General features: G+C 65.4%; 116 protein-coding genes, 1 tRNA gene and 1 riboswitch (2 of these 118 only partly in view). Of the genes, 63 read left to right on the top strand and 54 right to left on the bottom strand.

From position 1 onward, the window contains the following. On the top strand, positions 1 to 241 hold the 3' portion of the coding sequence (locus ACP150_RS06255) for a M3 family oligoendopeptidase (protein WP_424965704.1). 1,601 nt of this gene lie to the left of the window's left edge; only the last 241 of its 1,842 coding nucleotides appear in the window; its start codon lies off the left edge, out of view; the stop codon is at positions 239 to 241. A gap of 115 nt (positions 242 to 356) precedes the next feature. Here the strand turns inward: ACP150_RS06255 and ACP150_RS06250 are convergent, their stop codons facing one another. The 7 genes from ACP150_RS06250 to ACP150_RS06220 all read right to left on the bottom strand — a co-directional run bounded on the left by ACP150_RS06250 (position 357) and on the right by ACP150_RS06220 (position 6,668). Further along, complete coding sequence (locus tag ACP150_RS06250) at positions 357 to 890, bottom strand: VPLPA-CTERM sorting domain-containing protein (protein WP_424965703.1); 534 nt, start codon at positions 888 to 890, stop codon at positions 357 to 359. 316 nt (positions 891 to 1,206) lie between these two features. After that, complete coding sequence (locus ACP150_RS06245) at positions 1,207 to 2,277, bottom strand: Hint domain-containing protein (protein ID WP_424965702.1); 1,071 nt, start codon at positions 2,275 to 2,277, stop codon at positions 1,207 to 1,209. Positions 2,278 to 2,366: 89 nt separating this feature from the next. After that, entirely contained in the window at positions 2,367 to 2,609 is a 243-nt protein-coding gene (locus tag ACP150_RS06240) for a CDGSH iron-sulfur domain-containing protein (protein ID WP_424965701.1), read from the bottom strand. Positions 2,610 to 3,092: 483 nt separating this feature from the next. Next, positions 3,093 to 3,413: a DUF4389 domain-containing protein gene (locus ACP150_RS06235; protein ID WP_424965700.1), complete on the bottom strand. Its 321-nt coding sequence runs from the start codon at positions 3,411 to 3,413 to the stop codon at positions 3,093 to 3,095. An 88-nt stretch (positions 3,414 to 3,501) separates the two neighbouring features. Further along, complete coding sequence (locus ACP150_RS06230; protein WP_424965699.1) at positions 3,502 to 4,491, bottom strand: Gfo/Idh/MocA family protein; 990 nt, start codon at positions 4,489 to 4,491, stop codon at positions 3,502 to 3,504. A 52-nt stretch (positions 4,492 to 4,543) separates the two neighbouring features. Further along, entirely contained in the window at positions 4,544 to 5,443 is a 900-nt protein-coding gene (rpoH, locus tag ACP150_RS06225; RefSeq protein ID WP_424965698.1) for an RNA polymerase sigma factor RpoH, read from the bottom strand. 181 nt (positions 5,444 to 5,624) lie between these two features. Then, on the bottom strand, positions 5,625 to 6,668 hold the full coding sequence (locus tag ACP150_RS06220) for an RluA family pseudouridine synthase (RefSeq protein ID WP_424965697.1): 1,044 nt from the start codon (positions 6,666 to 6,668) through the stop codon (positions 5,625 to 5,627). Between ACP150_RS06220 and ACP150_RS06215 the strand changes: the two genes are divergently transcribed. After that, a complete protein-coding gene (locus ACP150_RS06215; RefSeq protein ID WP_424965696.1) occupies positions 6,667 to 7,002 on the top strand; it encodes a DUF6476 family protein in 336 nt (111 codons plus the stop codon). The genes ACP150_RS06220 and ACP150_RS06215 overlap by 2 nt on opposite strands. Positions 7,003 to 7,042: 40 nt before the next feature. Here the strand turns inward: ACP150_RS06215 and ACP150_RS06210 are convergent, their stop codons facing one another. Beyond that, complete coding sequence (locus tag ACP150_RS06210; RefSeq protein WP_424965695.1) at positions 7,043 to 7,753, bottom strand: NAD-dependent deacylase; 711 nt, start codon at positions 7,751 to 7,753, stop codon at positions 7,043 to 7,045. 60 nt (positions 7,754 to 7,813) lie between these two features. Between ACP150_RS06210 and ACP150_RS06205 the strand changes: the two genes are divergently transcribed. Next, positions 7,814 to 8,266, top strand: a complete 453-nt coding sequence (locus ACP150_RS06205) for a low molecular weight protein-tyrosine-phosphatase (RefSeq protein ID WP_424965694.1) — start codon at positions 7,814 to 7,816, stop codon at positions 8,264 to 8,266. Here the strand turns inward: ACP150_RS06205 and ACP150_RS06200 are convergent. Together ACP150_RS06200 and ACP150_RS06195 are read right to left on the bottom strand one after the other, a co-directional pair. Then, positions 8,263 to 8,571 (bottom strand): hypothetical protein, encoded by a 309-nt coding sequence (locus tag ACP150_RS06200; protein WP_424965693.1) that lies wholly within the window; start codon positions 8,569 to 8,571, stop codon positions 8,263 to 8,265. The two genes, ACP150_RS06205 and ACP150_RS06200, sit on opposite strands and share 4 nt — an antisense overlap. Before the next feature lie 145 nt (positions 8,572 to 8,716). Further along, the gene (locus tag ACP150_RS06195) at positions 8,717 to 9,520 is read right to left on the bottom strand and encodes an ABC transporter permease (RefSeq protein WP_424965692.1); all 804 of its coding nucleotides are present in this window, start codon (positions 9,518 to 9,520) and stop codon (positions 8,717 to 8,719) included. Between the two features lie 165 nt (positions 9,521 to 9,685). Here ACP150_RS06195 and ACP150_RS06190 point away from each other — a divergent pair, with 165 nt between their 5' ends. Next, on the top strand, positions 9,686 to 10,300 hold the full coding sequence (locus tag ACP150_RS06190) for a GcrA family cell cycle regulator (RefSeq protein WP_424965691.1): 615 nt from the start codon (positions 9,686 to 9,688) through the stop codon (positions 10,298 to 10,300). Positions 10,301 to 10,409: 109 nt separating this feature from the next. On the opposite strand, the gene ACP150_RS06185 is transcribed toward ACP150_RS06190, so the two are convergent. Beyond that, positions 10,410 to 11,048, bottom strand: a complete 639-nt coding sequence (locus ACP150_RS06185) for a VPLPA-CTERM sorting domain-containing protein (protein WP_424965690.1) — start codon at positions 11,046 to 11,048, stop codon at positions 10,410 to 10,412. A 415-nt stretch (positions 11,049 to 11,463) separates the two neighbouring features. Between ACP150_RS06185 and rimO the strand changes: the two genes are divergently transcribed. Both rimO and cutA read left to right on the top strand, forming a co-directional pair. Further along, positions 11,464 to 12,834 (top strand): 30S ribosomal protein S12 methylthiotransferase RimO, encoded by a 1,371-nt coding sequence (rimO, locus tag ACP150_RS06180; protein WP_424965689.1) that lies wholly within the window; start codon positions 11,464 to 11,466, stop codon positions 12,832 to 12,834. Positions 12,835 to 12,905: 71 nt separating this feature from the next. After that, positions 12,906 to 13,244 (top strand): divalent-cation tolerance protein CutA, encoded by a 339-nt coding sequence (gene cutA, locus ACP150_RS06175; protein WP_424965688.1) that lies wholly within the window; start codon positions 12,906 to 12,908, stop codon positions 13,242 to 13,244. Here the strand turns inward: cutA and ACP150_RS06170 are convergent. The 4 genes from ACP150_RS06170 to ACP150_RS06155 form a co-directional block, all read right to left on the bottom strand. Next, complete coding sequence (locus tag ACP150_RS06170) at positions 13,241 to 13,540, bottom strand: hypothetical protein (RefSeq protein WP_424965687.1); 300 nt, start codon at positions 13,538 to 13,540, stop codon at positions 13,241 to 13,243. The two genes, cutA and ACP150_RS06170, sit on opposite strands and share 4 nt — an antisense overlap. A gap of 35 nt (positions 13,541 to 13,575) precedes the next feature. After that, entirely contained in the window at positions 13,576 to 13,887 is a 312-nt protein-coding gene (locus ACP150_RS06165; RefSeq protein ID WP_424965686.1) for a DUF6455 family protein, read from the bottom strand. A gap of 82 nt (positions 13,888 to 13,969) precedes the next feature. Continuing rightward, positions 13,970 to 14,218, bottom strand: a complete 249-nt coding sequence (locus ACP150_RS06160) for a DUF6455 family protein (protein ID WP_424965685.1) — start codon at positions 14,216 to 14,218, stop codon at positions 13,970 to 13,972. Between the two features lie 86 nt (positions 14,219 to 14,304). Further along, complete coding sequence (locus ACP150_RS06155; protein ID WP_424965684.1) at positions 14,305 to 15,027, bottom strand: M48 family metalloprotease; 723 nt, start codon at positions 15,025 to 15,027, stop codon at positions 14,305 to 14,307. Positions 15,028 to 15,294: 267 nt separating this feature from the next. On the opposite strand from ACP150_RS06155, the gene ACP150_RS06150 reads away from it, so the two are divergent. Further along, the gene (locus ACP150_RS06150) at positions 15,295 to 15,723 is read left to right on the top strand and encodes a thiol-disulfide oxidoreductase DCC family protein (protein WP_424965683.1); all 429 of its coding nucleotides are present in this window, start codon (positions 15,295 to 15,297) and stop codon (positions 15,721 to 15,723) included. A 9-nt stretch (positions 15,724 to 15,732) separates the two neighbouring features. Next, positions 15,733 to 15,987: a hypothetical protein gene (locus ACP150_RS06145; RefSeq protein ID WP_424965682.1), complete on the top strand. Its 255-nt coding sequence runs from the start codon at positions 15,733 to 15,735 to the stop codon at positions 15,985 to 15,987. A gap of 8 nt (positions 15,988 to 15,995) precedes the next feature. Here the strand turns inward: ACP150_RS06145 and ACP150_RS06140 are convergent, their stop codons facing one another. After that, the gene (locus tag ACP150_RS06140) at positions 15,996 to 16,256 is read right to left on the bottom strand and encodes a DUF167 domain-containing protein (protein WP_424965681.1); all 261 of its coding nucleotides are present in this window, start codon (positions 16,254 to 16,256) and stop codon (positions 15,996 to 15,998) included. Positions 16,257 to 16,374: 118 nt separating this feature from the next. On the opposite strand from ACP150_RS06140, the gene ACP150_RS06135 reads away from it, so the two are divergent. From ACP150_RS06135 to ACP150_RS06125, 3 genes are all read left to right on the top strand, one after another. Next, positions 16,375 to 17,556: an MFS transporter gene (locus ACP150_RS06135; RefSeq protein ID WP_424965680.1), complete on the top strand. Its 1,182-nt coding sequence runs from the start codon at positions 16,375 to 16,377 to the stop codon at positions 17,554 to 17,556. A 63-nt stretch (positions 17,557 to 17,619) separates the two neighbouring features. Continuing rightward, positions 17,620 to 18,219, top strand: a complete 600-nt coding sequence (locus ACP150_RS06130) for a nitroreductase family protein (RefSeq protein WP_424965679.1) — start codon at positions 17,620 to 17,622, stop codon at positions 18,217 to 18,219. Next, positions 18,216 to 18,911 carry an EI24 domain-containing protein gene (locus tag ACP150_RS06125; protein ID WP_424965678.1) on the top strand — a complete coding sequence of 232 codons (696 nt, stop codon included), beginning with the start codon at positions 18,216 to 18,218 and terminating at the stop codon, positions 18,909 to 18,911. Before ACP150_RS06130 ends, ACP150_RS06125 begins: the two co-directional genes overlap by 4 nt. Positions 18,912 to 18,989: 78 nt before the next feature. On the opposite strand, the gene ACP150_RS06120 is transcribed toward ACP150_RS06125, so the two are convergent. Both ACP150_RS06120 and mce read right to left on the bottom strand, forming a co-directional pair. Continuing rightward, positions 18,990 to 19,277, bottom strand: a complete 288-nt coding sequence (locus ACP150_RS06120) for a DUF1467 family protein (RefSeq protein ID WP_424965677.1) — start codon at positions 19,275 to 19,277, stop codon at positions 18,990 to 18,992. Positions 19,278 to 19,281: 4 nt separating this feature from the next. After that, the gene (mce, locus tag ACP150_RS06115; protein WP_424965676.1) at positions 19,282 to 19,686 is read right to left on the bottom strand and encodes a methylmalonyl-CoA epimerase; all 405 of its coding nucleotides are present in this window, start codon (positions 19,684 to 19,686) and stop codon (positions 19,282 to 19,284) included. Positions 19,687 to 19,816: 130 nt separating this feature from the next. On the opposite strand from mce, the gene ACP150_RS06110 reads away from it, so the two are divergent. Next, positions 19,817 to 20,521, top strand: coding sequence for a response regulator (locus ACP150_RS06110; protein ID WP_424965675.1), 705 nt, complete (start codon positions 19,817 to 19,819; stop codon positions 20,519 to 20,521). Positions 20,522 to 20,740: 219 nt separating this feature from the next. After that, a complete protein-coding gene (locus ACP150_RS06105) occupies positions 20,741 to 20,893 on the top strand; it encodes a hypothetical protein (RefSeq protein ID WP_424965674.1) in 153 nt (50 codons plus the stop codon). Between the two features lie 39 nt (positions 20,894 to 20,932). Here the strand turns inward: ACP150_RS06105 and aspS are convergent, their stop codons facing one another. The 4 genes from aspS to ACP150_RS06085 form a co-directional block, all read right to left on the bottom strand. Continuing rightward, a complete protein-coding gene (gene aspS / locus ACP150_RS06100; protein ID WP_424965673.1) occupies positions 20,933 to 22,705 on the bottom strand; it encodes an aspartate--tRNA ligase in 1,773 nt (590 codons plus the stop codon). A gap of 172 nt (positions 22,706 to 22,877) precedes the next feature. Beyond that, positions 22,878 to 23,504, bottom strand: coding sequence for a bacteriochlorophyll 4-vinyl reductase (bchJ, locus tag ACP150_RS06095; RefSeq protein ID WP_424965672.1), 627 nt, complete (start codon positions 23,502 to 23,504; stop codon positions 22,878 to 22,880). Next, entirely contained in the window at positions 23,504 to 25,159 is a 1,656-nt protein-coding gene (gene bchE / locus ACP150_RS06090) for a magnesium-protoporphyrin IX monomethyl ester anaerobic oxidative cyclase (RefSeq protein WP_424965671.1), read from the bottom strand. Before bchE ends, bchJ begins: the two co-directional genes overlap by 1 nt. A 101-nt stretch (positions 25,160 to 25,260) precedes the next feature. Then, positions 25,261 to 25,470 (bottom strand): pilus assembly protein, encoded by a 210-nt coding sequence (locus tag ACP150_RS06085; protein WP_424965670.1) that lies wholly within the window; start codon positions 25,468 to 25,470, stop codon positions 25,261 to 25,263. 190 nt (positions 25,471 to 25,660) lie between these two features. Here ACP150_RS06085 and ACP150_RS06080 point away from each other — a divergent pair, with 190 nt between their 5' ends. Both ACP150_RS06080 and carB read left to right on the top strand, forming a co-directional pair. Beyond that, the gene (locus ACP150_RS06080) at positions 25,661 to 26,323 is read left to right on the top strand and encodes a hypothetical protein (RefSeq protein WP_424965669.1); all 663 of its coding nucleotides are present in this window, start codon (positions 25,661 to 25,663) and stop codon (positions 26,321 to 26,323) included. A gap of 182 nt (positions 26,324 to 26,505) precedes the next feature. Next, complete coding sequence (gene carB / locus ACP150_RS06075; RefSeq protein ID WP_424965668.1) at positions 26,506 to 29,799, top strand: carbamoyl-phosphate synthase large subunit; 3,294 nt, start codon at positions 26,506 to 26,508, stop codon at positions 29,797 to 29,799. A 313-nt stretch (positions 29,800 to 30,112) separates the two neighbouring features. Here carB and ACP150_RS06070 read toward each other — a convergent pair whose 3' ends face one another. Then, a complete protein-coding gene (locus ACP150_RS06070; RefSeq protein WP_424965667.1) occupies positions 30,113 to 30,865 on the bottom strand; it encodes a hypothetical protein in 753 nt (250 codons plus the stop codon). A gap of 197 nt (positions 30,866 to 31,062) precedes the next feature. Here ACP150_RS06070 and ACP150_RS06065 point away from each other — a divergent pair, with 197 nt between their 5' ends. Then, positions 31,063 to 31,878: a hypothetical protein gene (locus ACP150_RS06065; RefSeq protein WP_424965666.1), complete on the top strand. Its 816-nt coding sequence runs from the start codon at positions 31,063 to 31,065 to the stop codon at positions 31,876 to 31,878. A gap of 177 nt (positions 31,879 to 32,055) precedes the next feature. Then, positions 32,056 to 32,646, top strand: coding sequence for a thymidine kinase (locus ACP150_RS06060; protein WP_424965665.1), 591 nt, complete (start codon positions 32,056 to 32,058; stop codon positions 32,644 to 32,646). On the opposite strand, the gene ACP150_RS06055 is transcribed toward ACP150_RS06060, so the two are convergent. The 6 genes from ACP150_RS06055 to ACP150_RS06030 all read right to left on the bottom strand — a co-directional run bounded on the left by ACP150_RS06055 (position 32,643) and on the right by ACP150_RS06030 (position 36,864). After that, on the bottom strand, positions 32,643 to 33,479 hold the full coding sequence (locus ACP150_RS06055; protein WP_424965664.1) for a hypothetical protein: 837 nt from the start codon (positions 33,477 to 33,479) through the stop codon (positions 32,643 to 32,645). The two genes, ACP150_RS06060 and ACP150_RS06055, sit on opposite strands and share 4 nt — an antisense overlap. A 129-nt stretch (positions 33,480 to 33,608) precedes the next feature. Beyond that, positions 33,609 to 34,559 carry a 2-hydroxyacid dehydrogenase gene (locus tag ACP150_RS06050; RefSeq protein ID WP_424965663.1) on the bottom strand — a complete coding sequence of 317 codons (951 nt, stop codon included), beginning with the start codon at positions 34,557 to 34,559 and terminating at the stop codon, positions 33,609 to 33,611. Continuing rightward, entirely contained in the window at positions 34,559 to 34,897 is a 339-nt protein-coding gene (locus tag ACP150_RS06045) for a tRNA-binding protein (protein ID WP_424965661.1), read from the bottom strand. The genes ACP150_RS06050 and ACP150_RS06045 overlap by 1 nt, the downstream gene beginning before the upstream one ends. 4 nt (positions 34,898 to 34,901) lie before the next feature. Next, on the bottom strand, positions 34,902 to 35,723 hold the full coding sequence (gene proC, locus ACP150_RS06040; RefSeq protein WP_424965659.1) for a pyrroline-5-carboxylate reductase: 822 nt from the start codon (positions 35,721 to 35,723) through the stop codon (positions 34,902 to 34,904). Between the two features lie 29 nt (positions 35,724 to 35,752). After that, entirely contained in the window at positions 35,753 to 36,256 is a 504-nt protein-coding gene (locus tag ACP150_RS06035) for a YbjN domain-containing protein (protein WP_424965658.1), read from the bottom strand. A 365-nt stretch (positions 36,257 to 36,621) separates the two neighbouring features. Then, positions 36,622 to 36,864, bottom strand: a complete 243-nt coding sequence (locus ACP150_RS06030) for an accessory factor UbiK family protein (RefSeq protein WP_424965657.1) — start codon at positions 36,862 to 36,864, stop codon at positions 36,622 to 36,624. 115 nt (positions 36,865 to 36,979) lie between these two features. Between ACP150_RS06030 and lgt the strand changes: the two genes are divergently transcribed. The 5 genes from lgt (at position 36,980) to ACP150_RS06005 (ending at position 40,959) form a co-directional block, all read left to right on the top strand. Next, positions 36,980 to 37,876: a prolipoprotein diacylglyceryl transferase gene (gene lgt / locus ACP150_RS06025; RefSeq protein ID WP_424966023.1), complete on the top strand. Its 897-nt coding sequence runs from the start codon at positions 36,980 to 36,982 to the stop codon at positions 37,874 to 37,876. Further along, positions 37,873 to 38,934, top strand: coding sequence for a class I SAM-dependent methyltransferase (locus ACP150_RS06020; RefSeq protein WP_424965656.1), 1,062 nt, complete (start codon positions 37,873 to 37,875; stop codon positions 38,932 to 38,934). The genes lgt and ACP150_RS06020 overlap by 4 nt, the downstream gene beginning before the upstream one ends. A gap of 21 nt (positions 38,935 to 38,955) precedes the next feature. Further along, positions 38,956 to 39,714 (top strand): peptidoglycan editing factor PgeF, encoded by a 759-nt coding sequence (pgeF, locus tag ACP150_RS06015; RefSeq protein WP_424965655.1) that lies wholly within the window; start codon positions 38,956 to 38,958, stop codon positions 39,712 to 39,714. 248 nt (positions 39,715 to 39,962) lie between these two features. Further along, positions 39,963 to 40,118, top strand: coding sequence for a hypothetical protein (locus ACP150_RS06010; protein ID WP_424965654.1), 156 nt, complete (start codon positions 39,963 to 39,965; stop codon positions 40,116 to 40,118). Between the two features lie 238 nt (positions 40,119 to 40,356). Next, positions 40,357 to 40,959, top strand: a complete 603-nt coding sequence (locus tag ACP150_RS06005) for a Hint domain-containing protein (RefSeq protein ID WP_424965653.1) — start codon at positions 40,357 to 40,359, stop codon at positions 40,957 to 40,959. Positions 40,960 to 40,988: 29 nt separating this feature from the next. Here ACP150_RS06005 and ACP150_RS06000 read toward each other — a convergent pair whose 3' ends face one another. Beyond that, entirely contained in the window at positions 40,989 to 41,489 is a 501-nt protein-coding gene (locus tag ACP150_RS06000) for an Lrp/AsnC family transcriptional regulator (RefSeq protein WP_424965652.1), read from the bottom strand. Positions 41,490 to 41,655: 166 nt separating this feature from the next. Here ACP150_RS06000 and trxB point away from each other — a divergent pair, with 166 nt between their 5' ends. The 4 genes from trxB (at position 41,656) to ACP150_RS05980 (ending at position 45,649) form a co-directional block, all read left to right on the top strand. Beyond that, positions 41,656 to 42,627: a thioredoxin-disulfide reductase gene (gene trxB, locus ACP150_RS05995; RefSeq protein WP_424965651.1), complete on the top strand. Its 972-nt coding sequence runs from the start codon at positions 41,656 to 41,658 to the stop codon at positions 42,625 to 42,627. Between the two features lie 293 nt (positions 42,628 to 42,920). Further along, a complete protein-coding gene (locus ACP150_RS05990; protein ID WP_424965650.1) occupies positions 42,921 to 44,999 on the top strand; it encodes a bifunctional sulfate adenylyltransferase/adenylylsulfate kinase in 2,079 nt (692 codons plus the stop codon). Between the two features lie 165 nt (positions 45,000 to 45,164). Next, a complete protein-coding gene (locus ACP150_RS05985) occupies positions 45,165 to 45,365 on the top strand; it encodes a hypothetical protein (RefSeq protein WP_424965649.1) in 201 nt (66 codons plus the stop codon). Beyond that, entirely contained in the window at positions 45,308 to 45,649 is a 342-nt protein-coding gene (locus ACP150_RS05980) for a hypothetical protein (RefSeq protein ID WP_424965648.1), read from the top strand. Before ACP150_RS05985 ends, ACP150_RS05980 begins: the two co-directional genes overlap by 58 nt. 32 nt (positions 45,650 to 45,681) lie before the next feature. Here ACP150_RS05980 and ACP150_RS05975 read toward each other — a convergent pair whose 3' ends face one another. After that, a complete protein-coding gene (locus ACP150_RS05975) occupies positions 45,682 to 47,007 on the bottom strand; it encodes a ferredoxin reductase family protein (protein ID WP_424965647.1) in 1,326 nt (441 codons plus the stop codon). A gap of 149 nt (positions 47,008 to 47,156) precedes the next feature. Continuing rightward, a riboswitch (glycine riboswitch) is annotated at positions 47,157 to 47,244 on the top strand. Between the two features lie 154 nt (positions 47,245 to 47,398). Between ACP150_RS05975 and ACP150_RS05970 the strand changes: the two genes are divergently transcribed. Continuing rightward, a complete protein-coding gene (locus tag ACP150_RS05970; RefSeq protein WP_424965646.1) occupies positions 47,399 to 48,625 on the top strand; it encodes a D-amino acid dehydrogenase in 1,227 nt (408 codons plus the stop codon). A 269-nt stretch (positions 48,626 to 48,894) separates the two neighbouring features. On the opposite strand, the gene ACP150_RS05965 is transcribed toward ACP150_RS05970, so the two are convergent. The 7 genes from ACP150_RS05965 to pedF all read right to left on the bottom strand — a co-directional run bounded on the left by ACP150_RS05965 (position 48,895) and on the right by pedF (position 55,738). Beyond that, positions 48,895 to 49,542, bottom strand: a complete 648-nt coding sequence (locus ACP150_RS05965) for a hypothetical protein (protein WP_424965645.1) — start codon at positions 49,540 to 49,542, stop codon at positions 48,895 to 48,897. Between the two features lie 128 nt (positions 49,543 to 49,670). Next, on the bottom strand, positions 49,671 to 50,459 hold the full coding sequence (locus ACP150_RS05960; protein ID WP_424965644.1) for an FAD binding domain-containing protein: 789 nt from the start codon (positions 50,457 to 50,459) through the stop codon (positions 49,671 to 49,673). 48 nt (positions 50,460 to 50,507) lie between these two features. Continuing rightward, positions 50,508 to 52,883 carry a xanthine dehydrogenase family protein molybdopterin-binding subunit gene (locus ACP150_RS05955; RefSeq protein WP_424965643.1) on the bottom strand — a complete coding sequence of 792 codons (2,376 nt, stop codon included), beginning with the start codon at positions 52,881 to 52,883 and terminating at the stop codon, positions 50,508 to 50,510. 75 nt (positions 52,884 to 52,958) lie between these two features. After that, positions 52,959 to 53,447 carry a (2Fe-2S)-binding protein gene (locus ACP150_RS05950; RefSeq protein ID WP_424965642.1) on the bottom strand — a complete coding sequence of 163 codons (489 nt, stop codon included), beginning with the start codon at positions 53,445 to 53,447 and terminating at the stop codon, positions 52,959 to 52,961. Positions 53,448 to 53,491: 44 nt separating this feature from the next. Further along, a complete protein-coding gene (locus ACP150_RS05945) occupies positions 53,492 to 54,013 on the bottom strand; it encodes a CoxG family protein (protein ID WP_424965641.1) in 522 nt (173 codons plus the stop codon). A gap of 75 nt (positions 54,014 to 54,088) precedes the next feature. After that, positions 54,089 to 54,949 (bottom strand): substrate-binding periplasmic protein, encoded by an 861-nt coding sequence (locus ACP150_RS05940; RefSeq protein WP_424965640.1) that lies wholly within the window; start codon positions 54,947 to 54,949, stop codon positions 54,089 to 54,091. Positions 54,950 to 55,063: 114 nt separating this feature from the next. Then, positions 55,064 to 55,738 (bottom strand): cytochrome c-550 PedF, encoded by a 675-nt coding sequence (gene pedF / locus ACP150_RS05935; RefSeq protein WP_424966022.1) that lies wholly within the window; start codon positions 55,736 to 55,738, stop codon positions 55,064 to 55,066. A 200-nt stretch (positions 55,739 to 55,938) separates the two neighbouring features. Here pedF and ACP150_RS05930 point away from each other — a divergent pair, with 200 nt between their 5' ends. The 6 genes from ACP150_RS05930 to ACP150_RS05905 all read left to right on the top strand — a co-directional run bounded on the left by ACP150_RS05930 (position 55,939) and on the right by ACP150_RS05905 (position 60,775). After that, a complete protein-coding gene (locus ACP150_RS05930) occupies positions 55,939 to 57,099 on the top strand; it encodes an ABC transporter substrate-binding protein (RefSeq protein ID WP_424965639.1) in 1,161 nt (386 codons plus the stop codon). 81 nt (positions 57,100 to 57,180) lie between these two features. Further along, positions 57,181 to 58,149: a YVTN family beta-propeller repeat protein gene (locus ACP150_RS05925; protein ID WP_424965638.1), complete on the top strand. Its 969-nt coding sequence runs from the start codon at positions 57,181 to 57,183 to the stop codon at positions 58,147 to 58,149. 52 nt (positions 58,150 to 58,201) lie between these two features. After that, the gene (locus tag ACP150_RS05920) at positions 58,202 to 58,645 is read left to right on the top strand and encodes a hypothetical protein (protein WP_424965637.1); all 444 of its coding nucleotides are present in this window, start codon (positions 58,202 to 58,204) and stop codon (positions 58,643 to 58,645) included. A 6-nt stretch (positions 58,646 to 58,651) separates the two neighbouring features. Continuing rightward, positions 58,652 to 59,371, top strand: coding sequence for an ABC transporter ATP-binding protein (locus ACP150_RS05915; protein ID WP_424965636.1), 720 nt, complete (start codon positions 58,652 to 58,654; stop codon positions 59,369 to 59,371). Positions 59,372 to 59,435: 64 nt separating this feature from the next. Further along, positions 59,436 to 60,227, top strand: coding sequence for an ABC transporter permease (locus ACP150_RS05910; RefSeq protein WP_424965635.1), 792 nt, complete (start codon positions 59,436 to 59,438; stop codon positions 60,225 to 60,227). Beyond that, complete coding sequence (locus ACP150_RS05905) at positions 60,224 to 60,775, top strand: tetratricopeptide repeat protein (protein WP_424965634.1); 552 nt, start codon at positions 60,224 to 60,226, stop codon at positions 60,773 to 60,775. The genes ACP150_RS05910 and ACP150_RS05905 overlap by 4 nt, the downstream gene beginning before the upstream one ends. On the opposite strand, the gene ACP150_RS05900 is transcribed toward ACP150_RS05905, so the two are convergent. Together ACP150_RS05900 and ACP150_RS05895 are read right to left on the bottom strand one after the other, a co-directional pair. Next, the gene (locus ACP150_RS05900) at positions 60,715 to 61,473 is read right to left on the bottom strand and encodes an ABC transporter ATP-binding protein (RefSeq protein ID WP_424965633.1); all 759 of its coding nucleotides are present in this window, start codon (positions 61,471 to 61,473) and stop codon (positions 60,715 to 60,717) included. The two genes, ACP150_RS05905 and ACP150_RS05900, sit on opposite strands and share 61 nt — an antisense overlap. Then, on the bottom strand, positions 61,448 to 62,413 hold the full coding sequence (locus tag ACP150_RS05895) for an ABC transporter substrate-binding protein (protein ID WP_424965632.1): 966 nt from the start codon (positions 62,411 to 62,413) through the stop codon (positions 61,448 to 61,450). The genes ACP150_RS05900 and ACP150_RS05895 overlap by 26 nt, the downstream gene beginning before the upstream one ends. Positions 62,414 to 62,571: 158 nt before the next feature. On the opposite strand from ACP150_RS05895, the gene ACP150_RS05890 reads away from it, so the two are divergent. After that, positions 62,572 to 62,985 (top strand): c-type cytochrome, encoded by a 414-nt coding sequence (locus ACP150_RS05890; RefSeq protein ID WP_424965631.1) that lies wholly within the window; start codon positions 62,572 to 62,574, stop codon positions 62,983 to 62,985. 57 nt (positions 62,986 to 63,042) lie between these two features. On the opposite strand, the gene ACP150_RS05885 is transcribed toward ACP150_RS05890, so the two are convergent. Further along, positions 63,043 to 63,624, bottom strand: a complete 582-nt coding sequence (locus tag ACP150_RS05885; protein ID WP_424965630.1) for a hypothetical protein — start codon at positions 63,622 to 63,624, stop codon at positions 63,043 to 63,045. A 243-nt stretch (positions 63,625 to 63,867) separates the two neighbouring features. Here ACP150_RS05885 and ACP150_RS05880 point away from each other — a divergent pair, with 243 nt between their 5' ends. The 5 genes from ACP150_RS05880 to ACP150_RS05860 all read left to right on the top strand — a co-directional run bounded on the left by ACP150_RS05880 (position 63,868) and on the right by ACP150_RS05860 (position 71,161). Then, positions 63,868 to 65,634, top strand: a complete 1,767-nt coding sequence (locus ACP150_RS05880) for a PQQ-dependent methanol/ethanol family dehydrogenase (RefSeq protein WP_424965629.1) — start codon at positions 63,868 to 63,870, stop codon at positions 65,632 to 65,634. A gap of 241 nt (positions 65,635 to 65,875) precedes the next feature. Continuing rightward, complete coding sequence (locus ACP150_RS05875; RefSeq protein WP_424965628.1) at positions 65,876 to 66,856, top strand: arginase family protein; 981 nt, start codon at positions 65,876 to 65,878, stop codon at positions 66,854 to 66,856. A gap of 159 nt (positions 66,857 to 67,015) precedes the next feature. Continuing rightward, entirely contained in the window at positions 67,016 to 67,702 is a 687-nt protein-coding gene (locus ACP150_RS05870) for a response regulator (RefSeq protein WP_424965627.1), read from the top strand. Positions 67,703 to 67,770: 68 nt separating this feature from the next. Next, on the top strand, positions 67,771 to 68,970 hold the full coding sequence (locus ACP150_RS05865; RefSeq protein ID WP_424965626.1) for an FIST N-terminal domain-containing protein: 1,200 nt from the start codon (positions 67,771 to 67,773) through the stop codon (positions 68,968 to 68,970). Then, entirely contained in the window at positions 68,942 to 71,161 is a 2,220-nt protein-coding gene (locus ACP150_RS05860) for a PAS-domain containing protein (RefSeq protein ID WP_424965625.1), read from the top strand. The genes ACP150_RS05865 and ACP150_RS05860 overlap by 29 nt, the downstream gene beginning before the upstream one ends. On the opposite strand, the gene ACP150_RS05855 is transcribed toward ACP150_RS05860, so the two are convergent. Continuing rightward, positions 71,158 to 71,868, bottom strand: coding sequence for an arylesterase (locus ACP150_RS05855; protein ID WP_424965624.1), 711 nt, complete (start codon positions 71,866 to 71,868; stop codon positions 71,158 to 71,160). The genes ACP150_RS05860 and ACP150_RS05855 overlap by 4 nt on opposite strands. Here ACP150_RS05855 and ACP150_RS05850 point away from each other — a divergent pair. Continuing rightward, positions 71,867 to 72,568, top strand: coding sequence for an ABC transporter ATP-binding protein (locus ACP150_RS05850; protein WP_424965623.1), 702 nt, complete (start codon positions 71,867 to 71,869; stop codon positions 72,566 to 72,568). The two genes, ACP150_RS05855 and ACP150_RS05850, sit on opposite strands and share 2 nt — an antisense overlap. Beyond that, complete coding sequence (locus ACP150_RS05845) at positions 72,565 to 75,093, top strand: ABC transporter permease (RefSeq protein ID WP_424965622.1); 2,529 nt, start codon at positions 72,565 to 72,567, stop codon at positions 75,091 to 75,093. The genes ACP150_RS05850 and ACP150_RS05845 overlap by 4 nt, the downstream gene beginning before the upstream one ends. A 114-nt stretch (positions 75,094 to 75,207) precedes the next feature. Here the strand turns inward: ACP150_RS05845 and ACP150_RS05840 are convergent, their stop codons facing one another. The 4 genes from ACP150_RS05840 to gcvT form a co-directional block, all read right to left on the bottom strand. Then, positions 75,208 to 76,614 (bottom strand): L-serine ammonia-lyase, encoded by a 1,407-nt coding sequence (locus ACP150_RS05840; protein WP_424965621.1) that lies wholly within the window; start codon positions 76,612 to 76,614, stop codon positions 75,208 to 75,210. A 195-nt stretch (positions 76,615 to 76,809) separates the two neighbouring features. Next, a complete protein-coding gene (gcvP, locus tag ACP150_RS05835) occupies positions 76,810 to 79,674 on the bottom strand; it encodes an aminomethyl-transferring glycine dehydrogenase (protein WP_424965620.1) in 2,865 nt (954 codons plus the stop codon). Positions 79,675 to 79,761: 87 nt separating this feature from the next. Next, positions 79,762 to 80,130 (bottom strand): glycine cleavage system protein GcvH, encoded by a 369-nt coding sequence (gcvH, locus tag ACP150_RS05830; RefSeq protein WP_424965619.1) that lies wholly within the window; start codon positions 80,128 to 80,130, stop codon positions 79,762 to 79,764. Positions 80,131 to 80,142: 12 nt separating this feature from the next. After that, positions 80,143 to 81,228, bottom strand: a complete 1,086-nt coding sequence (gcvT, locus tag ACP150_RS05825) for a glycine cleavage system aminomethyltransferase GcvT (RefSeq protein WP_424965618.1) — start codon at positions 81,226 to 81,228, stop codon at positions 80,143 to 80,145. A 178-nt stretch (positions 81,229 to 81,406) separates the two neighbouring features. On the opposite strand from gcvT, the gene ACP150_RS05820 reads away from it, so the two are divergent. Beyond that, entirely contained in the window at positions 81,407 to 82,411 is a 1,005-nt protein-coding gene (locus tag ACP150_RS05820) for an aldose epimerase family protein (protein ID WP_424965617.1), read from the top strand. 132 nt (positions 82,412 to 82,543) lie between these two features. Here ACP150_RS05820 and ACP150_RS05815 read toward each other — a convergent pair whose 3' ends face one another. Further along, positions 82,544 to 83,761, bottom strand: a complete 1,218-nt coding sequence (locus ACP150_RS05815) for a urate hydroxylase PuuD (protein ID WP_424965616.1) — start codon at positions 83,759 to 83,761, stop codon at positions 82,544 to 82,546. A 97-nt stretch (positions 83,762 to 83,858) separates the two neighbouring features. On the opposite strand from ACP150_RS05815, the gene ACP150_RS05810 reads away from it, so the two are divergent. Continuing rightward, the gene (locus tag ACP150_RS05810; RefSeq protein ID WP_424965615.1) at positions 83,859 to 84,785 is read left to right on the top strand and encodes a LysR substrate-binding domain-containing protein; all 927 of its coding nucleotides are present in this window, start codon (positions 83,859 to 83,861) and stop codon (positions 84,783 to 84,785) included. A gap of 137 nt (positions 84,786 to 84,922) precedes the next feature. After that, complete coding sequence (locus ACP150_RS05805; protein ID WP_424965614.1) at positions 84,923 to 85,711, top strand: hypothetical protein; 789 nt, start codon at positions 84,923 to 84,925, stop codon at positions 85,709 to 85,711. A gap of 73 nt (positions 85,712 to 85,784) precedes the next feature. On the opposite strand, the gene uraH is transcribed toward ACP150_RS05805, so the two are convergent. After that, positions 85,785 to 86,150, bottom strand: coding sequence for a hydroxyisourate hydrolase (gene uraH, locus ACP150_RS05800; protein WP_424965613.1), 366 nt, complete (start codon positions 86,148 to 86,150; stop codon positions 85,785 to 85,787). A 156-nt stretch (positions 86,151 to 86,306) separates the two neighbouring features. On the opposite strand from uraH, the gene puuE reads away from it, so the two are divergent. From puuE to ACP150_RS05780, 4 genes are all read left to right on the top strand, one after another. Beyond that, the gene (puuE, locus tag ACP150_RS05795; protein WP_424965612.1) at positions 86,307 to 87,728 is read left to right on the top strand and encodes an allantoinase PuuE; all 1,422 of its coding nucleotides are present in this window, start codon (positions 86,307 to 86,309) and stop codon (positions 87,726 to 87,728) included. 6 nt (positions 87,729 to 87,734) lie between these two features. Next, complete coding sequence (alc, locus tag ACP150_RS05790; protein WP_424965611.1) at positions 87,735 to 88,763, top strand: allantoicase; 1,029 nt, start codon at positions 87,735 to 87,737, stop codon at positions 88,761 to 88,763. Next, the gene (locus tag ACP150_RS05785; RefSeq protein WP_424965610.1) at positions 88,742 to 89,251 is read left to right on the top strand and encodes an ureidoglycolate lyase; all 510 of its coding nucleotides are present in this window, start codon (positions 88,742 to 88,744) and stop codon (positions 89,249 to 89,251) included. Before alc ends, ACP150_RS05785 begins: the two co-directional genes overlap by 22 nt. 61 nt (positions 89,252 to 89,312) lie before the next feature. Further along, a complete protein-coding gene (locus ACP150_RS05780; protein ID WP_424965609.1) occupies positions 89,313 to 90,737 on the top strand; it encodes a nucleobase:cation symporter-2 family protein in 1,425 nt (474 codons plus the stop codon). A 106-nt stretch (positions 90,738 to 90,843) separates the two neighbouring features. Here the strand turns inward: ACP150_RS05780 and ACP150_RS05775 are convergent, their stop codons facing one another. Beyond that, complete coding sequence (locus ACP150_RS05775) at positions 90,844 to 91,833, bottom strand: type I glyceraldehyde-3-phosphate dehydrogenase (RefSeq protein WP_424965608.1); 990 nt, start codon at positions 91,831 to 91,833, stop codon at positions 90,844 to 90,846. Positions 91,834 to 92,158: 325 nt separating this feature from the next. Here ACP150_RS05775 and ACP150_RS05770 point away from each other — a divergent pair, with 325 nt between their 5' ends. The 3 genes from ACP150_RS05770 to ACP150_RS05760 all read left to right on the top strand — a co-directional run bounded on the left by ACP150_RS05770 (position 92,159) and on the right by ACP150_RS05760 (position 93,619). Beyond that, entirely contained in the window at positions 92,159 to 92,719 is a 561-nt protein-coding gene (locus ACP150_RS05770) for a hypothetical protein (protein WP_424965607.1), read from the top strand. Between the two features lie 163 nt (positions 92,720 to 92,882). Further along, positions 92,883 to 93,203 (top strand): VPLPA-CTERM sorting domain-containing protein, encoded by a 321-nt coding sequence (locus ACP150_RS05765; RefSeq protein ID WP_424965606.1) that lies wholly within the window; start codon positions 92,883 to 92,885, stop codon positions 93,201 to 93,203. A gap of 71 nt (positions 93,204 to 93,274) precedes the next feature. Further along, on the top strand, positions 93,275 to 93,619 hold the full coding sequence (locus tag ACP150_RS05760) for a winged helix-turn-helix domain-containing protein (RefSeq protein ID WP_424966021.1): 345 nt from the start codon (positions 93,275 to 93,277) through the stop codon (positions 93,617 to 93,619). 209 nt (positions 93,620 to 93,828) lie between these two features. Here ACP150_RS05760 and ACP150_RS05755 read toward each other — a convergent pair whose 3' ends face one another. Next, positions 93,829 to 94,017 (bottom strand): hypothetical protein, encoded by a 189-nt coding sequence (locus tag ACP150_RS05755; RefSeq protein WP_424965605.1) that lies wholly within the window; start codon positions 94,015 to 94,017, stop codon positions 93,829 to 93,831. A 305-nt stretch (positions 94,018 to 94,322) separates the two neighbouring features. Between ACP150_RS05755 and ACP150_RS05750 the strand changes: the two genes are divergently transcribed. After that, a complete protein-coding gene (locus ACP150_RS05750) occupies positions 94,323 to 94,748 on the top strand; it encodes a hypothetical protein (RefSeq protein WP_424965604.1) in 426 nt (141 codons plus the stop codon). A gap of 18 nt (positions 94,749 to 94,766) precedes the next feature. Here the strand turns inward: ACP150_RS05750 and ACP150_RS05745 are convergent, their stop codons facing one another. After that, entirely contained in the window at positions 94,767 to 95,192 is a 426-nt protein-coding gene (locus ACP150_RS05745; protein WP_424965603.1) for a VOC family protein, read from the bottom strand. Between the two features lie 68 nt (positions 95,193 to 95,260). Here ACP150_RS05745 and ACP150_RS05740 point away from each other — a divergent pair, with 68 nt between their 5' ends. The 3 genes from ACP150_RS05740 (at position 95,261) to ACP150_RS05730 (ending at position 98,384) form a co-directional block, all read left to right on the top strand. Next, positions 95,261 to 95,851 carry a TetR/AcrR family transcriptional regulator gene (locus ACP150_RS05740; RefSeq protein WP_424965602.1) on the top strand — a complete coding sequence of 197 codons (591 nt, stop codon included), beginning with the start codon at positions 95,261 to 95,263 and terminating at the stop codon, positions 95,849 to 95,851. A gap of 120 nt (positions 95,852 to 95,971) precedes the next feature. Next, positions 95,972 to 97,366, top strand: coding sequence for a cytochrome ubiquinol oxidase subunit I (locus ACP150_RS05735; RefSeq protein WP_424965601.1), 1,395 nt, complete (start codon positions 95,972 to 95,974; stop codon positions 97,364 to 97,366). 4 nt (positions 97,367 to 97,370) lie between these two features. After that, positions 97,371 to 98,384 (top strand): cytochrome d ubiquinol oxidase subunit II, encoded by a 1,014-nt coding sequence (locus ACP150_RS05730; protein WP_424965600.1) that lies wholly within the window; start codon positions 97,371 to 97,373, stop codon positions 98,382 to 98,384. A 179-nt stretch (positions 98,385 to 98,563) separates the two neighbouring features. Here ACP150_RS05730 and ACP150_RS05725 read toward each other — a convergent pair whose 3' ends face one another. Next, a complete protein-coding gene (locus ACP150_RS05725) occupies positions 98,564 to 99,136 on the bottom strand; it encodes a hypothetical protein (protein WP_424965599.1) in 573 nt (190 codons plus the stop codon). 95 nt (positions 99,137 to 99,231) lie between these two features. Next, a complete protein-coding gene (gene tmpT / locus ACP150_RS05720; protein ID WP_424965598.1) occupies positions 99,232 to 99,879 on the bottom strand; it encodes a thiopurine S-methyltransferase in 648 nt (215 codons plus the stop codon). A 165-nt stretch (positions 99,880 to 100,044) separates the two neighbouring features. Between tmpT and gloB the strand changes: the two genes are divergently transcribed. Further along, on the top strand, positions 100,045 to 100,815 hold the full coding sequence (gloB, locus tag ACP150_RS05715; RefSeq protein ID WP_424965597.1) for a hydroxyacylglutathione hydrolase: 771 nt from the start codon (positions 100,045 to 100,047) through the stop codon (positions 100,813 to 100,815). Positions 100,816 to 101,286: 471 nt separating this feature from the next. On the opposite strand, the gene ACP150_RS05710 is transcribed toward gloB, so the two are convergent. Then, a tRNA-Met gene (locus tag ACP150_RS05710) sits at positions 101,287 to 101,363 on the bottom strand. A gap of 562 nt (positions 101,364 to 101,925) precedes the next feature. Between ACP150_RS05710 and urtA the strand changes: the two genes are divergently transcribed. The 7 genes from urtA to ACP150_RS05675 form a co-directional block, all read left to right on the top strand. Further along, positions 101,926 to 103,209, top strand: a complete 1,284-nt coding sequence (gene urtA, locus ACP150_RS05705) for an urea ABC transporter substrate-binding protein (RefSeq protein WP_424965596.1) — start codon at positions 101,926 to 101,928, stop codon at positions 103,207 to 103,209. A gap of 106 nt (positions 103,210 to 103,315) precedes the next feature. Then, positions 103,316 to 104,929 (top strand): urea ABC transporter permease subunit UrtB, encoded by a 1,614-nt coding sequence (urtB, locus tag ACP150_RS05700; RefSeq protein ID WP_424965595.1) that lies wholly within the window; start codon positions 103,316 to 103,318, stop codon positions 104,927 to 104,929. 382 nt (positions 104,930 to 105,311) lie between these two features. Next, positions 105,312 to 106,415 carry an urea ABC transporter permease subunit UrtC gene (gene urtC, locus ACP150_RS05695; protein ID WP_424965594.1) on the top strand — a complete coding sequence of 368 codons (1,104 nt, stop codon included), beginning with the start codon at positions 105,312 to 105,314 and terminating at the stop codon, positions 106,413 to 106,415. Then, a complete protein-coding gene (urtD, locus tag ACP150_RS05690; RefSeq protein ID WP_424965593.1) occupies positions 106,412 to 107,149 on the top strand; it encodes an urea ABC transporter ATP-binding protein UrtD in 738 nt (245 codons plus the stop codon). Before urtC ends, urtD begins: the two co-directional genes overlap by 4 nt. A gap of 1 nt (position 107,150) precedes the next feature. After that, a complete protein-coding gene (urtE, locus tag ACP150_RS05685) occupies positions 107,151 to 107,846 on the top strand; it encodes an urea ABC transporter ATP-binding subunit UrtE (protein ID WP_424965592.1) in 696 nt (231 codons plus the stop codon). A 213-nt stretch (positions 107,847 to 108,059) separates the two neighbouring features. After that, positions 108,060 to 108,746: a haloacid dehalogenase type II gene (locus ACP150_RS05680; protein ID WP_424965591.1), complete on the top strand. Its 687-nt coding sequence runs from the start codon at positions 108,060 to 108,062 to the stop codon at positions 108,744 to 108,746. Next, positions 108,746 to 108,903 carry the beginning of an alpha/beta fold hydrolase gene (locus ACP150_RS05675; RefSeq protein WP_424965590.1) on the top strand. 667 nt of this gene lie beyond the right edge of the window, so the window shows 158 of its 825 coding nt (coding positions 1-158); its start codon is at positions 108,746 to 108,748; the stop codon falls past the right edge of the window. The genes ACP150_RS05680 and ACP150_RS05675 overlap by 1 nt, the downstream gene beginning before the upstream one ends.

The raw sequence follows: 108,903 nt of genomic DNA, 5'->3' as shown, positions 1-108,903 counted from the left end.
CTTCTATGTCTACGCCTATGCCTTTGGCGACGGGCTCGTGAACGCGCTCTACGCGGTCTACGAAGAGGGCGATCCGGAGTTCCAGTCGAAGTATTTCGAGATGCTGAAGGCAGGCGGGTCCAAGCACCACAAGGAGCTTCTGGCGCCCTTCGGTCTCGACGCGTCGGACCCGGCTTTCTGGGACAAGGGTCTGAGCATGATCTCGGGCATGATCGACGAGCTGGAGGCGATGGAGGACTGATCCCCCGCCACGCCCCATCCGCAGTGCATAAAGAAAGGGACCGGCAGACACCGTCCGGTCCCTTCGATCAAACGCGGAAAACCTGGAGACACCGCGCTGATGTCGCGCCTTGGGGCTAGCCCCGCTGGGCCCGGGATTTGCGGCGCGAGAGCCCGACCACCCCAGCCAGCCCCGTCAGAAGCAGCACCCCACCCGCCGGAAGCGGGATCGGAGCCACAGCGTCATGTGGTGTAAACACAAGGGTGCCAAACCCGATCACGTCACTGGGGGAGCCTCCGACTGCGACCACGGCGCCGTTTTGCCCTGCGAACGACAGCAAAACCGTGGGCGCACCGGTGTTCACGTCGTCGTCAAACCCCTGAAACGATGCGCTTGTGACCATGCCCGCCGAAACCGTGAACATGTTCAACGATGCGAAGGGCGCAAAGTTGCCCTTGGACCCAAAAGGCGAACTGGTGATCGTCACGCTGGCAGCGGCGCCTTGCATATCATCCTCAAGGCCGGACACGACACCGGTAACCGTGTTGCCTATTTCCGAGAAGGAGAAGTTGAAAGACAGTGGCGCGGCCCATCCCGGAGCCGCCAGAAGGATAGAGACGCCGAGGGCACAGCTCAGTGTTTTGATACGTGCGAGAAGTCGTCCAGTCATATGCGAAGTCCGAAAACAACCCGTTGAAATAGCCGCCTCCAGCGGGGCCCTTCGGGTCCCAGCCAGACGCAAGCTGTCCGACCCTAGCGGACAAGACCGGGTGGCTGAACTGGTCCACAGTCCGGGTTTGGTCTTTTTTGCATCGGATATAACCGGTTAGCCCCACACAGTTGGGGCGGACAGGTCGGCATGGATGGCAAAAAGCGCGCAGCTCGTCTCCGCCAGTTGGCCGCGACAGGCAGGCGGCCTGTCTGCAATTGCCGGCGCGGCGTTTTCCGGGTCACGGGCGCCCCCTAGTAGGCCAGAGGAGGCGCGACTAAGCGCCCTCGTCCTCTCCTTGCAGGAGCGGTTTGCGGTTCGCTGCGTGCCGCGCCACGAGACGCTTCTGCTGTGCCCCGGGCGGGATCGTCCGGCCCGGGCAGACCCCGCCCGACAGCGCCTCTGGGAACAGCGCGGAGATCTCGGCACGGTCCTCGGGGGACAGGGATTTCAGCGCCTCGGGCCCAAGGAACAGGCTCTCGGTCGGGCTGTCTTCGGCAAAAATCACCTCGTGCCGGTCAAAGAGCAGGTGAAAATAGGTCACCTCGCGTGCGGATCGGTCGACGGAAATCCCCGGCAGGCTCACGAGCCGGATCGCCGCGATCAGCACTTCGGGCACTGCGAACATGCGTTTCACGATTGGCGAGACGACGAGCATCCGGTGCTGCCGCGACACCCAGAGATCGCGCGTGGGTCGGTCCCGCGCCAGGGCTCCGGCGTCGATCTTCACCGGGCAGAGCCGGGGATTGGCCGCCAGTTCGGCCGCGCTGAGGGTCCGGCGCAGAACAGAGACCAGCGGCACCGCCCCGCCATCATAGGTGCAGACCAGCTGCCCGGGCTTCAACTCTTCGACCGCGACCGGCCCCTGCGGTGTCCGCACGCGGGTGCCGAGGGTCAGACAAGGGATGGTGCCCGGGTTCGGATCCGTCTGAACCTGATAGCTGGCGCCCTGGTCATTGGTTTCCAGCGAGGCACCGCTCCCCGCCTGACCGATCTGGGTCGAGGTCAGCCCCGCCGCAGGCCCGTCGACAGCTGTGACAGGATCCGGACGATTGTCGAAGGAGAAAAAGGCGTAGACACCCGAGCTGTCGGAAAGAGACAGCCCGTTATTCAGCGCAAGCCCCGTAAAGGTATCAGTGGAGGTCGTGTCGATCACATAGATGTCGCGCCCCCCGCTCTGGGTCGGCACGAGGCCCTGCAGCGGGTTGCTTGAGCGAATGGTCCCGTCGGACTGGTAAATCGTCACCACCAGATCCGAGACATCCGCACCGGGATCCACCGCAACCTCGATGAAATCAAGGTTGCGACCACCGAGGTATTTGATCTCAGAGAAAAACGGATCCGCCATGCCGCAATATCGCGCAGAAACGGCGTTAAGGAAAGTTAACGACTTTCGGAAGCGTTAACGGAGCCGCGCCCCCAATCCGTTTGCCGGTGCTAGAGCTTGTTATGCGCCCCATCACAGAGCGGCGCGTTGGCCGTCGCCTTGCAGCCGCAAAAGAACAGGGTCTTGTCCGCTTCAGCCTCGTATTTCATGGGCGCAAAGCCAGACTCCTTATGGGAGCCGTCGCAAAAAGGCTGACTGTCCGAGCGCCCGCAGGTGCACCAGAAATAGGTCTTCCCGGCGGTGACTTCGACGGGGTACGGCGCTTTCTGAGCGATGATCGGCGTGTCGGACATGGGCTAGCTCCTGTGCTTGCTGAATCACACCTAGCGTGCGGGCCCCTCAAGCCCAACGCACAATCGCGGCCAGACCCGCGCAAACTCGACCTTGTCCACCAGCAGAACCCTGGCCCGCTCAACAGCCCTTGTAGTCTCTCGCCACACACGCCCGCGCAAGCTGCTTCGCCAACGGACGCCCCTTTTGCGGAGCGGTTGCAAAATTACCGCTTTCTGCCGCCGCGAGGCCCTGACCGAAAACCTGCACCTGATTTGGGCTGGCGACGACACCAAGTGTCAGCGCGACAAGAACGGCGGGGACACGAGGGATAAACCTCATCTGCCGTTCCTTCCGTTTTGCCGGACGCTATTGGACGACGGCCCGGGTGACCATTCCTGTGACAGGAGACGATCTGGTGCGGGGCCAGAGAGCCCCCCATCCTGTCGAGGCACCTTGCCCCGGATCCCGCGCGCGGCGCTCACAGGTCGGAGCAGTGGCGGACCTCAGTCGAGCTCGGTCCAGGGCCAGGGCTTCACCTCGGATGCGGCCGTCTGATACCGCGCAGCCTTGGCGATCCAGATCCCAAGATCCGTGCCGAACTCGGCAATCCGCTCATTCGGCTGCTTGTTGTTCACCAGCAGGATCACGAATTGCAGGATCGTCACAAAGGTCAGAACGGTCGAGGCCAGGCTCAGCATCAAGGCGATCAGGACCATATGGACCAGCCGCAGGAACAAACCGTCCGGCGCACCGGGGTCTGGCTGCTCCCCGTGGAGCCGCCCGGAAATCTTGTCTTCGTCACTCGGTGTGCTGTTCTCGGCCATCATCCACCCTCTTGCTTGGCTCTAGAGGAGCGCAGGCCGGGGGCGACTGTCAACGCCCCCCGCCACCGGCCCCGCCACCGGCCCTGCCTCAGCCCGCCGCGGCATAGACCGCATCGATCATCGCCTGGGTGCCGCGGGCATCCTCCAGCGTCCAGGGATAGTCTGCACCCTCGGTCACGGTGCGCCCAAAGGCCTCGACCTGTTCGACATACTGGGCTGCCGCCGGGAAACGCTCCACCGTGACGGAGTGGCCCGCGCCACCGCCCGCGCTCATCCGGTGCAGCTCGATCCGCGCCTCGCCAAAGACCTGTGCGTTGAACGGCGCCGTCAGGCGCAGCACGCCCTGCTCGCCGTGAAATACCATGTCCTGAAACGGGGCCATGCGCATGGAGTTCACCCAATGCGCCGTAAAGCCCGCAAACCGCGCCGAGACCCGGGCGATCACATCCACCCCGTTTTCCCAGGTGATATCCGCATGGGTGATCTCTTCGGGCTCCTGCCCGGTCATCCAGCGGGTGCAGCCGTAGGTATAAACGCCGATATCCGGGATGCCGCCGCCCCCCTGCCCGGCGGTGTTGCGGATGTTGCCGGGATCGCCGCGATTGTCATAGGTGAAGATCCCCTCCACATGGACAAGCTGGCCGATCGCCCCGTCCCGCAGCAGGGCGCGGGCGCGCTGCCATTGGGGGTGGTGGACGATCATGTAGGCCTCGGCACAATGCAGCCCCGTCCGGTCCCGCAGCGCGATCAGCGGATCGATCTCGGCGGCGGTCATCGCCATGGGCTTTTCCGCGAGCACATGCTTGCCCGCCTCCAGCGCCTTCATGGACCAGGGCACATGCATCGGGTGCGGCAGGGGAATGTAGACCGCGTCGATCTCGGGATCCGCAAGCAGCGCGTCGTAATCGCTGTGCACGCGCAGGCCCGGCGCGAAGGCGGCAAAGGGCGCGGCCTTGGCCGGGTCACGGGTGGCCAGCGCGGCCAGGGTGGACCCCTTGGCCGCGTGGATGGCCGGGCCCATCTGGTTGCGCGCGAAATTGGCGGCTCCGAGAATGCCCCAGCGGAGTGGTGTCGTCATGTATCGTCCTCCCGCCCCGACCCTAAACCGGGGCGCGGCAAGAGGGAAAGGCTCAGTCGGCGCCCGCCATCAGACCCTTGTCACGGGCGAGATCGCGCATGGCCTTCTGCAGCTTTTCGAAGGCGCGCACCTCGATCTGGCGGATCCGCTCGCGGCTGACCGAATAGACCTCGGAGAGCTCTTCGAGGGTGAAGGGTTTGTCCTCCAGCCGCCGCTTCATCAGGATGTCCTTCTCACGATCATTGAGAACTTCCATCGCCTCGGCCAGCAGTTCCCGGCGGACGGTCAGCTCGTTCTTCTCGGCCAGATCTCCGGCCTGATCCGCATCCTCATCCTCGAGCCAGTCCTGCCACTCGGTCGCGCCCTCGCCATCGGAGCCGATCATCGCGTTCAGCGAGGCATCACCCCCCGACAGACGCCGGTTCATCGAGATCACCTCGTCCTCGGTCACGTTGAGGTCATTGGCGATGCGGGCCACGTTTTCCGGGCGCAGATCACCATCCTCCAGCGCGCCGATCCGGTTTTTGGCCTTGCGCAGGTTGAAGAAGAGCTTTTTCTGGGCCGAGGTCGTGCCGAGCTTTACCAGCGACCAAGACCGCAAGATGTATTCCTGGATCGAGGCACGGATCCACCACATCGCATAGGTCGCAAGGCGGAACCCCTTTTCGGGATCGAACCGCTTGACCGCCTGCATCAGGCCGACATTCGCTTCGGAGATCACCTCGGCCTGGGGCAACCCGTAGCCGCGATAGCCCATGGCGATCTTGGCTGCGAGACGCAGATGCGAGGTCACCATCTGATGCGCCGCATCGGTGTCCTCGTGATCCACCCAGCGCTTGGCGAGCATGTATTCCTGCTCGGGCTCCAGCATGGGGAATTTGCGGATTTCCTGCAAATAACGGTTCAGGCCCTGCTCCGGGGATGGGGCTGGAAGATTGGTATATGATGCCATGGTCGCCTCCGTGTCGTCTCAGCGCGGGTAATGCCCGTCTACCGGATGATATGTTAACGGCGTGAACATTATTCAAGGGGCACGCCTTGGTGTCGAGACGCAATATGACCCGGCGGCAGGGCGAGGGCGAGCCTGTGAAACCGGATGTCACCGGGTTGTGCAGCCTTGTAACAATCGCCGGTCAGAGGCTGAGCGCGTGGACGAGATCAGCCATATCCGACGGCATCGGAGCCGCGAAGGACAGCGCTTCGCCCGTGACGGGATGGGTGAAACCAAGCGTGCGCGCGTGTAGCGCCTGACGCGGGAATTGGCCGGCAGCATCCAGCGCGGCCTTTGGAAAACTCTTTGCAGACAGCTTCTTACGGCCTCCGTAAACCGGATCTCCGATCAGGCTGTGGCCGATATGGGAGAGATGCACGCGGATCTGATGGGTGCGTCCGGTTTCCAGCCAGCAGGCCAGATGGGCCGCGCCCGCGGGGCTGCCAAACCGGGTCTCGACCCGGGCTCTGGTGACCGCGTGACGGCCCTGCCCCTCGGCCACGACCGCCTGTTTCTGGCGATCTGTGCGGTGCCGCGCAATGGCTGCGCGCAGGCACATTACCCCGCCGGGCTCGAACCGCACCATGGACAGACCGCGCAGGCGCGGATCCGAAGCCTCGGGCAAACCATAGACCAGCGCGTCATAGATCCGGTCCACGCTATGGGCCGCGAATTGCGCCGCGAGCCCCTGATGGGCGCGGTCGGATTTCGCCACGACGAGCAGGCCCGAGGTCTCCTTGTCGATCCGGTGCACGATGCCCGGGCGCCGCTCGCCGCCAATCCCCGACAGGCTTTCGCCGCAATGGTGCAGCAGGGCGTTGACCAGCGTCCCCGACGGGCTGCCCGGGGCCGGGTGAACGACCATGCCCGCCGGTTTGTTCACAACGATGAGTTCGGCATCTTCGTGAACCACCTCCAGCGGGATCGCTTCGGGCAAAATTGCGACCTCCTCCGGCGCGCCCAGCCGCAGGGTCAGCAGATCCCCCGCCGCGACCCGCGTCTTGGGGCTGGTCAGCACCTCGGCCCCGCGACGCACATCGCCCGCTTCGATCAGCTTGACGAGGCGCGAGCGCGACAGGCCGAGCCCCTCTGGCACATCCCGCGCGAGCGCCTTATCAAGTCTGGGCGGCGGGTCGGCCCGGACCTCTACCGTGATTTCCTCGCTGGCCTCAAAGGTGCCTGACATGCGCGATGACCCGTCCAATCTGAGGGCCGAACCCGGCCCGGACCTGCCGGAACCGGCCAATCTGCGGTTCCTGCGGCGGTTGGTGACCGTGTTGACGGTCGTGATGATTGCCGGGGTGGTAACGGTTATCACCCTGCTTGTCATCCGCCTGAAGGCACCCTCCGGACCTGTTTTGCCCAGCGAGATCGCCCTGCCCGACGGGATCGAGGCCGAGGCAGTGACCTTTGGCCGGGGATGGACCGCAGTGGTGGCCGGAGATGAGATCCTGATCTTTGACAGTGGCGACGGCGCGTTGCGGCAGCGGATCGCGATCACAGGCGCCGCCGCGGATTAGCGCGCAGGGCGCGCTGCCTTCGGCGAGGATATTTGAAGACTTAAGACGGGGCGCGGTCGGCGCCCGAGAGCTCTGCGACCCAGGCCGGGACGATATCCGTGGCAGGGCCATACCGCGCATCCGAGAAGAGCGCGCTGCCAGATGAAGGCTCGAGATTGAGCTCGAGTGTGGGGATGCCGGCAACGCGCGCCTCCTGTACCAATCCCGCGGCGGGGTAGACCTCCCCGCTGGTGCCGATGGAGACGAAGAGATCGGCGCGGAACAGGGCATCCTCGATGGCGTCCATGTGATAGGGGATCTCGCCGAACCAGACGATATCCGGGCGCGTGGCCGAGCGGTTGCACGCCGGGCACGGATCCTCGGGCGCCATGGTGCGGGGCGCGTCCCAGCGATGCCCGCATCCCGCACAAAGCGCCCGGGTGAGCTGCCCATGCATGTGGATCACATCGTGCGCGCCCGCCCTCTCCAGCAGGTCATCGACATTCTGGGTGACGAGCGTCACCTCCAGACCTGCCCGCGCCTGCAACGCGGCGAGCGCGTGATGCGCGGCGTTCGGCAGGGCCTCAAGGCAGTTGGCCCGCCGCGCGTTGTAGAAGCCATGCACCTTGGCGGGGTCCGCTGCGAAGCCCTCGGGGGTGGCGACCTCGCTCAGATCATACTGGGTCCAAAGCCCATCCGTGTCGCGGAATGTGCCGAGCCCGCTCTCGGCCGACAGCCCTGCGCCGCTGAGAATGACAATCCGCTTGGGCATGGCCGCCCCCTTCGCTACCCTGACTGCGAACCAGCAAAAGGGCGCGGCGCGCGATTGTCCATGAGTGTTTCCATCCTCTTCGTCTGTCTTGGCAATATCTGTCGCTCTCCGACGGCGGAGGGGGTGTTTCGCCATCTGGCCGAAGAGGCTGGCGCCGATGTCACCTGCGACAGTGCCGGGACCTCGAACTGGCATGTGGGCGGTCCGCCCGACGGGCGTGCGGTGGCCGAGGCCCGCCGTCGCGGCATCGATCTGACCGGACTGCGGGCGCGGCAGGTCACGCCGGAGGATTTCACCCGGTTCGACCTGATCTATGGGATGGATCGCAGCAATATCGCCAAGCTCGAGGCCCTGCGCCCAGCCGGGAACGGGACACCGGTCGCCTTGTTTCTCAGCGAGTGCCGCGGACCGGGGCCGGGCGAGGTGCCCGATCCCTATTATGAAGACAACTTCGCGGCCGTGTTCGACATGCTCTCGGAGGCGTCGCGCGGATTGCTGGCGCGTCTGGCTTAGCCGCAGGCGTTCTGCGCGACCGAGCCGAATTCGCGGTAGCGATCCCAGAACTTCTCATCCGAGGTGCGGTCCGACTGCCGGATCTCCTGCGCGCGGTGAGGTTCGGCAAAGAACTTTGCCGCCTTGCGCTGGTCCGAACCGCTCAGCGTCATATTCGCGATGTTCTGAATACAGCCGCAGAGCGCGCCATTGGCCGCGCGTCGTCCTGACGACAGGCATGCCCGCTCAATCGAGCCTGCCTGTGCCGCTGTGCTGCTCAGGGACAGTGCGGTGACACCTGTCACGCTGCCCAGAGCCAAAGTCATGCATAGTCCAAGTAGTGCCGTGCGCATTCTGCTCACCTGCCATTATGTTGCTCTGCCTCGCACCGGGAGCCGACCTTGGGGTTCTGATACCTCCCGGAAGCTTAAGATTAGCTTGATTTGCAGGAAATCTCAATCGGTCTGGCGATCACGGTTTCAACCGGTAGCCCGACCGGAAAAAGGCCCAGCAGGTCAGCAGGATCGCAACCGCGACGCTGGCGCAGACCGCAAGACCAAGCCAGGGCGAGCTGTCCGACACGCCGAGCACACCGTAGCGCACCCCATCGATCATGTAGAACATCGGGTTGATATGGCTGAGGGTCTGCATCACGGGTGGCAGCGCCTCCAGCGAATAGAACGTCCCCGACAGGAAGCTGAGCGGTGTGATCACGAAATTGGTGATGGCGGCCATCTGGTCGAATTTGTTCGCATAGATCGCCGCGATCATCCCGAGCCCGCCCAGCACCGTTGCCCCGAGCAGCACGAAGACCAGCACCCAGAGCGGGTGCGCCACGCTGATCCCCAGCATCAGCACCATGGCCAGCAGGATCACCACGCCCACGAGCAGCCCGCGTCCGATGCCGCCGATGATGTAGCCCGCCACGAGCTCTGCCGCCGAGAGGGGGGGCATCAGCGTGTCGACGATATTGCCCTGCACCTTGGCGACCATGATCGAGCTGGAGGTATTGGCAAAGGCGTTCTGGATCACCGTCATCATCAGGATGCCCGGTGCGAGGAAATGCATGAAGGGCACGCCCATCACCTCGCCGCGCCGGGGGCCGATGGCCAGGTTGAAGATCAGGATGAACAGCCCCGCCGTGACCAGCGGCCCCGCGACGGTCTGGGTCCAGACGGCCATGAATCGACGCATCTCGCGTTCGGCCAGGGTGGCCACGCCAAGCCAGTTCACACGGCCAAATCGGCGGGTGCCCATATCAGGTGTCGTCTTCATCGGGGTCCTTTCTGCGCGCCGGATCAACGTCGCGTTGCGGTTGCAGGTCGCGGGTCCTTGTATCCTCGGATGCGGTGGCTAAAATAGAGGGAGATTGGAAAACTCCAAGGGGCGGGGTTGGGTCATTCGGCCCGACCCCGTCCTTTGTGCATACCCGAGGTGGCTATGTCCTGGACTGACGAGCGCGTTGAAATTCTCAAGACGATGTGGGGCGAAGGCAAAAGCGCCAGCCAAATCGCAAAAGAGCTGGGCGGTGTGACGCGCAATGCGGTGATCGGCAAGGTGCACCGTCTGGGCCTGTCGAACCGCAATGGCGGCGGCGGCAGTGCCGCGAGCAAGCCCGCGGATCCCGCGCCGCGCGAGACGGCCGAGGCCGCACCAAAGCCTGCCAAGCCCGCGCCCAAGGCCCCCACGCCGGAGCCTGCCAATGCCGCCCCCAAGGCGGAACCTGCGGCACGACCCGCCGCGGCCGAGGCCCCTGCCGCCCCGGTGCCGCCGCGCCGGACCATCGTGCCTGCAGGGCAGCCCCTGCCGCCGCAACCTTCGGCCAACGAGATCAGCCCGGAGGCCCTGGCCTCGGTCCGCGAGGTCGAGAAGAAAGCCAAGAAGCTGACCCTGATGGAGCTGACCGAGCGGACCTGCAAATGGCCGATCGGGGATCCCGCTACGGAAGAGTTCTGGTTCTGTGGCCTGCCGGTGCAGGCGGGCAAGCCCTATTGCGAGGCCCATGTGGGCGTGGCGTTCCAGCCTATGTCCTCGCGCCGGGATCGCCGTCGCTGACACGACGGCGCGGACGCGCACCTGTATCAGGACATGAAAAAAGGCGCCCCGCGAGGCGCCTTTTCTTTTGCAGGCATCGGTGGCCCTTGCGGGCCACCTTTGGTCCGGATCAGGCAGACTTGCGGCGACGCGCAGCGGCACCCAGCCCACCGATCCCGGCCAGCAGGAGCAGCGCCGGCGCCGGAAGCGGCACGGCAGAGACCTGGATGTTGTCGATGGCCCCGGACTGGTTGCCAAAGTCAAAGGTGATCTCGGTGACGTTGAAGAAACTCGTCGTCACTTCGGCAAACTGGCGGTCCGCCGCCACGTTCACCATCACGCTGTCGCCCTGGTCCGTGGACACGGTCAAGGTCACATCGTCATAGGCCTCGAACCCCAGCAGGTTTACCGCAGAATCGAAGGCAAAGGTGATCGAGCCACCGGCGCCTTCGTCATCGGGATCGGAGCTGTCGCCGTCTTCGGAAATGATCAGCACGTTGCCCGGGTTGCTGACGCCCCCCATCCCGTCGGTGAACGGCGCCGCAAGGTCACCGTCATCGCCGGAGAAGTTGCGCGTATCGAAGATCATCGCCACGTCGAAGGACCCGTTGCTGTCAACGGTGATGTCATAGCCAACGCCATCCACTTCGAGATCCGTCAGACCGGTGAGCACGTCACCTGCGCTGAACTCTTCGAAGCCGATTTCGGCGGCATGGGCGCCGGAGGCCGCAAGAACGGCACCGACGATCGCGGTCGTGAGAAATTTCATTACTGTCTCCACTCATACTACACTTGCTGTCTTTATGAAGATTTGCGGAGAAATCGAAATAAAATATTCGTTGGTTGGTTACCCGGACAAAACCTGCCTCCGCCTTGGGCAGTTCGGCGTTGGCGCCCTGCGCCCCGCCAGAGCCAAGCCTCTGAAACGACGCCGATAAAATTGGTTAATCCTGCTTTTCCGGCAAGGCCGCATCGAGGGTTTCTGCAATGGACGACAATCGAACCGGATCGAGACAATCGTTCGCTCGATCCCATTCTTTCCGTGCATTGCCCGAATCCCCGCACGAATTCGGGGGGTGATCCACCATGGCCCGGCAGCCCAAACCGGTTTTTCGCGGCTCGCTGAGCCCCCCGTGCCCGCGGAAGCCCTTCCCGACCGGAGCCGACCGGCATATATCCCCCGCATGACCCAGAACCCGCCAGACCTCCGCCCGGACCTCGCCCCTGCCATGCGGCTCGATGCTGCGGCGCGCCCCGGCCAACCCACCATCGGCATGGTCAGCCTCGGCTGCCCCAAGGCGCTGGTGGATAGCGAGCGGATCCTGACGCGTCTGCGGGCCGAGGGCTATGCGATCAGCCCGGACTATAACGGGGCCGAAGCGGTGATCGTGAACACCTGCGGCTTTCTGGACAGCGCCAAGGCCGAGAGCCTCGAGGCGATTGGCGAAGCGCTCAACGAGAATGGCCGCGTGATCGTCACGGGGTGTCTCGGTGCGGAGCCCGACTACATCACCGGGCACCATCCCAGTGTTCTGGCGGTCACGGGGCCTCATCAATATGAGCAGGTGCTGGACGCCGTGCACAAGGCCGTCCCGCCCAGCCCGGATCCCTTCGTCGATCTGCTACCGGCTTCGGGTGTGAGCCTGACACCGCGCCATTTCAGCTATCTGAAGATCTCGGAGGGCTGCAATCACAAGTGCAAGTTCTGCATCATCCCGGATATGCGCGGCAAGCTGGCGAGCCGCCCGGCCCATGCGGTGCTGCGCGAGGCCGAGAAGCTGGTCGAGGCCGGGGTGCGCGAGCTTCTGGTGATCAGCCAGGACACCTCGGCCTACGGCGTGGATATCCGCCATACGGAGGATCGCGGGCACCGCGCCCATATCACCGATCTCGCCCGGGATCTGGGGTCGCTCGGGGCCTGGGTCCGGCTGCACTATGTCTATCCCTACCCCCATGTGCGCGACCTGATCCCGCTGATGGCCGAGGGGCTGGTGCTGCCCTATCTGGACATCCCCTTCCAGCATGCGCATCCCGATACCCTGCGCCGGATGGCCCGTCCGGCGGCCGCTGCCCGGACCCTCGACGAGATCGCCGCGTGGCGCGAGATCTGCCCCGACATCACCCTGCGCTCGACCTTCATCGTCGGCTATCCCGGCGAGACCGAGGCAGAGTTCCAAACCCTGCTCGACTGGCTGGGCGAGGCACAGCTCGACCGGGTCGGCTGCTTTCAATACGAGAATGTGGAGGGCGCGCGCTCCAACGCGTTGCCCGATCACGTCCCCGCCGAGGTCAAGCAGGAGCGGTGGGAGCGGTTCATGCAAACCGCCCAGGCGATCTCGGAAGCCAAGCTGGCCGCCAAGGTCGGTCAGCGGCTCGAGGTGATCGTGGACGAGGTGGATGCGGAGGCCGCGACCTGCCGGACCAAGGCGGATGCGCCCGAGATCGACGGGAACCTCTTCATCGATGAAGGCTTCGAGAGCCTGAGCCCCGGCGACATCCTGACGGTCGAGGTTGAGGAAGCCTCGGACTACGATCTCTGGGGGCGCCCGATCTAGGCCCCCGTCCCGGCCCCGACTGACCCGCTGCGTGCCCCGGGCGCGTGGCCCGACCCTGACCGGAGGCGCAGATGCCCGAGACCGAGAGACCTGCCGACACGCCGCTTTATCTATCAGTGACTTGCCCGGAGGAAGAGACCGCCCGCATGCTGGCGCGGCGCGCGCTCTCGGCGCGGCTGGTGGCCTGCGCGAATATCCTGCCCGGCTTGTCGAGCCTCTACTGGTGGCAAGGCACGCTCTGCGAGGACAGCGAGGTATTGCTGAGCTTCAAGACGCTGGAGCAGCACCGCCCGGCCCTTGTCGCGCTGTTGACCCAGGGCCATCCCTATGACCTGCCCGCGATCACCTGGACCGAGGAGGGCATGTCCGAGGCTCTGGCCGACTGGATCCGGGGCGAGACCAGCGCCTAGCGCTGGGGCACGCTGAAGAGCGTGTAGCCCCCGAGGGTCGCGACCACGAAGCCGCCGGTCTCGGCGGTAAACGCCTCGGCTTCGGGACTGCCCAGAGGGCAACCGACCAGATCCGCCGCATCAGAAAGATAAGTATTGGTTTCGTCCGTCTCGCCCACGCGCTGGCACGGGTCCTCGGCGCTGCGATAACCGCCAAAAAGCGGCAGTTCCGTGTCCGGCGCGGGGATCGGTTGCGTGCTGCACGCCGCCAGCAAAAGAGCCGCACCGCCCAGATACAGGAACGCGTTGGATGCCATGATCGATCCTCCCGGTGACCCGAAGACCGCCTCGGTCAGGCGATCTTCTTCTTCAACTCCGCCATCCGTGCCTGATTGAGGCACGTGTCCGGAGCGCTGTCGGATGTCTGACCCACGATGTCAAGCCAGCGGTGGCACCCCTCGGCCCAGGCGCAGCCCCGGCAGCGCGTGACCATCGCGGCCCAGTCCTTCTGGTCGAGCACGCCCTGATGCATCGCCTCGGCCAGATCCAGCCCCGAGGTCTTGGCCATCCGCTGGATCAGCCAGAAATGCTCGGTCGTATCGCCAAGCTTTTGCGGACAGGGCGACTCCTGGGTGGAATGAGCGAGTGTGAGCGTGGCAGTCATGTGCGGATCCCCATGGTGGATCGCCCGGGCTATCCCGGGCGGGCGTCTGCGCGCCTTGATACGGTGCGGCGTGGCGGGTGCGCTACTGGAGTTTCTCGAAAGTCTCGCGGTTCACGCAGTAGCTCGGCGCGGTCTCCAGCGTCGATGTCGCCGCCAGAAGGCGTTTGCAGGATTCCGGATTGGTGCAGTTGGTGCAGCGCAAGACGAGATCCGGGATCAGGTCCGGCGGGATGTCCCCGCGCAGCACGGATTCCTCGAGATCAACACCCACACGGTCCGCCATACGGTCCACAAGGCTGGCATGTTTGCGAAGAACGCGGTCGTTTTGCATGTTGTCAGACTCCTGTCATTGACCGAAGTCTGACCGTTCGCGCCCCGCCGGGCCTTGAGCCAGATCAAACTGGCCCCCGATGCGCCCTAAAGCGTGGCCGCGACCTGCCGAACGACCTCGATCCGGGCCTGATTGGGCGGGTGACTGCCCAGAAACTGGTCGCCCGGGTCTGGAATGCGGGTGAAGAACATCGCGCCGCGCAAGGGATCATAGCCCGCCGCATCCGCGATCACGGTGCCCAGCGCATCGGCCTCAAGCTCATTTTGCTTGCTATAGGTCCGCGCCCCGACAAAGGCCCCGGCCTGGGTGGCCTGTTCCACCGCGGCCTGCCGCACCGAGTCCGAGGCACCCGATGTGGCCAAAGAGGCCAGCGCCCCGAACACCACCGCGCCAAGCCCCGCATTCGCCTGAGTCTGGGCCAGATGCCCGGCGATGTGATGGGCCGCCTCATGCCCCATGACAAAGGCCAGTTCGTCCTGATTGCGCGCCTCGGCAATCAGCGCGACGGTGAAGACGATCAGCGGATTGCCCTCATCATCAAGCGTGTGAAAGGCGTTCACCGGTTGGCCGGGCCGCGTATCCACCTGGATCAGGAAATCGCAATTGGTGTTCCGGGTCCGGCTGCGACACTGAGCTTCGGCCACGGGTTCCACCCGGCGCATCACCGCATCGAAATTGGCCACGGCCTGATCCACGGACAGACGACTGGGCGCATCCACCGCCTGTGGCGCAGGCGCCCGCGACGAGGACGGCGCCACGCTGCACCCCGCCAGAGCCAAAATCGTCAGGATCCCGAAGACACGCACCATGTTGGCCTCCCATTCGCATACTCGTCTGCCTAAATAGGCATTTCACCGCGCAACGCCAGCACGACACGCGGTCTCTTGCCGGTTTCCTCCCCGCATTATGGCGTGGCCATAGGGGGATTCGGCGACAATTCTGCGAGATCTCGTCGATTTTGCACGCTCGCGCGCAGATACATCGCGACGCGCTACACAGCCCCGATTGCCCGGTACAGGGCGACCTTGGCCCCCTGCCCATGCGACCTAGATCCTGCGGAGAACGGAGATCCCCAGATGCCAGACACCGCGCCGCAAACCCCGCCCTCCTCTTCCGAGACGGCGGTGCTCTATAACAAGGAATGCGCCGTATGCCGGTTCGAAATCACGCAGTATGAGCGCTACTCCGAGGATAAGGATCTGGCCATTGGGTTTGAGGACTTGAACCAGACGGATCTCAATCCCTGGGGCCTGACCCAGGATCAAGCGGCGCGGAGGCTCTATCTGCGCAAGGATGGCGTCTTGCTCAGCGGTGTCCCCGCCTTTCTGGTCTTGTGGGCCGACATGCCCCGGTATCGCTGGCTCGCGCGGCTCGTCGGCTTGCCTGGGATCCGTCAGGCCGCCTGCTTGATTTATGATCACGTGCTTGCGCCAATTTTGTATCACCGCCAGCGCCATCGTTATGCAGGTGCAGAAAAATCTGGAAATGAACCGGGGCGGCAGTAGGGTTGAGACATGTTTACAATCGAACACGACTTTGATTCGACGATCGTGACCCTGGTGGATGAGGGCAATGCGCCCCTGACCGAAGACGTCGTGGTCCATGCGTTCGAGGAATGCGTCACGATTGAACAATACGACCCCCGGACCGAAGAGACCCTGCGCATCACCCTGTCGATCTCGCAGCTGAACGACCTTGGCGCGGCGCTGGATCTGCCCGAAGGGGTCTACCGGCTCAAGCGCAGTGAGACCAAGCGCCAGAACGCCTGACCTGCGCGCTACTCCGCCTGAATTTCAAAGACCTTGATGCGATGGGACTGGCCCTGCACGAGCCGGAGCCGTCCCGGCGCGATCCCCAGCGCCTTGGCCAGAAGCCGCGCCACGGCCGCGTTCGCCCGCCCCTTTTCCGGCGCGGCGGTCACCCGCACGCGGATCGGGTCGGTGCCGGGATCTATCCCTGCACGCTTGGACCGGGGCACGGCCTTGACCGTCAGGCGCGCGCCAGGTTGCGCAAGATGAGATAGATCAGGCTCGGACATGCCCCCTGCCTGCGCGAAACCCCGGATGTGACGCAAGGTTTCAGCGGCGTGATGCGCTGAATTGACAAGGCCGGCCGCGCGCGGCCTACAGTCCGCCTGCCCAATCCGGAGTTTCCCGATGCGCCCCGCCCTCCATGCCGTCCTGGCCCTGTTTTTGCTGAACGGCGCCCTCTTCGGGAGCTGGGCGGCACGGATTCCCGCCTTCAAGGAACGCTTCGCCCTCAGCCCCGACGCGCTGGGGCTGCTCCTGCTTTGTCTGGCGGGGGGCGCGATCCTCGCCTTCCCCGCCGCCGGGCGCGTGATCGACCGGCAAGGGACCGCGCAGCTGAGCAAGATCCTCGCCGTGGCCTATTGCCTTGCCCTGCCCCTGTTGGCGGTGGCCCCGGACCCGATCACGCTGGCTGCGGCGCTGCTGATCTTCGGGGCCTGTTTCGGTGCAATGGATGTGGCCATGAACGCCTGGGGGGCCGAAGTCGAGAGCGCGCGGGGCAAGCCGCTGCTGCCGCAGCTCCACGCGGTGTTCAGCCTCGGCGCGGGGCTGGGGGCGGCGGGGGGCGCGCTGGCCGTTGCCGCCGGGTTGGGACCGCTCGGGCATTTCGCGCTAGTTGCGCTGGTCCTCGGGCTGGCGACGGTGCCTTTCGCCCTGCGGGGGCCGGAGGGCGCGCGGCCCGCTGCCCCTGCGGAACCTGCGGCCAAGCCTGCGCGCGGGCCGATCCTGCCGACCGGGACGCTTCTGCTTGTGGGGTTGATTGCCGGGGCGACCGGGCTCAGCGAGGCCGCCGTCGCGGATTGGAGCGCGGTCTACCTGCGGATCGTCACCGACGCGCCCCCGGCTCTGGCAGCCTTGGGCTTCGCGGCCTTCTCGACGACCATGGTCATCGTGCGCATGAGCGGTGGCTGGATTGTCGCGCGGCTGGGCGCGGTGCTGGCCACACGTCTCTCGGGGATTTGCCTTGCCCTTGGCACGACGCTCGTGGTTTTCGGTGCAGGAAGCCTGACCGTGCTCGCGGGCTTTGCGGTGCTGGGCTGCGGCGCGGCCCTTGTGATGCCGCTGGCCTTTGCCCGGGCGGCGGCGGACACCCGCGTGGCGCCGGGGACCGCCATCGCGCAGGTCGCCCTGATCGGGTATGGTGGCCTTCTGCTGGGCCCGCCCCTGATCGGCTTTATCGCCGCGCGCAGCGACTACCCCACCGCGTTCCTGCTGCTGCTCGCGCTCGGGCTGCTGGTGGCGGTTCTCGCCCCCGCGCTCCGCCCCCCCCTTGAAGCGGCGCGCGAAAACCCCGAGGTAACGAGGGAGTGAGCGCGCCCCAGCGTCCCAGCCCAAGCCCAATTCACGCCGACAATCCGACCGAGAAAGCCCCCTATGACCAGTTCCGCCCTGCCCCCGCTGACCCCGCGCCCCGAGGTGATGGAGTTCCTGCTCACGCGCCGCTCGCGCCCCGCCAAGACCTTGCGCGCGCCCTATCCGGACCGGGCGACGATCGAGACCTTTCTGACCGCCGCCGCACGCACGCCGGATCACGGCAAGCTCGAGCCCTGGCGCTTCGTGGTGCTGCAGGGGGCGGCTCTTGCACGAATGGCCGCCCTGACGGAAACACGCGGCACGGCCCTGGGACAGGCACCCGAGAAGATCGCCAAGGCGAAAGCCGCCTTCGCGGATGCGGGCTGCGTTGTCGCCGTGATCGCGGCCCCCAAAGCCTCGGACAAGATCCCGGCTTATGAACAGGACCTCTCGGCGGGCGCGGCCTGTCTCGCGCTGGTGAATGCGGCGCTGGCGTCGGGCTGGGGGGCCAATTGGCTCACCGGGTTTGTCGCCCATGATGCCAGCTTCGGGATCGAGGGGTTGGGCCTTGCCCCGACAGAGCGGGTGGCGGGCTTCATCCATCTCGGGACCGAAACCGTCGCGCCCCCCGAACGGCCCCGCCCCGATATCACCGCGCTCACACAGTGGGTGGACGCATGATCCCGCTGATCTATTCCAAGGCCATCGCCCAGCTGCCCGATCCGGCCTTTCGGCGCGTCTTGCTGATCGGGATCGGGGCGACCGTCGGGCTTCTGGTGGCCATCACCTGGCTCTTCACGCTGCTGCTGGGCTGGCTTGTCCCCGATGCCCTGACCCTGCCCTTCGTGGGCGAGGTGACATGGCTCGACGATCTGGCCTCAGGACTTGGCATCCTGAGCATGCTCGGCCTGTCGGTCTTCCTGATGGTGCCCGTGGCCTCGGCCTTCACCGGTCTGTTTCTCGAAGATATCGCCGACGCGGTGGAGGCGCGGCACTATCCGGGACTGGGTCAGCCGCCCAAGGTGCCCTTCGCGGAGGCCCTGCGCGACACGTTCGGGTTTCTCGGGGTGCTGGTGGTGGCGAACATGGCCGCCCTGGTGCTCTATTTGATGTTCATCCCGCTCGCGCCGCTGATCTTCTGGGGGCTGAACGGCTTCCTGCTCGGCCGGGAATACTTTCAGGTCACAGCCATGCGGCGGCTCGGACGCGAGGGGGCCGCACAGATGCGCAAGCGCCATATGCTCAAGATCTGGATCGCGGGGGTGCCCATGGCGATGGTGCTGTCTCTGCCACTGATCAACCTGATCATCCCGGTGATCGGCGCGGCGGCCTTCACCCATCTCTATCACAGACTGGCCGCGCAGGAGGTCTGATCCCCTGCCATCATCCCGGCATGAAAATAGCCTCGGCCCATCGCGGTGCCGAGGCTTTCGCATGTCCGCAGGTCTGGCTTACTCCAGCCGCTCCAACCCGCCGCCGAAGCGGTTGAACAGGTCGAAATCATCCACCGTGATATAGCCTGCGACGATGACATAGACCAAGGGGACCCAGATCACGACTGCGACGATCGAGGTGATCTTGACCTTGCGCCGCATGTCGATCCGCGCCGGAGCGCCCGCAGGCGTGCCCATGGTGACCCGGCCCTCATCGCCCTGAGTCTTCATCCGGATCGGCAGGACGATGAACAGGGTCATGAACCAGATGACGGCCAGAAGGACGAGTGCCGAGGTGATTTGCATGGGGTCAGACCTGCTCGAGCTCGACCAGGGTGCCGTTGAAATCCTTGGGGTGCAGGAAGAGGACAGGCTTGCCATGGGCGCCGATCTTGGGCTCGCCGGTGCCCAGCACCCGCGCGCCTTCGGCGCTCAACTTGTCGCGGGCGGCGAGGATGTCGTCGACCTCGTAGCAGATATGGTGAATGCCGCCCGAGGGGTTCTTTTCCAGGAACCCGGCAATCGGAGAGCCCTCGCCCAGCGGGTAAAGCAGCTCGATCTTGGTGTTCGGCAGTTCGATGAACACCACCGTCACCCCATGATCGGGCTCATCCTGGGGCGCGCCGACCTTGGCGCCCAAAGTGTTGGCGTATTGCGCCGAGGCGGCTTCAAGATCCGGGACGGCGATGGCAACATGGTTAAGGCGACCGATCATAACTGGCTCCAACTGTGACTGGTTTGGCGCGGTTATGGCCTGTCACCCCCTTGTGAGCAAGGCGCAGAGGGTCGCGTTTACCTCTCATTAGGGAAGGTGACGCAGTCTGAAGAGAGATTCGGAGGACCCAATGGACGATACAGCTGCCCTGCTCTCCGCTGCGCCCAGACCGACAGCCGCGCGTCCCCTGTTGGGGGTGACCATCCTGCTGGTCGAAGACAGCCGCTACGCATCCGAGGCGATGCGCCTCTTGTGCCTGCGCTCCGGCGCGCGATTGCGCCGTGCCGATTGTCTGGCCTCGGCCCGCCGCCACCTGCGCATGTACTGCCCGACCGTGGCGATCGTCGATCTCGGCCTGCCCGATGGCGCTGGCGAAGACCTGATCGCGGAACTGGCTCAGGCGCAGCCCCGCCTGCCCGCGATCCTCGGCTTCAGTGGCGAGCTGTCGGGCGAGGACTGCGCGATTGCCGCGGGCGCCGACGGCTTTCTCGCCAAGCCCCTGACCCGCATCGCCGAATTTCAGGCCGCCGTGCTGGCCCATCTGCCAAAGGACGCGCAGCCCAAGGGCCCGCGCGCGATGACCGAAACCGAGATCTGCCCGGATACGCTGGCCCTGCAGGATGATCTGGCCCATGCCCAGGACCTGCTGCTGGATGAGGATGACCCGATCCAGCGGGCCTATTCGGCGCAGTTTCTCCATGGTCTGGCCGTGGCGGCCAAGGATACTCCGCTCGCCGAAGCCGCCAAGGCGCTGGCCGCCCAAGGGGATCGGGACAGCCTGAGCGCCGTGCGCGCCATGCTCGAAGACCGAATCGCCACACGCGTCGCGATCTAGGAACCTGCCTCGCAATCAAGCGCTTACAGCGCAAACTTGTCACACTTGCGACACACCTGTGTCACGAGACGGCCCAATCCTTGCCTCACGGGTCGCTTTTCGAGCTGTCCGCGGTAAGCAGAACACTCGAAGGCAACGACCTCGAGCAGTCAATAAGGGAACACCCCGATGCCCAAACGCTGGAACACCGCCCGTTCAGCGTCCCGGACAGATCGGCCCATGGCCACTGTCGGGGCGAATATCATCCTGGGACTCGCCATGCTGGCCGCGATCCTGATCGGGACGTCTGATTTCTCAATCCGGTCGATCACGTCCGATCTCGGCACCACCGAGGACGTGCAGGGCACCCTCGTGCCGCACGGCGCCGATTGAGCCCCCGAAGGGGCCCCTGTCGGCGCCCCGCGCCCGGCATCAGTCCTGCGGGATGACCCGCAGGGACAGGTCGCGCAACTGCTCGCCCGTGGGTTCGGAAGGGGCACCCATCATCAGATCCTCGGCGCGCTGGTTCATGGGGAACATGATCACCTCGCGGATATTGGCCTCATCGGCCAACAGCATAACGATCCGGTCGATCCCGGCCGCGCAGCCCCCGTGGGGTGGCGCGCCGTACTTGAACGCATTGACCATACCGCCGAACCGCTTTTCGACCTCATCGCTGCCATAGCCCGCGATCTCGAAGGCCTTGTACATGATCTCGAGCTTGTGGTTCCGGATCGCACCGGAGACGAGCTCATAGCCGTTGCAGGCCAGATCATACTGATAGCCGAGCACCTCGAGCGGGTCGCCATCCAGCGCCGCCATCCCGCCTTGCGGCATGGAGAACGGGTTGTGCGAGAAGTCGATCCGCCCCTCGTCATCGGCCTCGTACATCGGGAAATCCACGATCCAGGCAAAGGCGAAGCGGTCCTTGTCTACGAGGTTCAGTTCCTCGCCGATCACCGTGCGGGCGCGGCCTGCGACCCCTTCGAAGGTTGCGGGCTTGCCCCCGAGGAAGAAGGCGGCATCGCCCACCTCGAGCCCCAGCTGCTGGCGGATCGCCTCGGTCCGCTCGGGGCCGATATTCTTGGCCAGAGGGCCGGCGGCTTCCATGCCGTTGCCCTGATCACGCCAGAAGATATAGCCCATACCGGGCAGGCCCTGTTCCTGAGCAAACTTGTTCATCCGGTCGCAGAACTTGCGCGAGCCGCCCGTGGGGGCGGGGATCGCGCGGATCTCGGTGCCGTCCTGTTCCAGCAGCTTGGCGAAGATCGCAAAGCCAGAGCCCGCGAAATGCTCGGACACGATCTGCATCTTGATCGGGTTGCGCAGGTCCGGCTTGTCGGTGCCAAACCACAGGGCGCTGTCGCGGTAAGAGATCTGCGGCCAGTCCGTGTCCACCTTGCGGCCGCCGCCGAACTCTTCGAAGAGGCCCGCGATCACCGGCTGGATCGTGTCGAACACGTCCTGCTGATCGACAAAGCTCATCTCCAGATCGAGCTGGTAGAAATCCGTGGGCGAGCGGTCCGCGCGCGGGTCCTCGTCGCGGAAACAGGGCGCGATCTGGAAATACTTGTCGAAGCCACCGACCATGGTGAGCTGCTTGAACTGCTGCGGGGCCTGCGGGAGGGCGTAGAACTTGCCCGGATGCAGGCGCGAGGGCACGAGGAAGTCGCGCGCGCCTTCGGGGCTGGAGGCGGTGATGATCGGCGTCTGGAACTCGTTGAAGTCGATATCCCACATCCGCTTGCGGATCGAGCGCACAACGTTGGAGCGCAGGATGATGTTCTCATGCAGGCTCTCGCGGCGCAGGTCGAGGAAGCGGTATTTCAAGCGCGTCTCCTCGGGGTAATCCTGATCGCCGAAGACCGGCAGGGGCAGCTCGTCGGCGGTGCCCAGCACTTCGAGATCGCGCACGAAAACCTCGACCTCGCCCGTGGGGATCTTGGGGTTGATCAGGCTTTCGTCCCGTGCCTTCACCGTCCCGTCGATCCGGATGCACCACTCGGAGCGGACCTTTTCGACCTCGGCAAAGACCGGGCTGTCCGGGTCGCAGAGGACCTGGGTCATGCCGTAATGGTCGCGCAGATCGATGAAGAGCACGCCGCCATGATCTCGCACCCGGTGGACCCAGCCCGACAGGCGCACGGTCGCGCCGACATCGGCTTTGGTGAGGGCGGCGCAGGTATGGGTACGAAAGGCGTGCATGGGGGTCCCCGGAACTCAGATGGCTGATCTGGGGCCATACATATCAGGGGCGGTTGGGTGTCAAGCGGTACGGGCCGCGCCCTTTGGATCCGGCGGACGCGCTTCTGCGCGGGCGGGAGCCTCCGGCGGGGATATTTGGAGACTTAAGATGGGGGGCGTTGCGCCATGCTGGTCAGGTGCCCGAGCGGGTCAGCATGATCCGACAGGCCCCGTCACCGCAGGCACAGCAGGTGGTCTCGCGGGCCATGTAGTCCGAAGCAACGAGGCGCCGGAACAGGGTTTCGAACACGGCCACGTGCCAGAAACAGATCGGGTGCCGGGCCTGCTCACCCCGCACGATGGGGTTGTCCGCGATCTCGACCATGATCGGTCGGGTCGAGACGACCCGGAAACCGCCCGAGCCCGCGAAGGTCCAGGCATGTCGGGCGATCGAGCGCAGTAGCAGGTGCGCCGCGGGGCGTGCGGGCAGCAATTTCAACAGCCAGACCACCGGCCTCGGGATGCGGCGCGCTATGATGTAGTTCGCGGTCGCCTCCCCCGCGGCCCAGGCCAGACGCGGGGCATCCGCGGGTCGGTCCCGGCGCAGGGCCTGATGGAGCCGGGCCACGGGGCGTTCGTCGATCATGCCCGTATCCGGCGGCAGATCGAACAAGCCCGCCAGCGCCAGCACATGGGCCGCGAGCTTTGGCCCGCCCTCCTCCTCGAGCACAGCGAGGAGCTGGTGCACCGCATTCGGGCCGATCCGCGCCTTGGTGTCCGGCGGTGACCAGTCCGAAGTCAGGCGGGTATCGAGCGGCATCACACATCTTCCATTTGCTGAGTTCCCCCGCCGCAGGCCTTGATCGGTGTGCGACCTTCCCTGTCCGCGTCGGGCGGGTCGGGCAGCTTGAAGGAGGTGTCGAGCGCCTTGCGACGCGCCCGGGCCTGGCTGGCGCGATCCGCAGCGGCCTCCCAGTCATCGGTCTGGGCCTTGGCGATCTTGCGGGTCCGGTCGAAGTTGAAATTCACCTTCTCCTTCGATTGCGGCCCCCAGTAATTGGCCTTGCCGAGGTCGTAGAATTTTCGCTCGAACCCGGCCTTCAGGAAGGCCTTGAGGCAGCCGAGCAGGTATTTCCGGCGATAGCCCGTGCCGCGCCAGGGATAGTGGAACAGCGCCTTTTGCATGTAGAAGCGGCGGTAATTCTTCATCACCCCATCCAGCAGCTCGCCGCGCGTCATCTGGTCCGGGGCCATGATCGGGGTGACGAAATTGTATTTCGAGAAGTCGAAGATCTCGACCTTGTCGCCCAGTTCCTGGAAGAGCGGTGTGAAGGGCCAGGGGGTATACATCGCCCAATTGGCCAGATCCGGCTGCCAGTCCCAAGCCATCCGGTAGGTTTCCTCCAGCGTCTCGGGCGTCTCATTGTCCAGCCCGACGATGAACTGCGCCTCGACGAAGATATCGGCCTCGCGCAGCAGGCGGATCGCCTCCTTGTTCTCGGAGACCTTGGTCTCCTTGTTGAACTGATCGAGCTTGAGCTGGGCTGCCGCCTCGGTGCCGAGGCTGACATGGACGAGCCCCGCTTTGCGGTAGAGCGGCAAAAGCTCCTTGTCCCGCATGATATCCGTCACGCGGGTGTTGATGCCCCACTGGATCCGGTCCGGCAGATCGCGCGCGATGAGTTCCTCGCAGAACTGGATGAATTTGCGCCGGTTGATGGTCGGCTCCTCATCCGCGAGGATGAAGAAGCCCACACCGTGGTCGTTCACCAGCCGTTCGATCTCATCCACCACCTTCAGCGGGTCGCGCACGCGGTAATCCCGCCAGAACTTCCACTGCGAGCAGAACGAGCAGGTGAACGGACAGCCGCGCGCCATGTTCGGGATCGCGACTTTCACGCCGAGGGGGACGTAGATGTATTTGTCCCATTCCAGCAGCGACCAGTCCGGGTCGATGCCATCCAGATCCTTGACCGTGCTCGCCGCCTGAGTCGCGACGATCTTGTCCTCCTCGCGAAAGGCGAGCCCCTTGATCTTGCGCTGATCCTGGGGCCAGCGTCCCTCAGCGACGCAACGGGCCAGTTCGGTCATGATCTCTTCGCCCTCGCCGCGGACGATCACCTCGACCTCCGGAGCCTCGGAGAGGACCTGTTTATACATGAAAGTGCCATGGATCCCTCCCAGGACGCGCAGGGCATCCGGGCAGGCCTCGGAGGCGATTTTCAGAACCTTTTCCGCCTCGTAGATCGCCGGCGTGATGGCCGTGGTGCCCACGATATCGGGCTGCAGTTCGGCCAGACGGGCGCGCAGGGCCTCCTCCGGCATGTCATTGGTCATCGCGTCAAGGAAATAGATATCGTCAAAGCCCGCCGCCTTGAGCGACCCGGCGAGATAGGCCACCCAGGCCGGGGGCCAGTTGCCGGCGATCTCGGCGCCGCCGGAATGGTAGTTGGGATGAACGAACACAATGCGCATGAGACCCTCCGCTGCCTTTGGCGTAGGGTGGCATTTATTGTGTCAACTTTCCTTGACGCACATCAACACCTCTGGGTTGACAGAACGGCGCGCCGCACAGGTCAGTCCGCCGGGGTGACCGCGTCGAAATCCGTCGAGATCTGGTGATTTTCCAGCTGTCGGTTGAGGGATCCGGAATTGGTGGTCATGGCGGGGCCCAGCACCGCGATCACAGCAATGGCGAGCCCGACCAGCGCCGCCGTCAGGACAACCCAGTCGACGGTGACGGCGCCGTCCTCGGCCCGAAAAAAGGCAATGATCCGGTCAGCCATGGGGTCTGGGGTCCTCTTTTCGCAAACTGACCGCGGGCGGCCACTCCTGAAAAAGACCCAATCACAGGAATCTGACGAGATTAAGGACAGGGCCAGAACTCTCACCCCCTTGGCCAGGCCAAGTTGACCGAGCGCCAAAACCGCCTTAAAATTAACCATTATTGAAAAACAGTTTTATCAGGACCCAGCTATGTACAAAGCTCTTATCACCAGTGCGACCCTCTTGTTTGCGGCCTCCTCCGCCCATGCAACCAGCGTCACCCTGACATTCGACGGCGACGCCTGCGCGGATGGCCTCTGCAACTCCAACAGAGAGGCGATCAGTCAGGACTACGGAGATATCGACGGCGAAGTTGAGGTGACCTACGACGCCTCGCGGGTGTCGGACGGGCTCCAACCGTGGATCTATTGGAACCTCGGCTATGAAGAGTTGGTCGACGCCGCCTATGGCAATTCTGGATCACAGGGCGGCACGCTCCTGATCGAGCCATTGGACGGGTTCGAAGTGTCGCTGGTGAAGATGGACATCGCGCCATATGCGGACGCCCTCCAAACCACAGGTGTTACGGTCACTGAAGTCGGCGGTGTGGAGCAAACGGCTCTGGCGGTCGATCTGCTGAGCGTCATCGAATCCACAGAGGTCGATCTGTCGGCCTTTGGCCCGAGCACCAGCGGTTATCTCATCACCATCGCGCCGGAGTTCTTCAACACGGGCGTGGACAACATCATGTTTGACGTCTCTCGCGTCGACACCACCCCCGCCCCGGTGCCACTGCCGCCCAGTGCCCTGATGATGCTGGCCGGGGTGGCGGGCCTTGGCGGATTGGCCCGGCGACGCCGCCGCAAGGGCTGAGCCCTCTCACCCCCTGAAACACCAGATCAGACGCGGTCCCGGCGGAGCGCGTCTTTTTTCGTGGGGCCAGTGGACCGGTGGCCTGCAAGTCGCCATCAAGGTCGCAGGGCGCGCCGGACGCTCTTGCGCCCGGACAGCCCCCATGTATAACGCCGACAATTTGCGCCACTGGAGTCTGCCCGATGCCCAAAAGAACCGATATCAAATCGATCATGATCATCGGGGCGGGGCCCATTATCATTGGCCAGGCCTGCGAGTTCGACTATTCCGGGGCCCAGGCCTGCAAGGCGCTGCGCGAGGAAGGGTACCGGGTCATTCTGGTGAACTCGAACCCGGCGACGATCATGACCGATCCCGGGCTTGCGGATGCCACCTATATCGAGCCGATCACCCCAGAGGTTGTCGCCAAGATCATCGAGAAAGAGCGGCCCGACGCATTGCTGCCGACCATGGGCGGGCAGACCGGCCTGAACACCTCGCTCGCGCTTGAGGAAATGGGCGTGCTCGACGAGTTCGGCGTCGAGATGATCGGCGCAAAGCGCGCCGCCATCGAGATGGCCGAAGACCGCAAGCTCTTCCGCGAGGCGATGGACCGGCTGGGCATCGAGAACCCGCGCGCCACGATCGCCACCAACATGGATGAGTGCATGGCCGCCCTCGACGATATCGGCCTGCCCGCGATCATCCGCCCGGCCTTTACCCTTGGCGGGACCGGCGGCGGTGTGGCCTATAACCGGGACGATTACGAGCATTTCTGCAAATCCGGCCTCGATGCCTCGCCGGTGAACCAGATCCTGATCGATGAAAGCCTGCTGGGCTGGAAGGAATACGAGATGGAGGTTGTCCGCGACAAGGCGGATAACGCGATCATCGTCTGCGCCATCGAAAACGTCGATCCCATGGGCGTCCATACGGGCGACAGCATCACCGTCGCGCCCGCGCTGACCCTGACGGACAAGGAATACCAGATCATGCGCAACGGCTCGATTGCCGTTCTGCGCGAGATCGGGGTCGAGACCGGCGGGTCCAACGTGCAATGGGCCGTGAACCCCGCCGATGGCCGGATGGTCGTGATCGAGATGAACCCGCGCGTGTCGCGCTCCTCGGCGCTGGCCTCCAAGGCGACCGGCTTCCCGATTGCCAAGATCGCGGCGAAGCTGGCCGTGGGCTATACGCTGGATGAGCTGGACAATGACATCACCAAGGTCACGCCAGCCTCGTTCGAGCCGACCATCGACTACGTGGTCACCAAGATCCCGCGCTTCGCGTTTGAGAAATTCCCGGGCTCCGAGCCGAACCTGACCACGGCGATGAAATCCGTGGGCGAGGCCATGTCCATTGGCCGGACGTTCCATGAAAGCGTGCAGAAGGCGCTGGCCTCCATGGAGACCGGCTTGACCGGGTTCGACGAGATCGAGATCGACGGCGCACCCGACAAGGCCGCCGTGGTCAAGGCCCTGTCCAAGCAGACCCCGGACCGGCTGCGCGTCATCGCCCAGGCCATGCGCCACGGGCTCAGCAATGACGAGATCCAGGCCGCCACGGCCTTCGATCCGTGGTTCCTCGACCGGATCCGCGAGATCACCGATACCGAGGCGGCCGTGCGCAAGGACGGGCTGCCGCTGGATGCGGATGGGTTGCGCAAGCTCAAGATGATGGGCTTCACCGATGCCCGCCTCGCCAAGCTCACGGGTCGCGAAGAGGGGCAGGTCCGCCGCGCTCGCACCCGGCTGGGCGTGACCGCGCAATTCAAGCGGATCGACACCTGCGCGGCCGAGTTCGAGGCCCAGACGCCTTACATGTACTCGACCTATGAGACGCCGGTCATGGGCGAGCCTGAATGCGAGGCGCGCCCGTCCGATGCGAAGAAAGTCGTCATCCTCGGCGGCGGTCCGAACCGGATCGGACAGGGGATCGAGTTTGACTATTGCTGCTGTCATGCGTGCTTTGCGCTGACGGATGCGGGCTATGAGACCATCATGGTCAACTGCAACCCCGAGACCGTCTCGACAGATTACGACACCTCAGACCGCCTCTATTTCGAGCCGCTGACCTTCGAGCATGTGATGGAGATCCTGCGCGCCGAACAGGAAAACGGCACGCTGCACGGTGTGATCGTGCAGTTCGGCGGCCAGACGCCACTGAAGCTGGCCAATGCGCTGGAGGCCGAGGGCATCCCGATCCTCGGGACCACACCCGACGCCATCGATCTGGCCGAGGACCGCGAGCGGTTCCAGGCGCTGGTCAATGATCTGGGCCTCAAGCAGCCCAAGAATGCCATTGCCAGCACCAATGCCGAGGCCTTCGCCGCCGCGGGCGAGATCGGCTATCCGCTGGTCATCCGGCCGTCCTACGTGCTGGGGGGCCGCGCGATGGAGATCGTCCGCGATCTGCCCCAGCTGGAGCGGTATATCTCCGAGGCGGTGGTGGTCTCCGGGGACAGCCCGGTGCTGCTCGATAGCTATCTCGCGGGTGCTGTGGAACTGGATGTGGACGCGCTCTGCGATGGCGAAAACGTCCATGTCTCGGGCATCATGCAGCATATCGAAGAGGCCGGCGTGCATTCCGGGGACAGTGCCTGTTCCCTGCCGCCCTACTCCCTGTCCGACGAGATCCTTGCCGAGATCCGCACCCAGACCGAGGCGCTGGCCAAGGCGCTGCGGGTCAAGGGGCTGATGAATGTGCAATTCGCGATCAAGGACAACGAGATCTACCTGATCGAGGTGAACCCGCGCGCCTCGCGCACGGTGCCCTTCGTCGCCAAGGCCACGGATTCGGCAATTGCCTCGATTGCCGCGCGCCTGATGGCCGGTGAGCCGATGTCGAACTTCCCGCTGCGCGATCCCCTGCCCCATGACGCGCCCGAGGATCAGCACCTGCCGATCGGTGATCCGATGACGCTGGCCCATCCCGATACGCCGTGGTTCTCGGTCAAGGAGGCTGTGCTGCCCTTCGCCCGCTTCCCGGGCGTCGACACGATCCTGGGCCCGGAGATGCGCTCCACCGGCGAGGTGATGGGCTGGGACCGCTCCTTCCCGCGCGCGTTCCTCAAGGCGCAGATGGGCGCGGGCACCGAACTGCCGACCGAGGGCACGGTGTTCCTGTCGATCAAGGAGGCCGACAAGACCGAGATGCTGGTCGAGACGGCGGCGATGCTGGTCGAACTGGGCCTCGACATCGTGGCCACCCGGGGCACGGCGTCCTTCCTCAAGGAGCACGGCATCGCATCGGTCGTGGTGAACAAGGTTTATGAGGGTCGCCCGGATGTGGTCGACATGCTCAAGGACGGGCGCATCGCGCTGGTGATGAACACCACCGAGGGCGCCCAGGCGGTCAATGACAGCCGCGAGATCCGCTCGGTCGCGCTCTATGACCGGATCCCCTATTTCACAACGCTCGCCGCAAGCCATGCCGCCGCACAGGCAATGAAAGCCCGCCGCGAAGACGCCATCGGCGTGCGCGCGCTGCAGGGCTGACGCCAGCGCCTCCCGCCAGGGGGGCGCCACCCATACGCTTTTCGCACAAGTCCCGGCCCCCGCACCGACGGGCATATGACTCGGGTCCGCCCCGTCGTGGTCAGCGACGGGGCCCTGCGCAACCTCGCGCGCCGTCACCGCGCGCACCGTCCCAGCGCATGCAGCAACGGCTTCTACCCGATACTCGGACGGGTCTCGACACCACGCTGCGTCTCAGCGTGCCGCCTCTGCGGATTTTTGGTCTCGACCAGACGATTCATCAGACTGGACAGGGCGCGGTCTTATCCCGCGCCCATCAATGACCTGCCGCCGCTCAGCGCAGCTCGGTCCATTTCGACACACGGGGCCGCCCGCCGCCATGGGGCGCGGATTCCAGAACATAATTCGCCCCCGGGGGCACGGTCGCCGTGACGAAGCAGGACTTGTCCCACTGGCTGTTGTTGTTCTTGGTCTCGGCCACGGTCAGTCCGTTCACCTTGATCCGCGCATGGCAGCGGTTCGACTCCGCCACATTGATCGTGGCGGCCACGACGATGGGATAGTCCTTGTCGTTGTTCTGGGCGCGCCCGATGCTGCGCTTGGCAACGCCGAACTCCTCCCATCCGCGCCCGGTGATCCGGCCAAGGGCGCGCTCCGCGGCCGTGACCTGCATCTTCAGGCTCCGCAGCTCGCCTGCCTCGGACCCGCTGGCCTCGCGGATCTCGGAGCGCAGCGTCCGTGCCTCCGTGGCCAGTGCCGAACTCGTCCGACGTTCGCTGGCCTGAACGGCACGGGCGATCTTGTCATCCACCCCGTCCAAACTCGTCTGCAGACGCCCATCCGCACGCTCCAGCCCGGTGATGCTCCGCTCCACGGCGCTTACGCGCATCTGCAGCGCATCCAGATCCGTGCGCGTCTCCTCGGCGCAGATCAGCAGCGCCTCGAGCTTGCGGCTGTCCGAGGCATTGGCCCCGAGGAAGTTCAACTTGCGCTGGCATTCCTGCGCGGCGGCATCCCCGGGCAAACCGCTCAGGCACAGGACAAATGCAGCGGCGGCGGGAAACAGGGAACGGGACAAAAAGGGCATGGGAAACTCCGTTTGATGAGACCTGCCCTGTCCTACGACAGCCCCGTTAGGGCTACGTCAGCGCGCCCGAGCGGGTCCGCTAACGGATCAGGGGGTTTCGCAATCGTACCAAACTCGCCCGCAGGGCGCCACAAACCGGTCAGAATGCCGTGCCAGACCCGCAGCGTACCGAGTGCGGAGGCCCCATGAATCCCGGGATGTCCCTTACCCCAGCTGAACCGGACATCCTGTCCATGCTGATCCTGTTCATCGCGATCGTCCTGTTCGGGCTGTTCATGGTTGGGGCGCTCTGGGTGCTGGCCAGGGTCTCGGAGAAGTTGGGCTGGTCGAAACGGCGGCGGCGCAATACGCGCATCCCGAAAGGCGCCCGCACCCGCGCCCCCTCCAAGGCCGTGAGCTTTGCCCGCCAGACCGAGCGTCTGGACCAGCTCGAGGTTGCCCCGATCCCGCTCACCATGCTTGGTGCCGCGCAGGTTCATGACGCATTGCAGGCCTGGGCCATGTCCCGTGGCGCGCCGGACCTGCGGGTCCTGGCGCAGGTCGATCTGAACGCGCTGTTCGAGGTGACGTCCAGCGGTGATGCCGGGCGCGCGGGGGCCGAGGTTCTGCGCGGGCACAAGGTCGATTACGTTCTGGCCGAGCCCGGGGGCATGCCCGTCGCCGGGTTGATGCAGACCGATCCCGAGGACATCCGCACGCAGACCTTGCTGCGCGAGACCACCCTGCGGGAGCTTTTCCTCAAGGGCGCTCTGCCCCTCGTGGATCTCGCGCCGGACGCGACCGAGGCCGAGATCCATGCCAGCCTCGATGCGGCCTTCGACCTGATACCCGAGGAGGAACCGGCCCTTCAGGGCGCCACGGACATGCCCGCGTTTCACGGACCCCAAGCGGTGCCGGATCCCGCCCGTCCCCCACGCGACACCGCCCCGTTGGCGCGCCCGGCCCTGGCGAGCCCGCCGCGCGCCGCCCCGCCGCTCACGCGTCCCGGAAGACGACGCCGGGGCGAGCGCTAGGCGGGATCCGCCTGCCCGACCTGATTGCGAGGCGTGTGCCCGAGGGGCTCGCCAAGGCCATTCCCATGCCGCGCAACCCATGGGGTACAGCGCAGACAACGCCATGGGGAACAGCTCGGGGAACGGCTCGGGGCGCAGCCTCTTGCCCGCCCCCGCCAGCCCTTGCTATGGCAGCCCATGGCCAAGCTCTACTTCCACTACTCGACCATGAATGCGGGCAAATCCACCGCGCTGCTGCAAGCCTCGCACAACTATATCGAACGCGGCATGCAGACCCATCTGGTGACCGCGCGCTTCGACAATCGTGCAGGCACGGGGCAGATCGGCAGCCGCATCGGCCTCTCGGCCCCGGCGGACACGTTTGCCCCGACGACCAACCTCTTTGACGCGCTGAGCCTGCGGCTCAAGGGCGGGCCATGCGCCTGTGTATTCGTGGACGAGGCCCAGTTCCTGACAGAGGATCAGGTCTGGCAACTGGCCCGCGCCGTGGATGACCTCGGGCTGCCGGTGATGTGCTACGGACTGAGGGTGGATTTCCGCGGGCAGCTTTTCCCGGGCTCGGCCACCCTGCTGGCTCTGGCGGATGAGATGCGCGAGGTCCGGACGATCTGCCATTGCGGGCGCAAGGCGACCATGGTGATCCGGCAAGGCCCTGACGGGACGCCCCTGCGCGATGGCGATCAGGTTCAGATCGGTGGAAACGAGACCTATGTTTCCCTGTGCCGCCGCCACTGGCGCGAGGCCATAGGCGACCGCCAGCCGGACTAGCGCAGGGCCTGTTCCATATCGAAGAGCGTCACCAGAAATGGCGATTGATCGGTCTTCACGAGGCCCGCCGAGCTGCGCTGCACATCGACGATGGTGACCATCACCACGAAGAGAAACCCGGAGAACATGAAGGTCCGCCACGACAGCGCGCGCCCATGCATGCCCGACCGGTTCCCCAGCAGGAAAAGCGAGGCCAGCGCCGCCGCCAGCACCATGCCCTGAGTGATATCCGCCACTGGCACGGCGAAGGTCTGCATCCGGTAAAGATGGGCGTCCAGCGCGTCATTCATCGCCGAGGCCACGAAGGTCGCCGTGGGCGGCGGCACGGGCGCGGCGGTGGCCGCAAGCGTTGCGGGCCAGAGCGCGGCCTGAGCCGTCAGCGTCGTTTCCAGAAAGTCGCGCACGCCATGGGCATCGCTCATCTGGCTCGCATCGGGCACCACGCGGGTCTGCGTATAAGCATAGATCGCCTCGCGCAGCTCCGTGCGGCCCGGCTCGGCCAGATAATCGGCCCGCAGGAACACCGTGCCCAGCGCGGCGGCCTCGTCGATGACCGTGGATTTGCGCGTCTGAGCAAGCGTCAGGGCATTGCCGAAACTGAATGCCAGCAAGAGCCCGAGGATCCCGAGGATCGCGCCCAGCGAGGTCTCGCCGGTCACCTTGTCCACTTCGCGCCCCGCAGCCAGCGTGCGCTGGCGCTGGCGCCGTCCCAGCGCGTGCCCGATCACTGCCGCGGCCGGCAGTAGCACCAGCAGGAGGATCACGATCCCTCCCATGCTCAAAACCGGCAGGTGCATATCCTCGTAAACCGAGGCGGCCGTCATCCCGTCCATCGTAAAGTCTTTCCACGTAAGTCTCGGACGCCAGTTTAGGGGCGGCGCGCCGCAAAAAGAAAGTTTTCATTTCGGGCGCAGGGTTCGCCCTGCCTGACGGTCGCCGGGTGTCGCGCCCGGCGCGCCCGTTCAGACCGGGTTGGGCAAGGGCGTCCCCTCGGCGCAGGCAATGACATTGTCGAGCGCCATGAACCCCATCGCCTCGCGCACTTCGAGCGCCGCGGTGCCCAGATGCGGCAGCAGGACGACATCCTCCCGGGCGCGCAGGGCCTCGGGGACCTTGGGCTCGAACTCGTAAACATCGAGCCCCGCTGCCCCCATCTGCCCGGCTTCGAGCGCGGCGATCAGGGCGGCTTCATCCACCACATCGCCCCGGGCGATGTTCACGAAGACCCCGTGGGGGCGCATGGCCGCGAACGCCTCCGCCCCGATCAGGTGCTTTGTCTCGGCCCCGCCGGGAACCGCGACCACAACCACATCCGCCGCCGCCATCACCTCGGGGATCGAGCCCAACTGGGTCGCGGGCAGGTCCAGCGTCTTGGGAGAGCGGTTCTGGAACACCACATCCATGCCGAACCCATGGTGGCACCGCGCCGCGATGGCCTGGCCGATCCGGCCCATGCCGATCACCCCCAGCGTCTTGCCCGTGACATGCAGGCCCAGCATCTGGGTCGGGTGCCAGCCCTCCCACGCTCCGGCGCGCACAAGGCGCTCGCCCTCGCCCGCGCGGCGCGCCGCCATCAGGATCAGGGTCATCGCCGTGTCTGCCGTGGCATCCGTCACCGCGCCGGGGGTGTTGGTCACCGCGATCCCGGCGGCCTTGGCCGCAGCGGCATCGATATGATTGTAGCCCACCCCGAAATTCGCCAGCAACTTGGCGCGCGGCGCAGGAACATCGGCGAAGACCTCGGCCGAGAAGAGATCCCCGAGGGTCGGCAGGACCAGATCATAGTCGCGCAGGGCCGCGCGCAGCTCGCCCGCATCCATCGGCGTCGTCTCGGAGCGGACCGTCGTGTCGAACGTGGCGCCGGCTTTGGCCAGCACAGCCTCCGGCAAGGGCCGGGAAATCAGAAGTTTCATCAATATAGCCGCCCCCCCAGCGGAACCTTGAGGTCCGGCGCCAAAAGCACCACCTCCCCCTCCGTGTCCGGCACCCCCAGCACGAGGATCTCGGACATGAATTTTCCGATCTGGCGCGGTGGAAAGTTCACCACCGCCATCACCTGTCGCCCGACCAACGCGTCCGGCGTGTAATGCCGGGTGATCTGGGCCGAGCTCTTCTTGACGCCCAGCGGGTCGCCGAAATCGACCCAGAGCTTGATCGCGGGCTTGCGCGCTTCCGGATAGGGCTCGGCCTGAACGATCTCGCCCACACGGATATCGAGCTTCAGGAAGTCGTCAAACGTGATCTCCGCCATGGCGCTACTCCGCCAGCTCGCGACCCCGTTGGGCCGCGGCTGCCACCGCCCGCCGCAACAGCGGCGGGAACCCATCGGTCTCATCCATGAGAACCTCCAGCGCCGCCGCGGTCGTGCCCGCCGGACTGGTGACGTTCACCCGCAATTGGGACGGGTCCGCGCTGGCGGCCTCCGCCAGCGCCCCCGCGCCCGCGACCGTGGCCTTGGCCAGATGCAGGGCGAGCGCCCGGGGCAACCCCTCGGCCTCGCCCGCGACGGCCATCGTCTCAATCAGGTGGAAAACATAGGCCGGACCCGAGCCTGACACCGCCGTGACCGCATCCATCTGATGCTCGCCCTCAAGCCGCACGGTCTGGCCGATTGCGGCCAGCAGAGCTTCGGCCAGGGCCAGATGGGCCTCGCCCGCGGCCCCATTTCCGGTGATCGCCGTGATCCCCTTGCCAATCGCTGCGGGCGTGTTGGGCATGGCGCGGATGATCGGCGTGCTCGCCCCGAACGCCTCTTCGAAATACCGGATCGGGGTGCCTGCCGCGATGGACAGGATCAGCGTCTCGCCTCCGCCCAGCGCCGTCACCGGCCCCAGCGCGTCGCCCATCATCTGCGGCTTGACCGCCAGAAGGGCGATGGCGGGCGCACCGGGCACACCTTCGTTCAGGTGCAGCCCCTCGGCGGCCAGCCCCGTCAGCCAGTCTGACGGCTTGGGGTCCATCACCCAGACCGATGCCGGGGCAATCCCCTGCGCCAGCCAGCCCTGCAACATGGCCGAGCCCATCTTTCCGCATCCCAGAAGGAACAACCCCCGGCGGCCTACATCGTCCAAACTCATGTGTTCTCCCCGCGTCCAACGGGGGCAGGTTAGGCGCGCCCGTACGCCTCTGCAATGGCCACGTCGATCGCCGCCTGCGGGTCCTGCTCGCCCCATGTCGCCAGCTGAAACGCCGGGTAGAACCGCTCACAGTTCAGGAAGGCCGTGGTCATCATCCGGTCGATCTGTTCCGGCCCCGCAATCGCGCCGCCGGTCAAGACGAGGCCATAGCGATAGACCATGAGCTGCTGCTTGGCCCAATGGGTGAAGGCGCCGGTCCAGCATTGGTCATTCACGGCGTTCAACACTTCATGGAGCGCGGCCACCCGGTGTTCGGGCGGCTCCATGTCAAAGGTCATCACCAGCCGCAGCGTCTCGTCATAGGCCGACCAGGCCAGGGTCGCCGAATAGGTCCGCCACTGGCCCTCGACGGCCATGGCGATCTGATCCTCGGCGATCCGGTCGAAATCCCAGTCGTTATGCTCGGCAATTGTCTCGACAATGTCGATCGGATGCAGATCGTCGGTTTCGTAATGCTGCTCGATGAGTGACATGCGCGGCCCCGTTTGTTTGCCGGTCGCGAGGGGAACCCCCACTATAGGCTGGGTGTCATTACAAGACCCGGACCGCGGCGGCCCGCGTCTTACAAGATATGGTGTCCGGCTTTGGGGCGTCCTGTAAAGACGTATTTTCACAGCGCGGCGTCGCGCGGCGGTTTGCGCCGGAGTTATCCACAGAATTCGGGAAAGTCTTAAGAAACCCGGGGCCTGCCGTGCCAAAGGCACCCGCGCAGCCCCCTGATTTTGAAGCCTCAGCCCCCCAAATTGGACCCACCTGAGCGACTCAGAGGTTAATGCCCAAATTTCAGGCAGTGGGCGCGCAGGCCGGAGATCTCCCGGCCCAAGCGGTCGTTCAGGCCTCAGCCCTTGGCTTCAAGCGCCTCGATCCGGGCCTTGAGCGCTTCGTTCTCCTCGCGGGCCTTCTGGGCCATGGTGCGCACCGCGTCGAATTCCTCGCGGGTGACGAAGTCGCGATCCGCGAGCCAGCGGTCCATCACGCCCTTCATCGCGGTTTCGGCCTCGTCCTTGGCGCCCTGGGCCACGCCCATGGCGTTGGTCATCAGTTGGCCGATATCGTCGAACAGTTTGTTTCGCGTCTGCATGGGGCGCTCCGTCATCTACCGTGTTGAGATGTATATGGCCCCGCCCCTGCCAAAGCTCAAGGTTGACATCCGCGCGGTCAGCCCGGACAGATCGCCCCAGACGCCGGAGCCCGCCATGCCCTTCGCCATTCCCTTCCCGCCCCTGTCGCCTGAACTCTTCAGCATCGAGATCGGGACCTTCACCTTCGCCCTGCGCTGGTATGCACTGGCCTATATCGTGGGGCTCGGGCTGGGATGGTGGATCGTCACGCGGCTCGTGCAGCGGCCCGCCCTGTGGGGGGCCAAGCCCGCCCCCATGACCCCGCCCCAGGTCGAGGCATTGCTGACCTGGGTGGTGCTGGGGGTGATCCTCGGCGGGCGGCTCGGCTTTGTCCTGTTCTACCAGCCCGATTACTACCTGCGAAACCCGGCCGAGATCCTGATGGTCTGGCAGGGCGGCATGGCCTTCCATGGCGGTCTGGTCGGGGTGGTTCTCGCCGTCGCGCTGTTTTGCTGGCGCGAGGGAGTGCCGCCCCTGCGCACGGCGGACGCGCTGGCGCTGGCCACGCCTCCGGGGCTGTTCCTCGGGCGGATGTCGAATTTCGTGAATGCCGAGCTTTGGGGCCGCCCGACCGACGCGCCCTGGGGCGTGATCTTTCCCGGGCTGAGTGCGCAGGATTGCGGCCAGCCCATGGGCGAGCTCTGCGCCCGTCACCCGTCCCAGCTTTATGAAGCCGGGCTCGAAGGACTGCTGCTGGGGCTCGTCCTCTGGGTCCTGCTGCGGCGCGGGGCGCTGGCCCGCACCGGCACGATCTTTGGCACCTTCCTTGCTGGCTATGGCGCGGCGCGGTTTATAGTCGAACTGGTGCGCCAGCCCGACGCGCAGTTTGTCAGCGCAGGCAACCCGGTGGGCTATGCCCTGCAACTGGGCGAGTGGGGGCTGACCATGGGACAGATCCTCAGCCTGCCGATGATCGCGCTGGGGATTGCGCTGATTGCGCGCGCGCACCTGCGCCCGGCGGCCCCTGCATGACGCCCCTGGCCGAGCTTCTGATCGCGCGGATCGCGGCGACCGGCCCGATTACCGTGGCCGAGTACATGGCGGAGTGCCTGCTCCATCCCGCGCATGGTTATTACACCACCCGGCCCCCGTTCGGGCGGGAGGGCGATTTCACCACGGCCCCGGAGATCAGCCAGATGTTCGGCGAGATGCTGGGCCTTGCCCTCGCACAGGCCTGGATGGATCAGGGAGCCCCCGCCGAGGCCTGCCTTGCCGAGATCGGTCCGGGGCGGGGCACGCTGATGGCCGATATCCTGCGGGTCTTTGGTCAGATCCCCGGTGGCCCGCGTCTGCACCCGCATCTGGTGGAGGCCAGCCCGGCCCTGCGCCGCGTGCAGGCCGAGGCCGTGCCCGGTGCCCAGTGGCATGACACGGTGGCCGACCTGCCCGAAGCGCCACTGTTTTTGGTGGGAAACGAGTTCTTCGATGCGCTCCCGATCCGCCAGTTCCAGCGCACGGAGGAGGGCTGGGCCGAACGCATGGTCGGGGTGAGCGACGGCGCGCTGTCCCTCGGGCTTGGCCCGTCGGACCCGCGCCCCGAGCTGGATCATCGGCGTGGCGACACGACCCCGGGCGATCTCGTTGAGACCTGCGCCCCGGCGCGCCCGATCATGACCGAGATAGCCCGGCGCATCGCCACCCATGGCGGTGCAGCCTACCTCATCGATTACGGCGGCTGGCACAGTCTGGGCGACACATTGCAGGCAGTGCGCGCGCATGCGCCTGACCCGGTGCTCGCCCATCCGGGTGAGGCGGACCTGACGGCCCATGTGGATTTCGAGCCGCTGGCACAGGCCGCCGCCGAGGCGGGTGCGCATCCCGCCCCCCTGACACCGCAGGGGGTCTTTCTCGAACAGCTCGGCATCACGGCACGGGCACAGGCCTTGGCCACGCGCCTGAGCGGTGCGGCTCTGGACAGCCACATCGCCGCACATCGGCGCTTGACCCACCCGGATGAAATGGGAACCCTGTTCAAAGTGCTCGGCGTGAGTCCCAAGGACGCGCCGCCCCTCGCCGGGATGCGCCCCTGATCTCTCGACCGGAGCCGATCCATGACGCTCGACATCCTGACTTCGCCGGCCCTGTCGGTGACCCACGGCTTCTTCACCCGCAAGGGCGGAGCCTCCTCCGGGGTATTCGAAGGGCTCAATTGCGGACCGGGCTCGTCGGACCAGTCCGAGGCGGTGGAGATGAACCGCGCCCGCGTCGCCGCGGCGATGGAGGTGGCCCTGCCGCAACTCGCCACGGTGCATCAGGTCCATTCCCCGGATGTGGTCCGCCTGGACGGGCCCATGGGCGACGGGCCCAAACCCAAGGCGGACGCCATGGTCACGACGGTGCCGGGGCTTGCCCTCGGGATCCTGACCGCCGATTGCCAGCCGGTCCTCTTTGCCGATGCCGAGGCCGGTGTGATTGCCGCCGCCCATGCAGGCTGGCGCGGGGCACTGGACGGGGTGCTCGAGGCGACGATTGACGAGATGGTGGTGGCCGGGGCAACGCGCGACAGGATTGCTGCCGTGATCGGCCCCTCGATCTCGCAGACCGCCTATGAGGTCGGCCCGGAATTTCTGGAACGGTTTCTGGAGGACGACCCGGAGAATGGCCGCTTCTTTATCAATGGCTTCGGCAATAAGTATCAGTTCGACCTGATCTCCTACGGGCTGACCCGCCTGCGGGCCGCCGGAATCGCCCACGCGGAATGGACCGGTCATTGCACCTATTCGGATCCGGGCCGGTTCTTTTCCTATCGGCGTAGCGTGCACCAGTCCGAAGCCGATTACGGCCGCCTGATCGCGACCATCCGGCTCTAGACCACATTGCCGCCACATTTCTGCCCCATCCGCCGGGCGCAGCGTTGCAAATCCGCCGCGATTTTCGCGATTTCCCTCGGAAAAACAGGTGTTTCCGCCGAGCGCCCGCACGGCCCCATCCGAACAATTTGACTCAAAATGTCCGAAATCGGCCCAGAAAGCGCCTCATTCCCCGGCGACCGTGTGAACAATCAGCCGCAATGCGGGGTATTGGCTGGGAAACGAGTGACAAGTCCGGAGGGACACCCATGATGACCAAGACACCACGCTGGCTGATCGCGATGATCCGCGCCACCGAGGACGAAATCCCGCCCATGCCCTATGCCCGCGGCACCCGCCGCCCGGCGTCCCTGCGTGCGATGCCCAATGAGCCAGTTGAGGAGCTTGTGCGCCGGGTCGGATGACCCTGGCCCCCGCCCCGATGCGGGCGGGATGTTAAGGTTTACGACTTAAATTCTTTGACAATTTTACTCAAACGGACGAGCGTCGAGGGGCTGATAGCGGTGGGGGCCGTACAGCAACCCGAGAGTAACGAGTATGGCTCCTGTTCGTTTTCCGTCCGCCCATGTTGGGTCGGACACGCCAACGTCGTCGACCACCCAATTGCCAATTCTGGCAAAGTTTTCCAGCCGCTGCATCCATATGGGGGAGCGGAGCCTTTGCGCACGCAATGCCGAGATCACCCTGCGCCTTCTGCCGGCCTTCGGGATCTTTGCCCAGGGCGCACAGATCCGCGTGCCAGATGGCACAGTCTCCATCGAGGATCTTGCGCTTGAGGACGAGGTGACCGGGGCCGACGGCAACCCGATGACCATCACATGGATTGGCGAGGTGACCCTGCGCCCGGACGCCCTGGACGCGCCCTGGCTGCGCCGGGTGCAGCCCGAGCGTTTCGGCTTTGCCCGCCCGCTCAGCGATGTGATCCTGGGGGCCGGGGCAGAGATCCTGCTCGACCCCTTCACCGAGAGCTCGCGCCCGCTGGACAGCTATCCGAATGATGACATGATCACGGCGCTCGTGCCGCCGACCCCGGTGCGTCTGTTCCAGATCGCCTGCGAGGCGCCGGGCTGGGTCTCGGCCAATGGTCTGCCCGTGCGGACACTGGACACTGACGCTTTTCTCTCGCGGCAAAGCGGGCTGGTGACGACGGCGTTTTCAAAGCTGATGCCGGGTGGGCTCACGGCTGCACCGGGAGAGCGGTTCGTGACCTCTTCGCCTTTCCGCAAGGCGCGGCTCGGGAATTGAAGACGCCGGGCGGGCGCTGCGGCGTCCGCTCAGGCGGTGCGGCTCAGACGTTCTTCCATGACGTCGAAGGGGACACCCGGCTCGTCCTTCGCCCCGCGGATCACCAGCGAAGTTTTGACGCTGGCCACGTTCTCGGCAGCGGTGAGTTGCCCGGTGAGGAAGCTTTGGAACGAGGACAGGTCCGGCGCCACGCATTTCAGGATGAAATCGATCTCACCATTGAGCATGTGGCATTCGCGGACCAGCGGCCATTCGCGGCAGCGCGCCTCGAAGGCGCTCAGATCCGATTCGGCCTGGCTGTTCAGCCCAACCATGGCAAAGACCTGCACCTCAAAGCCCAGCGCGCGACTGTCCACGTCCGCATGGTAGCCACGGATAAAGCCCGCATCCTCCAGCGCGCGGACCCTGCGCAGACAGGGTGGTGCCGAGATGCCGACCCGCTTGGCCAGCTCCACATTGGTCATGCGACCATCGGCCTGAAGCTCCGCCAGGATCTTGCGATCAATCGGATCTAATTTAGATGCATGCATAGCAGCCCCTTCCCATAGGGGTTTCTTACGTGACACGCTCTGGCTGCGCAATAATATTTCACCGTTGAGCAATAAATTTATGTCCGGTCCGGTCTGTATCGGCCCCCTTCCCCTCGCGGCGTCGGGGTTTTATATGCCATGGATCATTTGCCGAGGAAGCTGCCCCATGTCGACCGAGAACATCCGCAACCTGAAGGTCCTCATCATCGGGTCCGGACCTGCCGGGTACACCGCCGCCGTTTATGCCAGCCGCGCGATGCTGGACCCCGTGCTGGTTCAGGGGATCCAGCCGGGCGGTCAGCTGACCATCACCACCGAGGTCGAGAACTGGCCGGGCGACAGCATGGTGATGGGTCCCGACCTGATGGTGCGGATGGAAGAGCATGCCCGCGCCATGGGGACCGAGATCGTCTCGGACCATATCAACCGGCTTGATCTGTCCGCACGCCCTTTCACCGCCTATGCTGATAGCGGCACGGTGTTCAAGGCGGACGCCCTGATCCTCGCGACCGGGGCGCAGGCCAAGTGGCTCGGGCTGCCGTCAGAAGAGCATTTCAAGGGCTTCGGGGTTTCGGCCTGCGCGACCTGCGACGGGTTCTTCTATCGCGGCAAGGAGGTCGTGGTGATCGGTGGCGGCAACACCGCCGTGGAAGAGGCCCTGTTCCTGACGAATTTCGCCTCGAAGGTTACGCTGGTGCATCGCCGGGACAGCCTGCGCGCCGAAAAGATCCTGCAGGACCGGCTGTTCAAGAACCCCAAGATCGAGGTGATCTGGGACCACACGGTCGAAGAGGTGGTCGGGGCGGACAACCCGCGCGGCGTCGAGGGCGTAGTGATCAAGCATGCGACCAGCGGCGAGAGCCGCACCGTGCCCTGCGCCGGGTTCTTCGTGGCGATCGGCCATGCGCCAGCATCCGAGCTGGTGATCGATCAGCTTGATACCCATATGGGCGGCTATGTGGTTACCAAGCCTGACAGCACGGAAACTTCGATCCCGGGGGTGTTCGCGGCCGGGGACCTGACGGATCACGAGTATCGTCAGGCCGTGACCAGCGCCGGGATGGGGTGCATGGCCGCCCTGGAGGCCGAGCGCTTCCTCGCCGCGCAGGAAGGCGCGGACTCGGTCGCCGCCGAGTAGAGCGGCGCGACAGACGCGGATCTATTGATCCGCGCCACCGAACACCGTGGCCCCGTGCGACACGCACAGGGCGGACCCGCGAGACGGCAAGCGATCCGCCAAACCTGTTCGCGCGCGCCTCTGCACCTCGCCCACCGCGCCCTTTGGCGCGGTCCTGGACCAAGGATCACAGAGGTGTGGCCGCACGGACCCAGATCCCGATACTTAAACTCTGCGACATTTATGGGATTTGCTGCGCGTGCAAAATCGTGCGAAGCGTTCACGCGTGAACAAACATTGAGTCGCGCCGCCCCATGTCCCTCCACCCTGCCCCGATCTCGGCTGACAATGACGAAGACCTGCGCTTTCGTCTGCTGCGCCAGCTCGATCTCGCGCCGGACGAATCCCAGCGCGCCATAGCCGCGGCCATCGGGGTCTCGCTGGGTCGGCTCAACGCCCAGCTGCGCGCCGCCACCGAAGCCGGGCTGATCGAGGTCAGCGACCGCAATGACAGCGACCGGCGCAAACGCTTCGCCTATGGGCTCACCGCCCAGGGCGCGGCCGAAAAGGCCCGCCTCACCGACCGTTTCCTCGCGCGTAAGTTTTCGGAATACGCCGCCCTTCATGCCGAACTGACCGGTTCGGCCGCCTACCCCATTCCCCAAAATGTCAGGAGCACTCTGATGCAAAACAACCTTGCCCCCATTCCGGAGCTTTATGTTTCCGCCGACAGCGCCCAGAAGCTCAAGGTCGAGGCCGCATCGCTTCCCTCCTGGGACCTGACCCCGCGCCAGATCTGCGACCTCGAGCTGCTGATGAATGGCGGGTTCAACCCGCTCAAGGGCTTCATGGGCAAAGCCGATTACGAAGGCGTGGTCGAGAACATGCGCCTGGCCGATGGCGCCCTCTGGCCCATGCCGATCACCCTGGATATCAGCCAGGATTTTGCCGACAGCATCGAAGAGGGCCAGGACATCGCCCTGCGCGACCAGGAAGGCGTGATCCTCGCCATCCTGTCGGTGTCTGACAAGTACATCCCCAACAAGACCCGCGAAGCCGAGATGGTCTTCGGGGCCGATGATCTGGCGCACCCGGCGGTGAACTACCTGCACCACGTGGCCGGTCCGGTCTATCTGGGCGGCGCCATCACCGGCATCCAGCAGCCGATCCACTACGATTTCCGCGCCCGCCGCGACACGCCGAACGAGCTGCGCGCCTATTTCCGCAAGCTCGGCTGGCGCAAGGTTGTCGCCTTCCAGACCCGCAACCCGCTGCACCGCGCGCATCAGGAACTGACCTTCCGCGCGGCCAAGGAATCCCAGGCCAACCTGCTGATCCACCCGATCGTGGGGATGACCAAGCCGGGCGATGTGGACCACTTCACCCGCGTCCGCTGCTACGAGGCGGTGCTCGACAAATACCCGGCCTCCACCACGTCCATGAGCCTGCTGAACCTCGCCATGCGCATGGCAGGCCCGCGCGAGGCGGTCTGGCACGGGCTGATCCGTGCCAATCACGGCTGCACCCATTTCATCGTCGGGCGTGACCACGCCGGCCCCGGCAAGAACTCCGCCGGTGACGACTTCTACGGCCCCTATGATGCGCAGGACCTCTTCCGCGAGCATCAGGAGGAAATGGGCATCGAGATGGTCGATTTCAAACACATGGTCTGGGTGCAGGAACGCGCGCAGTACGAGCCCATGGACGAGATCAAGGACAAGGATGACGTCACCATCCTGAACATCTCGGGCACCGAGCTGCGCCGTCGTCTGGCCGAAGGGCTCGAGATCCCCGAATGGTTCTCCTTCCCCGAAGTGGTCGCCGAGCTGCGCAAGACCAAGCCGCCGCGCGCCCAGCAGGGTTTCACCGTCTTCCTGACCGGCCTGTCGGGTTCGGGCAAATCCACAGTGGCCAACGCCCTGATGGTCAAGCTGATGGAGATGGGCGGCCGTCCGGTCACCCTGCTCGACGGCGACGTGGTGCGCAAACACCTCTCGTCCGAGCTGGGCTTCTCGAAAGAGCATCGCGACATCAACATCCGCCGGATCGGCTATGTGGCCTCCGAGATCACCAAGAATGGCGGCATCGCGATCTGCGCGCCCATCGCGCCCTATACCGCGACCCGCCGGGCCGTGCGCGAGATGATCGAAGCTTACGGCGCCTTCGTCGAAGTCCACGTGGCCACCAGCCTCGAGGAATGCGAGCGCCGGGACCGCAAGGGCCTCTACAAGCTGGCGCGCGAAGGCAAGATCAAGGAATTCACCGGGATCTCCGACCCCTATGAGGCGCCCACATCCGCCGAGCTGGTGCTCGACACTGAAGGCACCGAGGTCGATTACTGCGCTCAGCAGGTGCTGCTGAAGCTCGAGTCCATGGGCCTCGTCGCCGCCTGATCCGGCCCTTCGGGCCCAGCGCCCGTCAAAGAAAGACCCCCGCCCTGCCAGTGCTCTGGCGGGGCGGTTTTCATTTGCGCCCGGCTGGCTGCATTGACATGCCCCGGCGCGGGACAGAGGCTGTCCCGACGCCCCGCCCCCCCCCCCGCGCAGGAGTTTTTGGCCATGCCCAGCCCGGACGAGCAGAGCGCCGCACTCCGATGGATCACCGGGACGGCGCAGCATCACGCCCTGCCCTATCAGATCGTGGGCGGCCCTGCGGCGATTGCCCATGGGGTACGCGCCCTCTCCATGACATCGACCTCTACATGCCCTTCGACCACCCGCGCTGGCCCGGATTTCTGGATGCGATCCGGCCGCAGGTGACATGGGGCCCCGAGAAGGTGGTCGAGGGGCCATGGGATCTGAGCTATCTCAAGCTTCTCCATGGCCGCCAGAAGATCGAGATCGGCGCGGCGGAGCGCACCCGGATCCTGGACCGCGCCACTGGAACCTGGGTGCGGCAGGTAATCGCGTTCGACCGGTCAGTGATCCGTTGCGTGCTGGGCTGCGAGGTCGCGGTCATGCCCGCAGCACAGCTCATCGCCTATAAGCGGCTTCTCGGGCGCGATGTGGATCTGGAGGATATCCGCGCATTGGGCGCCGCGTAGCCTCCACCGCCCCCCGGACAAGGCCAGCCCTGTCAGGATCCGGCGAGGCGCGTGCGTTGTCGCGCGATCAGGTCGCTCGCCGCAGTGACCATGGGCTTGCCGAGATAGATCAGCTCGGACAGCCCATAGGCCCCGCGGAAATCGAAGCGCTCGCTATGGATCCGCCCGGACTTCCCGACGGCCGCCCATGTGGCCACGATCATGTTCTTGAGCCCCTCTGGCCCGCAGAGATAGACCTGCGTCCCATCCCCGGTCTCGCGCAGAATATCGGCCAGACGGTCCGGGTTCAGCCCCGCGACATCCGCATCACAGATCGCATGCAGGTGAACCTGAGGCAATTGCAGGACCCGACGTTCCACATCACACAACACCCCCGCGCTTTCCCGGGACCGGATGTAGTAGAGCAGGGTCACGCGCGGGCCCTGATCGGGCTCCATCTTTTCCAGCGCGGCGAGGAAGGGCGTGATGCCCACGCCGCCCGCAACCCAGACCTGCTCGGACCGCGCGCGCCCGGTTTGCGGCAGGAAGCGCCCCACCCCGCGCCCGAGGCGCATCTGATCTCCCTCGGTCACATCGCGCATGAAGGCGTCGGTCCAGTCCCCCGCGGCCCGGATCACAAACCGCCGCTCGGTCTCGGTACCGCCAGCGATGGTGAAGGGATGCGCCTCGGCCCGCGCCTCGTTCCAGGCCAGGGTCGAGAATTGACCGGGCCGAAATCGCGGCAGCGGCGCTTCGGCCCGCAGGGTCACATCGACCCCGCCCTCGAAACGCTCAACCGACGCGACCCGCACCAGACGGGACGGCGTGGCCTTGCGCCACAGGGTCTGTGCCCAGGCCAGGCAGCCCAGCACCGAAGCCAGCGCCATCACCGCCCAGGGCAGCGTGCCAAGCGACAACGGGCTCGCCACAAAGAGCGTATGGAACGCCCCCAGCACGAAGATCGGCCCCATCACCATGTGGCTCGCTTTCCACAAATGATAGGGGATCGCCCGCACCATGGCGGCGGCCGTCATGACGATCAGCCCCGTCGCCGCAATCGTTCCTGCCCCCTCGCCCCCGTCGGCGAGAAACGGCACGAGCCCGGGCCCCGAGAAATCCGCCAAGGCCCAATGGCCCAGCGCGCCGCCCAGCGCGCAGATCCCCAGCCAGCGATGGGCGCCATAGGACTTGTCCGGCCCCCCCGTCAGCCGATCCACCAGACGCCAGCGCGCCGCCAGAACAAGGCTTGCGGCCATGGCGGTCATGGACAGCGCCCCGAGCCCGGCGGGCAGGATGCCGGACAGCGGCACGAAGGGGGCCACGAGGGCGATATGGACGGCGATCAGGCCTGCAACGCGCAAGAGAGTTTTTCTGGGCATGGGGGCACTCCGCTTTTGTGGTGCCTCCGATCTAGGCAAGCTGCCTCACAGCGCGCTGCAGCCCGTCTTACAAATCCGTAACCTTGGCGGCAGGCGCAACTTCCCCTTGCTCCGAATCAAGCGCCGTCCTAATCGACCCATGTCGCACATGGCTTTGTGTTGGAGAGATCAGCCCCGCGCTGGCGCCGAAGGAGCAACCCCCCGGAAACTCTCAGGCAAATGGACTGCACAAAAGCCGACAATCTGGAAAGCGGGCCGGTCTGATCCGGTCCCACCGACGGAGAAAGCGGGCCGCCCTCGGGGGGGCCGCGTAGCTCTCAGGTTCGCGGACAGAGGGGATGAGTGGCGCGGGGATCCGCGCTGGGTCTTGATCTGTCTGGGGGGAATCCCGTTGAAGAAAATCGCTGTTATCGGAGCCGGTGTGACCGGTGTCACCACCGCCTATGCTCTCATGAACCGGGGCTTCGAGGTGACCGTGTTCGACCAGAACCGCTACGCGGCCATGGACACGTCCTTTGCCAATGGCGGGCAGCTGTCTGCCTCCAATGCCGAGGTCTGGAACCGCTGGTCCACGGTGTTCAAGGGCATGAAATGGATGTTCAAGCGGGGCGCGCCGCTGCTGGTGAACCCCAAGCCGAGCTGGCACAAGTATTCCTGGATGGCCGAGTTCGTGGCCAACATCCCGGGCTACCGGCAGAACACCATCGACACCGTGCGGATGGCCATCGCCGCGCGCGAGCATCTCAAGGAGACGGCCAAGGCCGAGGGCTTTACCTTTGACGCTGAAGAGCGCGGCATCCTCCATATCTACAACACCAAATACGAGTATGACCACGCCACTGCGGTCAACGCCCTTCTGGAGGAAGGCGGGCTGGTGCGTGAAGCCGTCTCGCCGTCCGAGATCAAGGCACTCGAGCCTGCGATCGTCGGGGACTATTACGGCGGCTATTACACCGCGTCAGACATGACCGGGGACATCCATCGCTACAGCCGGGGCCTGTCAGACGCCTGCCGCAAGAAGGGGGTGAATTTCCACTTCCGCGCCGACGTTACCGGGATCCGGATGGTCGAAGGCGGTCATATCGTGCACTGGTCCGACGATGACGGCACCCAGACCGAGGACCGCTTCGACGGGCTTGTGGTCTGCGCGGGCGTGTCGAGCCGCAAGTTCGGCCAGATGCTGGGCGACCGGGTCAATGTCTACCCGGTCAAAGGCTACTCGATCACCGTCAGCCTCGATGACGAGACCAGCCAGGCCGCAGCCCCGTGGATCAGCCTTCTGGATGATGAGGCCAAGGTCGTGACCAGCCGTCTGGGCAAGACCCGCTTTCGGATCGCGGGCACGGCCGAGTTCAACGGCTATAACTGGGATATCCGGGATGACCGGGTCCGCCCGCTAGTGAAATGGGTCGAGCGGAACTTCCCGGATGTGGAGACCGAACATGCGGTGCCCTGGGCCGGGCTGCGCCCGATGATGCCGAACATGGTGCCGCTGGTGGATGCGGGCAAACGCCCGGGCGTCTATTACAACACCGGTCACGGGCATCTGGGCTGGACCCTCTCGGCAGCCACCGCCGAGATCATCGGCGACAAGATCCGGGACGATATGGCGGCTTGAGCCATCGGCATCGGCACGACCGGTCAGGCATCGCGACGATGCTCCGACCGGTCCCAAGGACCGCGAAGCCAAGACAGCGGCGGCAAGGCCGCGGCTCTGGACGCTCTTATAAACTGGAATTGGCCCGGACCCCCATCCAGGGCTGACTGCCTTGTAGAGGCTCCCGCTCCGATGGAGAGGGAGGCCAGCGCCATGGCAGGCCGCAGGTCTGAGGGGCGCGTAGTATCCGGCAGGCATGACGGGTCGTCACGCCAGTGGTGTGACGCCGCTCAGAAGCTCCGCTTGAAACCAACCGACAACGCCGTCGAGCCGCTATCGGCATCAAACACGCCATAACCGTCCGAGCGATGGTGCATCCCCAACAGAAGCGCAGTGTCCGGGCTCGGCAAATTGAACTCCAGCTCCGCCTTCCAATAGAAGAAGTTCCGCTGGGACTCGCCCGTGCGTTCAACCTCGACGCTTGGCACTTCGGTCGCGTGGGACAGCCCGAGCCCATAGGCAAAGCTCTCGAAACTGTCGATCCAGGGGTTCGGCGGGGTGTAGCGCAGAACCACGGGCAGGTTGACCTCCCAATGGTCCATCTGCCCGAAATGGCGCACGATCTGTCCTTCAACCCCCCAGCTGAACCGACTCGCGCCGATCTGCCGCTCGGCACCGAAGGCCAGACCGACCAGATAGCTGTCGGCCCAATCGACCTCGAAGCGCAGGATCTCGAAGGAGGTGTTCTCGGTCATCGACGCGCCGAATACCGTCACATGCCGCTCCCAGGCGGGGTCCAGCTCGAACCCGGAGGCCACGCCCGGCCCCACACAGAGCGCCGCTGCGCATACCGCGCCGGCCCATCCTCGCACTTGCCCCATCATCGTCCCCCGCACATGGCGCGGCCCCGAACCGCCGCGCGAATCATAGTTGCCCATTGTCATAGGAAAGACCCGTGGCCTGGGCTAGCCCTCAGGCGCGGGACAGACCCCATGTCACAAGGGCCAGAACGCAAAAGCCCCGCCCGGGGGACCGGACGGGGCTTTGCAGTCTCTTGCGCTCAGGCTCAGGCGGCGGCGACGGCGCGTCCTGTCAGAACCTTGACCAGATGGGCGCGATAGGCCCCCGTACCGTGGAGGTCACTGATCATGCCATCCGCCGAGACGGACAGATCCGCGAGGGCATCGGCCGAGAAGTTGCTGCTCAGGGCAGCTTCGGCTTCGCTCCAACGGAAGACACCTTCCTCGGACGCTCCGGTCACGGCAACGCGGACGCCATCGGCGAATTTCGCCACATAGACGCCCACAAGGCTGAAGCGCGAGGCGGGCTGGACGAACTTCTGCCAGGCGGCCTTTTCCGGCACCGGGAAGCGGACCTCGGTGATGATCTCACCTTCCTCCAGGGCTGTGGTGAACATCCCCTGGAAATAGTCATCCGCCGCGATCTCGCGCGCATTGGTGACGATGGTCGCGCCCGAGCCGAGTGCGGCTGCCGGATAGCAAGCCGCCGGGTCGTTATTGGCCAGGCTGCCCCCGATGGTGCCGCGATTGCGGACCGCCGGATCGCCGATCTTGCCCGCCAGGGCCGAGAGGCCCGGATAGCTCGACGCGGTCTCCTTCGAGACCACCGCATGGACCGTGCCACCGCCGACGCAGATCTCGCCTGCATCATTGCTGCACACGCCCTTCATCTCGTCGATGCCGGACAGGCTGACAAGGGTCTCGGGCGCTGCGAGCCGCTGCTTCATCGTCGGCAGCAAGGTCTGTCCACCGCCCAGGGCCTGTGCCTCTTCTCCGGACAGGGCCGAGACAGCATCCGCGACGGTGCTTGGTTTCACAAAGTCGAAATTGTGCATTTCTTTCTCCCAGTTGTGGGAGCTCCGCCCGGAGGCGGAACCCGTCGCTTACTTGTCGTGGATCGCAGCCCAGACGCGGCTCGGCGTCAGCGGCATGTCGATATGGGTCACATGGGTGTGGCCCGCCCGGTGCAGGGCATCGATCACCGCGTTCACCACCGCCGGCGGGGAGCCGATGGCCCCGGCCTCACCGCAGCCCTTCACCCCGAGCGGATTATGGGTGCAGGGCGTGATGCAGGAATGGTCGACCTCGAACATCGGGACGTCATCCGCACGGGGCATGGTGTAATCCATGTAGGACCCCGACAGGAGCTGCCCGTCATCGTCATAGGAGCAGTTCTCGAGCAGTGCCTGCCCGATGCCCTGCGCCACGCCGCCATGGACCTGACCCTCGACAATCATCGGATTGATGACGTTGCCGAAATCATCCGCTGCCGTGAAGCCGAGCACTTCGACCTTGCCGGTCTCTGCATCCACCTCGACCTCGCAGATATACGCGCCCGACGGGTAGGTGAAGTTGGACGGATCGTAGAACGCCGTCTCCTCCAGTCCGGGTTCGATATCCTCGAGCGGGTAGTTATGCGGCACATAGGCCGCGAGGGTCACATCGCCCCAGGCCACGGATTTATCCGTGCCCGCAACCGAGAAGGCGCCGTCCTTCAGCTCGATATCGCCTTCGGCGGCTTCGAGCAGATGGGCCGCGATCTTCTTGGCCTTGTTGATGATCTTCTCGGTCGCCCGGACCATAGCCGAGCCGCCCACCGCGATGGAGCGCGAGCCATAGGTGCCCATGCCCATCGGCGTGTTGGCGGTGTCGCCATGGACGATCTCGATCATGTTCTCATCGATACCGAGCATCTCGGCCACAACCTGCGGGAAGGCGGTTTCATGCCCCTGCCCGTGGCTGTGCGAACCGGTCATCACGCTGATGGACCCGGTGGCGTTCACCCGGACCGTCGCGCTCTCGTAGAGACCGGCGCGCGCGCCGAGCTGACCCACAAGGTTCGACGGTGCGATCCCGCAAGCCTCGATGAAGTGGGCGATGCCCAGACCGCGCAGCTTGCCGTTCTTGGCGCTCTCTTCGCGACGGGCCTCGAACGTGTCGACGCCGGCCATCTCGAGCCCCTTTTCAAGGGTCGCGTGGTAGTTCCCGGTGTCATAGGTGACCGCCACGGGCGTGTCATAGGGGAACTGTTCGGGCTTGATGAAGTTGATCCGGCGCAGCTCGGCCGGGTCGACGCCCAGCTCCCGCGCGGCCTTGTCCACCACACGCTCCAGCTGGAACGTGGCCTCGGGGCGACCGGCCCCGCGATAGGCATCCACCGGCGTCGTCGTCGTGAAGACGGCCTTGACGTTGGTGTAGATCAGCGGCGTCGTGTAGTTCCCCGCCAGCAGCGTGCCGTGCAGCCATGTCGGGATGGACGGCGCGAAGGTCGACAGATACGCCCCCATATTGGCGTAGGTATCGCAGCGCAGGGCGGTGAACTTGTTGTTCTCGTCCAGCGCCAGCTCGATCTTGGTCACGTGATCGCGGCCATGGGCATCGGACACGAAGGCCTCGGAGCGCGAGGAGGTCCATTTCACCGGGCGCCGGATCTGCGCCGACGCGAAGGTCACGAAGGCCTCTTCGGCATAGTGATAGATCTTGGAGCCGAACCCGCCGCCCACATCCGGGGCCACCACGCGCAGCTTGTGCTCGGGGATGCCCAGCACGAAGGCGCCCATCAAAAGACGGATCACATGGGGGTTCTGGGAGGTGGTGTAGAGGGTGTAGTCCTCGGTCCCGGGGTTGAAATCCCCCACGGCGACGCGGGGCTCCATCGGGTTGGCGACCAGACGGTTGTTGGTCAGCTCCAGCGTGGTGACGTGATGGGCGTTCTTGATCGCCTCATCGACCGCGGCACGGTTCTCTTCGACAAAGCCCCACTCGTAGCAGAGGTTGTCATCGAGATCGTCATGCACCTTGGTTGCGCCTTCGGCGATGGCCGAGGGCATGTCCATGACCGCCGGCAGCTCGTCGATATCGACCTCGATCGCCTCGGCGGCGTCGCGGGCCTCTTCAAGGCTTTCGGCGACGACCACGGCAATCGGATCGCCCACATGGCGCACCTTGCCTTCGGCCAGCACCGGGTGCTTGGGCTCTTTCATCGGGTTGCCATGCAGGTCGGTGACCTGCCAGCCGCAGGGCACACCGCCCACGCCTTCGAAATCCTTGGCCGTGAAGATCTTGACCACACCGTCCATGCCTTCAGCGGCAGAGGTGTCGATCCCGTTGATCGTGCCATGGGCCACTTCCGACCGCAGGAAATAAGCGTAGGTCTGGTTGTGCAGGTTGATGTCGTCCGTGTAGCGTCCACGGCCGGTCAGAAACCGGACGTCTTCGCGGCGCTTTGAGCTGGCGCCAATGCCACCGTCTTTGGGCATGCATTCCTCCCTGGGAAAAACCTTGGTCTATGGATCCGGGGCGCGGGGTCGCGCCCAAGCAATCGCGTGCTGGCCTTATTCCGCAGCCATCGGCGGCGCGACGTCCTGACCGGAGGCGGCCATGATCGCTTTGACGATGTTGTGGTACCCGGTGCAGCGGCAGATATTGCCTTCGAGATATTCGCGGATCTCGGCCTCGGAGGGCTTGGGGTTGTCCTTGAGCAGTGCGGCCGCCGACATCACCATGCCCGGCGTGCAGAACCCGCATTGCAGACCATGGTGTTCCTGGAAGGCTGCCTGGATCACCGAGAGCGAGCCGTCCGGATTGGCCATGCCCTCGATCGTCTTGACCTCGGCGCCATCGGCCTCGGCCGCCAGCATCGAGCAGGCCTTGACCGCCTCGCCGTTCACATGAACCACGCAGGCCCCGCACTGGCTGGTGTCGCAGCCCACATGGGTCCCCGTGAGGTTCAGCTCATCGCGCAGGAACGACGACAGAAGCGTGCGGCCCTCCACGTCACCGGAGCGGGCCTTGCCGTTCACGGTCATAGTCACAGATGTCATACAGATCCTCCCTGAATCCTGATGTCTGACAGCGGTTCAAGTGCTCAGCTGACGAGCTTCTTGAGCCACCCTTTCTTCTTTTCGCCTTCGCCACCCTCGGGCGACGGATCCTCACCCTCGGGGGCGGGCCCCTCGACGGTTTCCTGGAACTTGGCAAAGAACTGATCCGCCATCTTCTTGGCAAATCCGTCGATGATCCGGCTGCCGAGCTGGGCGAGCTTGCCGCCGACCTTGGCCTCCACATCGTAATGCAAGCGTGTGCCGGTCTCGATCGGCTCGAGCCGGACACTGGCCCCGCCCTTGGCAAAGCCAGCCGCGCCGCCCTTGCCTTCGCCGACGATCTTGACGCTTTCGGGGGCGACCATGTCCTGCAGCTCGACCGCGCCCTTGAAGGTGGCCTTCACCGGTCCGACCTTTTGGACGACGACGGCCTCGAACCCCTCTTCGGGGGAGCCATGCATCTCTTGGCAGCCGGGCACGCAGGCCTTGAGGACCTCCGCATCGAGCAGCGAGGTCCAGACCGTCTGCGGGTCCGCAGCGATATCGCGCGAGTCAGTGAGGTGCATCGGGGTCGTCCTTTCACGTTCTACGGGAGCCTAACACGCCGTTCGCATGCGACTACTCGTACCAAAGTTGTAGGCTCAGCGCTCCGGAGCGCTGAAATTCAATCCATAATCCGCAAAGATCGTCTCGATCCGGCCGTCATCCAGCGCATAGCGAATGGCATCATCCACCCAATACGCGAGCGGGCGATAGGCGAAATGCACGCCCAGACCGATGGTCCAGCTCCCGCGTGAGAAGCCGGGCAAGGGCGGCTGATGCACACCGATGGTCTCCGTCTGGCCATGTTCGAGCTGGGCCAAGGGGCCCATGGCGGCCTTCACCTCGCCCGCCGCGAGGGCGGCCATCGCTTCCTCCATGGTGGGGAAGCGACGGATGTTGTTCAAAAGCTGCCCGCCCGCGAGGCTCGACAGGTAGAAATCCGCAATCGAGTCATTCTCGACCGCGACGGTGTCGAAGCGGAAATAGGCCGGAACCGGCTTTTCCTCGGGATAGCTCGCCGCGTCATAGGCGATGGCGATGCTTTCCTTGTAATACTGCCCGGTGAACACGACCTGCTCGACACGGCAGGTATAGGCACTGTCATAGGGCACCCGCATCATGATGTTCGACACGGCCCCGCCGACGATCGGCCCTTTCCAGACATTGTTGCGCAGATCCGCATCCAGGGTCTCGCCCGCGGTGACGAAATTGAACCGCGCATCGACGCCGATATCCGCGGCGATCAGCTTGCCGATCTCCACATCGATGCCGCGCGGGGTCGCGCCGTCTTTCCACGAATAGGGCGGGAAGTCGTCATAGACCGCGATGGTGATGAAGCCACGCTCCTGGATCGTGTCGAGATCCTGGCCGACGATATCCCGGCTGGCATTCTGGGGCTTGGGCTGTGGGACCCAATCGGCGCACCTGTCCGCATGGGCCGGAGCGCTCAAGGTGATCATTGACAAGATGGCAGCCGAAATCCAGTTGGAAACGCGGACCATTCTTCCTCCCATGCTGTTGGTCCGGCGCGCTTTTTTTGATCTTTTGCGCGCGCCGGAGATCACGAGCCTTGATTATTGCGCAGCAGACAGACCCACCGTCAAGGTTTCCGCCGCCGTCTTGTAGCTTTGGGGCGAACCGGCCAGCTGGGCCGCCGCGCGCCAGGCGATGCTGTCGGCGAGGGGTGCGCCGCTCTCGGTGTAGACCTCAGCGGCAATCGCCTCGAGTTCGGCCTTCATGGCCGCTTCATCCGACACGCTGCCGCTCATCAACTCGTCGCGGATCTCTTTCAGCCGCGCCTGATGATCGTCGAGCGCGCCCTCGCCGGGACGGGTCTCGATATAGAGACGGATTGCCCAGGCGGCTTTCTGGCCCAGCAGCTCCCCGAAGGCGGGCATCTTGGTGATGCCGTTCTGGGTGTAGCCGTACTGGAACCGCTCGACATACCACTCGTCGCCATATTCCTCGGCCTCGAGATAGCGCAGATCCGGCGCAAGCCCGCCAGAGACAGCGCCCAGCCCGTGGCAGCGCGCGCAGTTCTGGTTGTAGCCGGACGATCCGATGTCGATCGCGGCTTTCCAGAGCGCCGGGTCAAGCTCCCGGTAGGGATTCTCGATCAGCCACTCCTCGCCCACTTCGGGCAGCGCATCGGTATCGACCGGCTGCGGGGCGACGTCGCCATGGGCAACGGCCATCGTGGCAGTGAAAAGGGCGATCCCCACAAGGTGGGCGGTCTTGGTCAGGTCCATGGTCCTCGGCTCCCGCATCAGTGTTCTCATGTCGAGGCCGTTGTAGTCGACAGGATGCGCTCGCAGAATTGGACTTTGGTTTAAGAGGTCGCAGCCAGCCCCCCTCAAAGGCGGGAAATAGGCCCCGAACGCCTTGGACATTGGTCGCATTTTACACCCGGTGACGCTCCGCCTACCGTGGTTCCAAACGGGAGGATCACATGCACCAACTCGCCTTGAGCGTTTGTGCGACTGCTATTCTGACAACCGCCGCGAGTGCCGTGGAGCTGTCTGTGCATTACCTGCGCCAGGACATCCCGCCGCCGCCCACATTGTCCAATCTGGACCCTGTGCCCGAGGATCTCGGGCTGGCCGGCGCCGCGCTCGGGCTGGACGACAACACCACCACCGGGCGGTTTCTCGGGCATAAATACATGCTGACCGTGACCGAGGTGGCCGAAGATGACGACCTGCTCTCGGCGGCGCGGGCGGCCCTTGCCGAGACCCCTTATCTGCTGGTGGATGCGGCCCCCGAGGATCTTCTGGCGATCGCCGATATGCCCGAGGCGGCCGAGGCACTGATCTTCAACGTTGCCTCCGGGGACATGGCTTTGCGCGATGCCGAATGCCGGGGCAACCTGCTGCATACGATGCCATCGGACGCGATGCGCACGGATGCGCTGGCCCAACTGTTGGTCAAAAAGCGCTGGACCGATTTGGTGATGATCTCGGGCACCTACCCCGTGGATGTCGCCTATGCCGAGGCGCTGCGGACCTCGCTGACGAAATTCGGGCTGGACCTCGAAGCCGAGAAGACTTGGGCCTTTGACGCGGATATGCGCCGCAACGCCGCCCAAGAGGTCCCGCTCTTCACGCAGGAATTCGGCGATTACGACGCGCTGTTGATCGCGGACGAGGTCAATGATTTCGGGCGCTACATCCTTTACAACACGTGGGAGCCGCGCCCGGTCGCGGGATCCGAGGGGCTCAGCCCCCGCACCTGGTCCCCGGTTGTCGAGCAATGGGGCGCGGCCCAGCTGCAATCGCGCTTCACCGAGGCCGCCGAGCGCGACATGGCCCCTGTGGATTACGCCGCCTGGGCCGCCATGCGGTCCCTTGGCGAGGCGGTGGTACGCACCTCTGCCGCCGATCTGCCGACCCTGCGCGCCTATATCCTCGGCGACACGTTCGAACTTGCCGGGTTCAAGGGCCGCCCCCTGACCTTTCGCCAGTGGAACGGGCAGTTGCGCCAGCCGATCCCCATCGTGCATCCCCGGGCGCTCGTGGCGCAGGCCCCGCTTGAGGGGTTCCTGCATCCGCGGACCGAGCTCGACACGCTCGGCCTCGACGCTCCCGAGAGCGCCTGCACCGCCTTCAACTGAGGCCGACCCAAGCCACGACACACCCAGATACTGGGGGGCGAAGATATCCTCTGCCCCCTCCACCAGAGCCGGAGCCTGACCATGAAACCGACCCTGACCACCCTCGCCTTCCTTCTCGCCTCCACCGCCGCCCATGCCTCGGGCGAGATCTGGGTGACCAACGAGAAGGATGACACGATCAGCGTGATCGACATCGCCACGCTCGAGGTTGTCCGCACACTCGAGACCGGCGAGCGCCCGCGCGGCATCACCTTTTCCAAGGATTTTACCCGCGTCTATATCTGCGCCTCCGACAGCGACACGGTGCAGGTGATGGACCCGGTCACGGGCGAGATCCTCCATGATCTGCCCTCGGGCGAGGATCCCGAGCAGTTCGTGCTGCACCCCAACGACCGGCACCTTTATATCGCCAACGAGGATGACGCGATCACCACGGTGGTCGATACAGAAACCCGCACCGTGATCGCCCAGATCGATGTCGGGATCGAGCCCGAGGGCATGGCCGTCTCCCCCGATGGCAAGATCGCCATCACCACATCCGAGACCACCAACATGGCCCATTGGATCGATACCGAGACCCAAGAGCTCTTCGCCAATACCCTCGTGGACAGCCGCCCGCGCCATGCGGAGTTCATCAAGGACGGCGAACAGCTCTGGGTGAGTGCCGAGATCGGCGGCACGATCTCGATCTTCAACGTGGCCGACCAGACCGAGATCGCCAAGATCAGCTTCGAGGTGGACGGCATTCACCCCGACCGGGTACAGCCCGTGGGCTTTGAATTCACCGAGGGCGACACCCATGCCTTCGTGGCGCTGGGGCCGTCGAATCATGTGGCCGTGGTCAATGCCGAAACCTACGAGGTCGAGGATTACATCCTCGTGGGCCGCAGGGTCTGGCACATGGATTTCTCACCGGACAAATCCCTGCTCTTCACCACCAATGGCGTCTCCGGCGATGTCACCGTAATCGATGTGGCCAAGCGCGAAGCAATCAAATCCATCAAGGTGGGCCGTTTCCCCTGGGGCGCAGCCCTGCGCCCCACGGAATAACCCTGCCCTCCAGACCTGTTGCGACCACGACCTCCACCAAAGGACCGAACCCATGAAAACCCTGACCCTCACCGCCCTCGCGCTCGCCCTGCCCGGCCTTGCCGCCGCCGATGGCGCACCGCGTGACGAATGGGGCCGCGCTGGCATCCTGTCTTCGGCCAACAAGGCCGATCTGCCCCCCATCACGCTCAGCTCCGGCGTCCCGCTCTCCGAGGCGCCCTGGGTGCTGACCTCGGGCACCTATTACGAGTTCGAGATCGAAGGCGACGGCTCTGCCGAGCTGGCCCTCGAAGGCTCGGAATTCTTCCGCGCCATCTGGATCGACGAGATCGTGGTCAATGATCTGGAGATTCGCCCCCTCGGCGTGAACTCCATCGAGTTTGACGACGCAGGCGAAATGGAAATAGGCTTCGTGGCAATCAAGCCAGGCAATTACTTCCTGCGCATCCCAGGCTCCACAGGAGAGACCCAGCGCATTGACATCACCATTGAGTAACACCGCGTGACGGGCCTCAGCGTCCGCGATCTGAGCTTTTCCTACGGCTCCAAACGCGCCCTTGCGGAGGTCAGCTTTGACATCCCCCAGGGCGCGTTCTGCGCTTTGCTTGGGCCGAACGGGGCGGGGAAATCCACGCTGTTCGGCCTGCTGACGCGGCTCTTCACCAGTGCCGAGGGCGCGATCACCGTGGCCGGGCACGCCCTGCGGGAGACTCCGCGTGCGGCGCTCGCCGAGATCGGCGTGGTGTTCCAGCAGACCACGCTGGACATGTCGCTTTCCGTGGACCGCAACCTGAGCTATTTCGCGGCCCTGCACGGGCTGGCCGGGGCCGAGGCTGCACGGCGGATCGATGCCGCCTTGGACCTTCTGGACATGACCGAGCGGCGACGCGAGACCGTGCGCAACCTCAATGGCGGGCACCGCCGCCGGACCGAGATCGCTCGCGCCCTCATCCATGACCCGTCAGTCCTTCTGCTCGATGAGCCGACCGTGGGGCTCGACGCCGCCTCGCGCGCGGCCATCACTGCCCATGTCCACGACCTCTGCGCGGCGCGCAACCTGACGGTGCTCTGGGCGACCCACCTGACCGACGAGATCCGCGATACGGACCAGCTCCTGATCCTGCACCGGGGCAGGATCCGCGCCGACGGACCCACGGCCCGCATCCGCGGCAAGGCCAGCCTGACCGACCACTTCCTCGCCCTGACCGGAGCCGAGGCATGACCGCCCCCCTCATTGTTCTCCAAATACTCCCGCCGGAGGCGGTCCCGCAGGCCGAGCCCGCGCCATGAATGCCTATCTCATCGCCCTGCGCGCCATCATCTCCCGCGAGGCCTTTCGCTTCATCCAGCAGCGCGAGCGCTTCATCGCGGCCCTGGTCCGGCCCCTGGTCTGGCTCCTGGTTTTCGCCGCTGGCTTCCGCGCAGCCCTTGGCCTGTCTATCATCCCGCCCTACCAGACCTACATCGCCTACGAGGTCTATATCGTCCCGGGGCTCTGCGGGATGATCCTGCTCTTCAACGGCATGCAATCCTCGCTCAGCCTCGTCTATGACCGCGAGATGGGGTCCATGCGGCTCCTGCTGACCTCGCCCCTGCCGCGCTGGTGGCTGCTGTTTTGCAAGCTGACCGGGGGCACCCTGATCTCGATCGCGCAGGCCTACGCCTTTCTCGCCATCGCGGCGGCCTTCGGCATCTACATGCCCTGGCATGGCTATCTGCTGGCCTTTCCGGCCCTGTTGATCGCGGGGCTCATGCTCGGCGCGCTGGGGCTGGCCCTGTCCAGTTTCATCAAGCAGCTGGAGAATTTCGCCGGGGTCATGAACTTCGTGATCTTCCCGATGTTCTTTCTCTCTTCCGCGCTCTACCCCTTGTGGAAAATGGCCGAGAGCTCGGAACTCCTCCATGACATATGCGCGGTGAATCCCTTCACCCATGGGGTCGAGCTCATCCGCTTCGCGCTCTATGGCAGTCTGAACCTCGCCGCCCTGGGCTGGACCCTGCTGGCGACCGTGGCCTTCATGGCCTTGGCGCTCTGGGGTTATGACCCGGCGCGCGGCATGATCAAGCGCAAGGGATGAGCTGGCGCGCCCCCCTTGCGGCCCTGCTCGCCGCGCTCGCCCTGCCGGTCCTCGCGGACGAGGCGGAGGACGATCCGGGCGGCACGCTGAACCCCGAGGAGATGACCTGGGGCTCCATGCTCGACAAGGCCAACCGGGGCGAGACCGGCATGGTGATGTGCGCCTCGGGCTACATGCTGACGAAATCGGGCGATCACGCCACTGCGCGGCAAATCTTCGAGACCTGCGCCGAGGCGGGCTATACCGGCGCGATGACCTGGATGAGCCAGCTCGACGATAATGGCCTGGGTGCCGAGGAAAACCCCGATGCCGCCGCCGAGTGGAACCGCCGCGCGGCGGAGGCCGGGGATGCGGTGGGCAAGTTCAACCACGGGATCGACCTGCTGCGCGGGCGCGGGATCGCGAAGGACCCGATCAAGGGGCGACAGATGGTCGATGCCGCCGCCGCCGAAGGCGTCGAGGCCGCGCGCCGCCTGCAGGGCGCGGGCTATGATTTGGACGAGGTCACCCCGGATGCGGATAACTGGAAATACGCGCCCTTGTTCTGACGCTCTTCGCCCAGGCGGGCCGGGCTCCCCGACAGGGTGACGATCCGCGAGGCCAGCATCTTGGCCTCCGCCTCCACATGGGTGACGAGCACCGTGGCCAGCCCCCGGGCGGCGCGGAGCCGCGCAAAGAGCACCATCATCTCCTCCGCCAGCTCGGGATCGAGCGAGACGAAGGGCTCATCAAGCAGGAGCACATCCGGCGCGCTGCCAAAGGCCCGCGCGAGGGACAGGCGCCGCTGCTGGCCGAGGGACATCTGGGTCGGGTACTGGCTGGCGTGATCGGCCAGACCGACCTCGGCCAAGGCGTCCAGCGCGCCCGCACTGGAGAGCCCCGTGGCCAGTCGGATGTTGTCCCGGGCCGAGCGCCAGGGCAGCAGGGTCGGCTCCTGAAACACCATCGCCACCCGGTCGGGCATCTGCAGCGTGCCGGTATAGCGGGTCTCGAGACCGGCCAGAATGCGTAGCAGGGTGGATTTCCCGACCCCGGAGGGCCCGGTGATGGCCAGCGTCTCGCCCGCGCGCAGGGTCAGGTCGAGCCCGCCCAGAACCAGCGTGCCGTCATCATAGCGCATCTCCGCAAGGGTCAGCGCAACAAGCGGCTTGCCCGTCCCGGGCGCCGGGGGCGCGCCCGTGGGGTCCTGGGTCTCGCGCGCCACGGGCAGCCGGACCAGCTCAGCTTCCCGGCTTGACAAAGACACCCTCGGGCAGCTCCGTCGCCGCCCCCAGCAGATCCTCTCCGCCCAGCTCAACCATCAGGGCGAGCATGCGGGCCGCGGCCTCTTCATCCACGGGCCCCTCGGCGGGAATGCCCGCCCGGAACCCGGCCTTGAGCGCCTCGAACTGCGCATCGGTCTTGGCATTCATGCGCCCGCGCAAACGGTCCCATTCCGCGTCATTCCCGGCCAGCATGTCCTTGGCGCTGCGCGAAGCCGCCGACAGGCCCGCCACAAGCTCGGGATGCTCCGCCAGCATCTCGCCCGTGACCACGTAGCCCAGAAGTGGTGTTTCACTGTCCAGCCCCAGCGCCTCGGCGGCATCGCCCACCGAGACCAGCTGGCGCATCCCCGAAGCGCCCATCTTGGCCATGAAATGCCAGAAATTGATCGCCCCGCCGAGATCGCCCTGCAGGGCGGTCTTGAAGATCAGCGGCGGCGCGCCAAAGACCTGCTCGGTCTCGGCGGCAAGGTCGAACCCGTATTGCTGCTGGGCATAGGCCTGCAGGATCAGCCAGCTCTTGTCGAGCGGCCCGCCCGCGATCCCGATCTTGTCGCCCTTGAGATCCGCGAGGGATTGCGCCGGGCTGCCTTCGGGCACCATGACGCCGCCCACGGCCTTGGAATAGGGGATGAACACGTAATCCTTGCCCGCCGCCCGCTGCCGCGCGACCCAGAGCCAGTCGGACACGATCACATCCGTCGCCCCGCCCTGAAAGGCGACCTTGGCCGCCGCGCCCCCGGCCACGCCCGTCACCTGCAGGTCGAACCCGTTCGCGGTGTCCAGCCCGTGATGCTTGATCGTGTCGAGTTCCCAGTTCACCGTGCCGAATTTCAGCACTTGCGCGCGCAGCACCGGCATGTCGGCAAAGGCGGCAACGGTCGAGATCACCAGCGCCGCAGCGCCGGTCAAAATACGTGACATACAGGTCATGAAACCCTCCCAATGGTCGCATATTCTACCTATGGGCGAGCCGCGTCAAATACGACTAAAGCGTCATGCAAGCGGGCGCCTCTGTTGACCTAGCTCAAGTCCCCGAGCGCCCGCTTGGCCTAGCGTGCAGGCACTCAATGGAGGACGACATGACCCGAATTCTGATCGCCGCAGCCCTTGGTCTGAGCCTGTATGCTCCGACCGCCACGGCAGAAACCTTTGACGCGGTGAAGGTGACCGCGGGCGAGACCCTGTACAACTCCGAATGCCGCCGCTGCCACGCGCCTGATTCCGACCATGAAAGCTATGGCCCCACGCTGCAGAACATCGTGGGCCGCGCTGCGGGCATGGTCGAGGATTACGATTATTCCATCGCGCTCGAGGCCTCGGGCATCGTCTGGACCCCGGCCGCCCTGCGCGCCTGGATGGAAGACAACCAGGGTTTCATGCCGGGCACCAAGATGCGCCATGTGGGGATCACGGATCGCACGGTGCAGGATTTCATCCTCGCCTATCTCGAAAGCATCTCGGATGTAGAGATGAACAAGGCGCTGGACGAGTAACCGCGCCGGACCCAAAGGGGGCGGGGTGATCGCAAAGGTTGCCCCTCCCCTCCGCGCCTATTCAATGACCAGCCGCGGCAGCCAATGGCTGTCCGGCTCTGCGGGTTCCAGATCGGCAGCGCGCACCGGGCGCAGATCGCCATCCTCGGGCGGAGCCGAGAGGATATCCATATCCATCTCATGCATGACGCCCACCAGCCGGTCGCCCTCGGCCTCCAGCTTGTAGTAGACGCCGTTCCACATGTTGATCCCGTATTCGCCTGCCCCTTTCCACAAAAACAGCAGGTCGTATTCCAGATCCGTGAACTCGGTACTGATGTTGCGGGCGTTCTCGTAGGGATACGGGACGTAGCACCAATGCTTCTCTGCCCCGGCAAGGCATTTGAACGGGCGCATGGACAGGAAGTGATCCGAGAAGGGCGCGTCCCGCAGGGACAAGTCATAGGCGCCGTCCTCGATCAGCAGATCGGCTATGGCGAGACGCGTGCCATCCTGCGCTTCGAGGTAAACGGCGCGGGTCGCGACGTCGGCCGAGGCCGAGGTCGCCATGATCCCCCCGAGGCAACAGGCCCCCGCACAGGCCAGAACGGCCCGGCAAATGCGCGTCAACAGGATCGGGACTGGGGTCTTGAACGGCATGAACACTCCTCCTTGGGCCCAGAATACGTCGCCCGCGCGGTCGGATATCTGCGACTTTCGTGCCGCGCTCACGCCCCTGTGAACCGCGCAAATAAAGGGGATTTGGCCATAAATACAAGTCTTTGAGTCAGCTTACGACTATTGTGCAATAGGTCCACCGCCGGATTCTGAGGGACACATATGCCAGAGGAGCTCCCGCAAAACGGGAGTCTTAGGGACAGCAACACCATGGAGGAAAACCGCATGAACCGGTTTATCGCCGCCGTGACAGCTGCAGTCGTCGCCACCAGCGCGGCCTATGCAGAAGGCGTCACGGAACAAGACCTGGCCAACGATCAGGCAGATACCAGTCGCATCCTGACGAACGGGATGGGGCGCGACCTGCAGCGGTACTCTCCGCTCGACACCCTGAACAAGGAAAATGTCGAGAACCTGGTTCCGGCCTGGGCCTTCAGCCTCGGCGGCGAAAAGCAGCGCGGTCAGGAAACCCAGCCGCTGATCTATGATGGCGTGATGTATATCACCGGCTCCTACAGCCGGGTCTACGCGATCGACGTCAAAACCGGCAAGGAACTGTGGCAGTATGATGCCCGTCTGCCCGAAGGCATCCTGCCCTGCTGTGACGTGATCAACCGCGGTGGCGCGATCCATGGCGACAAGTTCTTCTTCGGCACGCTCGACGCGCGTATCGTGGCACTCGACCTAAAAACCGGTGATGTGGTCTGGCGCAAGAAGATCGCCGATTACAAGGCGGGCTACTCCTACACTGCGGCCCCGCTCATCGTGAACGGCCTGGTGATCACCGGCAATTCCGGTGGTGAGTTCGGGATCGTCGGTGCCGTCGAGGCCCGCGATGCAGAGACCGGCGATCTGGTCTGGAAGCGTCCGGTCATCGAAGGCCACATGGGCGAGCTGAACGGCGAGCCGTCGACCATGACCGGCACGCTGAACGCCACCTGGCCCGGCGACATGTGGAAGACCGGCGGCGGGGCAACCTGGCTCGGCGGGTCCTATGACGCACGCACCGACACGCTGATCTTCGGCACGGGCAACCCGGCCCCCTGGAACAGCCACCTGCGTGGCGCGGGCGAGCCCACTGAGGGCAATACCGGCGACAACCTCTATGCCGCCTCCCGTCTGGGCATCGATCCCGCCACCGGCGAGATCAAGTGGCACTTCCAGACCACGCCGCGCGAAGGCTGGGATTTCGACGGTGTGAACGAAGTCGTCGCCTATAACGACCGCGACGGAAACGAGCGTCTGGCGACCGCCGACCGGAACGGGTTCTTCTACGTGCTCGACGCGGCCGATGGCGGCTATGTCTCAGCGGTTCCCTTTGTCGAGCAGATCAGCTGGGCCTCCGGCATCGACGATACGGGCCGTCCGATCTTCGTTGAAGAAAACCGTCCGGGCGATCCGGCGGCAGCAGCCGATGGCAAGAAGGGCGAAACCGTCTTCGCGGTTCCGGGCTTCCTCGGCGGCAAGAACTGGATGCCGATGTCCTTCAGCCAGAACACCGGCAACTTCTACGTGCCCTCCAACGAATGGGGCATGGATATCTGGAACGAGCCGATCACCTACAAGAAGGGCGCGGCCTATCTCGGCTCCGGCTTCACCATCAAGCCGCTCTTCGAGGACCATATCGGCTCTCTGAAGGCGATCGACCCGGATACCGGCGAGATCAAGTGGAACTACAAGAACGACGCGCCGCTCTGGGGCGGTGTGATGACCACGGCCGGCGGCCTGGTGTTCTTCGGCACCCCGGAAGGCGAGTTCATCGCGCTGGATGACGAGACAGGCGAGACGCTCTGGTCCTTCCAGACCGGGTCCGGCATTGTCGGCCAGCCCGTCACCTGGGAGCAGGACGGCGAGCAGTTCGTCTCAGTGGTCTCCGGCTGGGGCGGCGCGGTTCCGCTCTGGGGTGGTGAAGTGGCCAAGAAGGTCAACTACCTGAACCAGGGTGGCATGGTCTGGACATTCCGTCTGCCCAAGCAGTACGCGTCCAAGTAAACCACGCGACAGACCGATCATGGCGCGCGTCCTCCGGGACGCGCGCTTTTTCGTGCCCACGGGCCACGCGCCTGCCCCGTCTGCGCATCCGGATCCGACCGCCCGGGCACGGGGCACGGGGGCGCGCCCAACATGTTGGGCGCGCCACGTCCCGCACAACCCGCCTGCCAAACCCTGCGTGACGCCAAGCAGGTCCGTGGTCTAGGCTGCCGGGACACCTACCTCCAATTGTGAGCCCCCCATGACCGACCCCCACCAGACAGCCATGATGGAAAACCTCTACTGGTGGGGCATACCGACCATGTTCCGCTGCCCCAACGAACCACCCGAAGGCGCGGATATCGCGCTGGTGGGGGTCCCCCATTCCACCGGCAACGGCACGACCGAGCGCGACCAGCATCTGGGCCCGCGCGCCGTACGCAACGTCTCCAGCGTCGCGCGGCGGATGCATGGCGGGTTCAACCTTGACCCGTGGAGCGCCGCGCGGATCGTGGATATCGGCGATGTCCCCCTGCCCCGGGCCAATGACAACGAAGCCTGCATCGCCGACATCACCGCCTTCTACAAAGGCATCGACGCGGCCGGCGCGCGCCCGGTCTCGGTGGGCGGCGACCATTCAATCACCGGCGGGATCGTCCAGGCCCTTGGGAACGGACATCTGGCGGGCGGCGAGAAAGTCTGCTTCCTCCATCTGGACGCCCATACGGATGTCTTCACCAAGGTCGATCACTTCCTCGGCGCGAAGAAATCGGCGGCCCATTGGGGGGCCTATCTCGCAGATCAGGGCCAGGTGGACCCGACCCACTCGATGCAGATCGGTTTGCGCGGCCATGCCCGCACGCTCGACTGGCTGCAGCCTTCCTACGAGTACGGCTACAACGTGGTCACCATGAAGGAGTTCCGCCGCCGTGGCCTCGCCGAGGTGGTGGCCCAGACCCGCGAGACGCTGGCCGGACGCCCGGTCTATATCACCTTCGATCTCGACTGCCTCGACCCGACCATCGCGCCCGCGGTCTCCAATCTCGAACCGGGCGAGAAGGGTTTTGACATCGACGAGGCCGTGGGCCTTCTCCACGCGGTGCGCGGGCTCAACATCATCGGCGGGGACGTGGTCTGCATGATGCCCACCAAGGACGCCCCGAACCAGATCACGGCCCTGACCGCCTCGGCCATCCTGTTCGAAATGATCTCGATGATCGCGGAAAACACCGCGAAATCTTAACGAATGGCCGTGTTCAGCCCCTGATGCAGAGTCGCAACCACGCGGCTATGGGACCAATGGCTTGGTTTTCCTCGGGCAGTTTTTTCTTATGATTAAAGTCAAGAACCGGCCGCCTCAGAAGCCATGAGGCCCGACCGGACGGCAAAAGGACAACAGGCGATGGTGGCAACAGTCTTCAAGACAGCGATGATCGTGGATGATCACCCGTTGTTCTGCGATGCGCTCTCGATGACCCTGAAAACGGTGGCCAGCATCGATGCCATCAACACGGCCGATCATCTGGAAGCGGCCCTGACCCAGCTTGAGGAAGTGCACCCGGATGTGATCATTCTCGATCTGAACCTGCCGGATGTGAACGGGCTCGACGGGCTGATCCGTCTGAAATCCGTGGCGCCGGAAACGCCCGTCGTCGTGGTGTCGTCCATGGCGGACAACCGGATGATCTCGTCGACCCTGCGGGTCGGGGCTGCGGGCTTCGTGCCCAAGCATTCCAAGCGCGATGTGTTCCGCGATGCGTTCGAGGCGATCCAGAAGGGCGCGATCTTCACACCTGACAGCTATGTGCCCACCTCGGACCGGGACGGACCGCAGAACAATGCCGAAGAGGCGCTCGCCCGGCTGGGCCTGCTCACGAAACAGCAGGCGCGAATCCTGCAGCTGATCTGCGCGGGCAAGCTGAACAAACAGATCGCCTATGACCTGTCTATTGCCGAAACGACGGTAAAGGCGCATGTCACCGCGATTATGCGCAAATTGGGCGTCCAAAGCCGCACCCAGGCGGTTTTGATTGCACAAGAGGCAAATTTCGCCAACTTTGTGGCGAACGAGAACAGCTCGATGGCCTGAGCGGCGTACCCGCCGGGCCTTGAGGACAGCTTCCGGGAGGACGGGGGCTGGAAGGGGGGACCGCGGAGATGCTCAGCACGCCCGATGGCGCGCCACAGGCCTTTTTGCAGGCCCATATACGCTGCGATGAACCCGATGCGATGACCCGATTGCGCGATGCCCTGTGCACCGAGCCTTTGGCCCTTGTCATCCTCTTCGTCACCCCGGCCACGGATTTCCGCGATGTGATCGCCCGGGCCGACAAGCTCTTTGGCGACACCCCGGTGCTGGCCTGCACCACCGCCGGAGAGATCTCGGCCTCGGGCTATACCGAGGATGAGATCGTGGCCGTCGGCCTGCCCTCCGCGCTCTTTGCGGTCGAGACCATGCTGATCGACACGCTGGAAAAGATCGACACGCAGGAGCTGATCGGGCGTACGATCCGCAAGCGTCAGAAGCTGACGCGCCGCGCCGAGACCTGGGAAAACGAGTTTGCCTTCCTGATGATCGACGGGCTGTCGCTCAAGGAGGACGAGCTGGCCTTTGGTCTGGCCACCGGGCTTGGCCCCATGCCGCTCTTTGGCGGCTCGGCGGGCGACGGGGCGCGGTTCGAGGAAACCTTCGTCTCGCTCAACGGCACCCCGTTTCAGAACGCGGCCATCGTGACCTTCGTGCGGACACTCTGCCCGGTGAAGGTGTTCAGCCTCGACCATCTGACCCCGACGGACCGGCGTCTCGTGGTGACCGATGCCGATCCCAGCCGCCGCATGGTCCACAGCCTGAACGCCGCCCCGGCGGCCCGGGAATATGCCCGCGTGCTGGGCAAGGACCCCGAGCAGCTGGGCCCTTTCACCTTTGCCGCCCATCCGGTGGTGGTGACCATCGGCGGCACCCATCATGTGCGCGCCATTCAGCAGGTCACCGAGGATGGCGATCTGGTGTTTTTCTCGGCCATCGACGAGGGGCTGGTGCTGACCCTCGCCGAGCCTGATGATCTTGTGGCCCATCTCGAACGCGAGTTCGATGCGCTTGCCGAAGGCGGCAAGCCTGCGGGCATCATCGCCTGCGACTGCATCCTGCGCCGGCTGGAGGCCGGGCAGAAGCAGATGATGGGCCGGATCTCGAACACGCTGGCCGAGCATTGCGTTGTCGGTTTTTCAACCTATGGTGAGCAATTGAACGCCATGCATGTCAATCATACGATGACCGGCGTGGCGATCTATCCGCCTGCACCCCAAGGCGACCAACCCGGGAGCGCGAATGACGGACTGGCTGATCGATCCAAGTGACTCGCTGGAGCGGCAGAATGAAAAGCTGCGCCAGATCACGGATGTGCTCATGCGTCGGGTCGAACAGGATACCGACAAGACCGGCGTCGCCTATCGCCAGTTCGAACGCGCCGCCCTGCTCGAAGATCAGGTGCGCCAGCGCACGGCGGATCTCGAACATGCGCTGGATCTGCTCAACGATTCCAACGCCCGGCTCGCCGAGGCCAATCGGGCCGCCGAGAGCGCGCGGGCAGACCTGTCCAGTGCGATCGAGACCATTCAGGAGGGGTTCGCCCTCTTCAATGCACAGGACGAGCTGGTCATGTGCAACAGCCGCTTCGGCATGCATATGCTCGACCTGCAGGCGGAGCTGTCGCCGGGCCTGACCTTCAAGCGCTATGTCGAGCTGGTCAGCCACAGCCGGTTCCTCGCCCTGCCCGTGGATCTGTCGCCCGAGGCCTGGGCCGAGCGACGGCTGAAGCGGCACCAAGACAACCACGTGATGTTCAATGTCCGCATGGTGCGCGACCGCTGGGTGCAGGTGTCGGAACACCGCACCCATGATGGCGGAACGGTGATCATGCAGACCGATGTCACCGACATCATGCGGCTGGAGCGGGAAGAGCGCGACAAGCTGCTCGACGGCCAGTCCCGGATGATCCGCGCCACGCTCGACCATCTGAACCAGGGCGTGGTGATCTTCGACCGCAACGCCCGCCTGATGGGCTGGAACAAGCGGGTGGGCACATTGCTGACCCTGCCGGTCAACCGCTTTCGCCTCGGCACCCAGTTCCAGACCCTGCTCGACCGGTTCGAATCCGAAACCACCACGGAGGCGGCCGAGAAACGCTCCAGCCTGTGGCAATGGGTGATGGAGGATGGCGACCGCAAGCCGATCAGCTTCGAGGTCAAGCGCCGGGACGGGCTCATCCTCGATGTCTTCGCCCAGGAAATGCCCGACCGGGGGTTCGTGATCAGCTTCACCGACGTCACCGCGGAGCGCGAGGCGACCCGCACCCTGTTCGAGGTCAACGAGCTGCTCGAGCAGCGCGTGATGGAACGGACGCTGGAGCTGGAGGATGCACTCTCCTCAGCGGAGCGGGCGAATGCCTCCAAGTCGCGCTTCGTGGCGGCGGCGAGCCATGACCTGTTGCAGCCCCTTTCGGCGGCCAAGCTCTATGTCTCGGCGCTGGACGGGCCTGAAACCGGCTCGGCCACGCGCGAGATCGCCCATAAGGCGCACCGGGCGCTGAACTCGGTCGAGAACATCATCGACGCCCTCCTGGACATCTCGAAGCTCGAGGCGGGCATGGCCTCACTCGAAGTGACCTCGGTGCGGCTCGACACGATCTTCGACACGATCCGCGAGGAATTCACCCCAATTGCCGCGCAAAAGGGGTTGGATTTCAAGGTACTGACCTGCTCGGCGGTGGTGGAATCCGATACCTCCTACCTGCGCCGGATCGTGGCCAATCTGGTCTCGAACGCGATCCGTTACACGGATACGGGCCGGGTGCTGGTGGGCGCGCGCAGCAACGGGAACTCCTTTCGGATCGAGGTCTGGGACACGGGCCCCGGCATCCCCGAGACCAAGCAGGACATCATCTTTCAGGAGTTCGAACGTCTGGATGCCAAGGCCAGCGCCTCCGAGGGGCTGGGGCTGGGCCTTGCGATCGTGGAGCGGGCCTGTGCCCGGTTGGGCCACCCGCTGGGCCTGTGGTCCGTTGTCGGCAAGGGCTCAGGCTTTTTCGTCAACGTCACCCTCTCGAACCAACCGCACCTGACCTTGCCCGGATCGCTCAGCAAGATCACCGGCGGGCAATTGGCGGGCTCGGGCATGATCGTGCTGCTGGTCGAGAATGATCTCGAACTGCGCCGGGCGATGACGCTCTTGCTTGAGAAATGGGACATCTCGGTGCTCGACGTCCATGGCGCGGAAGAGGCGATTGCCCTGCTGGACGAGATCGAGATCGCGCCGGATGCGATGCTGATCGACTACCAACTGGATGACGGCGAGAACGGGCTCGACCTGATCGACCAGATCCACGCGCGCCATGGCAAGCTGCCGACGCGGCTGATCTCGGCCAATCGCTCGCCGGAACTGCGCGCGCAATGTGCGGCCCGGGATGTGGACCTGCTGAACAAGCCGATCGATGCCCGCACGCTGGAACGGTTCCTGACCAGCGCCCTGGAAGCCGTGGCCGAATACTAGGGCGACGCGCGGTCGATCAGGGCCTGCACCTCGGGACCGAGCGCCTCGACGATCAGCGCCACGCCATCGGCATTCGGGTGGATCCCGTCGCTCTGCATGTAATCGCGCACCGCCTGCACCTGATCCACCTGCGCGGTCAGCGCGCCGAGAAAGCTGTCCACATGAAGCGTGCCATAGGTCTCGGCGAGCTCCGGGTACATCGCGTCAAAGGACGCCTTGTACTCGGGGCCGTAATTGCCGGGTGCCACCAGCCCGACCAGCAGCACCGGCAGCCCGCGGGCCTGAGCCTTGGCGAGGATCCCGTCGAGATTGGCGCGGCTCACCGATGGGTCGATCCCGCGCAGCAGGTCGTTGCCGCCCAGCGCCACGATCATCGCATCCACCTCGGGCGTCAGGGTCCAGTCCACCCGGCTGAGCCCGCCCGCCGTGGTATCGCCCGAGACCCCGGCATTGATCAGCGCGACCTCTTCGCCCTGCGCCTCGAGCCAGCGCTGCAGCTGCGGGACGAACCCGTCCGCCTGCGGCAGGCCATAACCCTGGGTCAGGCTGTCGCCGAGGGCCGCGACCGTCACCGGCTCCGCCATGGCTGGGCTGAGCGCCAGCCAAACCGCGCCCGCCAGCCCGGCAAGCCCTGCCCGCGCCTTGCGAAACGCCCCACGCGCCCCATATGCCCTTGCAACCCCCTTCGCTCGGAGACCCCCGCCCATGTCAGACGCTGTCCTGTCGCTCACCGATGTTTCGCTTCGCCTGGACGGGAATGCGGGGCCGGTGGACATTCTGCATGACATCTCGCTGGAGATCACAACCGGGGAAACGGTGGGGCTCATCGGGCCGTCGGGGTCGGGCAAATCTTCACTCCTCATGGTGCTCGGGGGGCTCGAACGTGCCACCGGCGGTCAGGTGCTGGCGCTTGGCCATGACCTGACGCGGCTCGACGAGGACGCATTGGCCCGGTTCCGCAGGGATCATATGGGCGTCGTGTTCCAATCCTTCCACCTCATTCCCACCATGACCGCTCTGGAAAACGTGGCAACCCCTCTTGAACTGGCCGGGGCCGCCGATGCGTTTGAGCGCGCCGAGGCCGAGCTCGCCTCGGTCGGTCTGGCGGACCGGTTGCATCATTACCCGTCCCAGATGTCCGGTGGCGAGCAGCAGCGTGTGGCCCTGGCCCGCGCCGCCGCCCCCCGTCCCAAGCTTCTGCTGGCCGATGAGCCCACGGGCAATCTCGACGGCACAACCGGCGAGGCGATCATGGATCTGCTCTTTGGCCTGCGCGACCGCCACGGCGCGACGCTGGTGCTGGTCACCCATGCGCGCGAACTGGCCGCGCGGTGTGACCGGGTCATTCGCCTGCGCGACGGGCGCGTGGACAGCGACACCACCGCCCAGCGTGAGGCGGCGGAATGAGCCTCGCGGTCGCGGGCCGGATCGCCCGACGTGAGCTGCGCGGCGGGATCGCCGGGTTCCGGGTCTTTCTGCTCTGTCTTGCCCTTGGCGTGGCGGCGATTGCCGCCGTGGGCTCTGTCCGCGTGGCAATCCAGCAAGGGCTGGAGCGCGAAGGCGCGGTGATCCTTGGTGGCGATGGCCAGATGGAGTTCACCTATCGCTTCGCCACCGAAAGCGAGCGCGCCTGGATGGACGAGAACGCGCTGGAAGTCTCTGAAATCGTGGAGTTCCGCTCCATGGTGGTGGTAGACGGCCCCGATGGGCCCGAGCGCGGCCTGACTCAAGTGAAGGCGGTCGATGACCTCTACCCGCTGAAGGGCGCGGTGGTGCTCAGCCCGGATATCCCGCTGGCCTCGGCCCTCGGGGGCGAGATCCCCGGGGCGGTGATCCAGCAGATCCTCGTGGACCGGATGGGGCTCGAGATCGGTGACACCTTCCGGCTCGGCACGCAGGAGTTTCGCCTTTCGGCCGTGCTGGAGCGGGAACCGGACAGCGCCGGAGGCGGCTTCGGGCTCGGCCCGACGACCATCGTGCGCACCGAGGATCTGGCCGAAAGCGGCTTGATCGGCCCCGGCAGCCTGTTTGAGACCGAGTACCGCCTTTCCCTGCCCGTGGGCACCGACCTGCAGGAGATGGAGGACACCGCCGAGGGACTGTTCCGCGACAGCGGCATGCGCTGGCGTGACAGCCGCAATGCCGCCCCGGGGGTCGAGCGGTTTGTCGAACGGATCGGCTCGTTCCTCGTGCTGGTCGGCCTTGCCGGGCTGGCCGTGGGCGGGGTCGGGATTTCCGCCGCCGTGCGCGCCTATCTGGACGGCAAGACCCCGGTGATCGCGACGCTCAAGACGCTTGGGGCCGAGGGCAGCACGATCTTTGCCGCCTATCTTATGCAGATCGGCGTTCTGACGGCGCTTGGCGTGACCGCAGGGCTGACCATTGGCGCGGCGATCCCCCTGCTTGCGGCTCCGATCCTGAGCGAGACCCTCCCCATTCCCGCCGCCTTCGGGGTCCATCCCGGACCGCTGGCCGAGGCGGCGCTTTACGGGATCCTGACGGCGCTTGTCTTCACGCTCTGGCCGCTTGCGCGCACCGAACAGGTCCGCGCCGCCGAGCTCTTTCGCGATGCCTCCACGCCCAAGTTTCACTGGCCGCGCGGGAAATACCTCGCTGCGGTGATCCTCGCCGTGCTCGCGCTGGTGGGCAGTGCGGTGATGTTCTCGGGCATCCCGACGCTGGCCATGGGTTCGGTCGGCGGCATTGCCGGGGCGCTGGTGCTGTTGATCGGGGCCGCTTGGCTGGTGCGGCGGGCCGCGCGCCGCTTGGCCCGGTCCAGGATCGTGCGCGGCCGCACCGCCCTGAGGCTGGCGCTCGGCGCGGTTGGGGGCCCCGGGGGCGAGACGACCTCTGTCGTGCTGTCGCTCGGTCTCGGCCTAGCCGTGCTCGCAGCTGTGGGGCAGATCGACAGCAACCTGCGCACGGTCATCGCCGAGGAGCTGCCGCAGGACGCGCCGAGCTATTTCTTTGTGGATATTCAGACCGACCAGCTGCCGGACTTCCTGTCCCGGACGCGGGGCGATCCGGATGTGCGGCGCGTGGATACCGCGCCGATGCTGCGCGGCGTGATCACCGAGATCAACGGCCAGCCTGCGCGCGAGGTGGCCGGGGATCACTGGGTCGTGCGCGGCGACCGGGGCATCACCTACGCGGCTGCCCTCGGCCCGGACACGCGGATCACCGAGGGGGCCTTCTGGCCCGAGGATTATTCGGGACCGCCCCAGATCAGCTTTGCCGAGGAAGAGGCGCTGGAGCTTGGGCTTGAGCTGGGCGACCGGCTGACCGTGAACATTCTGGGCCGCGATATCGAGGCCGAGATCACCAGTTTCCGCGTCGTGGATTTCTCGACCGCCGGGATCGGGTTCGTGCTGACCATGAACCCCGCTGCCGTGGCTGGCGCGCCTCATACCCATATCGCCACGGTCTATGCCGCCGAAGAGGCCGAGGCGCAGCTTTTGCGGGATGTGGCGGCAGATGCGCCCAACATCACCGCGATCCGGGTGCGCGACGCCATTGACCGGGTGACCGAGGCCCTGTCCGGGCTGGCCGCGGCCACAAGCTATGGCGCGGCGGCCACGCTGATCACCGGCTTCGTCGTTCTGATCGGGGCGGCAGCAGCGGGGGAGCGGGCGCGGGTGTTCGAAGCCGCCGTGCTCAAGACGGTGGGTGCCACCCGGGCGCGGATCCTTGCGAGCTTTGCCTTGCGCTCAGCCTTTCTCGGGCTGGCAGCCGGGCTGGTCGCGATCCTTGCGGGCGGATTGGCCGGTTGGGGCGTGATGACCTTTGTGATGGAGACAAGCTACCGGTTCGAGCCGATTTCGGCTCTGGCGATTGTCACCGGCGGGGCCGCGGCCACATTGTTGGCGGGGCTCGCCTTCGCCCTGCGCCCGCTGGCGACCCGGCCCGCGCGGACCCTGCGCGGGCGAGAGTAACGTATCGCCATTGCGCCGCGCTGACGCGCGTCGCCCGGGGCGAGAGGGGCCAGCCCCTCTCGCGCTCTCCCCGGGATATTTGGAGACTTAAGACATTGCAGCGCGGCGGCACTCTCAGCACTCGGGCAGGTTGACCGCGAGGCCCCCGAGGCTGGTTTCCTTGTATTTGTGAGACATGTCGATCCCGGTCTGGCGCATGGTTTCGATGCAATTGTCCAGCGGCATGAGATGCGTGCCATCCCCGCGCAAGGCGAGCGAGGCCGCGGCCACCGCCTTGATCGCGCCGAGGCCGTTGCGTTCGATGCACGGGACCTGCACCAGCCCGCCCACCGGGTCGCAGGTCATGCCGAGGTGATGCTCCAGCGCGATCTCTGCAGCGTTTTCCACCTGCGCATTCGATCCGCCCAGCGCGGCGCAGAGCCCGGCGGCGGCCATGGCCGCGGCGGAGCCGACCTCGCCCTGGCAGCCGACCTCGGCGCCGGAGATCGAAGCATTGTGCTTGATCAACCCACCGATCGCGGCAGCCACCAGCAAGAACTCGCGCTCGCCTGCTTCGGTCGCGCCGATGCAGTGGTCGCGGTAGTAGCGCAGCACCGCCGGGATCACCCCGGCTGCCCCATTGGTCGGCGCGGTGACGACCTGCCCCCCGGCGGCGTTTTCCTCGTTCACCGCCATGGCGTAGACGCAGAGCCAGTCATTGACCTCATGGGGCTGCGAGAGGTTGAGCCCCTGTCCCGCCTTCAGTGCCTCGTGGATCCCGTGGGCGCGGCGCTTGACCGAGAGCCCGCCGGGCAGGATGCCGGTCGTGCCAAGCCCCCGGTCCATGCAGGCGAACATCACGTCGCGCACTTGGGCGATCGCCGCATCCGGGTCGCCATGGACGCGCTCATTGGCGTGCTTCATCTCCGAGATCCGTTTGTCCGAGGCCGCGCCCATCTCGAGCATCTCCGCCGCCGAGCCAAAGGGATAGGGATATCCCTGCGCGGCCTTCTCGTCGTGAAAGGCCTCTGCCCCGCCATGATCCGCCGCCGCGATCTCGGAGCCGCGCAGGACAAAGCCCCCGCCAACCGAGTAAAAGACCTCCTCCATGTAGAGGGCGCCGGTCTGGTCATGGGCGCGCAGGACCATGGCATTGGCATGGCCGGGCAGGGTCGTGTCATAGTCAAACAGCACGTCCCGTTCCGGGTGAAACGCAAGCTCCGGAAGGGCGTCGGGACGTACCAGCCCCTCGGCGCGCATGGCCGCCAGCGCTGCCTCCGCCGCGACAGGATCCAGAGTTTCCGGCACGAAGCCCGCAAGCCCGAGGCAGACCGCCCGATCCGTGGCATGCCCCTTGCCAGTGAAGGCGAGCGAGCCATGCAGCGTGGCCTGCAGGGCGGCCACGGTTCCCGCCCCGGGCTCCTTTTCGCGACCGCCGCGCAAATCGTCGAGGAACATGGCGGCGGCCACCATGGGCCCCATCGTATGCGAGCTCGACGGGCCGACCCCGATCTTGAAGATATCGAAAATACTCAGAAACATGGGCGCCCTCCCTCGGTCCTTACCTAGTGCGCTACGGGGCAGATCCACCGCCCCTGTGCGACATGGTTTTCCGGATCCCGACACGCACGACCTCGAAACGAGGCAGGTCCGCCCGGTGCGACAGCACCGGGCCACCCCCAACGGGAGGCGCTGCGCCGCATGGCGCGGCAACGACGGGCGGGAGCCCCCCGAACCCTATTCCGCGGGTTCCGCGTAATCCTCCACCGGCGGGCAGGTGCAAACGAGGTTGCGGTCGCCAAAGGCATTGTCGACGCGGTTCACAGGGGGCCAGTACTTGTCCACCCGGAACGCACCGGGCGGATAGCAGGCCTGCTCGCGGCTATAGGGCCGGTCCCACTCCCCCACCAGATCCTCCACCGTGTGAGGCGCGCGTTTCAGCGGATTGTTCTCTGCATCGAGAGTCCCGGCGGCAATCGCGTCCGTCTCCTCGCGGATCGCCAGCATCGCATCACAGAACCGGTCGAGCTCGGCCTTGGGCTCGCTCTCGGTCGGCTCCACCATCAGGGTGCCTGCCACGGGCCAGCTCATGGTGGGCGCGTGGAAGCCGCAATCCATCAGCCGCTTGGCCACATCCTCGACATTGACCCCGGCGATCTTGTCCAGCACCCGCGTGTCCAGAATGCACTCATGGGCCACCCGCCCCTGATCATTGGCATAGAGGATCGGGAAGCCCGCGCTCAGCCGCTTGGCCATGTAATTGGCATTCAGGATCGCGACCTTGGTGGCCTGTGTCAGCCCGGCCCCGCCCATGAGCAGGCAATAGGCATAGGAGATCGTCAGGATCGACGGGCTGCCATAGGCCGCCGAGGCCACCGCCCCCACATCGCCAAACCCGGCGCCTTCGCGCGTGATATGGCTGGGCAGATGGGGCGCCAGATGGGCCTTTACGCCAATCGGGCCCATGCCCGGGCCGCCCCCGCCATGGGGGATGCAAAAGGTCTTGTGCAGGTTGAGATGGCTCACATCCCCGCCCAGATCCCCCGGCGCCGAGAGGCCGACCATGGCATTCATATTGGCCCCGTCGATATAGACCTGCCCGCCATGGGCATGGGTGATCTCGCAGACCTCGCGCACGGTTTCCTCGAACACGCCATGGGTTGAGGGATAGGTGATCATGCAGCCCGCAAGCGCGTCGGAATGCAACTCAGCCTTGGCGCGGAAATCCTCGAGGTCGATATCGCCATTCTCAGCCGATTTCACGACGACGACCTTCCAGCCGACCATCTGAGCGCTGGCTGGGTTCGTGCCATGGGCCGAGGTCGGGATGAGGCAGATATTCCGCCCGGCCTGCCCCCGTGCGCGGTGATAGCCGCGGATCGCCAGCAGGCCCGCATACTCGCCCTGCGCACCCGAATTGGGCTGCATGGACATGGCGTCATAGCCCGTCACATCGCAGAGCATCTGCGACAGCTCGGTGATCATCTCGGCATACCCTGCGGCCTGATCCGCCGGGGCGAACGGGTGCAGATTGGCAAATTCCGGCCATGTCAGCGGCAGCATCTCGACCGTCGCATTGAGCTTCATCGTACAGGAGCCCAGCGGGATCATCGCCCGGTCCAGCGCCAGATCCCGATCCGCGAGCCGCCGCATATAGCGGGTCATCTCCGCCTCGGCGCGGTTCATGTGGAAAATCGGATGGGTCATGTAGCTGCTCTCGCGCAGCATCTCCTGCGGCAGGTGATAGACCATCCGCGTCTTGTCATAGGTCATCTCCACCGCGCCAAAGGCGCGCCAGACGGCCTCCACGGTGCTGCCGAGGGTCAGCTCGTCGAGCGTGATCCCGATCCGGTCGGCCCCGACCTTGCGCAGGTTCACCCCCTCGCGCAGGGCGGCGGCCAGGATCACCCCCTGCATCGCGCCGACCTTGACGGTGATCGTGTCGAAATAATCCTTGGGCGCGACCTTGAAGCCGAGCTCGGTCAGCCCGTCCGCCAGCCGTGCGGTCTTGCGATGCACGGTCTGGGCGATGGCCTTGAGCCCGTCCGGCCCGTGGAAGACACCGTACATGGACGCCATCACCGCCAGCAGGGCCTGCGCGGTGCAGACATTGGAATTGGCCTTTTCGCGGCGGATATGCTGCTCGCGGGTTTGCAGGGAAAGGCGGTAGGCCTTGTTGCCCCGCGCATCCACCGAGACGCCGATGATCCGCCCGGGCATGGCCCGTTTCAGCGCTTCGGCGCAGGTCATATAGGCGGCATGCGGCCCGCCAAAGCCCATGGGCACGCCAAAGCGCTGGGTCGAGCCGATGGCGATATCCGCCCCCATCTCGCCCGGGGATTTCAACAGGGTCAGCGCCAGCGGATCGGCCGCGACGATGGCCAGCGCCTTGACCGCGTGCAGCGCCGCGATCTGTGCGCTGTAGTCGCGCACATGGCCATAGCTGCCGGGGTATTGGAACAGCGCGGCAAAGACCGCCTCGGGGTCCAGCGCGTCCACAGACCCGACAATAACCTCGATCCCGAGCGGTTCAGCCCGGGTGCGGATGACCTCGATGGTCTGGGGATGGCAATCCTCGGCCACGAAGAAGCCTGTCGCCTTGGATTTGGAGGCCCGCTGCGCCATGGCCATGCCCTCGGCCGCCGCCGTGCCCTCATCGAGCAGCGAGGCGTTGGCGATCGGCAGGCCGGTCAGATCCGCCATCATGGTCTGGAAATTCAGCAACGCTTCGAGCCGACCCTGGCTGATCTCGGGCTGATAGGGCGTATAGGCCGTGTACCAGGCCGGGTTTTCGAGGATGTTGCGCAGGATCACCGGCGGCGTATGCGTCCCGCAATAGCCCTGCCCGATCAGAGAGGTCAGCACCGTGTTCTTGTCCGCCAGCTCCCGCATCCGGTGCAGGGTGTCCCGCTCGCTCAGCGCCGGACCAAAGGCCAGCGGATCGCGCCGCCGGATCCCCTCGGGCAGGGCCTCGTTGATCAGCGCTTCGAGCGAAGGCACGCCCAGCACCGCAAGCATCTGCGACATCTCCTTGGGGGAGGGTCCGATATGGCGGCGATTGGCGAAATCATAGGGCGCGTAGTCCGTCAGCGAAAAACCCATCTTGGTCTCCTTGCGGTGGGCGGCAGGGCCAGAGGCGGGGTGCGGGACCGCCTCCGGCGGGAGTATTTTCAGAACAATGAGGCGGCGTTACTCGGTCAGCGCGGCATAGGCATCGGCGTCGAGCAGCTCAGAAAGTTCGCCCGTATCGGTCAGCTTGATCTTGTAGAGCCAGGACGCGCCCTCGGGATCCCCGTTGAGATCTGCGGGCGCCTCGACCAGCGCCTCATTGGCCTCGACAATCTCGCCGGTGACGGGGGCGAAGATATCCGAGGCGGCTTTCACGCTCTCGACCACACCGATCTCGTCGCCCTTGGCAAAGGTCTCGCCCACGGGCTGCAGCTCGACGAAGACGACCTCGCCCAATTGCTCGGCGGCATGCTTGGTGATGCCGATCGTGGCCATATCCTCATCGACCTCGATCCATTCATGGTCATCGGTGAAATAGGTGGTGGGCATCGTCTTGGCCTTTCAACGTTTGTAGCGGTGCGGAACAAAGGGAAGCGGGGTGACCGTGGCGGGCTTGGGTTTGCCGCGCAGAATCACGTGAAGCTCGGTGCCCGGGGCGGCATGGTCCGCCGCGACATAGCCGATGGAGATCGGGGCCTGCAGCGTGGGTGAAAACCCACCGCTGGTGACATGACCGAGCGGCGCGCCCCCGGGCGTCGTGATCTCGACCCCGGCGCGCACCGGGGCGCGGCCTTCGGGGCGTAGCCCGACGAGTTGGCGGGCCGGGCCGGTTTCGGCTTCGGCGCAGATCCGGGTCGCGCCGGGAAAGCCGCCTTCGGCCCGGCGACGTTTCGGGATCGAGAAGCCCAGCCCGGCCTCCAGCGGCGAGGTGGACTGGTCGATGTCCTGACCATAGAGCGGCAGGCCTGCTTCCATCCGCAGCGTGTCGCGCGCACCAAGCCCGGCGGGCACCGCCCCGGCCGCGATCAAGGCGCGGGCGAAGGGTTCGGCGGCCTCGGCTGGCAGCGAGATCTCGAACCCGTCCTCGCCCGTATAGCCAAGCCGCGAGACACGGAGGATGTGCCCCTCCCACGCGAGTTCACAGGACTGCATGAAGCGCAATTCACCGGCCTTGGGCAGCAGCGGCGCGACGATATCCGCCGCCTCCGGGCCCTGCAGCGCCACCAGCGCGCGGCTTTCAAGTTGGTGGAGCGTGCAATCGGGCAGGCCCTGGCGCAGGAGCGCGATGTCCTGATCGGCCATGGCGGCGTTCACCACCACATAGAGCCCGGCTTCGGTCCGGGTCGCGATCAGGTCGTCATAGATCCCGCCCTCTGCCGTGGTGAGCTGGGTATAGCGCGCGCGCCCCGGTGCAAGGCTGGTGATGCCCCCGGGGACGAGCCGCTCCAGCGCCGTGGCCGGGTCATCGCCGGTGATCTCGATCTGGCACATATGACTGACATCGAAGAGGGCCGCGCCCGTGCGGCAGGCCGCGTGTTCTGCCATGATCCCGGTGGGGTATTGCACGGGCATCTCCCACCCGGCAAAGGGGACCATCTTGGCTCCCAGCTCTAGATGTAGATTGTGCAGGGGCGTCTGCTTCAACATGCGCGCAGTCCGGTCTGAGTCGTGGCCCGGAGGCCTTGCTTGTTTCCTATCGGAAACTTCGCCCGGGATGCAAGGATTTCCGGGGCTTGGGACCTGCGACAGTCTGGGCGCGGGGTGGCTTGCATCCCGGGCGCGTCCACCGGATCCTCGGGGCGGAATTTGGCCCCCGGAGATCCCCATGACCGCTGTCTCGAAACCTTTTGGCACCACCGCGCAGGGCGCGCCCGTGACGGCCTATACCATCGGGTCAGAGGCGCTGCGCGTGACCGTTCTGAGCTGGGGCGCGGTGCTGCAGGATGTGCGCCTGAGCGGGATCGCCCACAGCCTGACCCTGGGGACGGATCAGATCGCCGCCTATGAGGCGGGCATGATCAGTTTCGGCGCGTTAATGGGGCCGGTTGCCAACCGGATCCGGAATGCGCGCGCGCCGATTGCCGAGGTGATGCATGCGTTCGAGGCCAACCTGCCGGGTGGGCATACCCTCCATGGCGGGAGCGCAGGCACGCAGGGCCGGGTCTGGGATCTGGTCGCGCAAGGGCCCGATCACGTGACGCTGGAGACGGAGCTGCCCGACGGGCTGTCCGGGTTTCCCGGGCACCGCAGGGTGCGGGCGCGCTACCGGGTGACGGGCCGCGATCTGGACCTGGAGATCACCGGGACCAGCGATGCACCGACGCTGATGAACATCGCCAATCACAGCTATTGGAACCTGGATGGCACCGACCGGATCGACGGACACCGCCTGCAGGTGCATGCGGAACGTTATACGGAGAGCGGACAGGACCTGATGGTGACCGGCGGGCTCGGGAAGGTTGCCGGCACGCCGCTGGATTTCACCGAACCGCGCCCCTTCGCGCCCGGGCCGGACCGGCGCTATGATCTGAACTACGTGCTGGCCGAGGCGCGCCGCGGGCTCAGCCCGGCCTGCAAACTGACCGGGGCGTCCGGAGTGAGCATGGAGATGTTCACGACCGAGCCGGGGCTTCAGGTCTTCGATCTCGGGACCTTCGACACGGCGCCCTTCCCGGTGCATTCGGGGCGGATCGCACCGCGGTTTTCCGCCATCGCACTGGAAGCACAGGTCTGGCCGGATGCGGCGAACCATGCGGGCTTCCCCTCGATCGAGATGGGCCCGGACGCACCCTACCGGCAACACACGCGCTGGCGCTTTGCGGGCCCTTGATGAGATCGGTGGCCGGATCGGCCCAGGCCGATCCGGCGGACGCGCTGCGCACCCACCGAGGGGCGACACCCTGACCGGGTCTCGGACCAGCGCGGGTCCGCGCGCTCCACATGTGGAGCGCGCCCGGCAACCCTAGCGGGCCGCGCGGTACCAGGCCACGATGGCGGCCCGTTCCTGGGGCTCCATGTAGCTCAGGTTCGCCGGGGGCATCGCGTGGCTGAGGCCCGATTGCAGGTACACCGCCTTGGCCTGTGTGGCGAGATCCGCCGCGCTTTCCAGCACCACGCCCTTGGGCGGCCAGTAGATCCCGTCCCAGCTCGGCTCTTTCGCGTGGCACATGGAGCACCGCCCGAGCACGATGTCATGCACATCCTCGAACCCCTCGGCCTCGGCAAAGCGCACGGCGCCCGGGCTCAGCTGCGCCTCGCCCTCGGTCTCGGGCGTGCCGAGCACCGACAACCACACCGCTGCCATGAACAGCGTCACCGTGATCGCCCAGGTCCAGAGCGGCGGCTCGCCCCCGATATGCTTGGTGTTGAAATAATGCCGGATCGTCACCCCCATCAGGAAGACCAGCCCCGCGATCAACCAGTTATACTCGCTCGCAAAGGCCAGCGGGTAATGGTTCGACAGCATCAGGAACAGCACCGGCAGGGTCAGATAGTTGTTATGGGTCGAACGCTGCTTGGCGATCTTGCCGTATTTCGCATCCGGCTCCCGCCCGGCCTTGAGATCCTCGACCACGATCTTCTGGTTGCGGATGATCACGAAAAACACGTTCCCGCTCATGATCGTGGCGGTGAACGCCCCCAGATGCAGCAGCGCCGCGCGCCCGGTGAAGACCTGCGTATAGCCCCAGGCCATGATGACCAGCAGCACGAACAAGAGCACCATGAGCCGGGTGTTGTTCTCTCCGAACTTGCTCTTGCAGAGCAGGTCATAGGCCATCCAGCCGAAGCCCAGCGAGCCCAGCGAGATCAGCACCGCGCCCCAGACCGGGATATCGGCCACATTCGGATCCACCAGATAGAGCTCGGCCCCCAGATAATAGACCAGCACCAGCAGCACGAAGCCCGAGATCCAGGTGAAATAGCTCTCCCATTTGTGCCAGGTCAGGTGATCCGGCAGCCGTTCCGGCGCGACCAGATACTTGGTCATGTGATAGAACCCGCCGCCATGGACCTGCCATTCCTCCCCATGGGCGAGCTTGGGCATGCCCTCGGCCTTGCGCAGGCCAAGATCCAGCGCGATGAAAAAGAAAGATGAGCCGATCCACGCGATCCCGGTGATCACATGGAGCCAGCGCACGGCAAATTCGGCCCAGGCCTCGAGAACTGCTAGATCATACATCGGGGGTCTCCTTCGGTCCGGGTCACTATACCCATGGCGATCTTTCTGATAATCGGAGAAATAGCCAAAGACCTTCAAACAGGCGCGAAGAATACCAATGATGTCGCTGAAGAACCTCGCCATGTTCGTGCGTGTCTACGAATTGGGCAGTATGTCAGCGGCGGCGCGGGATCAGCGATGCTCGCCCGCCGTGGCCTCCAGCCGGATTTCCGAGCTGGAGAAGTATCTCGGCGTGCGCCTGTTCAACCGCACCACCCGCACCCTGCGGGCCACGGAGCATGGCAAGATCTTCTATCAGGGCGCGCGCAAGGTGACCGAGGCGCTGGCCGAGGCCGAAGCCGCGGTGATGGAAACCAGCCAAAGCCCGCGCGGCTCGATCTTCGTGGCGGCCCCGCTGGGGATCGGGCGGCGGCTGGTGGCCGCACAGATCCCGGCCTTCAAGGACCTCTACCCCGAGATCGACGTCCGCCTGCGCCTGTCGGACCGCAAGCTCGACCTGACCGCCGAGGGGCTGGACATGGCGCTCCATATGGGGCCGCTGCCCGACAGCGATCTCAAGGTGAGGATGGTGGCGGAATGTCCCCGGGTGCTGGCGGCCTCGCCCGCTTATCTCAGCCGCCGGGGCACGCCGCTCGACGGGGCGGCGCTGGTGCAGGACCGACATGACTGCCTGATGCTGCGCTTCCCCGGGGCGACCGAGTTCCAGTGGACCCTGATGACGCAAACCGGGCCGAAACGCTTCGACATTGCGGGGCCGTTCGAATCCGATGACGGGGATGTCCTGACCGATTGGGCGCTGGCCGGGCGCGGCATTATCCTGAAACCCGCCTTCGAGCTGGCCGAGCATCTGCGGGCCGGGCGGCTTGTCCCGGTCTGCGAAGACACGCCCCCTGCCCCGGTCCCGCTGGCATGGCTGTTTCCCCACAGGCGCTTCACCGACCCCAAGGTGCGCCTGTTCTCGGACTACATGACCCGGCAATGCCGCGCGGCCATCAGCGGCCCGACCGCCAGCGCCCCTGTCTGACCCGGCATCGGGCGCGGCCCTGCCATGCGCAGTTTCAGGAAATCCTCAGACACCCCTCAAGCAGCGCATCCCTGCGCCCCGTTAAGCAGGCCGCGCAGGCGCCATACGGGATGGCGCCCTCCATGAGGACAACATGTATGAAAATGAATATCGTGTTCGCCGCCTTCCTTGCGACGATCCTGGGGTTCGACCTGGCTCAAGCGGCAACGGTCACCCTCACCACCACTGCGGGTTTCGGGGCCCAATCGGACCCGTCCCGCCAAAGCTTTGCCGGTGGCACCTCCAACGGTCAGACGGACTCGACCGTGACAGACCGAGCAGGCGCGCAGCTCAGCACCTCGCTCGCCACGTTTCAGGCCAATGGCGATGACCTTTTCGCGGCCACACGGATGGTCCGCCCCGAGACCGGGATCACCGCAAGCCAGACGGCTTCGGGCCGCGGCGAGGCCGAGCGCACGATCCGCGTCGCCACCGCGGGGACCCTGCGGATCGAACTGCGGGCGTCGGGTTTCTACAGCATCACGGCGACGGCTCCCGGGACCGATCCCTTCGCCGCCTTCATGGCTGATCTCGACGTCTCGAAAAACGGCATGCCGGCGGTGTCAGACAGCTTTGGCTTGTCCAGCAATGCCGGCCCCCCGGACCTGACATTCGCGGAACGGCTGAGCACCGAGATCGCGGTCGAGGCGGGGGATGACCTCACGATCTACACCGGGGTCTGGGTCTCCGCAGGCGCGACGCGCCAGATCCCGGCCTTTCTGGATGTGCAGGCCAATATGGACAGCGTCTTCAGCATCACGGCCCTCGATGGTGCGACCCTCGGCACGGACACTGTTGCGCCGGTGCCGCTGCCGCCGAACCTGGCAATGCTCGGTCTCGGCCTCGCGGGTCTGACCGGGTATCGCCGGGCGCGGCGCCAAGGCTGAGACGCAAGAGGCGGAACAGTCCCTGCGGGGTGTGTTCCGAGTGCCAGCGGGTCCGCAGGAGCGGGCCCGGTGGTCAGCTGCCCCGATAGGTCGAAAAGCTGAAGGGCGAGAGTAGCAGGGGCACATGATAATGGGCCGCGCCATCGCTCATGCCGAACCGGATCGGGATCTCGTCGAGAAAGAGCGGCTCCGGCCCGGCCTGCCCGGTCTCGCGCAGGTAGTCACCCGCATGAAAGACCAGCTCATAGGTGCCGGTGGCAAAGCTCTCGGCGGGCAGGATCGGCCCATCCGTGCGCCCGTCGCTATTGGTATGTTTGGCCGCGATCACCTCGCGCGTGGTCCCGTCCAGCCGATAGAGCACGATGTGCATCCCCTCCGCCGGAACACCCCGCGCAGCGTCGAGCACATGGGTTGTCAAATAGCCTGTTTCTTGCGCCATCACGTTCCCTTTCGTCTGATCCTTTGGCAGGGCTCGGCCAAACCTGCCGAAAAACTGCGCGAATGCCTATGGATTAGGTCTTTCAAAGTTTTATTGAAAAACACGCCGATTGTTTTGCATTAGAAGCAATTCCATCAGCGAGGGGAAATAAAAAACGTGAACCGCTATCCGCGTGACATGCAGGGGTATGGACAGACCCCACCGAACGCCCACTGGCCGGGCGGGGCGAAGATCGCTGTCCAGTTCGTCATCAACTACGAAGAGGGCGGCGAGAACTGCATCCTGCATGGGGATGCGGCCTCCGAGGCCTTCCTGTCCGAGATCGTCGGGGCCGCCGCCTGGCCCGGGCAGCGCCATTGGAACATGGAGTCGATCTATGAATACGGCGCGCGCGCCGGGTTCTGGCGACTGCACCGGATGTTCACCGCCGCCAATGTGCCGGTGACCGTCTATGGCGTGGCCACCGCGCTTGCCCGCGCGCCCGCGCAGGTCACCGCGATGCAGGATGCGGGATGGGAGATCGCCTCCCACGGGCTGAAATGGATCGAATACAAGGACTATGCGCCCGAGGACGAAGCCGCCGACATGGCCGAAGCGATCGCCCTGCACCGTGAGGTGACCGGCGCGCGGCCCACGGGCTGGTACACGGGGCGGTGTTCCGAGAACACCGTGCGGCTCGTGGCCGAGGAAGGCGGGTTCGCCTATGTCTCCGACAGCTATGCGGATGACCTGCCCTATTGGGTGCGCTACGGCGATCAGGATCAGCTGGTCATCCCCTATACGCTCGACGCCAATGACATGCGCTTTGCCACGCCGCAGGGCTTCAATTCCGGCGATCAGTTCTACGCCTATCTCAAGGACAGCTTCGACGCGCTCTATGCCGAGGGGGCCGCGGGTGCGCCGCGCATGATGTCCATCGGGCTCCATTGCCGCCTCGTGGGGCGGCCCGGGCGGGCCCAGGCCCTGCAGCGCTTCATCGAGTATGCCCAGACCCATGCGGATGTCTGGTTCGCCCGGCGGATCGACATTGCCGAGCATTGGCACGCGACCCACCCGGCGCCCGCGCCCTGGGATCGCCCCTCCGAGATGGACCGGGAGGCTTTCGTCGCCGCCTATGGCGGGGTGTTCGAGCATTCGCCCTGGATCGCCGAGCAGGCCTGGGAAGGCGAGCTGAGCGCCGTCCATGACACGGCAGGCGGGCTGCACAATGCCCTCGCTCGGAAGTTCCGCGCCGCCGATGAGGCCGCGCGCCTCGGCGTGCTGCGCGCCCATCCGGATCTCGCCGGAAAACTCGCCGCCGCCAAGCGCCTGACGGCGGAATCCACCGCCGAGCAGGCCGGGGCCGGGCTCGACGCGCTGACCGACGCCGAGCGCGCGACCTTCAGCGATCTCAACACGCGCTACACCGACCGCTTCGGCTTTCCCTTCATCATCGCGGTCAAGGGGCTGAGCAAGGACGACATCCTGAGCGCCTTCCAAAGGCGGATCGAGAACACGCGCGACACTGAATTTGAAACCGCATGCCAGCAGGTGGAACGCATCGCGCGCCTGCGCCTGCAAGACATGCTACCGGAGTAACCAAGAATGAGCCCTGAGCAACAGGACCCCAATATCCCCCTTTTCGTACGAACAGGCATCAACCTCGCCTCGGCTGGGTTGGGCGCGCGCGCGCTCTATGCCTCTGACGAGTTCTTCGCCCCGCTCAACCGGATGCTGCAGGACCAGCCGGCGATCTTCATCCCCGACAAGTTCGACGCCCATGGCAAGTGGATGGACGGATGGGAAACCCGCCGCCGTCGCGGGGGCGGGCATGACCTGGCGGTGATCTCGCTCGCGGCGCCGGGCCGGATCCTCGGCTTTGACGTGGACACCTCTCACTTCACCGGCAACTACGCCCCCGCCGTGATGATCGAGGCGGCCAATTGCGACGGCGACCCCACCGACGAGACCCGCTGGATCGAGGTGCTGCCCCACAAGGCCCTCGGCGCCTCGGCGCATCACTATTTCAACTGCAAGAGCTTTGAGAGCTGGACCCATCTGCGCATCCATATCTTCCCCGATGGCGGGGTGGCGCGCCTGCGGGTCTATGGCATCCCCGAGCTCGACCCGACCGAGGACGGGCAGGATATCGAGCTTTCGGCGGCCCTGAACGGCGGCCGGATCCTGAGCTTCTCGGACGCCCATTACGGCGACTACATGCGGCTACTGGCCCCCGGGCGCGGGGTGAATATGGGCGATGGCTGGGAAACCCGCCGCCGCCGCACCCCGGGCCATGACTGGATGGTCATCGCGCTGGGGGCCAAGGGGCGGGTCAATCGCTGCGAGATCGACACGGCCCATTTCAAGGGCAACTTCCCCGACCGTGCCTCGATCCAGGCGGCGGATCTGGCGGTGTTCGGCGACGGGCTGACCGATGCCATCGTCACAGATTCGATGTTCTGGCACACGCTCCTGCCCGAGGTGAAGCTGACCGCCGATACGATCCATGAGTTCACCAGCGAGCTCGCCGATCTGGGCGCGATCACCCATATCCGCTTCAACATCTTCCCCGATGGCGGGGTCAGCCGGTTGCGGCTCTTTGGACGGCCCGAATGGTCGCCGGGCTCGATTTGAGCGGGCGGATCACCGCACAGCCCCTGACGGCGGCGCGGTTCGCGGCCTTTGGCGACGTGCTGGAGGTGGCGGGCGCGCCGGACAAGCTGATCAATCAGGGGCTCTGCGGGCGACACCATGACCGCGCAACGCTCGATTTCGGCCCCGGCGGACGCGCCGGGATCAGCCTGTTCGACGCCGAGCCCCGGGCGCTGCCGCTCAGGCTCGAGATGGTGGAGCGGCACCCGGAAGGCTCGCAGGCCTTCATCCCCATGGGCAGCGATCCGTTCCTGGTCGTGGTGGCCCCGGATGACGCGGGCCGCCCGGGTCGGCCCGAGGCATTCCTGACCGTCCCCGGTCAGGCCGTGAACTATCACCGAAATACCTGGCACGGGGTGCTCACACCGCTCCACGCGCCCGGGTTGTTCGCCGTGGTCGATCGGATCGGATCCACGCCGAACCTGGAAGAACACTGGTTCGACACACCCTACGAGGTGGTTGCGCCGTAAATCCGCGCGACGGGGACGCCAGAAGCCCCGCCGCTCCATCAGGAAGGAAGAAAGGCCCCTCATGGCAGATACCTCCATTGGAACTCCCGCGCAGTTGCGCGACCCAAATTTCACCCCCCCGCTGGCCAAGGCCATCCCGCTGGGCATCCAGCATGTGCTGGCGATGTTCGTCTCGAACGTGACCCCGGCGATCATCGTCGCGGGCGCGGCGGGCTTCGGGTTCGGCTCGAACTCGCCGGATTTCCCGGAATTGCTCTACCTCATCCAGATGTCGATGCTCTTCGCCGGGCTCGCGACCCTGCTGCAGACCATCACGCTCGGTCCGGTCGGCGCGGCCCTGCCCATCGTGCAGGGGACAAGCTTTGCATTCCTGCCGATCATGATCCCGCTGGTAGCGGGCAAGGGGGTCGATGCCCTCGGCGCGCTCTTTGGCGGCATCATCATCGGAGGGCTGTTTCATGCGCTGCTCGGGCTGGTGATCGGCAAGATCCGCTTCGCCCTGCCGCCGCTAGTGACAGGCCTCGTGGTGACGATGATCGGCCTCGCGCTGGTCAAGGTCGGCATCCAATATGCGGCGGGCGGTGTCCCGGCCATCGGCACGCCGGAATATGGCAGCCTGCTGAACTGGTCCGCAGCGCTCATGGTGATCTTCGTGACCCTCGGGCTGAAGTTCTTCACCAAGGGGATGCTGTCGATCTCGGCGGTCCTGATCGGCCTGATCGTGGGCTATGTCTACGCCATCATGGTCGGCATGCTCAGCATCGACGCGATCACCGGCTCCTGGGAGCGGTCCGCCGCCTTCGCCCTGCCGCAGCCCTTCAAATACGGGTTCGAGTTCTCCTTCGCGGCGATCCTCGGCTTCTGCCTGATGGCTTTCATCTCGGCGATTGAAACCGTGGGCGATGTCTCGGGCATCACCAAGGGCGGCGCAGGCCGCGAAGCCACTGAAGAAGAAATCAAGGGCGCGACCTATGCCGACGGCTTCGGCTCGGCCCTGGCCGGGATCTTCGGCGGCTTCCCGAACACCTCCTTCAGCCAGAATGTCGGCCTGATCGCCATGACCGGTGTGATGAGCCGCCATGTGGTGACCTGCGGCGCGATCTTCCTGATCATCTGCGGGCTCGTGCCCAAGGTGGGTGGCATCATCCGCACCGTGCCCATCGAAGTGCTCGGCGGCGGCGTGATCGTCATGTTCGGCATGGTCGTGGCCGCGGGCATCTCGATGCTCTCGGATGTGGACTGGAACCGGCGCAACATGGTGATCTTCGCCATCGCGCTCTCCGTGGGCCTCGGCCTGCAGCTCGAGCCGGGCGCGGTGCAATACCTGCCCGACACCCTGCGCATCCTGATGACCAGCGGCCTGCTGCCCGCTGCGGCCATCGCCATCGCGCTGAACCTGATCCTGCCCGAAGAGCTTTCCGAGGAATCCACCGAGGAAGTCTCCGGCGGCCTCAAGGGCAACGCGAAGGGCTCCCTGCCCCGCTAACCAAAGGCGGGCGCGTCGATCCCGGCGCGCCCCCTCCCCCTTAAGTCTGCAAATATCCTCGCCGAAGGCGCACAGCCACCACAGGCGATCCCGCCCGCAGCGGGGCTCAGAATTTCGACATCCGGATCGCCACGTCGAGCATCCGGTTCGCGAAGCCCCACTCATTGTCATACCAGCCGAAGACCCGCACCATGCCGCCATCGCTGACCTGGGTCTCGGGCGTGGCCATGACGATGCTCTCGGGCCGCTGCCGCAGATCCGAAGACACCAGCGGCTTGCCGGTCACCCCGATGATCCCGCCCTCGGCCCCGCGCAGCACCGCATTGACCGCCGCACGGTCAGGGCCCTGCCGGGTCATCACGCTCAGATCCACCGCCGAGACGCTGGCCACCGGCACCCGCACCGCCGATCCCTGGATCCGCCCGGCCAGCCCCGGCAGCACCAGATCCGTGAGCGCCTGCGCACTGGTGGTGGTCGGCACCATGGACAGGGCCGCCGCCCGGCTCCGCGCCGGATTGGCCATGGGCATATCCACCGTGGGCTGCGAGCCGGTATAGCAATGCACCGTGGTCATATGCCCGGTCTCGATCCCGAACGCCCCGTCGAGCAGCTTAACCAGCGGCGCCACGGCGTTGGTCGTGCAGGAGGCGTTCGAGACGATCCGGTGCTCGCGGCTCAGATCCGCGTCATTCGCCCCCAGAACCAGCGTCCAATCCGCCTCCAGCGAGGGCCCCGAGACCAGCACCCGGCGCGCCCCCGCCTCGAGCGCGCGCTCGGCAAAGGCCCGGTCCGAGCCGCGCCCGGTGCATTCCATCACCAGATCCACGCCCGACAAGTCGCGATCCCGCAGGTTCGCCACGGTGGAAAACGGAATGCGCCGCCCATCCACCACCAGCGCGCCATCCTCGGTCCGAACCTCGCCGCGCCAGGGGCCGAAGACACTGTCATACTCAAAGAGATAGGCGCAGGTCTCCAGCGGCGCGATGTCGTTCACGCCGACAATCTGCAGCCCGGGCCAGCCGCCGCCGAGCCAGGCCCGCAAGACAGACCGACCGATCCGGCCAAAGCCGTTGATGATGACACTGTACTGACGCATGGGGGGCCTCCTCGCCCATGACATGACCCAAGCGCCCGCCCCGCGCAAGATCCAGTCCCGCGATCCCGCATGGAGCCAGATGCTGGTCCGAAGCCCACGCCCAGCCAGACAGACCGCACAGAACAAAGGCATGTGCCCGCCAGCTCCTGCCCGGTATCGGGCGCAAGTTGGCATCAGGCGCAGACCTGTCGCGGCTTGCGGACACAAAACCCGCTACAAAAGCCCTGCGCATTGACTCGCAGCGGCCACAGTCGCCAGAGTTAACCGAATTTCATCCACCTGGCCCGCCTCAGGTCGTCCCCGTCGCTTTCAAACGCGGGCACGTTTGAAAGCGACGGTGACATCAATAACAGCCGTGGGACGATCGAAAACAGGGGCGCGTTTGAAAGCGGTGGCGGGCATCTATAACAGCTCCGGAACAATCACAAGCGCGGGCACGTTTCGAAGCGGTCGCGGCATCGATAACAGCTCCGGAACAATCACAAACGCAGGCACGTTTCAAAGCGGTGGCGACATCGATAACAGCTCCGGAACGATCACAAACGCGGGCACGTTTCGAAGCGGTGGCGACGTCGATAACAGCCGTGGGACGATCACAAGCAGTGGTTTGTTTGCAAGCGGCGGCGATATCAACAGCTCTTCTGGAGTAATCCAGAACAGTGGCACCTTCATCACTGGGGACATCGATACTGAGGGCGGAGAAATTGAGAATACCGGGATTTTTCACGTAGACGGCAATATCACCGGAGTTGATGGAAACTTTCGACAAACCAAAGGTACCATCATTCTCGAGGGCGACATGGATCTGAACACCATTCGCATCGAAGGTGGAACGGTTGAGGTCAAACGGGGGCTTTCTCAAAGCCGACCTCAGCCTCGCGTTTAACAACACCAGACTGTCGATCGGCAATGGGGACCGATCCTTGCTGATTGCGAGGAACCCTGGCAGCGCCGGGTCTGCCTCTTTCGCACAGGGATCTGTCGTCGACATTCTCCTTGATCCGACCGAGGGTGGAGTTGCGCTTGAACTGAACGGAACACTGGCGATCTTGGATACGGTCACGTTTCAGATCGACTTCGTTGACGGCACAAATATCGAAGACGGGGATATCTTTGATCTGCTCACCGCGGACTTTATCTCCGGGTCCTTCGATGTCGCAGACATGTCCAACTTTGCCTTTCCCGACATTTTCGGGATCGACTGGAGCGTGTCCATCGTGAGCGATGGACTCGTTACAAATCGCCAGATCCTGCGCGCCACGGCCACCGCCTCCGCCGTCGCCCCGGTCCCTCTGCCCGCGGGGGTCTGGCTGCTGGGCGCGGGACTGCTGGGTCTTGTGGGCCTCAAGCGCCGCCGCGCGCCCGCCTGACCCCAAGCTCCGCGAAACTGGCGGGGATGTGCGCACCTCAAGGATCCCGCCGCACCTGAAACAGGCTTGTCCTGGCGGACCCACCTCCTGCATCCTTCGGTCCTGCACTGATCTTTGCATTTGGCGCCTATCGTCTGGACACCGATCTGGTTGAGCGCCACGGCCCTTTCGGCGCCGTCGCGCTGGAGCCGAAATGCTTTGCACTCTTGCGCCATCTGGTGGTCAATCGCGCCCGCAGCGTGTCCAAGGACGAGATCTTCGAGGTGATCTGGCCCGGCGTCTTCGTCTCGGACGCGGCCCTGTCGACGGCGATCAAGCAGGTGCGCGCAGCCGTCGGCGATAGCGGGCAAGCGCAGGCGGTGATCAAGACCGTGCGCGGCTTCGGCTATCGGTTCGTTGCCGATGTGGAGCCTTAGGACACAGCCGTGCCGGCCACCCCTGCGCCCGAGCCGGGGGGGCCGACCGCGCCCCTTGACGGGGGACGGCCCACCATCGCCGTGCGGCCTTTTGAGCTTCTGGGCGCGGCCCCCTCGCAGCAGGCCATCGCCGAGGCCATCCCCGCCGAGCTGATCGCCTCGCTCTCGCGCTTGCACTGGCTCAATATCATCGCCCGGGCGCCGAGCTTTCAGATGCCCGAACCGGGCAGCTGGTCTGGACCGAACGGCTGGTCGGCGCGCGGGACGAGATCTATGACCTGCGCGCGCAGTTGGCCCGGGGCCTCGCGATCGCGCTGGAGAGCCGCCTGCCCAGCCACGAGGCCGAGAAGCTGCGGCACCATCCCTCCGAGAGCATCGATGCCTGGGGGCACTACCATCTCGGGATCCGGCACATGTTCCGTTACAACCGCGCGGACAACCAGATCGCCGCCGGGCACTTCCAACGCGCCCTGTCGCTGGATCCGCACTTCGCCGGGCCCATGCGGGGCTGTCCTACACGGAGTTTCAGATTGCGTTTCAGCATTTCGAGGGCGAGAGCGCGGCCCATACGCGCCAGGCCCTGCACCAAGCGGCCAACGGGCTGCGCCATGACGAGCACGATCCCTTCTGCAACCTGATCTATGGCCGGGCCAAATGGCTCGAGGGCCACCCGGAGGACGGGCTCATCTGGGTCAAACGCGCGGTGGAGCTCAACCCGAACTCCGCCTTTGGCGACTACAACAGCGCGACCCTGCAGACCGTGCTCTGCGCGGGGCAGGACGCGGACCAGAACGTGGCGCGCGCGCTGTTTCTCAGCCCGATGGACCCGCATCTGCAATCGATGTTCGGCACGTGCGCGCTCGCGGCCTTCGTGACCGACGATCTGGCGGCTGCGATCCGGTACTCGGACCGGGCTGTCGCGGCGCCGAACCCGCATCTCTATGTCTTCATGATCGCGGCGGCGGTGTATAATCGGGCGGGCCATGCGGACAAGGCCCGCGCCTGCGTCGATCGGATCCGTGCGCTGAACGCACCCTTCGGCAAGACCGACTTCCTGACCCATTTCAACCTGCGCGATCCGGATCGGCTTGCCGCCCTGTCCGAGGCGTTCGACAGTCTGGACATCTGAGAGATCGCGCGGCCGGGATCAGACGGGCAGTGCGTCGGCGCTGTATTGCTCGGCGAACCCCGCCGCGGGCGGGATCGGCCGGATCACGTCGATCAGCACACCGTTGGGATCCCGCGTGATGAAATGGCGCTGGCCAAAAGCCTCATCCGTCAGGGTCTTGAGGATCGGCAAGCCCGCTGCCTCGACCCGGGCGAACTCCGCATCCACATCTGCGACCTCGAAATTCAGGATGAGCCCGCCGACAACGCCCCGGCCCTCTTCCGGGATCGTCTCATGATCCGCTTGCAGAATGGCAAGGTTCACAGCCGGATCCTCGCAGGATTGCAGATGGCAGTACCAATCCGCCGCAAAGGCCTCGCGGAAACGGAAATGGTCAAGATAGAAGGCCTTGGTCTCGGCGACATCGCGGGTCTGGATGACAGGGTAGTATTGGGTGCATTTCACGTTGCGTCTCCTTTCTTGCAAACATACAGTATGTATGTATCCAGACGATAAACATACAGGCTGTACGTATGCAAGAAGAAAAGCAGACGCGGACCAACAAGGCGCGCACCGAGGCCACGCGCGCCGCGCTGATCGCTGCCGCGCGACAGCTGTTTTCCGAGAAAGGCTATGCCGAGACCTCGACCCCCGAAATCGTCCGGGCCGCTGGGGTGACACGCGGCGCGCTCTACCACCATTTCGAGGACAAGACCGCCCTCTTTCGGGCCGTGATCACCGAGGAGTATCAGGCTGTCGCGGCCCAGATCACGGCTGAGGCCACCAGCCAGCCCGGTTCCACCATCGACGCCTTGCAACTGGGCAGTCGCGGCTATCTCGCGGCGATGGCCGATCCCGGGCGGGTGCGGATCATGCTGCGGGACGGCCCCGCGGTGCTCGGCCAGGCCGCGCTCGACACCATCGACCGCGAGACCTCGGCGGATGCGCTCCGCGCGGGCCTCGCCGCCGCCATGGAGGCAGGCGAGATCCGCACCCTGCCGCTCGACGCGCTGACCGTGCAACTCTCGGCGCTGTTTGATCGGGCGGCGCTCTCGGTGGCCGAGGGCGGCTCGGCCGAAGCCCATCTGCAGGTGATCGACGCGCTCCTGGCCACGCTCAAATGACCCGCCCCGTCGGAGCGGGACAGCGGGTCGCACCCTCTCTCTCTGGCAACCCTGAGGTGAAAACCTAATTCTGAAACAAGACAAAAAGACCAGGCATATGAACCCCCGAGGAGGTCCCCGATGGACACCCTGATCCTGTCGCGCATCCAGTTCGGCGCGAATATCTCGTTTCACATTCTGTTTCCCACCATCACCATCGCGCTTGGCTGGGTGCTGCTGTTCTTCAAGCTGCGCTTTCAGGCCACGCAGGACGGCAAATGGATGGAAGCCTACCGCTTCTGGGTGAAAGTCTTCGCGCTGACCTTTGCCATGGGTGTCGTGTCGGGCATCACCATGTCCTTCCAATTCGGCACCAACTGGCCGGGTTTCATGGAAAGCGTCGGCAATATCGCGGGGCCACTCCTGGCCTATGAGGTGATGACCGCCTTCTTCCTCGAGGCGGTGTTCCTCGGCATCATGCTCTTCGGTGTCAGCCGCGTGCCGCCCTGGCTGCATACGCTGGCCACCTTCCTCGTGGCCTTCGGCACCACGATGTCGGCCTTCTGGATCCTTGTCCTGAACAGCTGGATGCACACGCCTGCCGGGTACGAGATCCGCGATGGGGTGGTGCATGCCACGAACTGGCTCGAGATCATCTTCAACCCCTCGCTGCCCTACCGATTCTTCCATGTGCTGCTGGCCTCGGGCCTGACCGCGTCCTTCCTGCTGGCCGGGCTGTCGGCCTTCCGCTGGCTGCGCGGAGACCGCTCGGGCGGCATGCGCGCCGCGATGAAGACCGGTGTGACGGTCGCCGCCTTCCTGATCCCGGTGCAGATCTTCGTGGGCGACCAGCACGGGCTGAACACGCTCGAGCATCAGCCCGCCAAGGTTGCCGCCATGGAGGGGCACTGGGACGGCGAGGAAAGCCCGGTGCCGCTGATCCTCTTCGCGATGCCGAATGAGGAGACGCGCGAGAATGACTTCGCGATCAAGATCCCCTATGTGGGCTCGCTGATCCTGACCCACAGCCTCGATGGCAAGATCCCCGGCCTGAACGACTTCGTCACCGAAGACGGCGAGATCCTGCACCCGCCCGTGGCCAAGGTGTTCTGGTCGTTCCGGATCATGGTGGCGACCGGCATGGCGATGCTGCTGATGAGCTGGGCGGCCATGTGGTTCATGCGCAAGGGCCGCGGAATGGAGGGTCTGCCGAAACCGATGTTCTACGGCTTCGTGGCCATGGGCTTTTCCGGCTGGATCGCCACGCTGGCGGGTTGGTACACGACCGAGATCGGACGGCAGCCCTGGCTGGTGGACGGCGTGCTCAAGACCGCCGACGCGGTGGCCGATGTGCCCGCGGGCATGGTGCTCGGCACGCTGATCGCCTATCTCGCGGTCTATGCGGCACTGATCGTGTGCTATGTCAGCGTGCTGACCTATCTCGCCGCCAAGGCCGCCAAGGGCGAGCCCACCCGCATCTTCGACATGCCGCGTTCCGGCGAGGCCGAAGTGCGCATCATCAACCCGGCGGAGTAGACCCATGTCCGAGATTTTCGCCGACCAGACCCAATGGCTCCCCCTGGTCTTTGCGGCCCTGATGGGCCTGTCGATCCTAATCTATGTGGTGCTCGACGGGTTCGATCTGGGCGTGGGGGTGCTCTTTCCCTTTGCCGAGGACGCCGAAAAGGACCGCATGGTCGCCTCGATCGGCCCCTTCTGGGATGCCAACGAGACCTGGCTGGTGCTGGCCATCGGCATCCTTCTGGTGGCCTTCCCCTCGGCCCATGGGGCGATCCTGACGGCGCTCTATCTGCCCGTGGCGATCATGCTGGTGGGGCTGATCCTGCGCGGCGTCTCCTTCGAGTTCCGCGCCAAGGCCCCGGCCAAACAGAAACCCGCCTGGAACATGGCCTTCTTCATCGGCTCGATGATGACCTCGCTCAGCCAGGGGTTCATGCTGGGCCTCTATATCATGGGCCTGCAATGGACGATCCTGACCGTGGGCTTTGCCCTGCTGACGGCGGTGTTCCTGACCGTGGCCTATTCCTTCATCGGCGCCACCTGGCTCGTGCTGAAGACCGAAGGCGCGTTGCAGAAGAAAGCCGTCGCTTGGTCGCGCGGCGGGATCTGGGGGCTGGTGCTGGGGCTTGGGGCGGTCTCGCTCGCCTCGCCGCTGGTGAGCCCGCGGATCTTTGACAAATGGTTCTCCTTTCCCGAGATCGTGCTGCTCGCCCCCCTGCCCTTGATGTTCTGCCTGCTGATCGGGCTCCTCTTCGTGGGGCTCAAGCGCCTGCCGACTGCCGATGACAGCTTTGCATGGTTCCCCTTCGCGGCGACCATCGTGCTGTTCATCCTCGCCTTCTTCGGGCTTGCCTACTCGTTCTACCCTTACGTGGTGCCCGAGCAGCTCACGATCTACGAGGCGGCGAGCGCGCCCGAGAGCCTGCTGATCATCCTCTTCGGGACGATCTTCGTGCTTCCGGCGATCCTCGGCTACACGGTGCTGAGCTACGTGATCTTCCGCGGCAAAGCCCGCGCGCTGAGCTACGACTGACCACAGGGCGGCGGCCCCGCCGGGTCGCCGTCAATGCCCCTCCCCGGCAAGGCGTCTGTGCTGCGGGGAGGATCCCCCCCTGGCCAGCTCACCACACCTGAGGCCCGTGGAACGCCGCCCATCGGCGCGCCCGCGACGGCCACAGCTTCACCAACCGGCGGATCGCACCGTCCTGCGCGCTACATCATCGCCGCAGGCGAGAGCGCAGTGAAGACGCGGATATAGTCGCCGGGCGAAGAGCCCGCCCAATAGACCCAGAGCCGCGCGGGGTTGTCCTCGTCGATCCAGACATAATCGCCCTGCTCCAGCCCGCGCAGATCGGTGCTGATATAGTTGACCTGCGTATTGGCGAGGAAATCCGTCGCATCCATCGACGCGGGCAGCGCGGCCACCCCGAGGATCGGCGCATCGAACTCGACCCAGCCGTAATGCACACCGTTCACACTGTCGAAAAACACGTAATGGCTGGCCACGACCTCGCCTTCGGGGATCACCCCGTCGATCCCGCCCACATCCACGGCGATCGGAGCCATCAGGCGGATATTCTGATCCTCATCGAAGGCATAGAGGTGATCCGTGTTGAAATTGTCCCGCCCCACATCGAAGGGCCTGTCGGTCTCGAGGATGACGAACTGCCCCTGCCCACTCTGGCGCAGGATCTGACCGTCGAGCACGGTCGCCAAGGCCGGGCCCGCCAGCCCGCCTGCGAGCGCTGAGGCCAGCGCGGCCTTCCATAGTCCCGATCCGATCATCCGCGCCCCTCTTTCCTGTTGCGCAACAGGCTAGGCGCGGGCCCGCCCCCGGGCCAGTCGCAGGCGCGCGCCTCGCAGAAACGTGACCGCCGGGCCTAGCGCAGTTTCGGGCGAAGCTGGCTGACCCGCTCTTCGCCGCCCCCCGCACGCAGGGCCACCGGACCGCCCAGCGGACGGGTCGCGCGGATCTCGATCTCGTAGGTCTCGGCGTAGTGGCGGGCGACTTCATCGACGGGCACCGAGAAGGGCGGGCCGTCGGTCTGGCTCTGGTCATAGGTCAGGGTGACCAGCAATTGCGGCGCGGCCCCGGTGACCTGCACCAAATGCCGGGCATAGCGCGGCCGGGTCTCGGGCGGCAGGGCGATCAGCGCCGCACGATCATAGATCGCCGCCACGGGGCCCAGCATCTCGGCGGTCAGGGCAAAGGCATCGCCCACGAACAGACGCAGACCCGGCGCCTCAAAACACTCGAGCGCCCCCAGCCGCGAAACCTGCGGCGCAAGGCCCAGCCGGTCGAATACCTCGGCGACGGCCATGCGGTTGAACTCCACCCCGGTCACGGCAAAGCCCCGGTCCCGCAGCCAGTCGAGATCGAGGCTCTTGCCACAGAGCGGCACGAAGACCGGCGCGCCCGGGGCCAGGGCCAGCGCGGCCCAGTGATCCGTCAGCAGCGCGTTGGCCTCGGGTTCGTGAAACCCGATCCGGTTCTCGCGCCACCTTTCCTCCCAGAATGCCTCGTCCATCCGCGCCTCATCTCCTCTGTTGCCCCCGAGTGCTGCCTTCCGGCGGGGGGCCGGGTCAAGAGGGCAGCCCGCGACATGGCGAGAAATCCGCGGGCGCGGTCTGCCTGCCCTTGCCAAACAAAGCGCGCTTCGATTGTCTGAACCCAGAGCGTGGAGGCAAGCGATATGGCACTCGAGATTTATCAATACCCCTATGGTCCCGGCGCGAATTACGGCGTGCTGCTGCATGATCCGTCCTCGGGTCAGACCGCGTCCGTGGATGCTGGCGAGGCCGCAGCCCTGATGACCGCGCTGGACAAGACCGGCTGGGGGCTGACCGAGATCTGGGTGACCCATCACCACCATGACCACACCGACGGGATCGAAGAGGTGAAGGCCGCCACGGGCTGCACCGTGATCGGCCCGAAGCCCGTGAGCCAGCCCATCGCAGGGGTGGACACCCGCTACGGCGATGGCGAGAGCTTCGAGTTCTCCGGGCACCGGGTCGAGGTGCTGCACACGCCGGGCCATACCACGGACATGATCAACTTCTACCTGCCCGTCGAGAGGGTGGTCTTCACCGGGGACACCCTGTTCGTGATGGGATGCGGGCGGCTCTTTGAGGGCGACGGGCCGATGATGCATACCAGCCTGCAGAAGCTGACCACCCTGCCGCCCGAGACGGTGATCTATTGCAGCCATGAATATACCGAGGCGAATGCCGGGTTTGCCCTGACCGTGGATCCCGACAACACCGCCCTGCGCGAGAAGGCCGCGACCGTGAAAGCCCTGCGGGCTCAGGGCAAGCCGACAGTGCCGACCACGTTGGCCGAGGAGCTGGCGACCAACCCCTTCCTGCGCGCCGCCGATCCCGCGATCCGGGCCCATCTGGGGATGGAAGGGGCAAGCGATGCCGAGGTATTCACCGAGATCCGCCGCCGCAAAGACAACGCCTGAGCACGGCCCGGTGGCGCCGTCCGTGCCGGACGGCGCGGACCCACATCACCCTTCACGACATGCAGGATGGTGATCCTGCGCTCGCCCGCTCTGCCCCGAGGATCCCGGCGCGGGATCCTCACCCCGCATGACCACGGTCAGGCGCATGATTGCGGAGGGGCGCTTGCCGGAGCTTCCCCGGCGCTGCAGATGCCCCAATGTCCACGTGACCCGCGTGCCCGCCCAAATGGCCTTAGGTCGGTGGCACAGGCCTTTGCCCTGCCCCGCCTGACACCTCTTGCAGGGCCACATGTCCGATGGCGCGCCGGTCAGCGTCACGCCCGCCCATTCAACACGCCGCCACCCGGATCACGGGCCCAACGCGGCCACGGCGGCACACTGAAAAGACAGGGGGATCATAGGTCTCCTCGTCGCCAGTCGACGCTCGGCGGGCGGAACGGGCCCGGGGCTCGCTCTCTCTGCTGCAGGAGGTGGTGGCGTGGGGGAGACTTGAACTCCCGACCTAACGATTATGAGTCGTTCGCTCTAACCAACTGAGCTACCACGCCATCGTGCGCGGCTGGGTATGACACCCGTGTGGGGGCGTCAAGAGCCTTTCGCGCGACTTCGCGACCTGACATGGCCGGGGCGACAGAAAGACCCGCTTCGCGCCCCGCCCGGGGTGCCGCGCCCCTGCCCGGGGTGCCTGTGGCGCGGGCTGCGCGCCGCCGCGCGTGAAATCCTGTGCGTGACGCTGCAATGCGGCAGAGGGCGTGCATACGCAGAAAACCGCGCAAAACAGCTTTGAGAACTGCGCACAAATTAGTCACACCGCGCAAAACGCGAGCAGATGCGCTCAATTCTTGCCGGTTGACGCGCTCTGGTGGCGCTGACAGCGCGATTCTCGGTTCTTCCGACGGGATGGCTGGTCGAAGTTGCCCCCGCGCTCAGTTGCGGTCAGCCGCTCAGGGCGCAGGAGGTGTGCGACGGCGTCGTTCCTGGCAGTTCTCTGCCGCCGCACAATGCAACAAAAAAACGCTGCGTATGGGCATGTATGCAGATCCTGGTCCGGTTTCAATCCATCGGGCCCGTACCTGCCCCCACGCAGTCATGGCTTTGGGAAACAAGCATATGACAAAATTTGGGAAATCCTTGCTGCTGGGCGGCGTCGCCACGGCCCTCATGTCCACCACGGCGCTGGCACAGGACGAGACAATCAAGGTCGGCATCCTGCACTCGCTCTCCGGGACGATGGCGATCTCCGAGACGACGCTCAAGGACGCCATGCTGATGCTCATCGAAGAGCAGAACAAGAAGGGCGGCGTGAACGGCAAGATGCTCGAGGCGGTCGTGGTCGACCCGGCTTCCGACTGGCCGCTCTTTGCCGAGAAGGCGCGCGAGCTGATCGAGGGCAATGGCGTGGACGTGGTGTTCGGCTGCTGGACCTCCGTGTCGCGCAAATCCGTGCTGCCGGTCTTTGAAGAGCTGAACTCCCTGCTGTTCTACCCGGTGCAGTACGAAGGTGAGGAAAGCCAGCGTAACGTGTTCTACACCGGTGCGGCGCCGAACCAGCAGGCGATCCCGGCGGTGGATTACCTGATGAACGAAGAAGACGTGGAGCGTTGGGTCCTCGCGGGCACCGACTACGTCTATCCCCGCACCACCAACAAGATCCTCGAAGCCTATCTGCAGTCCAAAGGCGTTGCCGCCGAGGACATCATGATCAACTACACGCCCTTCGGTCACTCCGACTGGCAGACGATCGTGTCCGACATCGCCTCCTTCGGCGGCGCGGGCAAGAAAACCGCCGTGGTCTCGACCATCAATGGCGACGCCAACGTGCCGTTCTACAAGGAACTGGGCAACCAGGGCATCTCCGCCGAGGATATCCCCGTGGTGGCCTTCTCCGTGGGTGAAGAAGAGCTCGCCGGTCTCGACACCGAGCCGCTCGTCGGTCACCTGGCCGCGTGGAACTACTTCATGTCCGTGGACACGCCCGAGAATGACGCATTCATCGACGCATGGATCGACTTCATCGGCGACGAAGACCGCGTGACCAACGACCCGATGGAAGCCCATTACATCGGCTTCAACATGTGGGTCGAGGCCGTCGAAGCCGCTGGCACCACCGATCCGGATGCAGTCATCGACAGCATTGTCGGCGTCTCCGTGCCGAACCTGACCGGTGGCTATTCCACTATGCTGCCGAACCACCACATCACCAAGCCGGTGCTGGTGGGCGAGATCCAGGATGACGGTCAGTTCGACGTTGTGTGGGAAACCTCCGGCCTCGTGCGGGGCGATGCATGGTCCGACCACCTGCCCGAGAGCGCGCCGCTGATCTCCAACTGGCTGCCGCCCATGTCCTGCGGCAACTTCAACACCGAAACCGGCGTCTGCGGCGGCGGCTCTTAAGCCCTGCCCCTGTCGCGGCCCTTGCCGGGTCGCGACACCGCCTGACTGTCATGGCCCCCTGCTCTTGCGGCGGGGCCGTGATCTTCTCTGACCCCCGAGAGACACCATGACCCTTCTTCGCCTCTGCGTCGCGGCCCTGTTGACTTGTCTTGCCGCCCTGACTGCGCCCGCCGCGTCGGCTCAAACCTTCGAAGAGCTTGTGGCCAAGTTGCCCGATGGCAAGTTTCCCGAACGCGCAGCCGTGGTGACACAGCTGGGCGTGCTGGGGGATCCGCGCGCCGTGCCGGTGCTCGAGGTGCTCCTTGAGGGCAATCTGCACGTGCTGAAAGCCAATGACCGCGTGGTCGAAGTGCGCGAGGTCGCCGATGACGACGTGGCCTATGATGCGCTGACGGGCGAGGAATACGGGATCGTGCCCCGGCGCGGCTCGACGAAGATCCGGGTGAATAACGGGCTGCGGCGGGATATCCGTGCGGCCATCGGCACGCTGACCCTGCGTGCGCCCGACCCGGCCCTGCGCCTGGCGGCCGCCGAGGCGGCCTTCCGCGCCCCGAATGTGGACCAGCTGGAGCTGTTGCGCACCGCACGCGACGAAGAAAGCGATGAGGGTGTTGCCGAGGCGCTCGATTTTGCCATTGCCGCGACCGTGCTGGAGGGCGATCTGCCCGAAGCCGAACAGGTTGCTGCCATCGAGGTGCTGCGCGAGATGGGTAATCAGGAGGCGCTCGGCGTTCTGACCCCGCTCCTGCAGGCCACGAACCCGACGCTTGCGGCGGCAGCGGCGGATGCGGTCAGGGCCATCGAGGACAATCAACGCCTGTGGAACATGGCGCAGAATGTGTGGTTCGGCCTGTCCCTGGGCTCGGTCCTGCTGCTGGCGGCGATCGGGCTTGCGATCACCTTTGGCGTGATGGGCGTGATCAACATGGCCCATGGCGAGCTGGTGATGATCGGGGCCTATACGACGTTTTTCGTACAAGAGATCATCCGTTCCTCGTTCCCCGGGCTCTTTGACTGGTCGCTGCTGATCGCGGCCCCGCTGGCCTTTGTGATTGCGGGCGGCGTCGGCGTGGCGATCGAGCGCGGCTGCGTGCGCTTCCTCTATGGCCGCCCGCTGGAGACGCTGCTGGCGACTTGGGGGATCAGCCTGATCCTGCAACAGACCGTGCGCTCGATCTTCGGGCCGAACAACCGCGAGGTGGGCAATCCGAGCTGGATGTCCGGCGCGTTCGAGGTCGGGCAGATGACGATCACCTATAACCGGCTGTGGATCCTGCTCTTTGCGCTGGCGGTGTTTGCGATCCTGCTCTTCGTGCTGAAGAAGACGCCGATCGGGCTGCAGATGCGGGCCGTGACCCAGAACCGGGCGATGGCGGCGAATATGGGGATCCGGACCGGCTGGGTCGATGCGATGACCTTTGGTCTGGGCGCCGGGATTGCCGGGCTGGCGGGCGTGGCGCTCAGCCAGATCGACAACGTGTCGCCGAACCTCGGCCAGAGCTACATCGTGGACAGCTTCATGGTCGTCGTCTTCGGCGGAGCCGGAAACATCTGGGGCACGCTCGCCGGGGCGTTTTCGCTGGGCATCGCGAACAAGTTCCTGGAGCCCTATGCAGGGGCGGTGCTGGCCAAGATCCTGGTGCTCGTCTTCATCATCCTCTTCATCCAGAAGCGGCCGCGCGGGCTCTTCGCGGTGAAGGGCCGGGCGGTGGAGAATTGACGATGACCTTAACACATCGTGACCCCGCCGCGCGCCAGTGCCCGACACTTGCCCGACACATGCCCGACGCACGGCCGACGCAGGGCCGACCGGGTCGGACCCAGGGTGTCGAACCCCTCTGGCAGGGGGATACGTGGCTCTCCCGCCCCCGGCTTTCGGACCGCTTCGCGGTGCCTCATCCGGCGTTGGGCCCAGCCGCGCGCGCATACGCGCGCGGCGGTCTCGCCCGGAAGCCCCAGCGTCTTTTGATGACCACCGCCTTGCCTGAGGCGCGTCCGCCGCGTGCGCCCGCACGCGGCCCGGCCCAACGGGAGGCGCTGCCCGGCAGGGCGGCAACGACGGGCGGGAGCCCCCTTTCCTCACTCACCCCCGGAGGCCTGCTATGAGCCGTCTCATCGACCGCCGCATGGGCATTTTCCTCGCCGGACTCTTTGTCCTCACGGTCGCCATCCCCGCTGGCAACCTGTGGATGGAGGGCCAGCCGGTCCCGTCCTATGTTGTCAGCCTCCTCGGCAAATACCTCTGCTACGCGCTTCTCGCCGTCGCGCTCGATCTGGTCTGGGGCTATACGGGCATCCTCTCCCTAGGCCATGGCGCCTTCTTTGCCTTGGGCGGCTATGCCATGGGCATGCACCTGATGCGCGAGATCGGGGACCGGGGCGTCTATGCCAATCCCGACCTGCCGGATTTCATGGTTTTCCTGAATTATCAGGAGCTTCCGTGGTTCTGGTACGGGTTCGATCAGTTCTGGTTCGCCTGCCTGATGGTCCTCCTGGTCCCCGGCGCTCTGGCGTTTGTCTTCGGCTGGTTCGCCTTCCGCTCCCGGGTCACGGGCGTGTATCTGTCAATCATCACTCAGGCCATGACCTATGCTTTGATGCTCGCCTTCTTCCGCAACGAGATGGGGTTCGGCGGCAATAACGGCCTGACGGATTTCAAGGACGTCCTCGGCTTTGACCTGCAATCGGACAGCACCCGCGCCGCCCTCTTCGCGCTCTCGGCGCTGGCCCTGACCGCCGGCCTGCTGATCTCCAAGGCGATCACCACCTCCAAGCTCGGCCAGATCCTCGTCTGCGTCCGGGACGCCGAGAGCCGCACGCGCTTTCTCGGCTACCGGGTCGAGAGCTACAAGCTCTTCGTCTGGACCGTCTCGGCCATGATGGCAGGCGTGGCAGGCGCGCTCTATACGCCCCAGGTCGGCATCATCAACCCGGGCGAGTTCAGCCCCGCGAACTCCATCGAAATCGTGATCTGGGTCGCCCTGGGCGGGCGCGGCACCCTTGTGGGCGCGGCCATCGGCGCGATCCTCGTGGCCCTGTCGAAAACCCTGCTTACGGGCTGGTTCCCCGAGATCTGGCTCTTCGCCCTCGGCGCGCTCTTTATCTTCGTGACGATCTTCATGCCCAAGGGCGTGCTGGGCGTGGTGGAAAACGCCCTGAAGCGCAAACCCAAACCGGGCGCGTCCCCTGAGGAGGCAAAGGCATGAGCATCCAGCTGTCCCTGAACGGCGTGAACCGCAGCTTTGATGGTTTCAAGGCGATCAACGACCTCAGCCTCCACGTGGAGAAAGGTGAGATGCGCGCCATCATCGGCCCCAATGGCGCCGGGAAGACCACGATGATGGACATCATCACCGGCAAGACCCGCCCCGATGAGGGCGAGGTCCTGTGGAACCAGACCGTGGACCTGACCAAGACCGACGAGGCCGACAGCGCCCGCCTCGGCATTGGGCGGAAGTTTCAGAAACCCACGGTATTCGAGACCCATACGGTGGCGGACAATATCGCGCTGAGCCTCAAAGCGGACCGCTCAGTCTGGACCACGCTGTTCAACCGCCGGACCGCGGCGGAAGAGACGAAAATCACCGAGCTTCTGGAACTGGTCAAACTCGACAGCGACCGGGACCGGCTGGCCGCGGATCTCAGCCATGGGCAAAAGCAATGGCTGGAGATCGGAATGCTGCTCGCCCAGGATCCTGAGCTGTTGCTGGTGGATGAACCCGCCGCCGGCATGACCGACGCGGAAACCATGCGCACGGCGGAACTGCTGCGGGGCATTGCCGGGCAGCATACGGTGATCGTGGTCGAGCATGACATGGACTTCGTGCGCGCCCTCGACTGCCGCGTCACCGTCCTGCATCAGGGCCATGTGCTGGCCGAGGGATCGCTGGACCATGTCTCGGCGAACCCGCAAGTCATCGAAGTTTATCTGGGGCGCTGAGATGCTGACGATCGAAAACATCGACCTCCATTACGGCGCGGCTCAGGCGCTGCGCGGCGTCTCGCTCACGGCGGAAACCGGCAAGGTCACCACTGTGCTGGGGCGCAATGGTGTGGGCAAGACCACCCTGTTGCGGGCCATCACCGGGCGACAACCGATTTCGGCGGGCCGCATGGACTGGGAGGGCGCCGACCTGTCACGCCTGCGCGCTGACGGTCGCGCCCGGGCCGGGATCGCCTCGGTGCCGCAAGGGCGCGAGATCTTCCCACTGCTCACTGTGCAGGAGAACCTCGAGACCGGATTCGGCGCCCTGCCCCGCAGCCTGCGCCATGTGCCGGACGAGGTCTTCACCCTGTTCCCGGTGCTCAAAGACATGCTCGGACGCCGCGGCGGCGATCTTTCGGGCGGTCAGCAGCAGCAGCTCGCCATCGGACGCGCCCTTGTGATGCGTCCCCGTCTTCTGGTTCTGGATGAGCCCACGGAAGGGATCCAACCCTCGATCATCCAGGATATCGGACGCGCTATCAGCTTCCTGCGCGACAGGGGCGACATGGCCATCCTGCTTGTGGAACAGTATTTCGACTTCGCCCGCGACCTCTGCGACAGCTTCGCGGTGATGGATCGCGGCCAGATCATCAAGTCCGGCACCCGCGCCGAGATGGATGAAACCGAACTGCGCGGACTTCTGACCGTCTGACACGCCCCTTTCATTGTTCCTGAAATACTCCGGGGGTCCGGGGGCAGCGCCCCCGGGGGGTGAAGCTGCGCGCGCCCGTCAGCCGCGCATGGGTGTCACGGACAGACGCCTCCGGCGGGAGTATTTGGGGAACAATGAGGCGAAGCGCGCGCCGGAAGGTGACTTGCGCCGCTTCCCTGCGCGGGTCATCCTCGCGCCAGAACGGAGCCTCAGATGACGATCACCACCTGCATTTTCGACGCCTATGGCACCCTTTTTGATGTCAGCGCCGCGGCCCGCGAAGCCGCCGCAGAACCCGGGCGCGAGGCCTTTGCCGAAAAATGGCCCGAGATCGCGCAGAATTGGCGGCTCAAACAGCTGCAATACACCTGGCTGCGCGCAATCACCGGGCATCATTGCGACTTCTGGCAGGTAACGCAGGACGGGCTCGACTGGGCGCTCGAAGCCTCGGATCAGGGCGACCCGGACCTGCGCGCGCGGCTCTTGCAGCTCTACTGGGAGCTGTCGGCCTATCCGGAGGTGCCCGCCATGCTGCAAGCCCTCAAGGATCAGGGTCTTGCCACGGGGATCCTGTCCAACGGCTCGCCGGACATGCTGGCGGGTGCTGTGAACAGTGCCGGTCTCGGCCCGCTTCTCGACGATGTGCTCAGCGTCGAGTCGGTGTCGATCTTCAAGCCCGCCGCACTGGTCTACGACCTTGTGGGCGCCCGGTTCAACTGCGCGCCGGAGGAAGTTCTGTTTGTTTCGTCCAATGGCTGGGATGCCGCTTCGGCGGCCGCTTACGGCTTCCGCACAGCCTGGGCCAACCGTGCCTCCGAGCCGGTCGACCGGCTGCCCGCCACCCCAGACCGGGTCCTCGCGGATCTGCGTCCCCTTCCCGTCCTTGTGAAAGAGTTCTGATGCCCCAGATCACTGCCCCCGATGGCACCCGCCTGTTCTACAGCGACGAAGGCACGGGTGTGCCGATTTTGTGCCTGTCGGGCCTGACGCGGACCACGCGCGATTTCGACTATGCCATGCCTCATCTCACGGGCTGCCGGGTGATCCGGATGGATTA

It is taken from the genome of Dinoroseobacter sp. S375, assembly GCF_049800775.1.
In the GTDB taxonomy this organism is placed as follows: domain Bacteria; phylum Pseudomonadota; class Alphaproteobacteria; order Rhodobacterales; family Rhodobacteraceae; genus Dinoroseobacter.
The sequence above is the reverse complement of the archived record's forward strand: the minus strand, read 5'-3'. Positions and strand labels throughout refer to the sequence as shown.

What these genes read in the sequence shown, in the direction of transcription:
- ACP150_RS05955 (WP_424965643.1), bottom strand. Translation starts at nt 52,883, where the DNA reads ATGCCCAAAGACGGTGGCATTGGCGCCAGCTCAAAGCGCCGCGAAGAC.
- ACP150_RS05875 (WP_424965628.1), top strand. Translation starts at nt 65,876, where the DNA reads ATGACCGACCCCCACCAGACAGCCATGATGGAAAACCTCTACTGGTGG.
- ACP150_RS06135 (WP_424965680.1), top strand. Translation starts at nt 16,375, where the DNA reads ATGCGCCCCGCCCTCCATGCCGTCCTGGCCCTGTTTTTGCTGAACGGC.
- ACP150_RS05965 (WP_424965645.1), bottom strand. Translation starts at nt 49,542, where the DNA reads ATGGGCAACTATGATTCGCGCGGCGGTTCGGGGCCGCGCCATGTGCGG.
- ACP150_RS06200 (WP_424965693.1), bottom strand. Translation starts at nt 8,571, where the DNA reads ATGACTTTGGCTCTGGGCAGCGTGACAGGTGTCACCGCACTGTCCCTG.
- proC (WP_424965659.1), bottom strand. Translation starts at nt 35,723, where the DNA reads ATGAGTTTGGACGATGTAGGCCGCCGGGGGTTGTTCCTTCTGGGATGC.
- ACP150_RS06050 (WP_424965663.1), bottom strand. Translation starts at nt 34,559, where the DNA reads ATGAAACTTCTGATTTCCCGGCCCTTGCCGGAGGCTGTGCTGGCCAAA.
- ACP150_RS06125 (WP_424965678.1), top strand. Translation starts at nt 18,216, where the DNA reads ATGATCCCGCTGATCTATTCCAAGGCCATCGCCCAGCTGCCCGATCCG.
- ACP150_RS05815 (WP_424965616.1), bottom strand. Translation starts at nt 83,761, where the DNA reads ATGTATGATCTAGCAGTTCTCGAGGCCTGGGCCGAATTTGCCGTGCGC.
- ACP150_RS06010 (WP_424965654.1), top strand. Translation starts at nt 39,963, where the DNA reads ATGATGACCAAGACACCACGCTGGCTGATCGCGATGATCCGCGCCACC.
- mce (WP_424965676.1), bottom strand. Translation starts at nt 19,686, where the DNA reads ATGATCGGTCGCCTTAACCATGTTGCCATCGCCGTCCCGGATCTTGAA.
- ACP150_RS05960 (WP_424965644.1), bottom strand. Translation starts at nt 50,459, where the DNA reads ATGCACAATTTCGACTTTGTGAAACCAAGCACCGTCGCGGATGCTGTC.
- tmpT (WP_424965598.1), bottom strand. Translation starts at nt 99,879, where the DNA reads ATGGACGAGGCATTCTGGGAGGAAAGGTGGCGCGAGAACCGGATCGGG.
- ACP150_RS06085 (WP_424965670.1), bottom strand. Translation starts at nt 25,470, where the DNA reads ATGGCTGACCGGATCATTGCCTTTTTTCGGGCCGAGGACGGCGCCGTC.
- ACP150_RS05910 (WP_424965635.1), top strand. Translation starts at nt 59,436, where the DNA reads ATGAATGCCTATCTCATCGCCCTGCGCGCCATCATCTCCCGCGAGGCC.
- ACP150_RS05845 (WP_424965622.1), top strand. Translation starts at nt 72,565, where the DNA reads ATGAGCCTCGCGGTCGCGGGCCGGATCGCCCGACGTGAGCTGCGCGGC.
- urtC (WP_424965594.1), top strand. Translation starts at nt 105,312, where the DNA reads ATGAGCCGTCTCATCGACCGCCGCATGGGCATTTTCCTCGCCGGACTC.
- ACP150_RS06105 (WP_424965674.1), top strand. Translation starts at nt 20,741, where the DNA reads ATGGCCACTGTCGGGGCGAATATCATCCTGGGACTCGCCATGCTGGCC.
- ACP150_RS05890 (WP_424965631.1), top strand. Translation starts at nt 62,572, where the DNA reads ATGACCCGAATTCTGATCGCCGCAGCCCTTGGTCTGAGCCTGTATGCT.
- ACP150_RS05920 (WP_424965637.1), top strand. Translation starts at nt 58,202, where the DNA reads ATGAAAACCCTGACCCTCACCGCCCTCGCGCTCGCCCTGCCCGGCCTT.
- aspS (WP_424965673.1), bottom strand. Translation starts at nt 22,705, where the DNA reads ATGCACGCCTTTCGTACCCATACCTGCGCCGCCCTCACCAAAGCCGAT.
- ACP150_RS05930 (WP_424965639.1), top strand. Translation starts at nt 55,939, where the DNA reads ATGCACCAACTCGCCTTGAGCGTTTGTGCGACTGCTATTCTGACAACC.
- ACP150_RS05855 (WP_424965624.1), bottom strand. Translation starts at nt 71,868, where the DNA reads ATGGGCGGGGGTCTCCGAGCGAAGGGGGTTGCAAGGGCATATGGGGCG.
- ACP150_RS06065 (WP_424965666.1), top strand. Translation starts at nt 31,063, where the DNA reads ATGTCCCTTACCCCAGCTGAACCGGACATCCTGTCCATGCTGATCCTG.
- urtA (WP_424965596.1), top strand. Translation starts at nt 101,926, where the DNA reads ATGACAAAATTTGGGAAATCCTTGCTGCTGGGCGGCGTCGCCACGGCC.
- ACP150_RS06130 (WP_424965679.1), top strand. Translation starts at nt 17,620, where the DNA reads ATGACCAGTTCCGCCCTGCCCCCGCTGACCCCGCGCCCCGAGGTGATG.
- ACP150_RS05860 (WP_424965625.1), top strand. Translation starts at nt 68,942, where the DNA reads ATGACGGACTGGCTGATCGATCCAAGTGACTCGCTGGAGCGGCAGAAT.
- ACP150_RS05780 (WP_424965609.1), top strand. Translation starts at nt 89,313, where the DNA reads ATGGCAGATACCTCCATTGGAACTCCCGCGCAGTTGCGCGACCCAAAT.
- ACP150_RS05880 (WP_424965629.1), top strand. Translation starts at nt 63,868, where the DNA reads ATGAACCGGTTTATCGCCGCCGTGACAGCTGCAGTCGTCGCCACCAGC.
- ACP150_RS06060 (WP_424965665.1), top strand. Translation starts at nt 32,056, where the DNA reads ATGGCCAAGCTCTACTTCCACTACTCGACCATGAATGCGGGCAAATCC.
- urtE (WP_424965592.1), top strand. Translation starts at nt 107,151, where the DNA reads ATGCTGACGATCGAAAACATCGACCTCCATTACGGCGCGGCTCAGGCG.
- ACP150_RS05925 (WP_424965638.1), top strand. Translation starts at nt 57,181, where the DNA reads ATGAAACCGACCCTGACCACCCTCGCCTTCCTTCTCGCCTCCACCGCC.
- pgeF (WP_424965655.1), top strand. Translation starts at nt 38,956, where the DNA reads ATGACGCTCGACATCCTGACTTCGCCGGCCCTGTCGGTGACCCACGGC.
- ACP150_RS05850 (WP_424965623.1), top strand. Translation starts at nt 71,867, where the DNA reads ATGTCAGACGCTGTCCTGTCGCTCACCGATGTTTCGCTTCGCCTGGAC.
- carB (WP_424965668.1), top strand. Translation starts at nt 26,506, where the DNA reads ATGCCCAAAAGAACCGATATCAAATCGATCATGATCATCGGGGCGGGG.
- ACP150_RS06170 (WP_424965687.1), bottom strand. Translation starts at nt 13,540, where the DNA reads ATGGCATCCAACGCGTTCCTGTATCTGGGCGGTGCGGCTCTTTTGCTG.
- urtD (WP_424965593.1), top strand. Translation starts at nt 106,412, where the DNA reads ATGAGCATCCAGCTGTCCCTGAACGGCGTGAACCGCAGCTTTGATGGT.
- ACP150_RS06230 (WP_424965699.1), bottom strand. Translation starts at nt 4,491, where the DNA reads ATGACGACACCACTCCGCTGGGGCATTCTCGGAGCCGCCAATTTCGCG.
- ACP150_RS06235 (WP_424965700.1), bottom strand. Translation starts at nt 3,413, where the DNA reads ATGGCCGAGAACAGCACACCGAGTGACGAAGACAAGATTTCCGGGCGG.
- ACP150_RS05755 (WP_424965605.1), bottom strand. Translation starts at nt 94,017, where the DNA reads ATGGTAGTGCCCCCAGGCATCGATGCTCTCGGAGGGATGGTGCCGCAG.
- ACP150_RS06245 (WP_424965702.1), bottom strand. Translation starts at nt 2,277, where the DNA reads ATGGCGGATCCGTTTTTCTCTGAGATCAAATACCTCGGTGGTCGCAAC.
- ACP150_RS05775 (WP_424965608.1), bottom strand. Translation starts at nt 91,833, where the DNA reads ATGCGTCAGTACAGTGTCATCATCAACGGCTTTGGCCGGATCGGTCGG.
- ACP150_RS05740 (WP_424965602.1), top strand. Translation starts at nt 95,261, where the DNA reads ATGCAAGAAGAAAAGCAGACGCGGACCAACAAGGCGCGCACCGAGGCC.
- ACP150_RS06215 (WP_424965696.1), top strand. Translation starts at nt 6,667, where the DNA reads ATGCGCGATGACCCGTCCAATCTGAGGGCCGAACCCGGCCCGGACCTG.
- ACP150_RS06145 (WP_424965682.1), top strand. Translation starts at nt 15,733, where the DNA reads ATGTTTACAATCGAACACGACTTTGATTCGACGATCGTGACCCTGGTG.
- ACP150_RS06045 (WP_424965661.1), bottom strand. Translation starts at nt 34,897, where the DNA reads ATGGCGGAGATCACGTTTGACGACTTCCTGAAGCTCGATATCCGTGTG.
- ACP150_RS06220 (WP_424965697.1), bottom strand. Translation starts at nt 6,668, where the DNA reads ATGTCAGGCACCTTTGAGGCCAGCGAGGAAATCACGGTAGAGGTCCGG.
- ACP150_RS06120 (WP_424965677.1), bottom strand. Translation starts at nt 19,277, where the DNA reads ATGCAAATCACCTCGGCACTCGTCCTTCTGGCCGTCATCTGGTTCATG.
- ACP150_RS06140 (WP_424965681.1), bottom strand. Translation starts at nt 16,256, where the DNA reads ATGTCCGAGCCTGATCTATCTCATCTTGCGCAACCTGGCGCGCGCCTG.
- ACP150_RS06205 (WP_424965694.1), top strand. Translation starts at nt 7,814, where the DNA reads ATGAGTGTTTCCATCCTCTTCGTCTGTCTTGGCAATATCTGTCGCTCT.
- ACP150_RS05865 (WP_424965626.1), top strand. Translation starts at nt 67,771, where the DNA reads ATGCTCAGCACGCCCGATGGCGCGCCACAGGCCTTTTTGCAGGCCCAT.
- ACP150_RS06250 (WP_424965703.1), bottom strand. Translation starts at nt 890, where the DNA reads ATGACTGGACGACTTCTCGCACGTATCAAAACACTGAGCTGTGCCCTC.
- ACP150_RS05870 (WP_424965627.1), top strand. Translation starts at nt 67,016, where the DNA reads ATGGTGGCAACAGTCTTCAAGACAGCGATGATCGTGGATGATCACCCG.
- uraH (WP_424965613.1), bottom strand. Translation starts at nt 86,150, where the DNA reads ATGGCGCAAGAAACAGGCTATTTGACAACCCATGTGCTCGACGCTGCG.
- ACP150_RS05680 (WP_424965591.1), top strand. Translation starts at nt 108,060, where the DNA reads ATGACGATCACCACCTGCATTTTCGACGCCTATGGCACCCTTTTTGAT.
- ACP150_RS05840 (WP_424965621.1), bottom strand. Translation starts at nt 76,614, where the DNA reads ATGTTTCTGAGTATTTTCGATATCTTCAAGATCGGGGTCGGCCCGTCG.
- ACP150_RS06185 (WP_424965690.1), bottom strand. Translation starts at nt 11,048, where the DNA reads ATGAAATTTCTCACGACCGCGATCGTCGGTGCCGTTCTTGCGGCCTCC.
- ACP150_RS05785 (WP_424965610.1), top strand. Translation starts at nt 88,742, where the DNA reads ATGGTCGCCGGGCTCGATTTGAGCGGGCGGATCACCGCACAGCCCCTG.
- ACP150_RS05885 (WP_424965630.1), bottom strand. Translation starts at nt 63,624, where the DNA reads ATGCCGTTCAAGACCCCAGTCCCGATCCTGTTGACGCGCATTTGCCGG.
- ACP150_RS06160 (WP_424965685.1), bottom strand. Translation starts at nt 14,218, where the DNA reads ATGCAAAACGACCGCGTTCTTCGCAAACATGCCAGCCTTGTGGACCGT.
- gcvH (WP_424965619.1), bottom strand. Translation starts at nt 80,130, where the DNA reads ATGCCCACCACCTATTTCACCGATGACCATGAATGGATCGAGGTCGAT.
- ACP150_RS05805 (WP_424965614.1), top strand. Translation starts at nt 84,923, where the DNA reads ATGAAAATGAATATCGTGTTCGCCGCCTTCCTTGCGACGATCCTGGGG.
- alc (WP_424965611.1), top strand. Translation starts at nt 87,735, where the DNA reads ATGAGCCCTGAGCAACAGGACCCCAATATCCCCCTTTTCGTACGAACA.
- rpoH (WP_424965698.1), bottom strand. Translation starts at nt 5,443, where the DNA reads ATGGCATCATATACCAATCTTCCAGCCCCATCCCCGGAGCAGGGCCTG.
- ACP150_RS06110 (WP_424965675.1), top strand. Translation starts at nt 19,817, where the DNA reads ATGGACGATACAGCTGCCCTGCTCTCCGCTGCGCCCAGACCGACAGCC.
- lgt (WP_424966023.1), top strand. Translation starts at nt 36,980, where the DNA reads ATGCCCTTCGCCATTCCCTTCCCGCCCCTGTCGCCTGAACTCTTCAGC.
- ACP150_RS05980 (WP_424965648.1), top strand. Translation starts at nt 45,308, where the DNA reads ATGCCCTTCGACCACCCGCGCTGGCCCGGATTTCTGGATGCGATCCGG.
- ACP150_RS05945 (WP_424965641.1), bottom strand. Translation starts at nt 54,013, where the DNA reads ATGCACCTCACTGACTCGCGCGATATCGCTGCGGACCCGCAGACGGTC.
- ACP150_RS06020 (WP_424965656.1), top strand. Translation starts at nt 37,873, where the DNA reads ATGACGCCCCTGGCCGAGCTTCTGATCGCGCGGATCGCGGCGACCGGC.
- ACP150_RS06155 (WP_424965684.1), bottom strand. Translation starts at nt 15,027, where the DNA reads ATGGTGCGTGTCTTCGGGATCCTGACGATTTTGGCTCTGGCGGGGTGC.
- rimO (WP_424965689.1), top strand. Translation starts at nt 11,464, where the DNA reads ATGACCCAGAACCCGCCAGACCTCCGCCCGGACCTCGCCCCTGCCATG.
- ACP150_RS06210 (WP_424965695.1), bottom strand. Translation starts at nt 7,753, where the DNA reads ATGCCCAAGCGGATTGTCATTCTCAGCGGCGCAGGGCTGTCGGCCGAG.
- ACP150_RS06165 (WP_424965686.1), bottom strand. Translation starts at nt 13,887, where the DNA reads ATGACTGCCACGCTCACACTCGCTCATTCCACCCAGGAGTCGCCCTGT.
- ACP150_RS05810 (WP_424965615.1), top strand. Translation starts at nt 83,859, where the DNA reads ATGATGTCGCTGAAGAACCTCGCCATGTTCGTGCGTGTCTACGAATTG.
- ACP150_RS06240 (WP_424965701.1), bottom strand. Translation starts at nt 2,609, where the DNA reads ATGTCCGACACGCCGATCATCGCTCAGAAAGCGCCGTACCCCGTCGAA.
- ACP150_RS05820 (WP_424965617.1), top strand. Translation starts at nt 81,407, where the DNA reads ATGACCGCTGTCTCGAAACCTTTTGGCACCACCGCGCAGGGCGCGCCC.
- gloB (WP_424965597.1), top strand. Translation starts at nt 100,045, where the DNA reads ATGGCACTCGAGATTTATCAATACCCCTATGGTCCCGGCGCGAATTAC.
- ACP150_RS05725 (WP_424965599.1), bottom strand. Translation starts at nt 99,136, where the DNA reads ATGATCGGATCGGGACTATGGAAGGCCGCGCTGGCCTCAGCGCTCGCA.
- ACP150_RS05905 (WP_424965634.1), top strand. Translation starts at nt 60,224, where the DNA reads ATGAGCTGGCGCGCCCCCCTTGCGGCCCTGCTCGCCGCGCTCGCCCTG.
- ACP150_RS06000 (WP_424965652.1), bottom strand. Translation starts at nt 41,489, where the DNA reads ATGCATGCATCTAAATTAGATCCGATTGATCGCAAGATCCTGGCGGAG.
- ACP150_RS06150 (WP_424965683.1), top strand. Translation starts at nt 15,295, where the DNA reads ATGCCAGACACCGCGCCGCAAACCCCGCCCTCCTCTTCCGAGACGGCG.
- pedF (WP_424966022.1), bottom strand. Translation starts at nt 55,738, where the DNA reads ATGGACCTGACCAAGACCGCCCACCTTGTGGGGATCGCCCTTTTCACT.
- ACP150_RS05940 (WP_424965640.1), bottom strand. Translation starts at nt 54,949, where the DNA reads ATGATCACCTTGAGCGCTCCGGCCCATGCGGACAGGTGCGCCGATTGG.
- cutA (WP_424965688.1), top strand. Translation starts at nt 12,906, where the DNA reads ATGCCCGAGACCGAGAGACCTGCCGACACGCCGCTTTATCTATCAGTG.
- ACP150_RS05735 (WP_424965601.1), top strand. Translation starts at nt 95,972, where the DNA reads ATGGACACCCTGATCCTGTCGCGCATCCAGTTCGGCGCGAATATCTCG.
- ACP150_RS05990 (WP_424965650.1), top strand. Translation starts at nt 42,921, where the DNA reads ATGTCCCTCCACCCTGCCCCGATCTCGGCTGACAATGACGAAGACCTG.
- ACP150_RS06080 (WP_424965669.1), top strand. Translation starts at nt 25,661, where the DNA reads ATGTACAAAGCTCTTATCACCAGTGCGACCCTCTTGTTTGCGGCCTCC.
- ACP150_RS06070 (WP_424965667.1), bottom strand. Translation starts at nt 30,865, where the DNA reads ATGCCCTTTTTGTCCCGTTCCCTGTTTCCCGCCGCCGCTGCATTTGTC.
- ACP150_RS06055 (WP_424965664.1), bottom strand. Translation starts at nt 33,479, where the DNA reads ATGGACGGGATGACGGCCGCCTCGGTTTACGAGGATATGCACCTGCCG.
- ACP150_RS05985 (WP_424965649.1), top strand. Translation starts at nt 45,165, where the DNA reads ATGCCCAGCCCGGACGAGCAGAGCGCCGCACTCCGATGGATCACCGGG.
- bchJ (WP_424965672.1), bottom strand. Translation starts at nt 23,504, where the DNA reads ATGCCGCTCGATACCCGCCTGACTTCGGACTGGTCACCGCCGGACACC.
- ACP150_RS05730 (WP_424965600.1), top strand. Translation starts at nt 97,371, where the DNA reads ATGTCCGAGATTTTCGCCGACCAGACCCAATGGCTCCCCCTGGTCTTT.
- bchE (WP_424965671.1), bottom strand. Translation starts at nt 25,159, where the DNA reads ATGCGCATTGTGTTCGTTCATCCCAACTACCATTCCGGCGGCGCCGAG.
- ACP150_RS06190 (WP_424965691.1), top strand. Translation starts at nt 9,686, where the DNA reads ATGTCCTGGACTGACGAGCGCGTTGAAATTCTCAAGACGATGTGGGGC.
- ACP150_RS06195 (WP_424965692.1), bottom strand. Translation starts at nt 9,520, where the DNA reads ATGAAGACGACACCTGATATGGGCACCCGCCGATTTGGCCGTGTGAAC.
- ACP150_RS05895 (WP_424965632.1), bottom strand. Translation starts at nt 62,413, where the DNA reads ATGTCACGTATTTTGACCGGCGCTGCGGCGCTGGTGATCTCGACCGTT.
- ACP150_RS05950 (WP_424965642.1), bottom strand. Translation starts at nt 53,447, where the DNA reads ATGACATCTGTGACTATGACCGTGAACGGCAAGGCCCGCTCCGGTGAC.
- trxB (WP_424965651.1), top strand. Translation starts at nt 41,656, where the DNA reads ATGTCGACCGAGAACATCCGCAACCTGAAGGTCCTCATCATCGGGTCC.
- ACP150_RS05975 (WP_424965647.1), bottom strand. Translation starts at nt 47,007, where the DNA reads ATGCCCAGAAAAACTCTCTTGCGCGTTGCAGGCCTGATCGCCGTCCAT.
- urtB (WP_424965595.1), top strand. Translation starts at nt 103,316, where the DNA reads ATGACCCTTCTTCGCCTCTGCGTCGCGGCCCTGTTGACTTGTCTTGCC.
- ACP150_RS06005 (WP_424965653.1), top strand. Translation starts at nt 40,357, where the DNA reads ATGGGGGAGCGGAGCCTTTGCGCACGCAATGCCGAGATCACCCTGCGC.
- gcvP (WP_424965620.1), bottom strand. Translation starts at nt 79,674, where the DNA reads ATGGGTTTTTCGCTGACGGACTACGCGCCCTATGATTTCGCCAATCGC.
- ACP150_RS06035 (WP_424965658.1), bottom strand. Translation starts at nt 36,256, where the DNA reads ATGTCACTCATCGAGCAGCATTACGAAACCGACGATCTGCATCCGATC.
- gcvT (WP_424965618.1), bottom strand. Translation starts at nt 81,228, where the DNA reads ATGTTGAAGCAGACGCCCCTGCACAATCTACATCTAGAGCTGGGAGCC.
- ACP150_RS06030 (WP_424965657.1), bottom strand. Translation starts at nt 36,864, where the DNA reads ATGCAGACGCGAAACAAACTGTTCGACGATATCGGCCAACTGATGACC.